Here is a 109,823-nt window from a genome sequence, read left to right as displayed (position 1 = left end):
ACTGGGGCAAGGCCATCGGTGGGTACCTCTTTCAGTGCGTGGATTTCGCCGTTCACACCGAAGATCCCGCCGATGGCCGTCTACGTGCTGACGCCCCGCCGTTGGTCCCTCAAACCCCACCACTCCCGGGGACTCTTACGTACAACGGGCTGGAGTGCTCGCGGCGGATGCTTGCCATCCTGGATAGCGGAGGCATCTCCCGCGGTGACTTCTGCCGCGTCATGTTCTCCAACACGCTGCGCACCAAGGCCCAGATCAATGACTATCGGGCGGCGGTCGCATGAACGAGACCAAGTACCTCATAGACAACAACGCGTGGGGTTTCATCGGGGCTAAGCGCCGGTCCTCTGACTTCGTTCAGACCCAGTGCCGCGTGACCGAGGACGTGGCCTACGAGGCGCGCTACACCCCGCGCTCCCGCTCGCTGGCGAGCATCACGGAAACGGTGACTCCCGCCATCCTTCGCAAGCTCGGCGAGGTGATGAGAACGGTTCCGGTGGGTGACACCTCGTTGGTTGACCTCTATGCCAACAAGGGTGCGGCCGACCCGGTACTTGTTGCGACAGCGCTTGTCCTTCAGGAGCAGCAGGAACCACTTCTGTTCCCGGACGAGTGGGTCATCGTCACCCGTGACAAGGCGGTCCGAGCCAAGGCTCACGAGTTCTGCGTTGCGGTGAAGTCGCCGGAGGAGTTCGCGCAGATCATCGACCAGTCGAAGTCTTAGGGGCGCCCTGTCACGGCTTCAACCGCTAGATCCGGGGCTTGTTGTCTGACATGTCCAGCCCCGTGTCTCTGGTCCAGCACCTGTATGGGGCAACGCACGACTGCGTCCTTCCGCCGCGATCCGGCTCTCGGCCGGCTCAGTCTGATATCGCCTGGGTTCGACGCACACGGTGCCTGAGCCGCGGCCGGTACTGACCGCCCGCGCGGCAGTGAGCTGGTCGTCCACGAGCGAAGTCGGGTTCGTGGGCTTCAAGCAGTGGTTCCGTGCTCGCTGACGGTCAGCAGGGGTGGATCGCCGCGTTGAAGCAGATCAGGTCACCCTGGCTCGGCACGACGGGCAGCGCGTCGTGGAGCTTCTCATGGTGCGCAGCAACCCTTTGCGCCGCCCGTTCCCGGGCGACCTTCCTCGCCGCGAGTCTCTCCCGCCCCCGTCGCCGCCGGGGGACGAGACCGATCCAGTCCGGCACGACCATGTCTTCATCATGGGACGGACGATCCGCCCTGTCGACACTCAGCGACCACTGCATCACCCGGAGCGGCTTCGCGCCGGGGCCCGCACTCACGGACTGAACGCTGACATGAGCCCTCCCGCCCCGCTTGGCGCCGACCTTCTGACGGACAAGACGGCCACCGGCGCACCGCCTCGACGCCCGCCGAGCGCACTCCGGGAGGAGCCGGGCAGGGCGCCGTCGCGAGACGAAATGTTGCGGCCCCTGAATTCACGCCCACGTAACGCTCCGCGCACTCGGCGCGACACACGCGGTCCCTAGGTTCATGGCACCGGATGATCCGCGGTCCACTCAGGAAGTCTCCGAATCGGCCCGCACGCTCTCCTAGGAAACGGATCCCCTTCGTTTTTACAGGAGAAGACTGTGTCCCGAGCTCCATCCATCGTCGGCGTCTGTGGCAACCCCGCGCCGGAGTCCAAGACGCTCACCCTGACGACCGAGGTCGTCGCCGAGATCGCCGCCCGCCTGCCGGGGTCCACGACCGAGGTCGTCGACCTGTCGTCGTACGGCGGCAAGGTGCTCGCCTGGGGAGACCCGGACACCGAGGCGGCCCGGGCCACCGTCCGCGCGGCCGACCTCGTGGTCGTCGCCACGCCCGTCTACAAGGGCGCCTACACGGGCCTGCTCAAGGGCTTCCTCGACGGTTACGGGGCCGGTGAGCTGCGTCCGTGCCTGGCGGTGCCGCTGACGATCGCGGCCTCGCCTGCCCATGCACTCGCGGGGCCGACCCACCTCGAGCCGGTGCTCCGGGAGGTCGGCTGCCTGACCCCCGCCGGCACCCTGCACGTCCCGGACCAGGTCGCCGCGGACCCGGAGGCGCGCTCCGCGCGGGTCCGCAGCTGGCTGGACGACCACTGGTCGCTCCTCGGCACGATCGCGCAGGTGGGTGCGTGATGACCGCGACCCAGCAGCACGAGCAGATCGACCCCGGCATCCTCAGGCAGGCCCTCGCCGGCATGGCCACACCGGTGGTCGTCGTCACGACCACGGTCGACGGCAAGCGCCACGGCTTCACCGCCAACAGCTTCACCAGCGTGTCGATGGACCCGCCGCTCCTCGGCGTCTACATCGCCGAGACCGCGTCCGCCTTCGACGCGTTCATGCGGACCGAGCACGTCGCCTTCAACGTGCTCGCCGCCGACCAGGCCCATGTCGCCCGACAGTTCGCGACGAGCGGCATCGACAAGTTCGCCGGTCTCGAGGTCGACCCGACCCTGACGGATGCCCCCGTCCTCAAGGACACGACGGTCGCGATCACGGGTCCGGTCGCCGACCGGATGGTGGTCGGGGACCACGTGCTGCTGCTGGTCACCCCGGCCCGGTCGACACCGGTGCGCCCCTCGCCGCTGATCTACCACCAGCGCGCGTTCCACCAGCTCCCGACGCCTGAGGAGAACGGATGACCCTCGCAGCACCCTCCAAGCTCGGATCCGGGCTCGTCGACGCCTCCATCGACGTCACCGGCGCCCGGCGCACCTACGAGCTGCCCGACCTCTCACATCTGGTGGCGCTGCACGACGTCGACCTGAGCATCGAGTCCGGCACCTTCGTCAGCGTCATCGGCCCCTCCGGTTGCGGGAAGTCGACGCTGCTGCGGATCATCGGCGGGCTCGAGCAGCCGGACGCCGGCTCGGTGACGGTCTGCGGCGTCAGCCCGAAGGAGGCGGCCGCGGCGAAGGCGCTGGGCTTCGTGCCGCAGACCCCGGCCCTGCTGCCGTGGCTCACCGTGCTCAAGAACGTGACGCTGCCGACGAAGGTCAACAAGCGACGCAACCGCACACCGCTGCCCGACATGGAGGACCTGCTCCGCAAGGCAGGGCTCGGCGACGCCATGCACAAGCTGCCGTTGCAGCTCTCGGGCGGCATGCAGCAGCGCGCCGCAATCGTGCGGGCCTTCGGCCTGCGGCCCGACGTCATGTTGATGGACGAGCCGTTCTCGGCGCTCGACGAGTTCACCCGTGAGGCGCTGCAGGAGCAGCTCCTCGACCTCTGGGAGGAGACCAGGTCGACGGTCGTCTTCGTCACGCACTCCGTCAGCGAGGCGGTCCGCCTCTCCGACCGGGTCGTCGTGATGGCGCCGCGACCCGGCCGGATCGTCGACGTCATCGACGTCGACCTGCCCCGCCCGCGCCCGGCGGCCCTGCTCGAGTCGCCGGAGTTCCACCACTACGAGGGCGCCGTCCGCGACCGCCTCCGCGAGGCGTTCGAGCACGGGTCGCGAGCAGGCGCAGCGAAGGGAGACCAGTGATGACGGTGATCGAGGAGCGCGCGGCCGGGCTCGGCCGGGGCGTCGTCGCGGCCACGACGCGCGACGTCCGGGCCCACCGTCGCCGCCGGCGGCTGGCCTTCCTGAGGCCGACCTACTGGGCGCCGTTCGCGGTGATGCTCGTCGTCGTCGCCGCCGGCTGGCACCTCGGCGCGGAGCGGATGCCCTACCTGCTGCCGCCGCTCTCCGACGTGTTCGGTGTCCTCCGAGACGAGCCCGGCTACTTCGTCGAGAACTCCTGGGTCACCCTGCGCGAGGCGCTGATCGGGCTCGGGATCGGCTTCGCGGTGGCGTTCCTGCTCGCGATCCTGATCAGCGAGGTGCCCGTCGCCCGGCGGGCGATCATGCCGATCGCCGTCGTCCTCAACGTGACGCCCCTGGTCGCGATCGCCCCTGCCCTCGTCGTCGCCTTCGGTTTCGGCGCGGCACCGAAGCTGATCCTCACCTCGTTGATCTGCTTCTTCCCGATCCTGATCAACACCGCGGTCGGGCTGCGCTCGGTGCCCAAGCAGGTGCTCCAGGTCTTCCAGACCATGGACGCCTCGCGCTGGGAGGTGCTGCGCCACATCCGGATCCCCGGCTCCCTTCCCTACGTGTTCGCCGCGCTGCAGATCGTCTTCCCGCTCTCGGTGATCGGTGCCGTGGTCGCCGAGCTCTCCGCAGCCGGATCGTCGGCCGGCCTCGGCACGACCATCCAGGTCGCGACCTCGATGAACCGCCTGTCCATGGTCTGGGCCGCCATCTTCGTGCTCGCGTTGATGGGGTCCCTGTTGCTGCTGTTCGCCACCGTCGTCGAACGCAAGGTTCTGCATTGGCACGAGTCCAAGCAGAGCGATTCCTGAACCTCCCGAAGGAGAACGCATGACCCTCAGCACTCGACTGCGGCCCGCCCTTGCCGCGGTCGGCGCCGCCGCCCTTGTCGCCTCCCTGGCCGGCTGTGGGACCGACGCCGCCGCGACCAACGCCCGGGAAGCCGACCCGTCCGCCATCTCGCAGGACCGCTGCGACGAGAACAAGGCCGCCGGCACCATCACCTACATGTCCGGCTACTACTGGCAGGCGTCCGCCTCGATCCTCGAGGTGATCGCCGCCGACAAGCTCGGGTACTTCGACGACCTCTGCCTGGACGTCAAGCTCCAGCCCGGGCCCGGCGACACCTCGCAGAACGCCAAGCTGCTGGCCGCGGGTCAGGTTCAGATCACTCCGCTGTCCGAGCAGGACGTCATCACGTCGAACATCAACGACCTCGACATCACCGGCATCTCGTCGTACTCGAACGCCGGTCTCGACATCTTGATGACCAGTCCCGACGTCACCGACCTCTCGGAGCTGAAGGGCAAGAAGCTCGGCCAGAAGGGTTGGCTGCCGATGGGCGTCGCCGCGATGCTCGGCAAGGCGGGACTGGCGAGTGACGACGTCGAGCAGGTGAAGGTCGGCTACGACCCCTCGATCCTCCCTCGCGGACAGGTCGACGCCCTGACCGGCTTCATCTCCAACGAGCCCAACCAGCTCGAGGCGGCCGGCGAGGACGTCAAGGTCTGGGAGCCGAAGGAGTTCGGTGTGCCCGGCTCGCTGGGCGCGATGGCCGTCAACCCGGCCTTCGCCGCCGAGCACCCGACGGCGGTCGAGGACTTCCTGCGCGCCAGCTTCCGCGCCTTCCAGTACTGCGCCGAGAGCGCGCACGTCGACGCGTGCATCGGCTACCAGCACGACGTCGCCGGCGCCGAGTCCGACGCCGAGCACGAGACCGCGGTGTGGACCACCGAGGCGGCGGTCGTCGCGGACAACCCGCTGCCCGGCAAGTTCGGGTCGGTCGACCTGGACAACGTCAAGGCGCTGGCTGCCGACGTCACCACCTACCTGGGCATGGACGTGGACGGCGACCAGGCCACGAGCTGGTTCGACGGCTCGTTCGCCGACGCCGTCGTCGACGACAGCGGAGCGGTCATCTGGCCCGCGCCGTGACCTCGGGCGAGGCCGGGAGACCGGCCTCGCCGTCCGGATCTGCGCGCCCCCGCGGCCCGCACCCAGCGACTCACGAAAGGAGCATTCCGATGCCCGCCAAGGAGTACGGCGTCTTCCTGCCCATCGGCAACGGCGGCTGGATGGTCTCCACGACCGCCCCGCACCCGGCCGCGACCTACGCCTACAACCGACAGGTCGCCCTCGACGCCGAGGCCGCAGGCCTCGACTTCATCATGACCATGGCGAAGTGGAAGGGATTCGGCGGCACCACCGACCACTGGGGGGAGACCCTCGAGTCGATGACCATGATGTCCGCGCTCGCCGAGTGCACCGAGCGGGTCAAGATCTGGGCCACCATGCACGCCAACATGCACCACCCGGCGGTGGCGGCGAAGATGTACACCACCCTCCAGCAGATCTCCGGGGGCCGGGCAGGGATGAACATCGTCAACGGCTCGTACGCCGACGAGTTCTCCCAGATGGGCCTGTGGCAGGACATGCCCAAGGAGGATCGCTACCGGATGACCGCCGAGTGGTGCGAGGCGGTGACCCGGCTGTGGACCGAGGACCGGGTCACCATGGAGTCGGACTTCTTCACGCTCGTCGACGCCGAGTCCCGCCCCCATCCCGACCCGCGGCCCACGATCATCAACGCCGGCGCCTCCACGCTGGGCATGGAGTTCCAGGCCCGGTACGCCGACGGCGCCTTCCTCGGCGCCGACAGCTTCGAGGAGATGGTCGAGAAGTCGGCGTACGTCCACCGCCGCGCGGGTGAGCTCGGCCGCGAGTGCCGGACCTACTCGATGATGACGGTCGTGCTCGCCGACACCGACGACGCCGCCCGGGCCAAGGTCGCGGAGTACGGCCGAGGCGTGGACCGCGAGGCGCTGCTCAACATGAGCCTCGCCTGGGGCGTGCCCCTGGACCGGGCGCGGGCCTGGGCCGAGGGCGCCACGGGCGAGGAGGCGTTCCAGGTCCAGTACGTCGCCGGGTCGCCGGCGACGGTCACCGAGTCGATCCTCCGGCTGGTCGAGGACGCCGACCTGGACGGACTGATGCTCATCTTCCCCGACTACCACGCCGACCTGCCCGAGTTCGGCCGACGGGTGCTGCCGGAGCTCCGCGCCGCCGACCTCGCCCGGACCGCGCCCACCGCCGACCCCCACCCGATCCCCACGACCTCCGAGGAGAGTCCCGCCCATGTCTGAGTCCGCCGCCTTCCGCAGCTCCGCTGCCCTGGACGACCTCAGCGCCGCCCGGTTCGCCGCCCTGGACGGCCTGACCCCGGCCGTCGTGGTGGTCGACGTGCAACACGACTTCGGGCACCCGGACGCGATCGGCCCGATGTGCGAGACCCCGGCGGACCTGGCCAGCGTGCAGGACGCCGTCGCCGCGATCGGCCGCCTGGTCGACGCCGCCCGCGAGCATGCCGTCCCGGTCGTGTGGGTGCAGCTGGAGACCGACCACGACACGTGGACCGTGAACAACTGGCTGCGCAACGGCTCCCGTGACCTCCCGCTCGGCGACGCCAACCCCTGCGTGGCCGGCACCCCCGGCGCGGCGTGGTACGGCGGGCTGGAGCCCCGGCCCGGCGAGATCGTCGTGTCCAAGAACTCCTACTCCGGCTTCATCGGGACCGACCTCGCGGCGAGGCTGCGGGAGGCCGGCATCGACTGGCTGGTCGTCACCGGGCTGACCACCGAGTGCTGCGTGTTCTCGACCGCCAACGACGCCATGCAGCACGACTATCCGGTGGTGGTCCCGCGCGACGCGTGCGCGTCGTACGGCGCCCGCTTCCACGAGGCGGCCCTCGAGATGCTCGCGCTCAACTCGTCGATGGTCACCACCACCGACGAGGTCGTCGGCCGCTTCGCCGCCCGGTCGGTGACGGCGTGAGCGGCATGCACCTGGCCCTCGACCTCTCCTTCGCCCACACCGATGGACGATGGGCGATGCCCGGCTCGTGGATCGGCCGGGACTTCCCGGACGTGCGCTCCTACATGGAGCTCGCGCAGATGGCCGACCGAGGTGGCATCGACCTGCTCTTCTTCGGTGACGGCTCTGGCATCCCCAGCACCTGGCAGGGCTCCCGCGACGCCGCCGTCGAGTGGGGCGTCCAGTGGCCGCGGCACGACATGAGCCCGGTGATCGCGGCGATGTCGACCGTGACCGAGCGGGTCGGCTTCGGGCTGACCTACTCCTCGACGTTCATGCACCCGTTCTACGTCGCCCGGCTGCTCAACAGCCTCGACCACGTCACCGGCGGACGCATCGCGTTCAACGTGGTGGCCTCCACCCGGCTCGCCGACGCCCGCAACTACGGCTTCGACGAGCTGCTCGAGCACGGGCTCCGCTATGAGCGGATGGAGGAGTTCATCGGCGTCTGCAAGGCGCTGTGGCGCTCGGTCGAGCCCGATGCGATCATCCGGGACCGGGAGTCCCGCCGGTTCGCCGACCCCGGCAAGGTGCACCCGATCGACCACCACGGCCGCTTCTTCGACGTCGCCGGCCCGCTCGCGTCGGTGCCGAGCCCGCAGGTCGAGCCCGTGCTCGTCCAGGCCGGCGCCAGCCCACGCGGCATCGAGGCGTCGGCCAGCTTCGCCGACCTCGTCTTCGGCTTCGGCGCCGACCTCGGCGCGCAGCAGCGGCACCGCCGGATGCTGGACGACGCCCTCGTGGAGCAGGGCCGCGACCCGAAGCGGATCGGCATCCTGTGGGACCTGCAGGCGATCGTGGGGGTCACCGACGAGGAGGCCGAGACGCGCAAGCAGACCGTGCTCGCCGCGTGGACCGAGGAGATGGTCGCGGTGGCGCTCTCGCACAACGCGGGCTACGACTTCTCGGGGCTGCCGTCGTCGTTCCGGCTCGGCGACCTGCGCGAGGAGATCGTCAAGGCGAACGCCACGCCCGCAGGCCTGGTCGGGCACCTGATCACCGAGTACGGCGAGGACCACCTCATCGACCGGGCCGAGTTCTTCGAGCACGGCTGGCGCTCGGCCACCGGGGTGGACCACATGCTGGTGGGCTCGGCGGGCCGGATCGCGGACCTGCTGGAGGAGAACTTCGCCGAGACCGGTTCTCGGGGCGGCTACATGATCTCCAGCCCGCTGGCCTTCCCGTCGGGCTACGCGGCGGTCGTGGAGCTGCTCGCCGCCGAGCTGCGGCGCCGGGGGGCCCTGGCGGAGCGGGAGCCCGGACAGCAGACGCTCCGCGACGTGCTGTGCGGGTGAGGCCGGCAACCTCCGCGCGCGAGCAGACGCTGCTGCTGTGCTGCCTGATCGGTGCGGTGCAGATGACGTGGGGCGCGATCGTGCCCGCGTTGCCCCTCTACCTGGACCGCTACGGTCTCGCGGTGGGGATGCTCGGTCCGATCCTCGCCGCCTTCGCGGCCGGTCGGGCGGTGGCCAACGCGCCGGCCGGGTTGGCGTTGCGCTGGTGGCCTCCGCGGCGCTACCTGTGGTCGGTCGCCGCCGGGCTCGTGCTCGTGACCGCGCCGACCGGACTGGTGGACGACGCCGGACCGATCATGCTGCTCCGGTTCGTGGCCGGTCTGTTCGGCGGCGCCACCGTCACGGTCGCCTACTCGGTGCTGGTCACCGCGGCCCCGGCCGATCGGCGCGGATCGGTGGTGGCGACCGCGATGGTCGCGATGATGAGCGCTGCCGCAGCGGGCGCCGTGCTGGGTGGGGTCGTGGTGGAGACGCTCGGCGTCGCCTGGACGTTCGTCGCGGCGGCCCTCCCGCTGCTGGGCGTGCTCGCCTGGGAGGCCGCGCGGCCCGCGGACCGGTACTGGTCGGCGTACGCCGTGGCCTCGACCGGCGTCGAGGCGCCCCCTGCCCCCGGCGCGTCCCGCGGCGCCGACCGGCCGCTCGTGCTGGCGCTCTGCGGGGTCTCCTTCGCCACCTTCTTCGTCCGGTTCGCGGGGGAGCAGGGCCTCGTGCCGGTGATGGCCTACGACGGCGCCGGGCTCCGACCGGCCACGCTCGCAGCGGCGATGGCCGCCGGCACGGTCGTCAGCCTCGCCGCGATGCCGCTGGTCGGGAGGCTGGTCGACCGGGGCGCGCGGCGCTCGGTGTTGCTGGCCGGTGGCGCCGCGGGCGCCGCGGCGATCGCGGCGCTGTGCGTGCTGCACCATCCGGTGGCCTTCGCGGCTGCGCTGGTCGTGTACTTCGCGGCGACCACCGCCGTCAACGTGGTGCCGGGCGTCGTCGCCGGGGAGACCTGGGGGCCGCGGGACTCCGGCGCCGTGGTCGGCCTGACCCGGACCGTCGGCGACGTCGGCGCGGCAGCCGGACCGCTGGTGATCTTCTGGCTGGTCGACGTCTCCTCGCGGCTGGCGGCCTGTGTCGTGATGGGGCTACTGCTGCTGGCGTCGGTGGTCCACCTCGCCGGCCAGGTACGCCGTGCGGGGGCGCCCGACCGGGCGCCGGTGCCGGCCTCGTAGCCTGAAGGACATGAGCACGACGATGCCCGACGAGCTCGGGTGGCGGAGATTCGGCCCGGACTCGGCGGAGCGGGCCGCGCTCGTGGCGCTCTCCGAGGTGCTCGGGGTTCCGCTGCGCCCGCGGGCGCTCGAGCTCCGGCCCGGCACGATGTTCGAGGTCGAGGGCGTCGACCCGGAGAGCCGCTACCTCTTCCAGGTCGTGGTCAACCGCGGCACCTACACCTCCCAGCAGCGCAACAAGGTGCTCGCGGACATGTTCAAGCTGTTGTGGCTCAGAGCGACCCGGTTCCCCGAGGCCGAGGTCGGGCTCGTGCTCAGTGAGACCACCGCGGAGGCGTTCAAGCCCCGGTCGTGGACGTCGCTGGCCGCTCGTGAGCTGGGCTTCGCCCTGTATGTCGTGACGACCGACCGTCGGGTCACGAAGCTCGCCTCGGACGAGTCGTAACACGCGGCTGATCTCGTCTTGGCCGCCGTGAAACACGGCCTGGCTAACGTTCGACCTGGCTCTCCGCGGCACACCACTCCTCAGCGAATGCTCGGCCCGCACGCTTGCCGGACCGTGACGACCTGTCGAGAGGACCGACCCGCGATGACAACCCCTGCGGCCAAGGAGTACGGCGTCTTCCTACCCATCGGTGACGGTGGCTGGATCATGTCCACGACCTCGCCCCGCCCGCTCGCCGACTACGAGTACAACAAGCGCGCCGCCCTGCACGCCGAGGCGATCGGCCTCGACTTCGTCATGTCGATGGCGAAGTGGAAGGGCTTCCCGGGGGAGTCGGACTACTGGGGCCAGACGCTGGAGTCGATGACGATGATGTCGGCGCTCGCCGAGTGCACCGAGCGGGTGAAGGTCTGGGCGACGATGCACGCCAACGTCCACCACCCGGCGGTGGCGGCGAAGATGTACACGACGCTGCAGCAGATCTCGCACGGGCGGGCCGGGATGAACATCGTCAACGGCGCCTACCCCGGCGAGTTCACCCAGATGGGTCTGTGGGACCACCAGCGCACCCAGGCCGACAAGTACCGCCTCACCGAGGAGTGGTGCGAGGGCGTGACCCGGCTGTGGTCGGAGGACTCGGTGACGATGAGGTCCGACTTCTTCACCCTCGACGCCTGCGAGTCCCGGCCCCATCCCGGGCCGCGGCCCACGATCATCTCTGCCGGCAGCTCCGCCGAGGCGCGCGCGTTCCAGGCGCAGTGGTGCGACGGGGCCTTCATGGCCGCCAACGACCTCGACACCCTGCGAGCCCAGTCCGACGACGTGAAGGCCCGCGCGGCCGCGCTCGGCCGCGAGTGCCGGACCTACGCGATGCTCACCGTCGTCCAGGCCGATACCGACGCCGAGGCCGAGGCGCTGGTCGCGGAGTACGGCCGCGGCATCGACCGGCCGGCGATCGCGCTGATGCGCGAGTCGTGGGGCATCCCCGCTGACCTGGCGCTCAACTGGGCCAACGACGCCGGCGCGGAGGCGGCCTTCCAGACGGCGTACGTCGCGGGTTCGGCCGGCACGATCGTGAGCCACATCCGCCGCCTGGTGGCCGAGACCGGACTCGACGGCCTGATGCTGATCTTCCCGGCCTTCGACCAGGACATGGTGCTCTTCGGCGAGACGGTGCTCCCCGAGCTGCGGCGGCTCGACGCGCTCGACTGACCGGGGCCCACGGCGGGGCAGCTCGACCGTCCGGCGTTGTGGTCTGCTGGATGATGGCAGGTGTGAACCGTCTCGGAGCCGCTACGAGCCCCTACCTCCTCCAGCACGCCGACAACCCGGTGGACTGGTGGGAGTGGGGACCTGAGGCGTTCGCGGAGGCGAGGCGGCGCAACGTCCCGATCCTGCTGAGCGTCGGGTACGCCGCCTGCCACTGGTGCCACGTCATGGCCCACGAGTCGTTCGAGGACGAGGCGACGGCGGCCTACCTCAACGAGCACTTCGTGAGCATCAAGGTCGACCGCGAGGAGCGGCCCGACGTCGACGCGGTCTACATGCAGGCCACGACGGCGATGACCGGGCAGGGCGGGTGGCCGATGACGGTGGTGATGGACCACGAGGGGGCGCCGTTCTTCGCCGGCACCTACCTGCCGGACCAGCCGCGGCACGGGTCGCCGTCGTTCACGCAGGTGCTGCGGGCGCTGAGCGGGGCGTGGGCCGACCGCGGCGACGACGTACGACGGACCGCGGCCAGCGTGGCCGAGCACCTGCGCAAGGACGCCAGCCTGCCGGCGTACGCGTTGACGGCGGAGCGGATCGACGGCGCGGTCGCCACGCTGGCGGGGGAGTTCGACCCGCTGGCGGGCGGGTTCGGGGGCGCGCCGAAGTTCCCGCCGACGATGGTGCTGGAGTTCCTGCGCCGCTACCGCGGCGACTCGGTGCAGCAGGCGCGGCACATGCTCGCGCGCACGGTCGCCGCGATGGCCGGGAGCGGGATGTACGACCAGGTGGGCGGCGGGTTCGCGCGGTACGCCGTCGACCGCGGCTGGGTGGTGCCGCACTTCGAGAAGATGCTCTACGACAACGCCCAGCTGCTCGGTCTCTACGCCCGCCTCGGCAACGAGCTGGGCCACCGAATCGCCACCGAGACGGCGGACTTCATGATCCGCGAGCTGCGCACGGCGGAGGGCGGGTTCGCCTCGGCGCTCGACGCCGACAGCCCGGCCGAGCCGGGCGGGCACGCCGAGGAGGGCTTGTTCTACGCCTGGACGCCGGACCAGCTGGCCGCGGTGCTCGGGCCGACCGACGGGGCGTGGGCGGCCGAGCTGTTCGGGGTCACCGACGAGGGCACCTTCGAGCACGGGATGTCGACGCTGCAGCTGCGCCACCACCCCCAGGACGAGGCCGACCGCGCCCGTCTGGCCGACGTACGACGCCGGCTGCTCGCCGCGCGCGAGCAACGCCCGCGTCCGGCCCGCGACGACAAGGTCGTCGCCGCCTGGAACGGGCTGGCGATCAGCGGTCTTGTCGACGCTGCCCGGCGGCTGGACCGTCCCGACTACCTCGCGGCCGCCGTCGACGCGGCGGAGCTGCTCGAGCGGCTGCACCTGCGCGACGGCAGGATCCTGCGGGTCTCGCGCGACGGCAGGGCCGGTGCGCATGCGGGCGTGCTGGAGGACTACGGCTGCGTCGCGTCCGGCTTCCTGGCCCTCGCCCAGGCGAGCGCCGACGGGCGCTGGCTGCGGCTGGCGACCGGTCTGCTCGACACGGCGCTGGCCGGTTTCGCCGCTCCGGACGGGGGGTTCTTCGACACCAGCGCCGACGCGGAGGTTCTCGTCACCCGGCCCCGCGACCCCGGCGACAACGCGAGCCCGAGCGGGTTCAGCAGCCTTGTCCACGCGCTCGTCGAGGCGCACGCGCTCACCGGCGAGGGTCGCTACCGCGACGCGGCGGAGGCAGCGCTGGCCACGGTCAGCGTGCTCGCCGACAAGGCGCCGCGGTTCGCCGGCTGGTCGCTGGCGGCCGCGGTCACCATGCTCGACGGGCCGCTCGAGGTCGCCGTCGTCGGCCCGGCCGGGCCGGAGCGCGACGCGCTGGTGGCGAAGGCGCTGACCCTCCCGGGGGCGGTCGTGGTCGCCACCGACCAACCCGAGCAGACGGGCATCGCACTGCTGACCGGGCGTACCCCGGTCGACGGGCGGCCGGCGGCCTACGTCTGCCGGGGCTTCGTGTGCGAGCGGCCGGTGACGGAGCCGGACGGCATCGGGTGAGAGGTCGCCGGCGCTGGGGCGTCGCGCTCCTGCTGAGCATGGCCCTGTTCGGCGGCGTCCTCGTGGCCGGCGCGACCGGGTTCGGCCGCCCGGTGCCGGACCCGACGTACGCGTTCCTCGAGGAGCAGCCGTACCGCGCGGGCGAGCCGGTCACCTGGCGACCGTGCGAGCCGATCCACTACGAGGTCAACCCCGCGCACGCGGCCGGCACGGACGACGAGGCCGTCGCCCGGGTGCGCGCCGCGGTGGCGGAGGTCGCGCGGGCCAGCGGCTTCCGGTTCGAGTACGACGGCACGACCGCGCGCCGTCCGGGCGCCCGCACGGCCCCGGAGATCGGTCGGGCTGCGCCCGTCCTCGTCGCCTGGGCGGACGCGGACGAGGTGCCCGACCTGGCGGGGGACGTCGCCGGCGTCGGGGGAGCGGCGACCCGGGAGGAGGGTCGCTGGTTCTGGTACGTGACCGGTGGTGTCGTCCTCGACGCCGACGCGCTCGACGGGGGCGCGGACGAGCGGGCGACCCTGCTCCACGAGCTCGGGCACGTCCTCGGGCTCGACCACGTCGACTCGCGGCGCGAGCTGATGTACGCCGAGAGCGTCGGTCGGCAAGACTTCGGTGAGGGCGACCTGAGGGGGCTCGCCCGGCTCGGGAAGGGGACCGGATCGTGCAGCTGACCTGGTGGCCGCCGTTGCGGCCGGAGCCCGAGCGGTTCCACGACGAGGGCTCGGCCGACCCGCCGAAGATCGTGCTCGAGCGGGTGGAGGTGGGCGACGTCCACCGCCGGACCGAGCGGTTCCGGATGCTGCACCGGATCGCCTACCGCGACCGGGAGTACGGCGACCTGCTGGTCCCCGCCGACCTCGGCACCTTCGAGACCGACCTGACCTCGGTGCCGACGATCTTCACCTGGCTGGTGCCGCGCACCGGGCGCCACCTACCGCCGGCGCTGCTCCACGACGGGCTGGTGCACTCCGCAGCCGAGCCGGCCAGCTACGTGTCCGTCGAGGGACACGTGCTCGACCGGGTCGCGGCGGACCGGGTGTTCCGGGCGGCGATGCGCGACACCGACACCGGGCCGGTGCGCAGCTGGCTGGTGTGGTCGGCGGTGACGCTGTCGACGATCTGGCACGGCTCCGCGGCCTGGACCCCGGCCCGGCACGGGCGCTACCGGCTCGCGGCCGCGGCGACGGTGGCGATCATCGTGGTGCTCGGCGTGCTGGCGACGCTGGACCTGTTCGACGTGATCGACGGCGTGCCGTGGATGGGGGACCGGTCGTTCGGGCTGGAGCTGGTCGGCGGTCTGGCCGGCGCGGTCGTCGTCCCCCTGCTGCTCGGGCTGACCTGGGGCCGGTTCGCGATCGCGGGTGTGGTGTCCGGGATCGCGCTCGCCGTGCTGCTCCATGTCACCGTGGCCCTCGGCCTGATCACGCTCGCCTACCAGGCGGCCGAGTGGGTCGCCCGGCGCCGTCCGCTCGCGGCGGTCGTCATCGCCGGTGTCGTGGTGGCCGCCCACCTGGCGCTGATCGTGTTGTTCGTGGCGCCATTCCGCTCCGGCTGAGAGCCCAGTAGGTTCGGACCCGTGACCAGCACCGACGCCGCTCCCACCGCTCCCGCCGCGCAGACCTTCACCTCGCTCGACCCCGCTACCGGCGCGGTCGTCGGCACCCACCCGATCCACACCGCAGCCGACGTGCAGGCCGCCGTCGCGACCGCCCGCAAGCAGTCCGAGTGGTGGCAGGCCCTCGGCTTCGAGGGCCGCAAGAAGGCCCTGGTCCGCTGGCGCAAGGTGATCGCGCGGCGGATGGAGGAGCTCGCCGCGCTCATGGCGCGCGAGACCGGCAAGCCGGACGGCGACGCGCTCATGGAGACCGCGCTCGCGGTCGACCACCTGTCGTGGGCGGCCAGCCACGCCGAGAAGGTGCTCAAGCGGCGCAGCGTCTCGCCCGGGCTGCTGATGGTCAACCAGGCCGCGAGCGTGGAATACCGCCCGCTCGGCGTGGTCGGCGTCATCGGCCCGTGGAACTACCCCGTCTTCACCCCGATGGGCTCGATCGCCTACGCCCTCGCCGCCGGCAACGCGGTCGTCTTCAAGCCCTCGGAGTACACCCCGGGCGTCGGTGAGTGGCTCGCCGAGACCTTCCGGGAGGCCGTCGGCCGACCCGTGCTCCAGGTCGTCACCGGGTACGGCGAGACCGGGGCCGCGCTCACCGCGGCCGGCGTCGACAAGGTCGCGTTCACCGGCTCCACTGCGACGGGCAAGCGGGTGATGGCGTCCTGCGCCGAGACCCTCACCCCCGTCGTGATCGAGGCCGGCGGCAAGGACGCGCTCATCGTGGCCGAGGACGCCGACGTCGCCGAGGCCGCCGAGGCGGCGCTGTGGGGCGCGGTCGCCAACGCCGGCCAGACCTGCGCCGGTGTGGAGCGGGTCTACGTCCACGACCGCGTCTACGACCAGTTCCTCGACGAGCTGGTCGCCCAGGCCAAGCAGCTCGAGGCCCGTCCCGGCGGCCAGGTCGGCCCGATCACGATGCCCTCGCAGGTCGACATCATCCGCCGCCACGTCGACGACGCGCTGGCCCGCGGCGGCCGCGCCCTGGTCGGCGGCCCGGTCCCCGAGGGCGCCCGCTTCGTGCAGCCGACGGTGCTGGTCGACGTCCCCGAGGACTCCGCAGCCGTGCAGGAGGAGACCTTCGGCCCGACCGTGACCGTGTCGCGCGTGCGGACCATGGACGAGGCGATCGAGCGGGCCAACGGCACCCGCTACGCGCTCGGCTCGACGGTGTTCTCCAAGGAGCACGGCATGGAGATCGCCCAGCGGCTGCGCGCCGGCATGACCGCGATCAACGGGGTCATCTCCTTCGCCGGCATCCCGACCCTGCCGTTCGGCGGCGTCGGCGACTCCGGCTTCGGCCGGATCCACGGCCCCGACGGGCTGCGCGAGTTCACCTACCCGCACGCGATCGCCCGCCAGCGGTTCAAGCCGGCGATCGCGCTCACCACCTTCCGTCGTACGGCCAAGGAGGAGAAGCAGCTCACGAAGGTCGTGCGCGGGCTGTACGGGCGCGGGAAGAACTAGCGCCCGCCGCGCACGCGACGACGGCGAGGCCGCCGACGACGGTCAGCCAGGTGATCTGCTCACCGAGCAGCAGCCCTGCCCAGGTGATGGTCAGCACCGGCTGGGCGAGCTGGACCTGGCTGACCTGCGCGATCGGGCCGATCGCGAGGCCGCGGTACCAGGCGACGAAGCCGAGGAACATGCTGATGCAGGCCAGGTAGGCGAAGCACAGCCACTGGGTCGGCGTCGCCGAGGGCGGGTGGGCCGCGAGGCTGACCGCGCTCAGGGCGGCCATCGCCGGCGCGGCCAGCACCAGCGCCCAGGAGATGGTCTGCCACGAGCCCAGCTCGCGGGAGATCACGCCGCCCTCGGCGTACCCGACCGCGCAGGCCAGCACCGCCAGCACCAGCAGCAGGTCGGCGCGTTGGAGGTGGACCGTCCCGCCGCCCTGCAGGACCGCGAACCCGACGGCGGCGAGCGCGCCGAGCGCGGCGAAGAGCCAGAAGGCGCGGGCCGGGCGCTCGCCGGTGCGGAGCACGGCGATCACGGCCGTGGCGGCGGGCAGGGTCGCGGTCACCACGGCGCAGTGGCTGGCCGGCACCTCTTGCAGCGCGTACGACGTCAGCAGCGGGAACCCGGCGACCACGCCCGCGGCGACCACCGCGAGCCGGGCCCATTGCGTGCCGTGGGGGAGGCGCTGGCGGGTCAGGGCCAGGGTGCCCGCGGCCAGGGTCGCCGCGACGACGGCCCGGCCGGCGCCGATGAACAGCGGGTCGAGGCCGCCGAGGGCGGCCCGGGTGAGGGGCACCGTGAAGGAGAAGGCGACCACGCCGGCCAGCCCCCAGGCCAGGCCAGCGGGGAGGGTCGATAGCGGCTGCGCGCGTGGGACGATAGCGCTACTCTGCGTTGACATGAACAACGATAGCAGCGCCCGGATCGTCGCCGGGCTTCGCGCCTGGATCCGGGATGCGGCTGCCGGCGCGCAGCTGCCGTCGTCCCGCCGGCTCGTCGCCGAGTACGGCGCCAGCCCGGTCACCGTCCAAAAGGCGCTGCGCCGCCTGGTCGCCGAGGGACTGGTCGAGAGCCGCCCCGGGGTCGGCACCTTCGTCTGCGCCGCTCGGCCCGCGCGAGGCCGGGACTTCGGCTGGCAGAGCGCGGCGCTGCGGTCCCCGCGGGCCGACCTGGCCCGGGTGACCGGCCTGCGGACGCCGCCGCCCGGCGTGCAGGCGCTGCACGACGGCTACCCCGGGCCGGACCTGCTGCCCGAGCGGCTGGTCCGCACCGCGCTCGGGCGGGCCGCCCGCGGAGCGGCGGCCACGTCCCGGCCGTCGGCGGCGGGCCTGCCGGAGCTGCGCGCCTGGTTCGCCACCGAGCTGGCCGACGCGACACCGGCCCACCTGGGCGTCGTGACACCCAACGACGTCGTCGTGACGCCCGGCTCGCAGAGCGCGCTGGCCTCGATCTTCCGGGCGTTGGTCGCCCCCGGACAGCCGCTGCTCATCGAGTCGCCGACCTACTGGGGCGCGATCCAGGCCGCGCGCCAGGCCGATGTCGAGCCGGTCCCGGTGCCCAGCGACGGGCAGGGTCCGGACCCGGCCGAGGTGGACCGTGCGTTGCGGGAGACCGGCGCCCGGGCGTTCTACGCCCAGCCGAGCTTCGCCAACCCGACCGGCGCGCACTGGAGCCTCGAGCGCGGGAGCGAGGTGCTCGAGGTGGTGCGCGCCCACGGCGCCTTCCTGGTGGAGGACGATTGGGCCCACGACTTCGGCATCGACGCCGACCTGCGGCCGGTCGCGGCCCGCGACGATGCCGGGCACGTCGTCTACGTGCGCTCGCTGACCAAGAGCGTCTCGCCCGCGATCCGGGTGGCCGCCGTGATCGCCCGCGGCCCGGCGCGGGACCGGATCCTCGCCGACCGCGCCGCCGAGTCGATGTACGTCAGCGGGCTGCTCCAGCAGGCCGCGCTCGAGGTGGTCAGCGACCCGGCCTGGCGCACCCACCTGCGCCGGCTGCGAGGCCAGCTCCGGGAGCGCCGCGACCTCCTCGTCGCCGCCGTCGCCGAACATGCCCCCTCGCTCACCGTGGACGTCGTCCCGCCGGGCGGCCTGCACCTGTGGGCGCGGTTGCCCGACGGCACCGACGGCGAGCAGGTCGTGCGTGACTGCGCGGCCGACGGGGTGTGGGTCGCCGCAGGTGACGAGTGGTTCCCGGCCGAGCCGACGGCGGCCTACCTGCGACTCACCTTCATCGGGCCGGAGCCGGGCGGCTACCCCGCCGCGGCGCGCGTCATCGAGCGGGCCGTCGCGCGACAGGGCCGCCGGACCTGAGCGGTCCGGCGGCGCTGTCGCCCCGGGAGGTCGGGCGGTCAGCGCCGCACGGTCAGGCGCACCGTACGGCTCCAGGCCGCCGCGTAGCCCTCACCGGCGGCGACATAGACCCGCAGGCGGTGCTTGCCGGCCTTCAGCCGCGGCAGCCGGACCAGCACGGTGCCGTCCGCGCCGACGGAGGCGGTGCGCACGATCCGACGGCCGTCGTAGACCAGGACCGTGCCCGCGGCCGGCGCCACCCCGGTCACGGTGACCTTCACCCTCGCCTTCTGGCGGGCCTTGACGGACCGCTTCGCCAGGTCGATCGCGACGGCGGGCGCGGCCCGGGTGACCTTGAGGATCGCGGTGGCGGCGCTCGACGCGACGGTGGCCGATCCGGCGTACCGGGCGGTGACCAGGTGTGTCCCGACCGGCAGGTCCGCGGGCAGGCTCACCTGGACGGTGCCGCCGGCGAGGGCGCCGGTGACCTCGCGCCCGGCGATCGCGACGCTCACCTGGCCCGTGGCGGCCGGGTCGGCGCTCACCGTGACGGTCGCGGTGGTCGCCGTGCCATACGTCGTCGCCGTACTGCCGAGGGTCAGTGCCGTCACCGATGCCGCCGGACCGCTCCAGGCCAGGGCGGGGGCGAAGGAGGTCGCCATGGCGGCCTTGGTCCGCTGCTCCAGCGCGTAGCCCATGCCGAGCACCTCGGCGTCGTCCCAGGCACGCCCCACGATCTGGACGTTGTTGGACTGACCCTCCTCGTTGTGGCCGATGGGGAGGATCGCCGTGGGCAGCCCGATGGTCTGCGTCGGCACGCCCGAGGCGCGGTCGGAGGAGAACACCGCCGAGCTCGCGTCGTTGTTGCCGATGCTGGTCAGGAAGCCCGGGTAGATCACGGCGTCGACCGGCTCGGCCCCGAAGGCGGTGTCCATCCACTCCGCGGCGCTGAGCTTGTAGGCGTCACGCCGGGCCAGCAGGTTCTCGACGCTGGTGTCGTCCATCGGGAGCGCGGTGTAGTTGCTGGAGACGTTGTAGGGCAGGTTCGCCGGGTTCTCCATCAGCTGCTTGGTCGTGTAGGGGAAGGTGGCCGGACGCTGCTCGGCGATGTAGCGCTCCCAGCCCTCGGCGCCCGCGCTGCCCGTGGTCGGGAAGCTGCCCGCGGGCGCTGCCGGCGCGGTCTGCGCCGTCGCGAGCGGGACGAGCGTTCCTCCCGCGGCCTCGATCCCGGCGCGTGCCTGCTCGAGGGCGACGGCGCCGGCGGTGTCGTCGGAGACGGCCGTGGACTGGAAGGCGGCCGGCACGTAGCCGATCACCTTGCCCTGCAGGGCGTCGGCGCGCAGCGCGGACTTCCACTCGGCCGGGCGCAGGCTGTTGTCGACGCGGGCGGTCAGCAGGTCGTCGGGGTTGTTGCCCGTGGTCCGCGTGGCGGTGGCGTCGAGCAGCGAGGCGAGGTCGGTGACCGACTTGGCCATCGGCCCGGCGTAGTCGGTCGCCCAGGTCAGCGGCATCACTCCGTTGGTGCTGGTCAGCCCGTCGGTGCCGCGGAAGGTCGCGAGGCTGGCGCCGGTCGAGGGTGCGTACAGCGAGACACCGGTCTGGGTGCCCATCGCGGCGGCCGCGAGGTCGGCACGGACCGCGGTGGCGGAGCCGCCGCTGGACCCGAAGGACGACTTCGACGGGTAGAGGGCGTTCCAGGTCTGCTGGAAGCCGCTCTCGCTCCACGACCCGGAGTTGGCGAACTCGGAGAGGTTCGTCTTGCCGATGATGACGGCTCCCGCGTCGCGCAGCCGGGCCACCTGCCAGGCGTCCGCGCCGGGCTCCCAGTCCTTCAGGGCGAGGGTGCCGCCCGAGGTCGGCATGTCCTTGGTGTCGTAGAGGTCCTTGAGTGCGATCGGTACGCCGAGCAGGTCGCCCCTCGCGCCCGCCTTGCGTGCCTGGTCGGCCGCCATCGCCTGGGCGACCGCGTCCTTGGCGACGGTGATGAACGCGTGGAAGCCGAAGGACCCGTCGTCGTAGGCCTCGATCCGGTCCAGATAGGCCTTGGTGATGGCGACGGAGGTGGTCTCGCCCGCGGTCATGGCCGCCTGGAGGTCGGCGATCGTCTTGCCGGTGACGTCGTAGCGCACCTCGGTGGTCGGGACCGCCTCGGCCGCGGCGGGCGGCAGCTGCAGCGGCTCGGCGCCGGCGCACGCGCCGGCGTAGCTCGCGACGTCCCAGTTCTGCAGCGTGCAGATCTCGTCGATCGTCAGGTTCGACAGGTCGGGCGCAGCGGCGAGCGCGGCGGTGTCCGCCGCGATCTGGGTGGTGTCGGCCAGGGCGCCCACCACGACGTACTGCATCAGGGACTCGGTCTGCCCGGGCTCGATGGTCAGCTCACGCACGAAGCCGAGGTCGTTGGACCGGCTCCCGCTCGCGACGTACGCCGTGGTGAACGGGTCGGACTGCTGGTCGCCGAGCGCCTCGACGCCGGTGCCGACGACCACGCCGGTCGGCCGGGTGTTGCCCGGTGTGGTCGCCGCGATCCAGGTGTCGCCGGTGTCGACCGCTGCGTCGCCGCTGCTGGTCGCGGAGATGGTCGCCTTGTTGGGCGAGCCGTTGGCGGTCAGTCCGGAGCCGAGCGAGCCGCCGAAGGACACCCGGACGGTGACCGGGTCCGTGGAGGCGTTGGTGTAGGTGTCGAAGAAGCTGGTCGTGCTGGTCGCGGCGGCGACCTGGACCTTGCGGCTCATCAGCACGTCGCCGAGGCGGACCGACCGGGTCGAGTGGTACGACCCCGCGGCGGCAGGGGTCAGGCCGAAGCCGCGCATCATCTGGTCGTTCATCCGCGGCTCCTGGCCGGGAGCCGTGTCGACGTGCACGAAGACGTTGCCGAAGCCCTCCATGCGTGAGCCGCTGGCGTTGCGGATCGACCCGGTGTCGAGACCGGGACGACGAGCGTCGTTGATGTTGATCGTGGCGCCGTTGGCGGTCGTGACGCTCGAGAGGGCCGATGCCGGGGTCGCGACCGACAGGGCCCCGATGCCCAGTGCGACCGTCAGCGGGAGGGTGGTCGCTGCGCGGAGCGCGCGCCGACCGGGGGCGGGGGAATGCATACGGGGACGTGGCCTTTCGATGGGGAACGGAGTCCCCAGTTCTAGGCCGCCGTGATGACGATCGACCCCCCGCGCTGTTTCGTTCTTGTGACGCCTCGCAAAGACTGGCGGCGCGGCTCAGCCGGCCGGCGGCGCCTCGGCAGCGCGGTGGTGGTTGAGCACCGCGATCTTCTGCCAGATCTTCCGCTCCAGCGACACCGTGAGCGTCTCGACGGTGCTGACCGTGTCGAGCACGACCGGGTCGCGCGAGGCCTCCGCGCACAGCGCCGCCGCCTTGCCGATCAGGCTGAGCAGCTCCGAGCAGTAGTCGAGGTAGTGCTCGAGCTGGTCGGTGGTGAGGTTCATCTGCACGCTCGCCTCGGTCGGCACGAACTCCGAGCGCAGTCGCTCCGGGTCCTTCGTCAGCTGGTGCATGTCGACGATGTGGGCCAGCGAGCGCAGCCGGTGGAGCAGCTCGAGCAGGCTCGCGCGCTGCAGCCGCTCGGGCACGGAGTAGAGGAACCAGATCGCCAGCGCCGCGAACACCAGGTCGTTGACCGTGCTCTCCAGCAACGGAATCCAGGCCAGGCCGTCGTCCGGCGCGTCGGCGAGGGCCGAGCGGACGGCCAGCACCAGCACCGACGCGGTCACCGCGAGGACCGCCACGATCCCGAACCGCGACAGCGGCCGCAGCCATGACCGCCGGCCGCGGGCGGTGGCCGTCGACGACTCGACCGTCTCCACCAAGGTGGCCAGCTCGCCGACTACCTTGTGCAGCCCGCGTCCGGGGAAGCGCGCGTCGATGCGCTGCTCGAGGCGGCGCACGGTCGCGAGGACCGGCGCGGCCTGGACGCGTTCGAGCGGGGACGGCACGCCCGGCAGCCTAGTGCCCGCCTACGATGGGGACATGGGTCTCGCCGTGCTCGACTGCGCCCACTTCGCGGCGGGGGAGTGCCGCTCGTGCACCTGGCTCGGGCGTCCGTACGACGACCAGCTGGCCGCCAAGCTCGCCGCGACCCGTGCCCTGGTCGATGCGCCGGGGCTGCGGTGGCTGCCGCCGGTGACCAGCCCGGGGTCCGGATTCCGCAACAAGGCGAAGATGGTCGTGGCCGGGACGGCAGCCGCGCCGACGCTCGGGATCCTCGACGCCGACGGGGCAGGCGTCGACCTGCGCGACTGCGCGTTGCACGAGCCGGTGATCGTGGCGGCCCTGCCGGTGCTGGCGGAGCTGGTGCGGCGCGCCGACCTGACGCCGTACGACGTCGCGTCGGTGGCGCCGGTCAGCCAGCGGGGCGAGCTCAAGCACCTGCTCGTCACGGCCTCGCCCGACGGCGAGCTGATGGTGCGGCTGGTGGTCCGCTCGACCGCCGTCGAGTCCCGGGTGCGCAAGCACCTGCCGTGGCTGCTCGCGCAGCTGCCGGCGGTCCACGTGGTGACGCTCAACGTCCAGCCCGAGCACCGTGCGGTCCTGGAGGGCGAGCGCGAGGTGGTGCTGACCGAGGCGGACACGCTGCCGATGCGGCTGGGCGGGGTGACCCTGCACCTGCGCCCGCGCAGCTTCTTCCAGACCAACACCGCCGTGGCGGCGGCGCTGTACGCCGAGGCGGTCGCCTGGGCCGCCGACCTGGCGCCGACCCGGGTGGTCGACCTCTACTGCGGGGTCGGCGGGTTCGCGCTGCATCTCGCCGCGCCCGGCCGGCGGGTGAGCGGCATCGAGATCAGCGCCGACGCGATCGCCTCGGCCGAGCGGTCACGCGACGAGGCCGGGCTGCCGGGAGAGATCGACTTCGCGGTCGGCGACGCGACCGCACCCGAGCATGCCGACCTGCTCGCGGGCGCCGACCTGGTCGTGGTCAACCCGCCGCGGCGCGGGCTCGGGCACGACCTGTCCGTACGGCTCGAGGAGTCGGGCGCGCGGCACCTGCTCTACTCCAGCTGCAACCCGGAGACGCTGGCACGCGACCTGGCCGACCTGGCGTCGTACCGACCGGTGCGGGGACGGCTCCTCGACATGTTCCCGCAGACCCCGCACGCGGAGGTGCTGGTGCTGTTGGAGCGGGTCTAACCGGGTCTCGACCGCTCAGCGCAGCGAGTACGTCGCCAGCGAGACGCCGACGTAGTGCGCCACGAACGCGGCGATCGTGAAGCCGTGGAAGATCTCGTGGAACCCGAACACCCGCGGCGACGGGTTGGGCCACTTGAAGCCGTAGACCAGGCCGCCCATCGTGTAGAGCGCACCCCCCACGACGATGAGCACGAAGATCGCGACCCCGATGCCGAGCCCGAGCGCGGTGGCGCCCTCGAAGAAGGCGGGGATGAAGAAGATCGCCGCCCAGCCGAGCGCGATGTAGATCGGCGCCGAGAGCCAGCGCGGGGCGCTCGGCCAGAACAGCTTGAACGCGATGCCGAGCAGGGCGCCGGTCCACACGACCGACAGCATCACGGCCCGGGACGCGCCGTCGAGCAGGGTCAGCGCGAACGGCGTGTAGGAGCCGGCGATGAACAAGAAGATGTTGGAGTGGTCGAACCGGTTGAGCACGGTCCAGACCTTCGGCGACCAGGTGCCGCGGTGGTAGAGCGCGGAGGTGCCGAACAGCAGCAGTGCCGAGCCGGCGTAGAGCGCCGAGCCGATCCGCGTGGTCGCGGTCGGGGACAGCGCGATCAGCACGATGCCGGCGGCCAGCACGAGCGGCGTCGAGACGAGGTGGATCCAGCCGCGGAGCTTGGGCTTGATCTCGGCGACCTTCTCGCTGATCTGGTCCCCGAGGTCGTCCAGCCGGGCGCGGACCTTGTCGTTCGCGTGGTGGATCGCCTGGTTCATAAAGCGAGGATAACGGCCGGGCCCGAACGCCACGACGGCCGGACGAACGTGATCTCACGCTCATCCGGCCGTCGTGGTCCGACCGATCGGAGGATGCGGTCAGTGCGTGTGCGGCGGCACCGAGTTGCCCTCGGAGGGCTGCACGATGACGAAGCCCTGGCCCTGGAAGGCGACCTGGAACGCCTCGCCCGAGCCGCGGCCGATCAGGGCGCCCGCGGTGACGGTGGAGCGGATCGAGGTCTGCAGGTGCGTGGACCAGGCGACGAGCGCGTTGGCGTCCGCGAAGGTCGGCGCCTCGCCCGGGTTGAGCACGACCGGGTCGCCGTCGGTGGTGATGGCGACCCAGCCCGTGCCGCGCAGGGTGGTGTTGAACAGGCCACCCGCGGCGATGCTGCCGCCCTTGACCCGCTCGACGTTCCACTCCAGCGAGGCCGAGAAGGCCAGCACGTTCTGGCCGTTGACGGACAGGCCGCTGTTGTTGAGGTGCAGGATGTGGACCTCCTGCGCGCCGTCGGCGAGGAAGACGTCGCCCTGTCCCTCGACCCGCATCAGCGAAAGGCCCTCGCCGGTGAACGCCTTCTTGAGGAACTTCGCGGCGCCGCCGCCCTGGAAGTTGAAGTTCACGTTGCCCTGGTAGGCGACCATCGCGCCCTGCTTGGCCATGAACGGCTCGGTGACCCGCACCCGCAGCAGCCTCTTGTTCTGCAAGACGGCGCCGAGCCCGTCGATCTCGCTGAACCGGCCGTCGATCAGGTCACCGCTGATGCCGGCGAACGCGTCGGCGGGCACCTGCTGGGCGCCGTAGCCGCCCATCGGCTGCTGGGGCTGCTGGGCCGGGGCGTACGCCGGCGCCTGGGCCTGCGGGTACGGCTCGACGGGCTGCGCCTGGCCCCACGACGGCTGGGCGGGCTGCTCGGCCGGCTGCTCGGCGACCGGCTGGGCGACCGGCTCGGCGGCGCGCGGGGCGACGGCGGTCACGGCGTCGAAGGAGAAGGCCGGCTCGGCCTGGGCGGCGCCGGCGTCGCTCGACTCCTCGATGGCCGCGGGGACCGAGGCGGCGGACTCGCCGGCGGCGGCCTCCTGGCTGCCGACCCACACGTCGGCGGAGGAGCCGCTGTCCGTCGTACCGCTGGCCCCGACGGCGGCGCTCGCGTCGGCGGCGTCGGCACCCGCGTCGGCCGACGCGTAGAGCGGGTTGGTCGACTGGACGCCCTGGTCGGACACGTGGTCGGTCCACTGGGAACCGTCCCAGTAGCGGAGCTCGTGGCGTCCCGTCGGGTCCGGGTGCCAGGCGGCTGCAGTCATGGTCGTCCTATCTACTCTGTTCTCGGGGGAGGTCGGAATCGGTCTCATCGTGTCAGTCGGGTGGGTGGGCCGGTAGCCCGGCTAACATCGTGATGTGGCGGATTGGAAGCGCGGAGTGCGCAAGGTGCTCTACCCCGCGTACGAGGCACGGATGCTTCGCAAGATGCCCGGCAACCTGCCCAAGCACATCGGCGTGATGCTCGACGGCAACCGGCGCTGGGCGAAGGCGGTCGGGCGCGACACCGCCCACGGGCACCGCGCGGGAGCGGCCAACATCGAGCCGCTGCTGGGCTGGTGCGACGAGGTCGGCATCGAGGTCGTCACCTTGTGGCTGCTCTCGACCGACAACCTCAACCGGCCGGCCGAGGAGCTCGAGCCGCTGCTCGACATCATCGTCGACGCCGTCGACTCGCTCGCCGACCAGCGCCGCTGGCGACTGCACCTGGTGGGTGCCCTCGACCTGCTCCCCGCCGCCGCGGCCAAGCGGCTCAAGGCCGCGGCCGAAGCCACGGCCGACGTCGACGGGATGATCGTCAACGTCGCGGTGGCCTACGGCGGCCGCCGCGAGATCGCCGACGCCGTCCGCTCGCTGCTGACCGAGCACGCCGCGCTCGGCACCCCGCTCGAGGAGCTGGCCCAGGTCATCGACATCGAGCACATCGAGGAGCACCTCTACACCAAGGGCCAGCCCGACCCGGACCTCGTGATCCGCACGTCGGGGGAGCAGCGGCTCGGCGGGTTCTTGCTGTGGCAGAGCGCGAAGTCGGAGTTCTACTTCTGCGAGGCCTACTGGCCCGACTTCCGCCGCGTCGACTTTCTGCGCGCGATCCGGGCCTACGCCCAGCGCGAGCGCCGGTTCGGAGCCTAGGTACCGTGACTGCGTGAGCAAGCCCATCACGCTGCTGACCGTCGAGGCGACGGAGCAGCTCAGCCCGGGGATGGTCCGGATCCGGTTCTCCGGCGACCTGGCCGCCTTCGCGGACAACACCTTCACCGACCGCTACGTCAAGCTCGTCTTCGGCGACCCGGCCGAGCTGGAGAACGGAGGCCGGCCGACGCTGCGGACCTACACCGCCATCGCGCCGGACGTCGCCGCGGGCACGCTCGCCATCGACTTCGTCGTTCACGGTGACGAGGGCGTCGCCGGACCCTGGGCTGCGAAGGCCCGGCCCGGCGACACCATCCACGTCCGCGGACCCGGCGGCGCCTACGCCCCCGACCCCGCCGCCGACTGGCACCTCCTCGCCGGCGACGAGGCCGCGATCCCCGCGATCCGCCAGGCGCTGGCCGCGTTGCCCGACGACGCGCGGGGGTACGTCGTGCTGCAGGTCGACGGGCCGTCGTACGAGCAGCCGGTCGCCGCCCCCGCGGGCGTCGAGGTGACCTGGCTGCACCGCTCCGACCCGACCCACCCGGGCCTGGCCGACGCCGTCAAGGCGCTGCCGTGGCGCGAGGGCCGGGTGCACGCGTTCGTGCACGGCGAGGGGCAGGCCGTGATGAAGGAGATCCGTCCCTACCTGTACGGCGAGCGCGGGGTCCCGCGCGCCGACGTCTCGATCTCCGCGTACTGGAAGCAGGGCCGCACCGAGGAGTCCTTCCGTGAGTGGAAGGCCCAGCTGGCCAGCACCGAGGAAGGCACCGCATGAACACCCCCACCCGCCTGTTCCGCACCGTCGCGATCGCCGAGGCGGTCACGTGGACGGGACTGCTGCTCGGCATGTTCCTCAAGTACGGCCCGGCCGAGAACGAGACCGGCGTACGGATCTTCGGCATGCTGCACGGCATCGTGTTCGTCGCCTACGTCGTGACGACCGTCGTGGTCTGGGTGGACCGGCGCTGGTCGGCGGGCCGTGGCCTGCTCGCGCTCGTCGCCGCCGTACCTCCGCTCGCGACGGTGCCGCTCGAGTGGTTCGCGATCCGCCGGGGCTGGCTCGGCGACGCGTGGCGGCTGCCCGCGGGCGCCGGGTCCGCGCTGCCGGACCGGGTCGTGGCGTGGCTGCTCACCAACCCGCTGCGCGGGCTGGGTGTCGGTCTGGTGACGGTCGCCGCGCTGACCGGCGTGGCGCTGGTCGTGGGCCCGCCCGGGTCCTGACCCGTCCCGACCCGCGGGAGCGCGCTGCCGGAACCCGTCGCCGTCCCCGCACGTCACAAGGGGTATGACGACGCCGCTCGCCCGCCGTACCGCTCTCCAGCTGGGGTTCGCCGCCCTCGGTGCCGCCGCCCTGACCGCCTGCGCCGACGACGGTGCGGCGCCGGGCGCGGCGCGGACGTCGGAGCCGGACGGCATCGAGCTGGTCTCCTCCGACGTGCGCCGGGCTGCGGGCGACCCGAGCCTGGTCGCGCCGGTGGTCGCCGGGTTGGACCGCTTCGCCGGTGAGCTCTACGGACAACTGGCGGCCGCTGACGGGACCCACGGCAACCTGGTGCTCTCGCCGTACTCCGTGCTGGTCGCCCTCGGTATGACGCTCACGGGAGCCGCGGGCACCACCGCCGAGGAGATGCGCACCGTGCTCGGCGTCGGCGACCTGGGGGACCGGTGGCACAAGGGCGTGAACGCGCTGACCACCCTGGTCGAGGACCTGGCCGGCAAGCAGGAGCGGGCCGACGGCTCCACGGCCGAGCTCGCGCTGAGCACCGCCGACCAGCTGTTCGGGCAGCGCGACGTCGCGTGGGAGGCCGACTTCCTCGACCTCCTCGCCAAGGAGTACGGCGCCGGCCTGCGCACCGTCGACTTCGAGCGGGCCACCGAGCAGGCGCGGACCGCGATCAACGGCTGGGTCGAGGACCGCACCCACGACCGGATCGTCGACCTCGTGCCCGGAGGCGTGCTCGACCCGTCGACCCGGCTGGTCCTCGTCAACGCGATCTACCTCAAGGCCCCGTGGGAGCAGCCGTTCGAGAAGGGGCTGACCGCGCCCGGGGCCTTCCACCGCCTCGACGGCTCGCAGGTCGACGCCGACCTGATGCGCGTGCCCGACCTCGCCACGGGCCTGGCGAGCGGCGACGGCTGGCGCTCCGTCGTCCTGCCGTACGCCGGCCGGCGGCTCGCGATGACCGTCGTTCTCCCCGACGACGGGGCCCTCGACCGGGTCGAGCGGCAGGTCCGGTCGGGCGGCTTCGCCGTGTTCACCGCCGATGCGCAACCGACGGTCGTCGACCTCAGCCTGCCGCGCTGGTCCTTCCGCACCGCGGCGCCGCTCAAGGACCCGTTGTCCGCGCTCGGGATGCCGACGGCCTTCAGCGACACCGCCGACTTCACCCCGATGACCGAGGAGGACCTGCCGCTGGTCGTCGCCGAGGTCCTCCACCAGGGCTTCGTGGCGGTCGACGAGGAGGGCACCGAGGCCGCCGCGGCGACGGCCGTCGTCATGGCCGAGACGGCGGCCCCGGTCGCCGTACCGTTCGTCGTCGACCGGCCGTTCCTGTTCCTGATCCACGACGTGGCGCACGCCGCCCCGCTGTTCGTGGGACGGGTGAGCGACCCGACGTCGCCCGTCGAGTAGCCCGGGACACCGGCCGCGGGCGCATCGAGACGCCCTCCACCGTTCCCGTCCTGTTCACCGTCATCCCCCTTTCCCGTTGCGGAAGGGCGTCACCGTTCCCGTGGTTGCGCGGATTCGCGCTGCCAGGACACGGCCTTCTCGGGTGGCCACGAACAAGGACGACGTGTGACCAGCCTGCCCTTCGTCGATCCGAGCGCGCCTGAAGCCCAGCCGCGCCGGATCTCCCGCAAAGCCACGGGTGCCGACGCGGTCTTCGTGAACGCATCGCGAGCGATCGGCGCGTCCGTCCTGGTGATCACCGGCGGTGTCGGCGTCTTCCTGGCCTGGCAGGCCGTCCCGACCCTGCGCCACTACGGGCTCTCGTTCCTCACCGAGGAGCGGTGGCAGCCCGAGATCGACGTGATCGGCATCGCCGGCGTCCTGGTCGGCACCGTCTCGATCGCGCTGGTCGCGATGACCTTCGCGTTCCCGCTGGCGCTGCTCACCGCGCTCTACATCAGCGAGTACGCACCCGCCCGGATCAAGGGCCTGCTCGTCTCGGCCGTCGACCTGATGGCCGCGATCCCGTCCATCGTCTACGGCCTGTGGGGCTTCTTCCTCGTCATGCCGTACGCCGCCGAGCTGGCCTGGTGGCTGCAGCGGAACTTCGGCTGGGTGCCGTTCTTCGAGATCCGCGGCACCGATCCCGACAGCGCCGTGTGGGACACCAGCCGCTACGTGTCGAGCGCCTTCTGCGCCGGCATCGCCGTCGCGATGATGGTGCTGCCGATGGCATGCGCCGTGATGCGGCAGGTCTTCTCGCAGACCCCGCCGGGGGAGCGGGAGGCCGCCCTGGCGCTCGGCGCCACCAAGTGGGGCGTGATCCGCTCCGTCGTGCTGCCCTTCGGCCGCGGCGGCATCATCGGCGGGACCATGCTCGGCCTCGGCCGCGCCCTGGGCGAGACGATCGCCGTCGTCCTCATCATCTCGCCGGCGTTCGAGGTCAAGTGGAACGTCCTGGAGATCGGGGCGAACTCGGTCAGCGCGCTGATCGCCGTCCAGTTCGGCGACGCCACGCCCGCCCAGCTCTCCGCCCTGCTCGCCGCCGGCTTCGTGCTGTTCCTGATCACGCTGTGCGTCAACACGCTCGCCGCGATCATCGTGAACCGCAGCCGCTCCGGAGCGGACGCCGACGCATGAATCACCCCACGAAGTTCTCCGCTTCCCCCGCTCCGCTCCTCCAGCGAACAACTCCGCGGGGACCCCGATGAGCGCCCTGACCTCCACCGGACCGGTGGTCGCCGAGCCGACCACCGTCCCCGCCGCCGAGCGCCGTACGACGCTCCCGACCCGCGACGCCGACGCCCCGCCGCCGGTGCCGCGCCGGGCCGTGGGCCGTGCCAACGGCGACGAGCTGTTCGCCCGGGTGGGCGCGTGGATCGCGGCCCTGGGCGCGACCTGGCTGGTCACCCAGCGTTTCCTGCCGCTGAGCGGCGTGGCCTGGTTCGTGATCGTGCTGCTGGTCGCCGGCATCGTGATGACCGCGCTGCTGTCCGCGATGAGCACCACCTTCGTCGAGGTCCGCGACCGGGTCGCGGGCGTGGTCGTGACTGCGGGCGCGGTGGCTGTCGGCCTCGCCCTGGTCTCGGCCGTGGTCTTCGTGTTCGTGCGAGGCTGGCGTCCGCTGGTCCATCTCAACTTCTTCACCGACGACATGGCCGGGGTGGAGCCGAAGGCGCCGTTCACCGAGGGCGGTGTCCTGCACGCGATCATCGGCTCGGGCATCCAGCTCGGCATCGGCCTGGCCGTCGCGCTGCCGCTCGGCATCGGCACCGCCGTGTTCATGACCGAGGTCGGCGGGCGTTTCGCCAGGGTCGTGCGCACCGTGGTCGAGGCGATGACCGCGTTGCCCTCGATCGTCGCCGGCCTGTTCATCTACACGACGGTCATCCTGGCCGCGGGCGTGCCGCGCTCCGGCCTCGCCGCCGGTCTCGCGATCGGCGTCATGATGCTGCCGATCATCGCGCGCGCCGCGGACGTCGTGCTGCGTGTCGTCCCCGGCAACCTGCGCGAGGCCAGCCTCGCGCTCGGTGCCAGCCGCTGGCGCACCGTGTGGCACGTCGTCCTCCCGACCGCGCGCCCGGGTCTGGCCACCGCCGTCATCCTCGGTGTCGCCCGTGGCGTCGGCGAGACCAGCCCCGTCCTGCTCACCTCCGGCGCCGCGCCGTTCATCACCGCCAACCCCGTCGGCGGTGCGATGAACTCGCTGCCGCTGTTCATCTACACCCAGGTGCGCAGCGGTGAGCCGAACGCCATCGGCCGCGCCTTCGGCGCTGCCGTCGTGCTGATGACCCTCGTCCTCGCCCTGTTCGTGATCGCCCGTCTGGTGGCCCGTCCGCGCCGCTACCGGAGCCGCCCGCCCCTGCGCAGGCGCCTCGTGGCCCTGCTGGGCGCGACGCGCAGCATCCGCCCCCGCCGTACCCGCAGCAACGGAGAGACCGCATGACCGCCCGCGTCCGACGTACCGCCCTCGCCCTGCTCGCCGGGCTCGCCGTCCTGGTCACCGCGACCGGTACGGCGGCCGCCGACGACAACACCGGCGACCGGACCGGCGGCTCCCGTCCGGCCGGCCGGGCGGCGTACACGACCATCGAGGGCACCGGTTCCACCTGGTCGGAGCTGATCGTGCAGAAGTGGATCGCCGACGTCGACGCGAACGGCATGAAGGTCGTCTACACGGGCGGCGGCTCGAGCAAGGGCCGCAAGGACTTCGCGCAGGCGACCAACGACTTCGCGATCTCCGAGATCCCCTACCAGGGCGTCGACGAGCAGGGCAACCAGGACAAGTCCGACCGGCCCTACGCCTATCTGCCGATCGTCGCCGGCGGCACGGCGTTCACCTACCAGCTCAAGGTCGGCGGCAAGCTCGTGCGCAACCTGCGGCTGTCCGGCGAGACGATCGCGAAGATCTTCACCGGCCAGGTCACCAACTGGAACGACGCCGCGATCACCAAGGACAACAACGGCCGCGCGTTCCCGTCACTGCCGATCACGCCGGTCGTGCGTTCCGACGGCTCGGGCACGACGGCACAGTTCACGACCTGGATGGACGACCAGTACCCGAGCATCTGGCGCCCCTACTTCGGCAAGTCCGGTCTCACGTCCTACTACCCGCGCAAGTCCGGCTCGCGCATGGTCGCCCAGTCCGGCTCCGACCAGGTGATGAACACGGTCAAGGGCTTCGCGGGCAACGGAACCATCGGCTACGTCGAGTACTCCTACCCGGTCAACGCCAACTACCCGGTCGTCAAGGTGCTCAACAAGTCGGGCTTCTACGTCGAGCCGACGCAGTACAACACCGCGGTGGCGCTGACGAAGGCGCAGATCAACCCGACGACCCTGACCCAGGACCTGCGCGGCGTGTACGCCAACGCGGACCCGCGGGCGTACCCGATCTCGTCGTACTCCTACATGATCATCCCGACCGGCGGCAGCGACGCGCGGATGACCACGGCCAAGCGGCAGACGCTCGCCGACTTCATCTACTACTCGCTGTGCGGCGGTCAGACCAGCGCCGGCTCCTACGGCTACTCGCCGCTGCCGCTCAACCTGGTCCAGGCCGGGTTCGACCAGGTCGCCAAGCTCAAGGCCGCCGACGCCGCGGTCAACCTGACCGACCGCGACGTGCGCAGCTGCAACAACCCGACCTTCGACGGCAAGAACCTCAAGAGCAACGTGCTCGCCAAGAAGGCGCCCCAGCCGGCCGCCTGCGACAAGGTCGGCGCCGGCCCGTGCGGCACGGACACCGGCACCGGCAAGCCGTCCACCGACGGGGCGGCGCCGACCGACGGCGCCCCGGCGCCGGACGCCGCTGCCGGCGCCGCGCCACCACCCGCGCAGGCCGACCCCGAGACCGGTGCCCTGCCCGCTGCCGGCGGCACGGGTACGCCGGCGGCCACCGAGGTGTACGCCAACCCGACCCTGGTCGCCGACCGCAAGGGTGACCAGCGCCCGTTCGGCGTGCTGGCCGTCCTCGAGCTGTGCGCCCTGGTCATCGTGCCCGGTGTGGTCAGCATGCTGCTGCGCCGCCGCCGCGCCGCCCGGGCGACGGGACCGGTCGCATGAACCGCCGCCACAGCACGATCGTGACGGCTGTCGTGGCCGCGCTGATGGGTCTCGCGCTCCTCGCGCCGGGCTCCAGCGCCGGCTCGACGGCGACCCGGACCGCCGTACCCGCCGGTGGCTTCGAACAGACCAAGAGCATCGACCGCACGTTCGTCGACGACCAGGGCAACGTCGAGAAGGTCGGCAGCTACGACCTGACCGTCCGGGCCGACCACACCACCGACCTGCGCGGCCGGGAGCGGGTCGAGGTGTCCTGGACCGGCGCGCCGCCGAGCGGTGGCCGGGCCAGCAACCCCTTCGGCGAGAAGGGCTTGCTCCAGGAGTACCCCGTCGTCGTGATGCAGTGCCGCGGCACCGACGACGCCTCGCTGCCGCTCGACCAGCAGGTGCGGCCCGAGACCTGCTGGACCTCGACCTTCTCGCAGCGCTCCCAGATCGCGGTGTCTCCCTACGAGGCGCTGTGGACGGTGGACCGCTACGCGACCGACGCGGACCGCGCGCCGCTGTCCGGGGCGGACCGGCTCCCGGCCGACACCTGCAAGGAGGCGCAGTCCGACGACACGTACACGCACGTGACGCCGTTCGTCGCCGCCTCGGGCAAGGTCTTCCTCGCCTGCAACCGCGACACGATGCCGCCGGAGGCGGCCGTCGACGCCGCGTTCCCGCCCTCGGAGATCGCGGCCTTCACCGACGGTGACGGCAACGGGTCCGTGGACTTCGAGGTCCGTTCCAGCGCGGAGAACGAGTCCCTCGGCTGCACCCGCGAGGTGGCCTGCTCGATCGTGGTCGTCCCCATCGCGGGGCTCAGCTGCGCCACCCCGACCGACCCGGCCGTCCCGGCCGGCGTGAGCGCCGTCCTCGGCAAGGACTGCCGCCAGTTCGGCGAGCACCCCTCGGGCAGCAGCAACTTCGCCGGTGACGGCATCGACCGGGCCGTGGGTCCGGGGCTGTGGTGGGCGGCGTCCAACTGGCGCAACCGGGTCTCCATCCCGATCCGCTTCGGCCTGCCGCCCGACGCCTGCGACATCCTCGACAAGCGGGCTCCGGTCGCGTTCTCGGGCTCCGAGCTGATGGCGCAGGCGGCGCTGCAGTGGGCCCCGGCGTACTGCCTGAACAAGAAGCGGTTCAAGTTCCAGCTCAACCAGATGCCCGACCAGACCGGGTGGAACCTGATGCAGACCGGTGGCTCGCCCGCCGCCTTCGTCGCCGCGCCGCACGAGCAGACCGGGCCGGACCCGGTCGGCTACGCGCCGACCGCCGTCACCGGGTTCGCGATCGGCTACGTCATCGACCGGCCCGACAACGCCGGCGTCTACACCGAGCTGCGGCTCAACGCCCGGCTCATCGCCAAGCTGCTCACCCAGAGCTACCCGGGCTCCGCGCTCGGCAAGGGACACCCGGGACTGGCGGACAACCCGCTCAGCCTGCAGCTCGACCCCGAGTTCCGGGCGCTCAACCCGGGCCTGACCGACATCTCGTCCGAGGCCGGCGCGACCCTGCTGTCGCTGTCGAACTCCTCCGACATCATCCAGCAGCTCACCGATTACATCGCCCAGGACAAGGACGCGACGAGCTTCGTCGCGGGCAAGAAGGACCCCTGGGGCATGGTGGTCAACCCGTCGTACAAGAAGGTCGACCTGCCCACGGGCGAGTGGCCGCTGCTCGACACCTACGAGCCGCAGACCAACGACGAGTGCCGGCAGGCCAACCCCGCGGTCTACTTCAACCAGCTCGCTGCTCCCGTCACCACCCTGCGCAAGATCGCCGACGCCCTCATCGACGCGTGGCCGAACGTGCAGACCCGGTGTGTCGCCGACCTGTCCGCGGCCACCAAGGCCTGGAAGCTGGGCCGGATCGACCGCCAGTCGTACGGCGCCCGGTTCATGCTCGGCATCGTCAGCCTCGGCGACGCCGAGCGGTACGGCCTGCAGGCCGCATCGCTGAAGACCTCGGGCGGCAACTTCGTCGCGCCGACGACCGCCTCGCTGAGCAAGGCAGTCGGCATCGCGCGCCAGAAGAAGGGCGACCCGCGCGGCCCGTTCGTGCTGTCCCAGAAGGACCTCGTCGCGGCGAAGTCGGCCTACCCGGGCACGCAGATCGTCTACACCGCGGCGCGCACCCACGGCCTGGAGAAGAAGCAGGCCGCGACAGTCGCGTCCTTCATCCGGATCGCGACGTCGGAGGGCCAGCGCGCGGGACGCGCCAACGGGGAGCTGCCCGCCGGCTACCTGCCGCTGCGCAAGTCCGGCCCGACGGCGCGCCTGTGGCATGCCGCCCAGGACACGGCCCGGTCGATCGAGGCGCAGAAGGCGCCCGCGTCGGACGAGCCGAAGGGAGAGGCGGCTGCGCCGGCGACGCCGCAGGCCGGTGCGCCCGGCGCCGCTCCCGCCGCCGACCCCGGCGCCGCGGCACCGGCCGCCGTGGGCGAGCAGCAGGAGGTCGTGACCGCGCAGACCGAGGCGGCCAGCTCGACCACGGCGCTGTCGATGCTGCCGGCCCTGCTGGTCATCGGCATGGTCGCGGCGTCCGCCTCGCTCGTCACCCGCCTGATGGCCCTGCGCCGGCGGTGGTCGGCATGACGACGACCGTCCCGGACGCCGCGCCCACGGTCGCGGCCACCGCGCCGGCGCCGGCGAGCGCCGAGGAGACCGGCCGCCGCCGTCGTACGCCTCCGCCTCCGCCACCGCCGAGCGAGTCGGGCATGGTGGTCAACGCGACCCTGACCGTCGTCGCGCTGCTCTGCCTGTGGCTCGTCGTGCACCTGCTGTTCCTCGGCGCCGTCTCGCACGACCGGGCCCAGTCGCTGCTGCACAGCGAGCTCCGCTCGCAGCTGGCAGGCGCGACCGCGCCCGTCGGCCCGGTGACCGAGCCGGGTGCCCCGGTCGCGCTGCTGTCGATCCCCGCGATCGGCGTCGAGGAGACCGTCGTCGAGGGAACCGCGGCCGGCGACCTGTTCGCCGGACCCGGTCACCGCCGCGACACCGTGCTCCCCGGACAGGTGGGCGCATCGACGCTCTACGGGCGCTCGACGACGTACGGCGCCCCGTTCCGCGACCTCGACCGGCTCGCGGCCGGCGACCTGATCAAGGTCACCATGGCCCAGGGCAAGGTCACCTTCCGCGTGCTCGGCCTGCGCCACGACGGCGACCCGCTGCCGCAGCCGGCCGCCCAGGGTGCCGCACGCCTGACCCTCGTCACCGCGGCCGGCGAGGGCCGGTTCGCCCGGATGATGCCCGGCAGCACCGTCTACGTCGACGCCGAGGCCGCCCAAGGCTTCCCGGCACCGGCCGGCCTGTCGCCGAGCGTCCCCGAGTCCGAGGAGGCGATGAAGTCCGGCACGGAGGCGCTGCCGCTGCTGACGTTGTGGCTCGCGCTGCTCATCGGGCTCGTCGTCGCCACCCAGCTGGCGCGCCAGCGCTGGACCCGCACCCAGGTCTGGGTCGTCGGCTGCGCGCCCCTGCTCGCCCTCTCGTGGCTCACCACGGACACAGCCATGCGGCTGCTGCCCAACCTGATCTGAACGACCCGCACCACCACACCCGAGAAGAAATCCAGAGAAGAGGAAGTTGATGTCTGCACGCAAGACGTTCGGGGGAGTCCTCGTCGGGGCCCTCGCGACCGCTTCGGTGATCGCCGGCACGGCGCCCGCGCACGCTGCCTATGTCCCGGACAACGACGACACCACCCTGACCCCGGTCTCCGCCGACCTGATCGGTGTCGGCTCGGACACCAGCCAGCACGCACTCAAGCTCCTCGCCGACACCTGGAACGGCCGGGTCCCGGCCCCCGCGGTCAAGCTGGCCACGTACGCGGCCACCAGCGGCGGCGACCTCAACCTCCCCGGTGGCGCGACCATCCCGCGGCCCAACGGCTCCGGTTCGGGCAAGAGCCGCCTCTACGCCCCCAACGACACGCCCGAGATCGACTTCGCGCGGTCCTCGTCCAGCCTCAGCGGCGCGGAGGAGAACGCCGGGCTCAAGCAGTTCCCCTTCGCCGTCGACGTGCTGCGGGTCGCGGTGTCCGCCAGCGTCGCGTCGAACGCGCCGGCCACGATCAACAAGGCCGACCTGGTCAAGATCTACGACGGCACCTACACCAACTGGAACCAGATCCCGGGCAGCGCGACGAGCGGGGTCATCGCACCGAAGATCCCGCAGGCGGGCTCCGGCACCCGGTCCTTCTTCGAGGCCCAGCTCAAGGCCGCCAACGGCGGCAACGCGGTGACCCTCGCGCCGAGTGTCGTCGCCGTGCAGGAGCACGACGACACCAGCATCAAGAACGACCCGAACGCGATCGCGCCGTTCTCGGCCGGCCGCGCCGGCCTGCTCGGCAACACCCTCCGCCTGGTCGGCGGCGACTTCGAGGCCAAGCGTGCGCTCTACAACGTGGTGCGCGGCACCGACGTCGCCAAGCCCGAGATCACCGCGGTCTTCGGGCCGGACGGCTTCCTCTGCTCCGACGCCGCCGAGGCCCTGATCAAGCAGGCCGGCTTCGACCAGCTCGCCCGCCCGATCGACGGCGGCGTGTGCGGTGTCCAGACGACCTCCGCCACCAGCAACTTCACCACCGGCAACGAGCCGGTGGCGACCACGGCCTCGGTGAGCGGCACCAGCACCGGTGCGGGCAAGGCCGACGTCAAGGCGACCATCGCGGGTTCGAAGACCCCCGAGGGCACCGTGACCTTCTCCGAGAACGGCGTGGTCGTCGCGGCCAACGTCGCCGTCGTCGGTGGCGCCGCGACCGCCAAGCTGTCGGGTCTCGCTGCGGGCACCCACACCTACAAGGCGGTCTTCACGCCCAAGGCAGGCTCGGTCTTCCAGCCCTCCGAGGCCACGGGCACGGTCACGGTCAAGACCATCGCGTCGCTGAGCGAGTCCTTCCCGGCCAAGGCCAAGCGCGCCAAGAAGGTCAAGGGCTCGGTCTCCGTCGCGCTCGCCGGCACCACCACCCCGGCCACCGGCGCCATCACCGTCAAGCTCGGCAGCAAGGTCGTCGGCACGGGCACCGTCAGCGGGGGCGTCGCCAAGGTCGCCCTCAAGGGCCTGAAGAAGGGCAAGAACAAGCTGGTCGCGACCTGGGGCGGCGACGCCCTCGCGCCGTCGACCACGCTCGCGTTCACGATCAAGCTGAAGTAGCTCGAAGCACTCCGCGGGGCCCGGGTGGGTACGACGCCCACCCGGGCCCCGCACATTCGCGAAGGACCACGCATGACCACCGACCCGACCGCCGACACGATGACCATCCCGGCGGTGCCGCCGCCCCCGCCGCCCGGCGCCGACGTGCCCCGGCTCGACCCGGCGACCTCGATCGACCGCTCCGGCGCTCCGGGCAGCCTCGCTGAGCTCGAGGCCCGCGAGATCACCGCCTGGTTCGGCGACCACAAGGTCCTCGACCGGGTCTCGCTGACCATGCCGGCCGGGGGGATCACCGCGCTGATCGGTCCGTCGGGCTGTGGCAAGTCGACCTTCCTGCGCATCCTCAACCGGATGCACGAGCTGGTCCCGTCGGCCCAGCTGGCCGGCGAGGTGCTGCTCGACGGCGAGGACATCTACGACCCGGGCAAGCGGCTGATCGACGCGCGGCGGGCGATCGGCATGGTGTTCCAGAAGCCGAACCCGTTCCCGGCGATGTCGATCCGGGAGAACGTGCTGGCCGGGCTCAAGCTGACCGGAACCCGGATGCCGCGGGGCGACAAGGACGACCTCGTCGAGTCCTGCCTGGTCAAGGGCGGACTGTGGAACGAGGTCAAGGACCGCCTCGACGCGCCCGGCGGGGGCCTCTCCGGCGGTCAGCAGCAGCGCTTGTGCATCGCCCGCTCGCTGGCGATCCGCCCGCGGGTGCTGCTCATGGACGAGCCGTGCTCGGCCCTCGACCCGACCTCCACCCGGGTGATCGAGGAGACCATGCTCGAGCTCGCCCGGGAGGTGACGATCGTGATCGTCACGCACAACATGCAGCAGGCCGCCCGCGTCTCCGACCAGTGCGCCTTCTTCCTCGCCTCCCAGGGCCAGCCCGGCGTGATCGTCGAGCACGGCAACACCGAGGCCATGTTCCAGAGCCCGCAGGACTCGCGGACCTACGACTACGTCAACGGCCGGTTCGGCTGAGCATGGGCGGTGTCGGCGCCCCGGCGTAGGCTGGCGCCTGCACCCCCGGTCGTTCGCAGACCGGGGGCGCTCGTCGTGTCCCTCGACCAAAGGTGTGCCCCGTGAGCCTCGCCGGCCTCGCCGATGCCGTCCTCGCCGACCCGACCCTGTCCGCCGCCCTGGCGGGGGCGGTCGACGGCAGCCAGCCGACCGGGGAGCTGACCGGACCGGAGGCCCTGCGACCCTTCCTGGCGGCCGGCCTGGCCCGGGCCGGGCGGCCGGTGCTCGTGGTCACCGCGACCACCCGTGAGGCCGAGCAGCTGGTCGCCGAGCTGGGCGACCTGGTCGACCCGGCCGGCGTCGCCTACTACCCGAGCTGGGAGACCCTGCCCCACGAGCGGCTGAGCCCGCGCAGCGACACGGTGGGCCGGCGGCTCGCCGTCCTGCGCCGCCTGTGCCACCCCGGGACCGATGCGGCGACCGGCCCGGTGCAGGTGGTCGTCGCGCCCGTCCGCAGCCTGCTGCAGCCGCAGGTCAAGGGCCTCGGCGACCTGGCGCCGGTCGAGCTGGCCGTCGGCGCGACCGCCGCGATCGACGACGTGGTCGCGGGGCTGGTCGGTGCGGCGTACTCCCGGGTCGACCTGGTCGAGAAGCGCGGAGAGTTCGCGGTCCGCGGCGGCATCGTCGACGTGTTCCCGCCGACCGAGGAGCACCCGCTGCGCGTGGAGTTCTTCGGCGACGAGGTCGACGAGATCCGCTCGTTCGCGGTGGCCGACCAGCGCACGATCGCCAAGGTCGACCGGCTCTGGGCGCCGCCGTGCCGCGAGCTGCTGCTCACCGACGAGGTCCGCGCCCGCGCCGCCGAGCTGGGGAAGACCCACCCCCAGCTCCTCGAGATCACCGACAAGATCGCCCAGGGCATCGCGGTCGAGGGCATGGAGGCGCTGATCCCGGCGCTCGTCGACGAGCTCGAGCTGCTGGTCGACCTGATGCCCGCCGACACCCGGATCCTGGTGCTCGACCCCGAACGGGCCCGCGCCCGGGCCCACGACCTGGTCGCGACCAGCGAGGAGTTCCTCGCCGCGTCCTGGGCCACGGCCGCCAGCGGTGGCCAGGCACCGATCGACCTGCAGGCCGCGTCCTACCAGTCGCTCGGCGACGTCCGCTCCCACGCCCGCGAGCGCGGCCAGGCCTGGTGGACGTTCAGCCCGTTCGGTCTCGACGAGGAGGTGCCGAGCAGCGCGCAGCCCGCGCCGTCGTACCGCGGCGACGTGGCGAAGGCGTTCGCCGACATCGCCCGCTGGCGCAGTGAGGGCCACGCCGTGGCCGTCGTCCACGTCGGTCACGGACCCGCGCAGCGCATGGTCGAGGCGCTGGGGGAGCAGGACGTCCCGGCCCGGCTCGTCGACGACCTCCCGGCCGGCCACGAGCTCGACCCGGCCGTCGTCACGATCACCTGCGGCAACCTGGGCCACGGCCTGGTCGACACCGCCCGCGGCCTCGTCCTCCTCACCGGCGAGGACATCGTCGGCTCCAAGGCGTCGGTGCGCGACAAGGGCGCCATGCCGGTGCGCCGCAAGCGGCAGATCGACCCGCTCGAGCTCAAGGCCGGCGACTACGTCGTCCACGAGCAGCACGGCGTGGGCCGGTTCGTCGAGATGAAGCAGCGCGAGGTGCAGGGCGCGGTGCGCGAGTACCTCGTCCTCGAGTACGGCCCCTCCAAGCGCGGCGGCCCGGCCGACCGCCTGTTCGTCCCGGCCGACACCCTCGACCAGGTCACCCGCTACGTCGGCGGCGAGCAGCCCAGCCTCGACCGGCTCGGCGGCGGTGACTGGACCAAGCGCAAGAACAAGGCGCGCAAGGCGGTCCGCGAGATCGCGGCCGAGCTGATCAAGCTGTACGCCGCCCGCCAGGCCACCCAGGGCCACGCCTTCGGTCCCGACACCCCCTGGCAGCGCGAGCTCGAGGACGCCTTCCCGTTCCACGAGACCCCCGACCAGCTGACCACGGTCGACGAGGTCAAGGCCGACATGGAGCGCACGGTCCCGATGGACCGCCTCATCTGCGGCGACGTCGGCTACGGCAAGACCGAGATCGCGGTCCGCGCGGCGTTCAAGGCGGTCCAGGACGGCAAGCAGGTCGCCGTCCTGGTGCCGACGACGCTGCTGGTCAACCAGCACCTGACGACCTTCAGCGAGCGGATGAGCGGCTTCCCGATCAACCTCAAGCCGCTGAGCCGGTTCCAGACCGACAAGGAGGCCGCCGAGACCATCGCCGGGCTCGCCGACGGCACCGTCGACGTCGTGGTCGGCACGCACCGGCTGTTCAACGCCGACACGAAGTTCAAGGACCTCGGCCTGATCATCGTCGACGAGGAGCAGCGCTTCGGCGTCGAGCACAAGGAGGCGATGAAGCGGCTGCGCACCTCCGTCGACGTCCTGTCCATGTCCGCCACCCCGATCCCGCGCACCCTGGAGATGGCGATCACCGGCATCCGCGAGATGTCCACGATCACCACCCCGCCGGAGGAGCGGCACCCGGTGCTCACCTACGTCGGCGGCTACGAGGACCGGCAGGTCGTGGCCGCCGTACGACGCGAGCTGCTCCGCGACGGTCAGGTGTTCTACATCCACAACCGGGTGAGCTCGATCGAGAAGGCCGCCGCCAAGATCCGCGAGCTGGTGCCCGAGGCGCGGGTCGCGACCGCGCACGGCCAGATGGGGGAGCACCAGCTCGAGCAGGTGATGGTCGACTTCTGGGAGAAGAACTTCGACGTCCTCGTCTGCACGACGATCGTCGAGTCCGGCATCGACGTCTCCAACGCCAACACCATGATCATCGAGCGCTCCGACACCCTGGGCCTCTCGCAGCTCCACCAGCTGCGCGGCCGGGTCGGCCGGTCGCGGGAGCGCGCCTACGCCTACTTCCTCTACCCGACCGAGAAGCCGCTGACCGAGACCGCCCACGAGCGGCTCGCGACCCTGGCCCAGCACTCCGACCTCGGCGGCGGCATGGCGATCGCGATGAAGGACCTCGAGATCCGCGGCGCCGGCAACCTGCTCGGCGGCGAGCAGTCCGGCCACATCGCCGACGTCGGCTTCGACCTCTACGTCCGCCTGGTCGGTGAGGCGGTGCGCGACTTCCGTAGCGACGGGGGAGCGCCTGAGCAGCTCGAGGAGGTCCGCATCGAGCTGCCGGTCGAGGCGCACCTGCCCCACGACTACATCCCCAGCGAGCGGCTCCGGCTCGAGATGTACAAGCGCCTCGCCGAGGTCCGCTCCGACGCCGACGTCGACGAGATCGCGGGCGAGCTGGACGACCGGTACGGCGAGCCGCCCGAGCAGGTCGCCGCGCTGCTCCTGGTCGCGCGCTTCCGCGCGCGGGCGCGGCAGGCGGGGGTCAAGGAGATCACCACCGTCGGCAAGAACGTCCGCTTCCACCCGGTCGTGCTGCCGGAGTCGCGCACCATCCGGCTCAACCGGCTCTACCCGAAGTCGATCGTCAAGCACCAGCTCGAGTCGATCCTGGTGCCGCGCCCCGGTATCCCGGGCCGCACGGGAACCCCGCTCGAGGGGGTCGCCCTGCTTGAATGGGCCAGACTCGTCATCGACTCGGTCATCGACCCCAAGGAGTGAATGTGCGTCGTTCGAACGTGGCGTCGTTCCGGCCCGCCGCAGCGAGTCTCGCTGCGGTCGCCCTGCTCGTCGCCGGCTGCGGCGTCAGCGACAACGACGTGCGGCCCGGCGTGGCCGCCGAGGTGGAGGGCCAGCGGCTCGAGCTGAGCAAGGTCGACCAGGCGGTCGAGGACTACTGCGCGCTGCGCTCGGCCAACCCGCAGGCCAGCCCGGCGCCGACCGCGCTGATCCGAGCCCAGTTCGTCGTCGGCTGGACCCAGGCGGTCGCCGTCGACGCGCTCGCCCCGGAGCACGGCGTACGCCTGCCGTCGGACGCGATCGACCGCACCGCCGTCCACGACGCGTGGGACCCCCTCGGCACGATCGACGACGACAACTACGACACCTTCGAGTTCCTGACCTGGATCCAGCAGCGGCTCAGCGACCCGGTGGCGGAGCTGGGCGCCGACGACTCCGGCGCCGAGGGCGACGCGGCAGTGTCGGCGGGCATCGAGCTGATCACCGCCTGGCTCGACGACCACGACGTCAGCTTCAACCCCGTCTTCGGGACCTACGACGCGAAGACGGGCGTCTTCGGCAGCGACCCGCTCTCGGTGCCGGTGAGCAGCGCTGCCAAGGACGCCAGCGACACCGCCGCCCTGACCCCCGAGCAGGTCGCGAAGCTGCCGGCCGCCCAGCGCTGCGGTCCGGCCGTGGCTCCGCCGGCGGTCGTGCCGCAGGGCTGAGCCGTGCCCGATCCGGTCCCCGAGTTCGTCGCGGTGATGCGGCGGCTGCGGGCGGAGTGCCCGTGGAAGCAGGAGCAGACCCATCGCTCGCTGGTGCGCTACCTGCTCGAGGAGACCTACGAGACCGTCGAGGCGATCGACGAGGGGGAGGCGAGCGGCGACTACACGCACCTCGCCGAGGAGCTCGGCGACCTGCTGCTCCAGGTCGTCTTCCACGCCGTGATCGCCGAGGAGCGGGGCGACTTCGACCTCGACGACGTCGCGCGCGGGATCACCGCCAAGATGCGCCGCCGCAACCCGCACGTGTTCGGCGACGACTCCGCGGACCTCACCGCCGCGCAGGTCGACGAGCGCTGGCAGTGGATCAAGGCGGCCGAGCGGACCGAGCCCGCCGACCTGCCCTCCGCCCTGCCCGCCCTGCTGTACGCCGACAAGGCGCTGGCCCGGCGCGAGCGGGCCGGGCTGCCGCTCGACGTGGCGGCGGACTCCCCGGACCTCGGCGAGCGCCTGCTCGCCCTGGTCGCCGAGGCGCGCGCCGAGGGAGTCGACCCGGAGCAGGCGCTGCGCGACGCCGTGCGCAGGAGGCAGTAGACGCGACGACGCCGCCGGTCGTCGTCCACAAGACGACCGGCGGCGCCGCGTTGGTCGAGGTCAGCGCGTGGGGGCCGCGACTCCCTCGACCCGCACCGTGCGGCGGTTCGACACCACGACGATGCGGACCTTGCCGCTCCACGGGCCTGCGAAGGTCGTCACGTCGACGACCTGCGTGGGGGTGGAGCGCTTGAGCGACAGGGTCCTCACGAGACGCTTGCCGGCGTAGACCTTGACCTTCCCGGGCTTCTTGCCCGTGGCGACGACCAGGGCCAGGCGCCGGGCGTCGCGGACCCGCAGGCTCAGCGAGCTGCCCTTGCGCTTGAGGGAGGCCGCGGGGACCGGGACCGTCCAGGTACGGGTCGCGGCGCTCGGGTCGGTGTTGCCGGCGGCGTCCGTGGCCGTTGCGGTCAGCACGTGGGTGCCCGGGGAGAGGCCGGTGAGGGCCAGCGGACCGGCCGGGCAGGGCAGGTCGGCGCCGTCGAGGGTGCAGGTCGTGCGGGAGCCGGGCTCCGTCGTACCGACCTCGAAGGTGGCGTTCGGCGTCGTCACGACCGACCCGTCGGCGGGGCCACCGGTCAGGGTGGTGTCCGGCGCGGTGGTGTCGGCCGCGCGCACGATCCAGGTCCGCCGGGCCGGCGTCTGGTCGCGGTTGCCGGCGGCGTCACGGGCGGCCGCCTCGAACACATGGCTGCCGGGTGCGAGTCCCTCGACCCTCACCTCGCCGCGGCCGCACGGGGTCCAGGCGCCGTCGATCGTGCAGATGAAGGACGTCGCGCCCGCCGCGTCGACGGTGAACGTGGCGGTGCTGGCCGTGGTCGTGGAGCCCTCCACCGGGCCGCCGGTCAGCGTCGTCTCCGGCGCCGTCGCGTCGACCGTCCACTCGTAGTGGGCCGGGACCGGGTCGACCCAGGTCCCGTTGCGGCCCGCGACCGTCAGCGTGTGCGGCCCGTCGGCGAGGTCGGTGAAGTGGCCCTGACCGCTGTCGCAGGTGAACGGGTAGCCGTCCAGCGTGCAGTCGAAGGCATTGCCGCCTTGAGAGCTGAAGCCGAACTCCGCGGTCCGGCTGTTGCTCAGCTTGGGCGGGGTCGCCGTGAAGGCCGTGTCGACCGAGTGCAGCTGCAGGGAGTGGGACGAGCTCAGGTTGCCCGAGCCGTCCTCCGCACGGACCGCGACCAGGTGCGGACCCTCCGGCAGCACGAGGGTGCGCGGCGAGGTGCAGTTCTCCCATGCGCCGCTGTCGAGCATGCAGTGCGTGGCCACGGCGCCGCTGGAGGACCAGGTGAGCTTGAACCTGCCCTGCTCGTTGACGACCTGGGTGGCGTTGAAGCCGGTCACCTTCGGCGGGTCGACGTCGCGGAACACGGCGACCGGGTACCGCTCGACGCTGGTGAACGCACCCGAGTGCACCGCGCAGTCGCGGGTCCCGTTGCTGTTGGGGCGGGTCTCGTCGCAGCCCTGCCACTCCACGAACGCCCATCCGCTCGGCACGCCGAACAGGGACGGGCGCAGCCAGATCCAAGCCTCGAACGGCTCCTCGTTGCGGATCCGCGGGCAGGTCACGGTGACCCGGTGGTCCAGGTTGGTGGTGCGGTCGCAGGCGTACGCGCCGTCGTCCTCCAGCGAGCCCTCGACCACCTCCACCCGGCCGGCGCCGGTGATGCTCAGGGTCGAGCCGACCTGGCCGGCGTGGGCAGGGGCGGGAGCCAGGACGGGTGCGAGACCGACCACGGCGGCGAGGGCGCCCAGCGTGAGCCGGGCGAAGGTACGGGTACTCATCGGTTCTCCTCGAGCAGGTCGGGCAGGGCGAGCCACTGCGCCCAGGTCAGGTCGCGGCCGACGTACCTCGGCCGGGTGAGCGGCCAGGCGCTCTCGATCCAGGCGGGCACGAAGGCGTCCAGGGCCTGCTCGACCTCGCTGCCGAGCACGCCCTCCGCCACCCACCACGAGATGTCCGCGTCCGCGCCGACCTTGGCCGGCGGGTCGACGTACACGCAGCCGAGCAGGACGGTCTCGTCCGCGTCGAACAGCCCGTAGAGAAAGGACTCGTGCGCCTCGATCTCCGCCGCGTGGTGGGCGAGGTCGTCGACGTCCGCCTCCCTGCTGAGGTCCGCCGGCGGCCACCCCCACGCCTGTCCGTAGATCGCCCACAGCCGGTCCCGCGACGCGTGCACCGCAGGCAGGTCGAGGTCGACGTCGGCCGGGCCCATCGGGCGCAGGTGGTGCCGGTCGGTCACGGCGACCCGGGTCGGGTGGGCCCAGGACGCAGGCAGCCAGGAGGTGGGGGTCGTGGTCATGGACCGAGCGTCGCCCCGCCCGCTTGCGGCGTCCTTGCCGGACGCTTGGGGCGGCTTGGAGCGCGCCCCCGCCGATGGTTGAGGTGCGAGCGCCAGCGAGACCGCCGGTGGTTGAGGTGCGAGCGCCAGCGAGCCTCGAAACCTCCGGCCGTGCTGCCGGAACCTGTCCGGGAGGCTGCGGTCGCGTAGCCGGTCGCGTTCCGAAAGGCAGCAACGAGAGGGTTCACGAGGGGCCGGGTTCGGCGGTCGGGCTGCGGTCCCCGACGCCCCTGTGGTCACCGATCGTGACGTCGGTTCTCCACACCCCGGTGATTGAGTTTCCCCTGTCCCCAGGCGGGTTTGCGGCGTTCGGTTGTGTCGGACCCAACTGGGAGAATCCAGTCATGGATCTCGGAACCCAGCACCGCTCGACAGCACTGCTGTCCGGGCTGCGCGCCGAGGTCGAAGGCCGGCAGGCCTCCCTCGTCCGCGAGTGGGCCGGGATCGTGGAATGGGCCGGCGACCACATCGTCACCGGCCCCGAAGGCGCCGCCACGATCACCGAGGGCTACCTCGACACCGGCATCCCCATCGCCGGCCCCGGCGCACCCCTGATCTCTGAGTTCGCGGTCATGGAGCTCATCGCGGTCCTCGGCCGCACCCCTGATAGTGGGAAGGCCTATGTCGGGCGGGTCGTCGAGTGCGCCTGGCGCCTGCCCAACGTCTACGCCGCGGTGACCGCCGGGAAGTTGGCGCCGTGGCGAGCCGAACGCATCGCCGACCTCACCCACGGCTTGTGTGCCGAAGCGGCGGCGTTCGTGGACCGGCAGCTGGTCAACGCCTCCGGCGTCGGGTGGGCCCAGCTCGAGAGGCTCGTGGCGGAGGCGGTGCTGCGGTTCGACCCCGAGCAGGCCGAGAACGACCGCAAGAACGCGGCCGACCACCGGCACTTCGACATCGGTGAGATCGACGACCACGGCCTAGTGCACCTCGACGGGCTGCTCGATGCCGCGGACGGGTACGACCTCAACCTCGCGGTGGCCCGGCGTGCCGAGGTCCTCGGGAAGCTGGGCGACGACTCGTCGCTGGATGTGCGGCGCTCGAAGGCTGCTGCCGAGCTGGCCCGTCAGGACCTCGCCCTGGACCTGTTGATCCCGGACCCGGGGAGCCCGGAGGGCCCGGAGGTTTCGAGGCTCGCTGGCGCTCGCACCTCAACCACCGGAGACACCGTGCCGGGCCGCAAGGTGGTGTTGAACGTCCACCTCACAGACACCAGCCTCCTCGACGACGCGAACCCGTTCGTGAACCCGGTGGGCCGGTGGGAGGAGGGTCGCTGCCCGGTCAGCACCGCCCAGATCCGCGAGTGGCTGCGGGCGAAGGGAACCACGATCATCGTGCGCCCGGTCATCGACCTGGCCGAGCACGTCCCGGTCGACTCCTACGAGATCCCCGACCGACACAAGACCCGCGTCGCCCTGCGCGACCACTCCTGTCGGTTCCCGCACTGCACCCGACCTGCGCAGCGTTGCGACGTCGACCACGCTCGCCCCTACGGCGAGGGTGGCGTGACCTGTCCTTGCAACGAAGTTCCGCTCTGCAGGCGTCATCACCGGGCGAAGACCCACTCGGCCTGGCGCTACGACATCGTGATGCCCGGCTCCTATGTGTGGACCAGCCCGAACGGGTTCCGGTTCCGCGTCGACCACCGCGGCACCCACCCCATCCACCCGCCCGACCAGTAGCCACCCCGCCCCGACCCCGCAGGACCAGCAGGCTGCGGGGGAACGGGCATGTCTGCGGTCAGCAGGCCGGTGGGATCCGCAGGGCCGGCCGTGACACCCACTCCCGGGTTCGCTGCCGCCGCCACCGGCGAAGACCACCGGACGCATCACTCATCCGGCGGACGGTCTCCAGCGCATCACGCTCGGCCGCCGACAGAGTGCGCCGCGACCCTCGTGCGGCGGCTAGCCCGTCGCGAGCGCCACCATGGCCTCGACATCGAGCGCCCGGCCGGCGGCGACGTCGGCGTCGTACGACGAGTCGCCGCGGGCCGCGCGGGCGGCCTTGCTGGCCTGCTCGATGAGGGACTCGTCGGGGCGGTAGTAGCCGTAGACGTTGCCGCCGGTGCCGGCGCGCAGCTGGGCGGCGGCGCCGAGGAGGACGCCGACCCGAGCCAGGTCGCCGGCGGACAGGGACTCGACGACGGCGAGCGCGTCCAGCAGGTAGGCGAGGTTGGCGTGGTCGCCGGTGTCGCGGCTGAGCAGGACGCCTTCGGCGATCTGGCGGCGGGCGCGCTCCGGCTCGCCCTGGGCCATCGAGACCTGGATCGCGGTGAACAGCGCGATGTAGACGGCGAGCGGGTCGTGGCGGCGGCGGGCGGCGGCGAGCGCCAGGTCGACCAGCTCGCCGGCGCCGGTCGGGTTGCCGCGGAGCAGCTCGACGGTGCCGAGCCACACGTGGCACAGCGTCCACAGCCACTCGCCGCCGAGGCCGGCCTCCTCGCACAGGCCGATGTTCTCCTCGATCACCCGGGCAGCGAGGTCGGTGTCGTCGCGGGCGAGGGCGACCAGCCCGATGCCGCCGTACGCATAGGGGAGGCCTTCGCGGTCGCCGGTACGACGGGCGAGGTCCGCGCTCGCCGACCAGCTCGCCTCCGCGTCGACGTCGTCGCCCTGGGCGAACGCCAGCGCGCCGACGACGGAGCCCGCCCGCACCCGCACCGGGTCGGAGACCTCGTGCGCGAGGACGGCCTGCATCAGCCGGCGTCCCTCGCGCAGCGCGCCCCGGATCCACCAGAACAGCCACAGCCGCCAGCCGAGCCAGCCGCCGAGATCGGCCTGCCCGGAGGCCAGCGACCACTCGACGGCGGCGACCAGGTTGGCGTGCTCGAGCTCGATCTCCGCGAGCGTCTCGACCGTGCCCTCGCCGCGCAACGACGGCTCGTGCCGGGCGGCGAGGGTGTCGAAGTACCGCAGGTGCGCATCGCGCGCGGCACGCTCGGCGTCGGGCGAGAGCCGGGTGGCGGCGTACTGCGCGACCGGCTCCAGCAGCCGGAACCGGGGTCCCGGCGCGACCACCACGAGCGACTGGTCGACGAGCGACTCGAGGAGGGCGAGCACCTCGTTCGGTGCCACCAGGTCCTCCAGTACGGCGGCCGCCGCGTCGATCCCGAAGCCGCCTCTGAACACGGCGAGCCGGGGGAACGCGGCCTGCTCGAGCGGGGACAGCAGCGCGAAGCTCCAGTCGATCGCCGAGCGCATGGTGCGTTGCCGCGGGGGCAGGTCCCGCGCGCCCTCGGCGGCCATCACCTCGTCGAGGCGCGCCAGGATCTCTGCCGGGGGCAGCAGCCGGACCCGGGCGGCGGCGAGCTCGATCGCCAGCGGGATGCCGGCGAGGCGGTGGCAGAGCTGCCCGACGACCGGGTCGTCCGCAGCGGGCAGTCCGGCCGCGCCGGTCGTGGCCGCGCGGGTCACGAACAGCTCGGTGGCGGCGGGCAGGTCGAGCGGGGTCAGCGGGAACAGCACCTCGCCGCGAACCCGCAGCGGGATCCGGCTGGTGACCAGGATCCGCAGCTCCGGGCAGGCGGCGGCGAGCGTCGCGACCTCGGGCCACGCGTCGAGGAGGTGCTCGGCGTTGTCGAGCAGCAGGAGCCGGTCCTGGTCGCGGAGCAGGTCGAGCAGCGCGGTGAACGGGTTGCCGCCCTCGGCGACGCCGACGGCACGGGCGATGGCGGGGATCACCGCTGACGGGTCGTGCAGCGGCGCGAGCGGTACCAGGCTGACCCCGTCGGCGAAGGACGTCTCGGCGGCCGCCGCGACGGCCAGGGCCAGCCGGGTCTTCCCGCAACCGCCGACACCGGTGACCGTCACCACCCGCGAGGTCGGGGACCGGAGCACGTCGACGAGGTGGGCCACGTCGCGCTCGCGGCCGATCAGCGGGCCGAGCAGGTCGGTCGAGGGGATCGCGCTGGGACGGTGCGGCCGCCGAGGGGACGCTGCCGGCTGGACCGGGGGCGTGACCGGACCGGGCCGCAGCGCGGGGTCCTGCTCGAGGATCTGCTGGTGCAGCCGCTGCACCGCGGGACCCGGGTCGACCCCGAGCTCCTCGACCAGCTGGGCTCGCAGGTCGGCGTACTCCTCCAGGGCGTCGGCCTGCCGGCCCGCGAGGTAGAGCGCCCGCATCAGCTGTCCGCGCACCGACTCCCGCAACGGGTGCTGCCGGGCCAGCCCGGTCAGCCGCGCGACGGCCGCGCCGGCCCGCCCGAGCGTCACGTCGAGCTCGGCGGCCAGCTCCTCGCCGGTCAGCCGCAGGCCCTCGAGGCGCAGGGCCTCGGTTCGCGCGAACGGCTGCGGTACGTCGGCCAGCGGCTCCCCGCGCCACCAGCCGAGGGCGTCGGCCAGGTGGTGCTGCGCCGCCTGGGGGTCCGCGGCGGCGAGCGCCGTACGTGCGGCGTCGATGCCGGCCGCGAGCCGGTGCGTGTCGAGGGCGCCGGCGGGCAGGTCGAGGCGGTAGCCGGGCGGTGCGGTGGCGATCTCGGCGGGCACGCCCGCGTCGCGCAGCCGGGCGCGGAGCCGGGAGATGACGGCCTGCAGGTTGGCGAGGGTGCCGCCGCGGGCGCTCTCGCCCCAGACCCGGTCGAGCAGGGTGTCGGTGGAGACCACCCGGCCCGCGTCGACGGCCAGCGCGGCCAGGGTCTCGCGGTGGCGCGGGGACCCGATGTCCACGCTCGCGCCCGTCCGGTCGAGCACCTCGAGGGGGCCGAGCAGGCGCAGCGGCACGGAATCCCCACGGTCTGGCACGCGGCCAAGGGTAAAGGGCCCGCCGAGCGGGCGCCGTCAGTTTTCCGGCAACCCGCCGACCGGTACGACGACCCGCTCCATCTCCTGCCCGCCGTCACAGGTCAGCAGCGCGACCGTGGCCAGCCCGTCGCGCTCGCCGACGACCTCCCAGTGACCGCCCGACAGGATCCAGCGGTCGAGAGCGGCCAGCCCGCCGCCGTCCTCAGCGCACACCGGACCCCGCCCACGCGGTGGCGGTGACCGCGAACGGCCCGTCGCCCAGCTCGTCCCGGAGCAGCTCGACCACCCGGTCCTGCTGGTCGCCAGGAAGGGCGGCGAAGGCGACTCCGGCGGTGCCGACACCCAGGGTGTAGGGCGCCCACCACTCCTCGAAGGTGGCGAACGGGACGGAGACGGTCAACGGCACCTCGGTGACCTCGCGCAGTCCCGCGTCGGCCAGCAGCCGGGTGAGGTCGCCGGCGTTGGATCCGGGGAGCGTGGCCTCGTCGGTGACGGTGGGATCGACGGCGAGGATCGCGCGCCAGAAGGCGGAGAGCGCGCCGGTGCCTCCGCCGTGGTCCCACACGCACGCGCTCACGCGCCCGCCGGGCCGGGTCACGCGCCGCATCTCGGAGAGGCCGCCGAGCGGGTCGGACATGAAGTGCACGACGAGCTGGGCGAGGGTGGCGTCGAAGGACTCGTCGGTGAAGGGGAGTGCCTCGGCCGTGGCCCGGCGTACGTCGGCACCGGGGTGGGCGGCGGCCGCGGCAGCCACGAAGGTGGCGACGGGATCGACGGCCGCGACCTGCGCGGCTCCGTGCCGCCGGACCAGCTCGGCGGTCAGCATGCCCGGACCACACCCGACGTCGAGCACGGTCGCGGCCGGAGGGACGCCGGCCAGGCCCACGTCGGCGAACAGCGGGGCGAGGGGGGTGGAGAACCTCCCCATGAAGCTGATGTAGGCGTCCGCCACCTCGAACATGGCCACGCCGCGATCATTCTCCGCCGCCGGGCGCTTGTCCATCGTCGCGGACGCCCAACGCAGCAGCGCCCCGCAGCGGACTCGAGGCGGGCGGTCGCGAGCGTTCCGAAACCCGGGAAGGGAGTTGCGGAGGCGCCTGCGGTCGCTCTACGTTCGGACCCGAACAAGATCGTTCGGGTCGGAACGAGTGCTGGTGGGAGGTCGAGAGGAAGCGATGAGTCGCCGTCCGCTGATCGCCATCCCGGCGCGGTTCTCCGCGTCGGCCTCGGCCCTGCGCTACCGCGCCGACGTGACCGCCCGGACCCTGGTCGACGCCGTGTACGCCGCGGGCGGGGAGCCGCTCGTGGTGCATCCCGTCGCGCCCGGGGCCGTGGTCGACGACGCGGAGGTGGCCGCCCGGCTCTGGTACGCCGACGGCGTGCTGCTGCCCGGCGGCGGCGACCTGGCTGCCCGGTGGGCGGGCCAGGTAGCGCACGAGGCGGAGTACGACGTCGACGAGGAGCAGGACGCCTTCGACCTCGCGCTCGCGCGCCACGCCCTCGGCTCGGGCCTCCCGTTGCTGGCGATCTGCCGCGGCAACCAGGTCGTCAACGTCGCCCTCGGTGGCGACCTGATCCAGGACCTGGGGGAGCGGACCCACCGCGACGTCGTCCACGAGATCGCCGTCGAGGCCGACTCCGTGCTCGCCGGCATCGTCGGGACCACGCCGAGCATCTCCTGCTACCACCACCAGGGCATCGCGCGGCCCGGCCGCGGCCTACGGGCCGTCGCCGAGTCCGCGGACGGCGTCATCGAGGCCGTGGAGCTCGCCGGCGCCCGGGGCTGGTACGTCGGCGTGCAGTGGCATCCCGAGGACACCGCGGCCACCGACCCGGCCCAGGCCGGGCTGTTCCGCGCCCTGGTCGAGGCGGCCCGGGACCGATCGGTCGCCAGGTCCTCCTAGCCCCCTGGGTCTCCGGTAGGTCGCGCCGAGATCCGGGCGCGGAATCGGTGGGCGACGCGCGTAAGGATCGCCCCGCGGCTTCGTCGTATCCGTGAGAGCGCCGCGAGCCGGCAGGTCGTCATCGAGGTGTCGGCCTGCCGAGAGTCCTGGATCGGCGCACCGGGAGCGGGGGGACGCGTGAGCAAGCGCAGCGATCGGAACACGATCTCGACCGAGACTGCCCGGCGGCGTGTGCGTCGTGCCGGCGTCGCGAGCCTGCTGGCTCTTCTCGTCGGTGTGACGACGGTCGGTACGGCGGGTTCGGCAGTCGCGGCCAGGTGGGTGCACGACGACGCCGCCGGGGATGTCGCTGCCCTCACGTTCGGCAGTGACGGCTCGACCATGTTCTCTACCGTTTCGCAGGACCAGCTGCGGGGCGACATCGAGCGGGTCGCGGTCCGGCACCGTGCGACGAAGGTGAAGGTCGGGATCCGCACGCGAGCAGCCATCAGCGGCCCGCTCTCCAGCACGGTCGTGATTCGGACGCGCGACCACGCCTTCCTCCTCAGCTGGCTGCGGACTACGGGCGTCAACGAGACCGACCTGCTGGACATCGGTCGCCACGCGGCGGGTGGGGTGGTGCACTGTCCGGGGCTGACGCGATCAGCCAGCTCGGACCGCAAGGCCGTCCGGTTCGTGATTCCCAGGTCCTGCCTGAGGAATCCGTCGTGGGTCCGCGTCGGTGTCGAACTGGCCATGGCCGACGTTGCGGCCGACCGATCCTTGGTCGATGACGGACTCGACGACGCACCGTTGCGCGACTTCGGGCGGCCGGCGTTGTCCCCGAAGGTCGGGCGATGAGCTGCGCCGCCGTGGCTCCGCGACCGAGGACCTTCCTCGACGTGCCGGCTTCCGTCGAGGTGCGTGCCGTGCTCACGGACTGGCTGATCCGTGACCTGACGGCCACCGCGTTCGCCGTGCTGGCAGGGGCTCGTGACGAGAGGCGGTTCGTCGACACCGCATCGGACCTCGTGCAGCTTCGACGGGTCACGCCGGCCATGGTTCAGAGCCCGGGTCGGCTCGCCAGCCACACGGCTTCTTGCCAGCGGGCCGCCGATGTCGTCCGCCCCCTGGAGCAGACTGCCGCGGCGAGGGGGTTCTCGCTGCAGCGATGGGAGCGCGCCGATCGGAGCATCGGGGGCGTGGCCGATCGGCTCCTCGCCGAGGAGGTCGTCGATGCCGCGAACACGGCCCGTTGGGCGATCTCGACCTGCACGGCCGGCTGGTCGGCGTTGCACGCTGTGCTTGTCGTGGAGCAGTACCTGCTGGACGAGGTAGCCGGGGCGGACCGCCGACGGGCCGCCGTCCTGGCGAGACCGTTCACGACGTCCTACGGACATCTCCTGGGCTCCCTGAAGACCCGAGGTGCGATCGGCTGAACGGGCGTGCCCCGTAATGGGCGGGCCGCGGTGAGCGTCTTCAAAGTCATGAGGTCGGCCCGGGGTCGCTGTCCTGCGGTTCGGCTGCGAACTCGACGAAAGCAAGGCCGTGTCTCGACTCCTGAGGGTTCTCTCCCTGCTCGTGGCGGCAGGGACCGTTGTGGCTGCGACGCTGACAACCGCGCCCGGCAGCGCGGCCACCTCGTCCGCCCCGACCCCGGCGGCATCGGGGGAGACGGCCGGGCGCCTGAGCGCGGCCGGCTCGACCTCCGGTGGGCCCAACGCGTTCCGCGAGTCGCAGGCCCTGGACCGTCGCTACCTGTTGAGCCGTCTGCGGTGGTCGCAGTGCCGGGCGGTGCCTGTGAAGGTGGTCGGTGGACCGACCTTCGTCCACGCGACTCGCAGGGCTGTCGCCCGGATTCGTCGCGCCACGGGGCTCCCGCTCCGGGTCGGCGGCGCGCTCGATGAAGGTCGCGGCATTCGCGTCCGTGCGCGGGCGATCCGGGACAGCTACACGCTCGGCCGCACCGACCTCGGGTCCGTCGGTGACGAGTTGTGGAGAGCCGACATCGACATCGACGTCGCCGAGACCGGACGCGACCGACTGGTGACGGTGATCGGGCACGAGCTGGCGCATGCGCTGGGTGTCAGGCACGCGCCCCGGCACGTGGGTGACTTCATGTCGCCCGTCATCCTTCGCGGTCGACTCCCGTACTCGTCGTGGGACCGGGCCGCACTGAGGTACGCCGGCCAGGGGCGCTGCCTCACCGGGTCGTTCTCGCTCAGGGCCGCTGGCTAGTCCTCGTCGCGACCCTCGACCGCGTTGACGACGTCGCGCAGGGTCTTGGTGAAGGTGGCGACTTTCCGTTCGGAGAGCTGGCCGATGATCTCCGACTCGACCGCGTTGAACTCGGGGTAGATCTGCTCCATCAGGCTGATCCCCTCGGGGGTCAGCCGGAGCCGGACCAGGCGCCGGTCGTTGTCGTCGCCCTCGCGCGCGATCAGGCCGCGCGCCTCGAGCGTCTTCACCACTCCGGTGAGGGTGGCCTTGGAGATGTCGGCCGACTCGGCGACGTGCCGGGTCTCCATGCCGTCCCAGATCCACACGACCCACAGCACCACGAAGCCGGTCCACGTCATGTCGTGCTGGCGCAGCACGCGGTTGGTCAGCTCGCTGCGCACCGCGTTGGCGGCCCGGAACAGGTTGGACAGGGCGTTCGCGGCGGCGAAGTCCAAGGGGAGGGCCCCGACATGGTCCTTCATGGCGCGCTCGGTCTCCTCGAGCGTGTGGCGGTCCGGCATGCGGGCCAGCGTAGCGATGGCCTCGGGCGGCCAGGATCGTTCGGAGGCAAACATTCGTCCGAAAACCTCCCTCGAGGGTCTGGTGCCGTGGGTCACACTGTGGCTATCGTACGGATCCGAACGATCCGGCGAAAGAGGCCGGTGACCGCCGGCCCCGGCCGCGCGAACAGCGAAGGAGTCCCGATGTCGGACACCGTCAACACCACACTCCGCAAGAATGCGCTCGGCGTCGGGGCGATCGTGTTCCTGGTCCTGGCAGCGGTCGCGCCGCTGACCGGGATGGTGGTCGTCGCCTCCCTGGCGATCGCCCTCGGCAACGGGGGAGGGACGCCGTTCGCGTTCTTCGCCGTCGCCGTCGTCCTGCTGCTCTTCGCGATCGGCTACGGCAAGATGTCGAGCGAGCTGGTCAACGCGGGCGGCTTCTACGCCTTCGTCGTCAAGGGCCTCGGCCGCCCGGCCGGCCTCGCAGCCGGCTTCATCGCGATGCTCGGCTACAACTTCTTCGTCGTCGGCACGATCGGCACCAGCGGCTTCTTCATGAAGATCGTGATCGCCGACAAGACCGGGTGGGACATGCCGTGGCTGTTCTGGGGCCTGGCCTCGATCGCGGTCTGCTACGTGATGGCCCTGCGCGGCGTCGACTTCAGCTCCAAGATCCTCGGCGTCTCGCTGGTCCTGGAGACCTCGATCCTGATCGTCTTCGACGTCGCCGTGCTGTTCCAGGACGGCTACTCGTTCTCCGCGTTCTCCGTCGACTCGATCACCTCGGGCTCCCTGTCGATCGGCCTGCTGCTCGCCGCGACCGGCTTCCTCGGCTTCGAGGCCACCGCGCTGTTCAGCGAGGAGGCCAAGCACCCGCTCACGACGGTCCCCCGGGCGACGTACGTCGCGATCACGATGATCGGCATCGTCCTCGGCGTGACCACCTGGGCGGTCGTCAGCGCCACCGGCGTCGCGCAGGCCCAGGACACCGCGATCGCGCACCTGCCGACGGGAGACCTCGTCTTCAGCCTGTCGAACGAGTACCTCGGCGACTTCCTGACCGACGTGATGACCTGGCTGCTGCTGGTCAGCCTGTTCGCGGCGATGCTCGCCTTCCACAACTCCTCGAGCCGCTACATCTTCTCCCTCGGCCGGGCCCGGATCCTGCCGCAGGTGCTCTCGAAGACCGCCCGGAGCGGGGCGCCGTACGTCGCCAGCACCGTCCAGGCCCTCTTCGCGGTCGCCGTCGCGGTGTCCTTCGCGGTCGCCGGCGCGGACCCGATCCTGACCGTGGTGCCGAGCATGCTGGGCTTCGGCACCCTGGCCATCCTGGTGCTGCAGGCGCTCGCGGCGCTGTCGATCGTGGTCCACTTCCGCCGCCAGGGCGACCCGCGGATCGGCACCACGCTCATCGCCCCGGGGCTCGGCTTCCTCGGTCTGTGCTTCGCGGTCGTGCTCGCCTTCAAGCACTTCGAGATCGTCGCGGGCTCCGACTCCAAGGCGGTCAACTCGCTGCCGTGGCTGCTCGTGGTCGCGCTGGTCGGCGGCATCGGCTACGCGCTCTACCTGCGCAGCTCGCGGCCGGTGGTCTACGACGCCCTGTCGACCGACCTCGAACGCTTCGACGAGCAGATCGCCACCGACGCCGTCACCGGCCGATGATGGACCAGACGAGAAAGACGAACGGAGACTGATCGTGGAGAACATCGACGAGTTCGCCCTGCGTGCGGCTGCCCAGCAGTTCGCCGAGGACGGGATCGACGTCGTCCGCATCGGCTACAGCGACCTGATCGGCACCGAGCGTGGCCGGGACGTGCTGGCTGCGCGGTTCGACCGGACCGTCGGCGACGGGGTCGCGTTCTGCCGCTCGGTCTACGCCACCTCGCCGATGGGCGACGTCGTCGACATCGCCGGCGGCCTGTCCGCCGGCCTGCCCGACATCGTCGTCGTGCCGGACCTCGCCACGGTGCGGCCGGTGCCGTGGGAGCCGGGTGTCGCCCACGTCATCGGCGACATCTACAACCCCGACGGCTCGCCGTCCGAGGAGAGCCCGCGCCAGGTGCTCAAGCGGGTCATCGACCGCTTCGCGGAGCTCGGTATGAACCCGGTCGTCGGTCCGGAGCTCGAGTTCTACGTGCTCGAGGAGGACGAGACCAAGCCCAACGGCTGGCGCCGGTACGGCGACGCCTCCGGCAACGTCTACGTGGCCGGCCTCAAGGGCGACCCGGAGAACACCCTGCTCGCGTCGCTGCGGGACCTGGCGGCGTACGGTCTCGACGTGGTCGCCGCCAACCACGAGTTCTCCGGCGGCCAGTTCGAGATCAACCTGTGGCACTCCGACGCGCTCGACGCCGCCGACCGGGCGTTCCGGTTCAAGTCGGCGGTCCAGGAGATCTCGCGGCGCCGCGGCAAGATGGCGACCTTCATGGCCAAGCCGTTCAACGACGAGGGCGGCTCCGGCTTCCACATCCACTTCAGCACGGCCGACGGCGAGGGCAGGCCGCTCTTCGACGACCCGAACGGTGCCGACGGGCTGTCCGACATCGGCCGTGCCGCGATCGCCGGCGTGCTCGCCCACGCCCCGGCCCTGGCCGCCCTGAACAACCCGACCATCAACTCCTACAAGCGGTTCGGGCCCGACACGCTCGCGCCGTGGCTGGTCGACTGGGGCCTCGACAACCGCAGCGCCATGGTGCGGATCCCGCCCGAGCGCGGCCGTGCCTCCCGCATGGAGCTACGCCTCGGCGACGCCTCCGCGAACCCGTACCTCGCCATCGCCAGCCTCCTCGCGGCCGCCTACCTCGGGATCCGCGACAAGCTGACGCCGCCGGCCAAGCTCGAGGGCTACGGCTACGACCCGACGAAGGCCGACCGGCTGCCGTCCGGCCTCGGCGCCGCGATCGACGCGCTCGAGGAGGACAAGGACCTGACCGACCTTCTCGGCCCGGCGTTCGTCGAGACCTTCGTCGCCTACAAGCGCAACGAGCTGGAGCGGTTCAGCCACTGGGTCACCGACTGGGAGTTCCGGGAGTACGCCTACCACCTGTGAGGTGGGGCGAGAGGGGAGTGATCTCGTGACGACGCAACCGATCGTGCGTGAGTTCGAGGCGGACCTGAAGGTGGTCGCGGCGGTCGAGGCCGCGACGGACGTGGTGGCGCTGACGCTGGCAGCCGAGGACGGCGCGGCGCTGCCGCCGTGGACGCCCGGCGCCCACATCGACCTGGTGCTCGGGGAGGACCTGGTCCGCCAGTACTCGTTGTGCGGCAGCCCCGCCGACACCGGGCAGTACCGGCTCGGCGTGCTCCGCGCGCCCGACAGCCGGGGCGGCTCCAAGACCGTGCACGCCGAGCTGCACGAGGGCGCCACCGTCCGGGTGCGCGGCCCGCGCAACCACTTCCCGATGGTCGCGTCCCCGCGCTACCTGTTCATCGCCGGTGGCATCGGCATCACGCCGATGCTGCCGATGATCGCCGAGGCCGAGGCCTCCGGAGCCGAGTGGCGGCTCGTGTACGGCGGCCGCACGCGCTCGTCGATGGCGTTCCTCGACGAGCTCGCGGCGTACGGCGACAAGGTGAGCCTGCTGCCCCAGGACGAGGCCGGCTTCCCCGACCTCGACGCGCTCCTCGGCGAGCCCGTGCCCGACACGCTGGTCTACACCTGCGGGCCGACCGGGTTGCTCGACGCCGTCGAGGAGCGCTGCAGCGCCTCCTGGCCGGTCGGCAGCCTCCACCTGGAGCGCTTCTCGGCCAAGGCGCCGGCCGCCGACGAGCAGGACTCGGCCTTCGAGCTGGTCCTCCAGCGCTCCGGCCTCACCCTCGAGGTGCCCGCGGACAAGTCGATCTTCGAGGTCTGCCGCGAAGCCGGCGTCAGCGTCGTCGGCTCCTGCCTCGAGGGCGTCTGCGGCACCTGCGAGACCGAGGTCGTCGAGGGCGACGTCGAGCACCGCGACTCCATCCTCAACGAGGAGGAGAGGGAGTCCAACGAGTTCATGATGATCTGTGTCTCCCGGTGCCGCGGCGACCGGCTCACGCTGGACCTGTGACGGGCACGGAAGGGAACCTGAGATGAGAGACCGCAGCACCGGCTACCCGCGCAACGCGTGGTACGCCCTCGCCGCCTCCGCCGAGATCGGCGCCACGCCGTTCGGCACCCGGGCCCTCGACACCCCCGTCGTCCTGTACCGGGCCGGCGACGGCACCGTGGTCGCCCTCGGCGACCGCGACGCCCACCGGCCCTACCCGCTCAGCCTCGGCCGCGTCGACGGCGACACCATCGTGTCGGGGTACTCCGGCTTCGCCTACGACCGCACCGGCGCCTGCGTGCGGGTGCCGTCGCAGGCCCCGGTCCCGTACGGCGCCCGCGTGCCGTCGTACCCGGTGCGGGAGGAGGGGGACCTCGTGTGGGTCTGGCTCGGCGAGCCGTCGCTGGCCGAGCGCCGCCCTCCGGTGCCGGTGCCGTGGTTGAGGGACCCCTCGTGGGAGACCTTCGGTGGCCAGTGGGAGACAGCGGCCGGGGTCGGGCTGCTCCACGACAACTTCGCCGACATCACCCACGTCGCCGTCGTCGACCCCGTCATCTCGCCGCCCGTGCTGGCCGGGGTGGCGCCCGCGCTCGAGGTGGAGCTCACCGAGACCACGGTCCACTTCCACCGCGACTGGCCCGCCGCGCCGCTGCCCGAGTGGCAGGCCAAGATCTCCGGCGCATCCGCCACGGCGTCGTACCCGCAGCGGGAGGAGGGCGCCTTCCTCGCACCCGGGCTGTGGGCCGACCGCTGGGACGTGTTCGTCCCCGCCGACGAGGGCGGCACCCAGACCTTCCGGTTCACCCACGCCGTCACGCCGGTCGACGACCGCCACACGCGCCACCTGTGGCGGGTCAGCCGCAACTTCGCCCCGGGCGCCGAGGCCTCCGACGCGCTCCGGCCGATCTTCGAGTCCTACTACCTCAAGGTCCGCGAGATCCTCGAGACCATGCAGCAGGTCATCGACCGTGACGGCTACGGCGAGGACGTCAACGTCGCCGCCGACCTGGCCGCGCTGCAGGTCCGCAAGATCCTGCGGCGGTTGCTGGCCGACGAGGGCTGAGGCCCCTTGTAACTAAGTGTTACGTCGCGCATTTCGGTGCAACAACGCCCGGGTAGTGGCCGGAGCGCCCGGGTAGTCGCGCCAACGTCCGGCTCGTTCGCTCGGCGCGGCTGTCCCCGACTTCGCAGGCATCTACCTCGGTGCTGTGGCGACTACCCCGGCGCTGTGGTGGGGAAATTCGTGACGTAACACTTAGTTACAAGGGCGCGGCGCCTCGTGCTGTCGTCTCCCGAAGGGGAGCGCTCAGTCGTTGGTGGTGACCTTGACCGGGAGGGTCTTGATGCCGTTGACGAAGTTGCTGCGCACCCGGCGGACCTCGCCGTTGAGCTCGATCGTCTTGAGCCGGGGGATCAGCTCCTCGAACATGAGGCGGATCTCCATGCGGGCCAGGTTGTTGCCCATGCACAGGTGGGGGCTGCCCTTGCCGAACGTCACGTGGTCGATGTTGCGACGGGTGACGTCGAAGTCGTAGGGGTTGTCGAAGACGTCCTCGTCGCGGTTGCCGGAGGCGAACCACATGACGACCTTGTCGCCCTCCTTGATCTGCTGGCCGTGGAGCTCGACGTCGCGGGTCGCCGTACGGCGGAAGTGGTAGACGGGGGAGGCCCAGCGCAGGAACTCCTCGACGGCGTCGGGGATCAGCGACGGGTCGGCCTGGAGCTTGGCGAGCTGCTCGGGGTGCTCGAGCAGGGCGAGCATGGAGTGGGTGATGGTGTGCCGGGTGGTCTCGTTGCCGGCCACGACGAGGAGCAGGAAGTACGAGTCGTACTCGGAGGCCGACATCGCCTGGCCGTCCTCGGGGATCTTGTTGACCAGCTGGCTGACCAGGTCGGTGCCGTCGCCGCCCTTCCGGTCGGCGGCGAGCTCGCGGCCGTAGTCGAAGACCTCCTGCGAGACGGGGGAGCGGAACGGCAGGTGCTTGTACTGCTCGCTCTCCGCGTCGGAGATCAGGATCTTGGCGTGCTCGGGGTCGGAGAAGCCGATGATCTCGTTGCCCCAGTCGATGAGCTGCCCGGTCTTCTCCTGGGGTACGTCGAGCAGGCGGGCCAGCACCTGGATCGGGAAGTCCGCGCTGACGTCGGTCACGAAGTCGAACTCGCCCTTAGCGAGGGCCGCGTCGAGGGTCGTGCGCGTGATGTCGCGCAGCAGGGCCTCGTAGTTCTTCATCAGGTTGGGGCGGCTGAACTCGCGGGAGATGAGCTTGCGCAGGGCGCGGTGGCGCAGGCCGTCCATCTCGAGGATGGAGCGGCGGGCCTCCTGGAGCTCGGGCTCGACCTCCTCGAGGTTGACGAAGTTCGTCGACGTGTAGGTGTCCGGGTCCTTGTCGACCTCGCAGATGTCGGCGTGCTTGGTCACGGCCCAGAAGCCGTGGCCGCCGTCGGTCTCGCGCTGCCAGAAGACGGGCGCCTCCTTGCGGAGGGTGTCGAGCATGCCCCACGCCTCGGGGCCGGTGAAGCGGTCGAGGTCGACGAGGTCGACCTCGTCCAGCGGGACGTACGGCGGCTGGTCCACGGCGGTTCTCCATCCGGTCAGGTTCGGCTTGCGTAGATCGTTCGGATCCGAACAATATCGGCCGAAAATCTGGGGCGCAAGGGTGGTCTTTCGCCCCTCGCATGGCTATCGTACGGATCCGAACGACCTGCACATCCTCGACCGGAGCTGAGGCCCGATGAACGACATGAAGGGGTTCTTCTTCCCCCGCACCGCGACCGGCCAGTCATCGCTGATCCCGTCGCCGCCGTGGTACTACTCCGGTGACCTGCTGACGGTCGAGTACCGCACGGACCCGGCCCGTGTCGCCGAGCTGTTGCCCGCCCCGCTCGAGCTCGCGCCCGAGGACCCCGGCGCCGTCGCCCTGATCTGGGCCGACTGGCAGTCCTGCTCCGGCACCCGCGAGGAGCTGCTCGACCCGGTCCGCTCGCAGTACAAGGAGGCGTTCGTCGTCGTCCGCTGCTCCTTCGAGGGCGTGACCTACTCCCGCTGCGTCTACATCTGGGTCGACAAGGACTTCGCGATCGCCCGCGGCATGCACCAGGGCTACCCGAAGAAGCTCGGCTCGATGTGGCAGACCCGGCCGCACCCCTTCTCCCACGCGGCGCCGCAGGTCGCCCCGGGCGGTGTCTTCGGCGCCACCCTCGCCGCCGGCGACCGTCGCCTCGCCCAGGCCGTGCTGACCCTGACCGAGGAGTCGCCGACCAACGGCTTCGTCAACGCCCACCCGATGGCCCACCACCGCGTCTACCCGGGCATCGAGAAGGGCAGCCCGGACGCGTACGCCGAGCTCATCGCCTCCGGGTCCAGCTCGTTCGAGGCCGGCCCCGCCTTCACCGGCGACGTCGAGCTCGAGCTGTTCGAGTCGCCGACCGAGGAGCTGCACCGCCTCGAGGTGCAGGAGATCATCGGCGGCTACTACCGCCAGGTCGGCGTCGTCTGGGACGGCGGCCGCACGCTGGCCACCCTCACCGGCCAGGCACAGGCGGGCGTGCGATGAGCGAGCTGGCCGACCCGATCGCCGTCGTCGAGGGCGTCGAGGTCGACACCCGTCACTGGATCGGCGGCCGGCGGGTCGCCTCGGCCACCACGTTCGCCGACATCTCGCCGATCGACGAGACGGTGCTCGCCGAGGTCCACGCCGGTACGGCGGTCGAGGTCGACGCCGCCGTGGCCGCGGCCCGCGAGGCCTTCCCCGCGTGGGCGGCGCTGCCGGTCAAGGAGCGCAGCGACATCCTGCGCGCCGTGGCCGACGGCATCGAGGCGCGCATCGAGGACCTCTCGCTGGTCGAGACCCGCGACAACGGCTCGCTCATCCGCAGCCACCGGCGCGGCGTGATGCCGCGCGTCGCGATGAACTTCCGGGCCTTCGCCGACTTCGCCGAGCACCAGCTCGGCCACCCCGACCTGGAGGTCCCGGGCCGCGGCCACCGCGAGCGGATCACCTACGACCCGGCCGGCGTCGTCGCGATCATCACCCCGTGGAACGCCCCGCTGATGCTCGCCACCTGGCGGATCGGACCCGCGCTCGCCGCGGGCAACACGGTCGTCGTCAAGCCGCCGGAGTGGGCGCCGCTGTCGGCGAGCCTGCTGGCCGACATCATGCACGAGGCCGGCGTGCCGGCCGGCGTGTTCAACGTCGTCCAGGGCACCGGCGCCCAGGCGGGCGCGCCGCTGACCGCGCACCCGGGCATCAACCGGCTCGCCTTCACCGGCTCGGTCCCGACCGCCGGCGTGATCGCCAAGGCGGCGGCCACGAACATCGTGCCGCTGTCCTACGAGCTCGGCGGCAAGTCGCCGCTGCTCGTCTTCGAGGACGCCGACCTGGACCTCGCCGTCGAGATCGCGGTCGAGCAGTTCGACAACGCCGGCCAGGTCTGCCTGAAGGCCGCCCGGATGTACGTGCACTCGTCGCTGGCCGAGGAGTTCACCCGCCGCGTCGTCGAGGGCGCGTCGCAGCTGCGGCAGGGCGACCCCCGTGACGAGGGCACCGACGTCTCCGCGCTGATCTCGCGACGGCACTTCGAGCAGATCTCCGGCTTCGTCGAGCGGGCCCTCGCCGACGGCGCCGAGCCGCTGCTCGGCGGCGGCCCCAACGAGGAGCTGGGCGGGCTGTACTTCCGCCCCACGATCCTCGTCGGCGCGAAGAAGGACTCCGAGATCATGACCGAGGAGGTCTTCGGCCCGGTCGTCACGATCAGCACCTTCGAGACCGAGGAGGAGGCCGTCGCCCTGGCCAACGACACGCCCTTCGGTCTCGCCGCCACGGTCGTCACCGGTGACAAGGAGCGCGCCGAGCGGGTCTCCGCCGCCCTGGACGCCGGCACGGTGTGGGTCAACTGCTTCTTCGTCCGCGACCTCAACGCGCCCTTCGGGGGCAACGGCAAGTCCGGTATCGGCCGGGAGGGCGGCATCTGGTCGTTCGACTTCTACACCGACATCAAGAACAGCGTCTTCTCGCCGACCGGCTGGACGGTCGGTGCGGGCGACGCCGGTCAGGGAGGTGAGTCCGATGGGTGAGGTCGTCGGTGCGGGACTGATCGCGCACGTCCCCACGATCGTGCTGCCGGAGACGATCCGGCGCGAGCTGAACAACGGCGAGGACACCACGCTGGTCTCCGGCCTGCAGCAGCTGCGTCGCGAGGTCTTCGACGTCCTCGACTACGACACGGTCGTGGTCCTCGACTCCCACTGGGCGACCACGGTCGAGTGGGTCGTCACGGCCCAGGACCGTCGTAGCGGACTGTTCACGTCCGAGGAGCTGCCCCGCGGCATGGAGCGACGACCCTACGACTTCCCGGGCGACCCCGAGCTCGCGCGCCTGGTCGCCAGCAAGGGACCGGAGAACTCCACCTGGATCACGGCGATCGACGACCACAGCCTGCCGATCTTCTACGCGACCACCAACGTGTGGGAGTACCTCGGCCGGGGCCTGCCCGACAAGAGGTGGATCTCGATCGGCGTATGCCAGACCGCCGACGGTGAGGACGCCCTGCGCCTGGGCCGGGCGCTCGGCGCGGCCATCGCGGAGTCCGACCGCAAGGTCCTGCTCGTCGCGTCGGGCGCGATGTCCCACACCTTCTGGGGCCTGCGCCAGCTGCGCGACCACGAGGCCGCCGGCGTCGAGCACATCTTCAGCCCGGAGGCCGCCGCCGCCGACGCCGAGCGGATCGGCTGGTTCAAGAACGGCGACCACGCCCGCGTCCTCGACACGATGGACGAGTTCTACCGGTTCAAGCCCGAGGCCCGCTTCCAGCACTACCTGATGATGATCGGCGCGCTCGGAGAAGGCGACTGCACCGCTCCCGGGCGGCAGTACGGCGAGTACGAGAACTCCATCGGCACCGGTCAGGTCCACCTCTGGTTCGACCGGCCCGAGGGTGGCTTCCCCGCCGCCCGCGCCACCCCGACCGACCCCGACTACGTGCGCCAGATGGGCGGGACCGGTGCCGACGTACCGGCCGCCGGCTGAGCCCCGCCGACCTGAGCCGAGAGGAACCACCTAATGACCGAGCTGCGCGAGTACCGCCGCATTCTGCTCGACGGCAACGCCGTCGACGTCCGCCGCGAGGGCGAGACCCTGGTCGCCGGCGACGGCCGCGCCGTGGCCGTCTCCGACGCCACCCACCTGCCACCGGTGACGCCGAGCAAGATCGTCTGCGTCCACCTCAACTACTCCTCGCGCGTCGAGGAGATGATGACCAAGCTGCCGCCGGCGCCGACGTACTTCCACAAGCCGGTCTCCGCGCTCAACGCGCACGAGTCGGCCGTCGTCCGCCCGCAGGGCTGCAAGTGGCTCAACTACGAGGGCGAGATCGCCATCGTGATCGGCAGGACGGCCCGCAACATCTCGCCCGAGGAGGCCGGCGACTACATCCGCGGCTACTCCATCGGCAACGACTACGGGCTCCACGACTTCCGCGACACCGACTCCGGTTCGATGCTGCGGGTCAAGGGTGCTGACACGCTGTGCCCGATCGGCCCCGGCGTCGTCGAGGGCTGGGACTTCCACGACAAGCGGATCCGCACGATCGTCAACGGTGAGGTGCGTCAGGACGGCAACACCAGCGAGATGAAGTGGGACATGCACTACCTGGTCGCCGACATCGCGCGCACGATCACGCTGCAGCCCGGCGACATCCTGATGTCCGGTACGCCGGCCATCTCGCGCACCGTCTACCCCGGCGACGTCGTCGAGGTCGAGGTCGAGGGTCTCGGCACCCTGCGCAACCACATCGTGGAGGGCCCGACGCCGATCCGCAGCGACGTCGGCGCGCAGCCGACCGAGAGCGAGGAGGTCCTCTCGACCGCCCAGGGAGGCGACTGGGAGTTCCGCGGCATCCGCAAGCCCGACCTCTCCAACACCCACTGAGCTCGCGCGGCTCTGGAAGGACGTGCCGTGCCCGCACCCCGCATGCTGATGATCCTCAGTGAGAACTGGACCCTCACCGACGGCCGCAACCTGGGCGACCTCGTCACCTGGTCCCGGATCGCCGAGGACACCGGCTTCGACTCGGTGATGATCTCCGAGCACGTCGTCCTCGGGCCCGATGCCAGCGTCAAGGGCGTGATGGGCAACCCGCGGGACTACGCGGCGCCCGGCAACCAGGACCCGCTGATGCCGTGGCCCAACTCGCTGATGCTGTTCTCGGCGATCGCCAGCGTCACCGAGCGGATCCGGCTGGTCGGCGCCGCGGTGCTGGCGCCACTGCGCCACCCGCTGCTGCTGGCCCGCGAGCTCGGCACCCTCGACCTGATCTCCGAGGGCCGCCTGGTCGTCCAGCCGAGCGTGAGCTGGAGCAAGGACGAGTACGCCGCGCTCGGCGTACCGTTCCGCGAGCGCGGCAAGATCCTCGACGAGCAGCTCGAGGTGATGGACCTGGTGTTCCGGCACTCGCCCGCGACGCACCACGGCCACTACTTCGACTTCGAGGACATCTACCTCGAGCCGAAGGCGTTCCGGCCCGAGGGGCCACGGATGTGGTTCGGCGGGCAGAAGGCGCACGGCGCGGTCGTCGAGCGGATCGTGAGGTACGGCCACGGCTTCCACCCGTTCGGCCGTCCCACGGCCGAGGACCTACAGCTCATCCGCGACGCGATGGCCGAGGCCGGACGCGACATCGCCGAGCTCGAGATGGTCGGGGGAGTGCGCTACTCCTTCCCCGACGACCACTCGCCGGCCGACCTGGCCGCGTCGATGGACTCGATCCCCGAGCAGCTCGAGCAGGGCTTCACCACCATCTGCATCAAGCCGTCGATGTACATCGACGACCAGGCGGAGATGGAGGCGTTCTGCAAGGACGTCATGAAGCGGGCGGAGGCGATGGGCTGATGACGGATCCGGTCCCCACGGGCAAGCGGCTGCTGCTCATCGGGCACGACTACCTCACGGCGGGAGGGATCGAGGAGCGCTTCGTCGAGCGCGGCTACGACGTCGAACGCCTCCAGGTCGTCCCGCCCGACCGCTTCGACGACCCGGGCGTCGACGTCGACCTCCCCGACCCCCGCGCGTACGACGCCGTGTTGGTGCTCGGGGCGCGGTGGAGCGTCTACAGCGACACCGTCGCCTCGTGGGTGAAGCCGGAGGTCGCGCTGCTGCAGGCCGCCGACGAGTCCGGCGTCCCCGTCTTCGGGATCTGCTTCGGCGGCCAGATGCTCGCGCATGCCCACGGGGGCCAGGTCGTCGCGTCGCCCGTCTCGGAGATCGGCCCGCACGCCGTCTCGGGGGTGCCGGCGGTCGCCGGGGTCTGGACGCAGTGGCACCACGACCGCTTCGTGCCGCCCGCCGCCGCGACCGTCATCGGCGCCAACGCGGCCGCGCCTCAGGCGTTCGTGGTCCGCCACAACCTTGCCGTGCAGTTCCACCCCGAGGTGGACGCGGAGAGCGTGCGTGGCTGGCTCGAGGACGGCGGCCGCGAGGACGCCAGCAGCCGCGGTCTCGATCCCGACGTGCTCATCGAGCACATCGCCTCCCTGGACGCCGAGGTCCGGGGCCGGGCGGCCGCGCTCGTCGACTACTTCCTCGACGAGGTGGCGACGAGCTGATGGCCGCTACCGAGCGACGCGTCGTCCTGGTCACCGGAGGCGGCACCGGCATCGGTGCTGCCGTCACCCGCCTGCTCGCCGCGGGCGGCGACCAGGTCGTGATCTGCGGCCGGCGCGAGGCGCCGCTGCGCGCGGTCGCCGAGGAGACCCGTGCCCAGGTCGAGGCGCACGTCGTCGTCGCCGACGTCAGCGAGGCCGAGGGTGTCGCGCGGGTCGTCGACGGCACGATCGCCACCTTCGGCCGCCTCGACGGGCTCGTGGTCAACCACGGGATCATCCACGTCGGCCGGGTCGACGAGGTCACCCCGGAGCAGTGGGACGACACGATCCGGGTCAACCTCACCTCGCCCTTCCTCCTCGTGCGGGCCGCGTTGCCGTACCTCCTGGCCGCCCGGGGTGCGGTCGTGGCCGTGTCCTCGGTCGCCGCGCTGCGGGCCAGCGACGGCATGGCGGCCTATTCCGCGAGCAAGGCCGGACTGCTGCTCCTCACCCAGTCCCTCGCCGTCGACCACGGCCGCGACGGGCTGCGGGCCAACGCCGTCTGCCCGGGCTGGACCGCCACCGAGATGGGCGACATGGAGATGGCCGAGCTCGGTGCCGAGCGCGGGATCTCCACGGCCGACGCCTACCGGCTCGCCACGGCCGTCGTCCCCCAGCGCCGTGCCGCGCACCCCGACGAGATCGCGGCGACGGTCGGTTGGCTGCTGTCCGACGCGGCGTCGTACGTCAACGGCGTGGTGCTGCCCGTCGACGGCGGCTCCTGCATCGTCGACCCCGGCACCCTCGCGCTCGATCCCCGCGTGTCCGTCGATCTCTCCTCCCCACGCCACTCCCCACGCCACCAGGAGCCCTGATGAGCAAGTACGCCGTCCGCAACCCCGCCACCGGCGAGGTGCTCGAGACGTTCCCGACCGCCACCGACGCCGAGGTCGCCGCTGCCGTCGCCGCGGCCGCCGACGCGCACGAGACGTGGGGCCGGAAGACCACGGTGGCCGAGCGGGCGGCCGTGGTCGCACGGGTGGCCGAGCTGCACCGCGAGCGTGCCGACCAGCTCGCCGAGGCGATCCACCTCGAGATGGGCAAGGCGCTGGGGGCCGCGAAGGGCGAGGTGCTCTTCTCGGCCGACATCTACCAGTACTACGCCGACCGCGCCGAGACGCTGCTCGCCGACCAGGAGATCGAGCTGCTCGGGGGCGAGGGCCACGCGCTCATCCGTCGCCAGTCGGTCGGCGCGCTGCTCGGGATCATGCCGTGGAACTACCCCGTCTACCAGGTCGCGCGGTTCGCGGCGCCCAACCTGCTGCTCGGCAACACCATCGTCCTCAAGCACGCCGCCCAGTGCCCGCGCTCGGCCGCGCTGCAGGCGCAGATCCTCGCCGACGCCGGCCTGCCCGAGGGCGGCTACGTCAACGTCTACGCCACCAGCGACCAGATCGCCGACGTCATCGCCGACCCGCGGATCCACGGCGTCTCGCTCACCGGCTCCGAGCGGGCCGGCTCGATCATCGGCGAGCTCGCCGGCCGCCACCTGAAGAAGTGCGTGCTCGAGCTCGGCGGCGCCGACCCGTTCGTGCTGCTGTCCACCGACGACCTCGCGGGCGCCGTCGACGACGCCCTCTCCGCCCGGACGGGCAACGTGGGCCAGGCCTGCAACGGCGCCAAGCGCTTCGTCGTCGTCGACGAGCTGTACGACGCCTTCGTCGGTCTGCTCCACGACAAGATCGCCACCGCCGGCACCGGTGCCCCGCTGTCCTCGGTCGGTGCGGCCGAGGAGCTGGCCGGCCAGGTCGCCGCCGCGGTCGGCGCGGGCGCCACGCTCGTCTCCGCCGGCGAGCGCGACGGCGCCTTCCACCCGGTCGGCGTCCTCACCGACGTGGCGCCCGACAACCCGGCGTACCACCAGGAGTTCTTCGGCCCGGTCGCCATGGTCTTCCGGGCGGCCGACGAGGCGGACGCGATCCGGATCGCGAACGACACCCCGTACGGTCTGGGCTCCTACGTCTACACGACCGACCCGGAGCAGGCCGACCGCGTCGCCAGCGCGCTCGAGGTCGGCATGGTGTTCGTCAACGGCGTCGGCCTGGAGGCCGTCGAGCTGCCCTTCGGCGGCGTGCGCCGCTCCGGCTACGGCCGCGAGCTGGGCACGCTCGGCATCGACGAGTTCGTCAACAAGAAGATGATCCGGGTCGCCCGCTGACCCCCGAGGCGTCCGCGCCCACCAGGCGCAGCGCCAGGTCGGCGTAGTAGTCGCCGATCTGGGTGGGCGTCCACTCACCGTCCTCGCGGTACCACCGCGCGATGTCGATCCCGAGCGAGGCGAGCGCGGTCGCGGCCAGGGCGGGGTCGGGGGTGTCGAACACGCCGGCGGCCACGCCCTCGCGCACCAGGTCGCGCAGCTCCCGGTCGATCCCGGTGCGCAGCTCGTCGATCGTGGCCCGGTGCTCCTCGCTGAGCGCGGCGAGCTCGTAGTTGAGGATCCGCGCGACGGTGTGGTGGTGGGCGTGGAACTCCGCGAACGCGCGGCCGACCGCGGCCACCTGTCCGACCGGGTCCGGCGTTCTGGCGCGCGCCGCGCGCACGGTGTCGAGCGCCTGCTGGTGGCCCTGGCGGGAGATGAGGAAGAGCAGCTCCTCCTTGGAGCGGTGGTGCACGTAGACCGCGGCCGGGCTCATGCCGGCCGCGCCCGCGATGTCGCGGGTGGTCGTGCCGTGGAAGCCCTTCTCGGAGAACGCGACGACGGCCGCCTCGAGCAGCCGGGCGCGGGTCGCCTCGGCGCGGGAGGGGGTGGTGGTCATCGCGGCTCCGCGCTTTCTCGGGGGCTTGACGGGCTCGGGCCGGCCCGGGCACACTCAGGCTACACGCTAAGCAAGCGCTTAGTAACCGAGGGGCCGGAGCGAGGCAGACACGTGAGCAGCAGGTTCGAGGGCAAGACCGCGATCGTCACCGGAGCGAGCCGGGGGATCGGTCTCGCCATCGCCGAGCGACTGGTCGCCGAGGGCGCCCGGGTCGTGATCACCGGACGCGGCAAGGAGGCCCTCGACGAGGCCGTGGCCGCTCTCGGCGGGCCCTCCGTCGCGCTCGGCGTGGCGGGTCGCGCCGACGACGCGGAGCACCAGGCGGACGTCGTACGCCAGGCGATCGAGACCTTCGGCAGCGCCGACCTGCTGGTCAACAACACCGGCATCAACCCGACCTACGGCCCGATGATCGAGATGGACCTCGCCGTCGCCCGCAAGATCCTCGAGGTCAACTGCCTGGCCACCCTGGCCTGGACCCAGCGGGTCCACGACGCGTGGATGAAGGAGCACGGCGGCGCCGTCGTCAACGTCTCGTCGGTCTCCGGCGTGAAGCCCGCCCCCGGCATCGGCATGTACGGCGCCAGCAAGGCCATGCTCGTCTCGATGACCGAGCTGCTGGCCGTCGAGCTCGGCCCCGCGATCCGGGTCAACGCGGTCGCGCCCGCGGTCGTGAAGACCAGGTTCGCGACCGCGCTCTACGAGGGCCGTGAGGCCGAGGTCGCCGCGCAGTACCCGCTGCAGCGGCTCGGCGAGCCCGACGACATCGGCAGCGTCGTCGCCTTCCTGCTCTCCGCCGACGCCGCCTGGCTGACCGGTCAGACCGTGGTCGTCGACGGCGGTCTCACCCTCGCCGGAGGCGTGGAGTGAACCCGCCCGGCCTCGACCTCGACGCGCTGGGGGCGTGGCTCGCCACCGCCGTCCCCGGTGCCGGCACGGCGCTGAGCGCCGAGCTGATCGCCGGGGGCAAGTCGAACCTGACCTTCGCCGTCTCCGACGGGACCTCCGCGTGGATCGTGCGGCGCCCCCCGCTCGGCCACGTCCTCGCCACCGCCCACGACATGGGCCGCGAGCACCGGGTCATCTCCGCGCTCCGGGACACCGCCGTCCCCGTCCCGCGCACCTACGCCTTCTGCTTCGACCCCGCGGTGATCGGCGCGGAGTTCTACGTGATGGAGCGGTGCGCCGGTACGCCGTACCGCCGGGCCGCCGCGCTCGCCCCGCTCGGAGCCGAGCGGACCCGTGCCATCTCCGAGCAGCTCGTCGACATCCTCGCCGCGCTGCACGAGGTCGTGCCGGAGGCCGTCGGGCTCGGTGACTTCGGCCGTCCCCAGGGCTTCCTGGGCCGCCAGGTCGCGCGCTGGAAGAAGCAGCTCGACGCCTCCCGCACCCGCGACCTGCCCGCCGCCGACGAGCTGCACCGCCAGCTGGCCGCCACGGTCCCCGCCGAGTCGGCGACCGGGATCGTGCACGGCGACTTCCGGCTCGACAACGTGCTGGTCGACACCGCGGACGGGACGGACCGCGCGACCGCCGTCCTCGACTGGGAGATGGCGACCCTCGGCGACCCGCTCACCGACCTGGCCCTGATGCTGACCTACCACCGGCTGGCCGAGACGATCGGCGAGGCGGTCGCCGACGCCTCGACCGCGCCGGGCTTCCTGTCCGAGGAGGAGATCGTCGCGCGGTACGCCGCCGCCAGCGGGCGCGACCTGTCCGGCTTCGGCTGGTACCTCGGCCTGGCCGCCTTCAAGCTCGCTGCCATCCTCGAAGGCATCCACTACCGCTTCCTCGCCGGACAGACCGTCGGCGAGGGGTTCGACGACATCGGCGCCGCGATCCACCCGCTGCTCGACGCCGGCCTCACCGCAATGAAGGAGAACTGATGGACTTCGGATTCGACGCCCGCACCGAGCAGCTGCGGGCCACGATGCTCGCCTTCATGGACGAGGTCGTCTACCCGGCCGAGGCGGTCTTCGAGGACCAGCTCGCCGCTCTCGACGACCCGTGGGCGTGGGACTCGACGCCGGTGATCCAGGAGCTGCGCGCCGAGGCACGCAAGCGTGGTCTGTGGAACCTCTTCCTGCCCGGTGAGCACCCCGGTGTCGAGGGGGCCGGCCTGACCAACGTGCAGTACGCCGCCCTCGCCGAGATCTCCGGCCGCAGCGGCCACCTCGCCCCGGCCGCCATGAACTGCGCCGCGCCGGACACCGGCAACATGGAGGTGCTCCACCTCTTCGGCACCGAGGAGCAGAAGAGGCAGTGGCTCGAGCCGCTCCTCAACGGCGAGATCCGCTCGGCGTTCGCGATGACCGAGCCCGACGTCGCCTCCTCCGACGCGACCAACATCGAGCTGTCGATCGTGCGCGACGGGGGCGAGTACGTCCTCAACGGCCGCAAGTGGTGGATCACCGGCGCGATGAACCCGAAGTGCCAGATCTTCATCGTGATGGGCAAGACCGACCCCACCGCCGACCGGCACCGCCAGCAGTCGATGATCCTGGTGCCCCGCGACACCCCCGGCCTCGAGGTCGTGCGCGGCATGCACGTCATGGGCTACGACGACCACGAGCACGGCGGCCACGCCGAGCTGCGCTTCACCGACGTCCGGGTCCCCGCCGCGAACCTGATCGGGGAGGAGGGCGGCGGCTTCGGCATCGCCCAGGCCCGCCTGGGCCCCGGCCGGATCCACCACTGCATGCGCTCGATCGGCATCGCCGAGCGCGCCATCGAGATGATGTGCGAGCGCGCCGAGTCCCGGGTCGCCTTCGGCCGCCCGATCGCCGACCAGGGCACGGTCCGGGCCTGGATCGCGGAGTCGCGGGTCAAGCTGGAGCAGCTGCGCCTGCTGGTCCTCAAGACCGCGTGGCTGATGGACACCGTCGGCAACAAGGGCGCGCATACCGAGATCCAGGCGATCAAGATCGCCACCCCGGAGACGGTGCAGTGGATCCTCGACAAGGCGATCCAGGTCCACGGCGCCGGCGGCCTCTCGCAGGACTTCCCGCTCGCCAACATGTACGCCGGCGTGCGCACCCTGCGCTTCGCCGACGGCCCCGACGAGGTCCACAAGAACGCGCTGGCCAAGACCGAGCTGCGCCGCCAGGCCGCGCGCCGCGAGGCCCGCTGACCACCGCCGACGCAGACTGGAGGTCATGACGACCTCCGCGACGACGCCGCCCCCGGCTCGCGCAGGGCTCGCTCTCGTGCCCTTCGCGGCCGCGGTGGCGCTCGTCGCCGTCCTCGGCGCGCTGGCGGCCAGCGGCTCCGCGCAGACCTACCGCGCGCTCGACCTGCCGCCGTACGCGCCCCCGTCGTGGGTGTTCGGTCCGGTCTGGACGGTCCTCTACGTCCTGATCGCCGTCGCCGGCTGGCTCGCGTGGCGCGTGGGCGCCGGTCGCTCCGGCCTGGTCGCCTGGGGTGTGCAGCTGCTGCTCAACCTGGCCTGGACGCCGTTGTTCTTCGCCGCCGACCGCTACGGCTGGGCGCTGGTCGACATCGTCGCCCTCCTCGGCGCCATCGTCGTGACGATGGTCGTCTTCGCGCGCTCGTCACGGGCGGCCGCGTGGCTGCTGGCGCCGTACCTGGCCTGGGTCGCCTTCGCCACGGCCCTCAACGCGGGGATCCTCGCGCTCGACTGAGGGGGCGGTCGGGTCGCGCGCCGTCCAGCCGTCGGTCCCGCGTCGGGCGGGATTCACCGGCTGTTCGCCGGGTCCCGGGAGTTTGGTCCTGTCGGTCCATCTCCCTTCACCCGAGGACGCACCTGCCGTGACAACCCCCTCTCGCGCCGTCGCAGCCGCGGCTGTCGGCGCTGTCGGCCTCTCCGGCCTGTCCCTGTTCGCCGTCGCCGCCCCCGCGAGCGCCGCGGATCCGTCCGGCGCGCTCGGGAGCGTCGTGATCAACGAGGTCAGCTCCACCGGGTTCGCCGGCGGCGACTTCATCGAGCTCCACAACACGAGCACGACCGCCGTCGACCTGACCGGCTACCACCTCAAGGACAACAAGGCCCTCGACCTGGACGACGTGGTCCTCGACGGCAAGATCGCCCCCCAGGGGTATGCCGTCTACTACGTCGACGGCGGTCCCGGCGCGACGCCGAAGCCCTTCGGTCTGGGCAGCGCCGACGAGGCCACCCTTCTCTCGCCCGACGGCGCCACGGTGATCGACACCTACGCGTGGGCCAGCCACGTCACGCCCAGCTTCGCGCGGCTGCCGGACGGCAGCGGGAGCTTCGCCGCCTCGAGCGCCCCGACGCCGGGCGGCCCGAACACGCTGACCTCGACCGCCGAGGCGCAGGTGACGCTCAACGAGGTGCTCACCGACGGCGCGAGCACCAGCGCCGAGGGCCTGCACGACTACGTCGAGATCTACAACGGCGCCGCGAGCCCGGTCGACCTCACCGGCTGGTACCTCACCGACGGTGCCGGTACGCCGACCGCAGCCGACCGGGTCACCCTCGGGGGCGCCTCGGCCACGCTCGCGGCCGGGGGCTACCTGGCCGTCGAGACCGAGCTGATGGACACCGAGATCCCCGCCGGCTTCAGCTACCTGCCGGCGAGCAACGGCACGAAGTCCGGCTTCGGCCTCAGCAAGACCGACTGGGTCTTCCTGCACAAGCCCGACGGCACCCTGGTCTCCACGACGTTCAAGGGCCTGCTGCCTGACGAGCACGCGCACACCTGGTCGCGCCTGCACCCCGGAACCGGCCTGTGGAAGAACGGCGCCACCCCGACCCCCGGCGCGGCCAACGCCTTCCCCGGGGGCGGGGGACAGGTGCCGCCCCTCGACCCGCACTGGGCCGACGTCGAGATCAACGAGATCTCCTCGCTCAACGCCGCCGACCCCGGCAACCCGGGTCTCGGGGACGCGGTCGAGCTGAAGAACACCGGCGCCGAACCGGTCAGCATCGAGGGCTGGTACCAGGTCGACAGCGGCACCGCGGCGGCCGCCGTACCGCTGAGCCTGGCGGACCTCAAGGTCTGGAACGGCTCCGCCCTGGTGCCCGCCTCCGGCTGGAGCATCCCGGCGGGCGGCTACGTCGTCCTCACCTCGAAGAAGGGTCTGTCCGGCGAGGGTGACGCGGTCAAGGTCTACGGCCCCGGCGCCGACCCGGCCACCCGCCAGCTCGTCGACGAGCAGGCGTACGGCGACGGCGACGGCGGTGTCTCCGACAACTACGTGTCCGACTCGGTGGCCTTCGCCGCCCTCCCGGACGGCTCGGACGAGTTCTGGCGGGTCACCGCCTCGACCTTCGGCCGGGACAACACCCCGTCCGCGCCGACCAGGTCGCGCCGCCTCGACACCCCGGTCGTGGTCAACGAGATCTCGAACGTCGACGGCCTCGTCGAGCTCCTCAACACGGGCGGCTCCGCGGTCGACATCTCCGGCTGGCAGCTGCTCGACGCCACCGGCGCCGTCGGCTACACCGTGCCCGCGTCCACGACCCTGCCTCCGGGCGCCTTCCACGTCGCCCACGGGGTCACCGGCCTCGGCAGCCAGGACTCGCTGACCGTGCGCCGCGCCAGCGACCAGGCCTCCGTGCTCGCCCACACCTGGTTCGAGGACGGCATCGCGTCGTACAGCCGGTGCGACCTGTTCGGCGACATCTCCTACGTCGAGACCCCCAACGCCACCTGGGGTGCGGCCAACGCCTGCCCGAGCATCTCCACCACGGCCTGGCCCGGTCCGGCCGAGGTCGCGACGGTCGACGAGGTCAACGGCTTCGGCGACGGCGACGGCAACGGTGAGGGCGACGCCTCCGGCGCGGCCTTCGACCCGACCGACCCGGACATCTTGTGGGTCGTGCAGAACAAGAACACCCTGCACAAGATGCGCAAGGTCAACGGCACCTACGTCGCCGTCGACGGCTGGGCCGGCGGCAAGAAGCTGCACTTCGCCTCCGGCACCGGCGCCGTCGACTCCGAGGGCGTGACCATCGGTCCCGACGGCTCGATCTACGTCACCTCCGAGCGCGACAACGACAACAAGTCGGTCTCGGCCAACAAGATCGAGCGCTACGACGTCTCCGGCGTGACCGCCGCGACCACCGACCTCACCGCCGCCGACGAGTGGGACGTGAACGCGTTCGTCACCACCGGCACCAACCTCGGCCTCGAGGGCATCACCTACGTGCCCGACAGCTACCTGGTTGCCTCCGGCTGGACCGTCGACGGCGCGCCGTACGCCGCCGGCACCCACCCCACCCCGGGCCTGTTCGTGACCGCGGTCGAGGCCACCGGCGACCTGCACTTCTTCTCGCTCGCCCCCGGCGCGGCCCCGGTCGAGGTGAAGGTGGAGTCCTCCGGCCTGCCGTTCGCGATGGACGTGGCGTTCGACGCGGACCGGCAGGGCTTGTGGGCTCTGTGCGACGACAGCTGCGGTGGCATCTCCAACCTGCTGCGCGTCCAGGGCGGCGCCCTCGCCGTCACGCACTCCCTCGCCCGTCCGGCCGGCATGGCCAACCTGAACAACGAGGGCATGGCGATCCGTCCCAGCAGCACCGCGGTGTCCGGCCGGGTCGAGGTCGTGTGGACCGACGACGGCGACACCGACGGGCACTCGCTGCGCGAGGGGCACCTGCCGGCCTCCTTCGCCGTGCCCGCCGTCGTCACGCCGCCCGTCGTGACGCCCCCGGAGACCACGCCCGCGACGGCCGCCCAGCTCGCCGTCACCAAGGCGGCGGCGACGGTGGCCGCCACGCAGCAGAAGGTCGCCTCGCTCAAGACCAAGGTGAAGGCGGCCAAGAAGGCCGGGCAGGCGGCCAAGGCCAAGCGGCTGACCGCGAAGCTGAAGCGGCTCAAGCACAGGCTCAAGAAGCAGAAGGTCGCGCTCGCCCACGCCATCGCTGCTGCGAAAGGCTAGCCCGCAAGACGCGACCGGGCCCGACGCCGTCACGGTGTCGGGCCCGGTCGTCGTTTGTCCCCAGGTCCGGGCGGGCGCCCTGGTCAGGGTCGGTGATTTGGCCTACGGTGCTGGCAGCCCAGCAGTTCCTATCTCGGGGAGTCGCCATGGCCCTGCTGCAGCCACCCGTCGTGGTCGCGCCGGCGTCGGACGAGGTCGTGGCGCGTCTCGACGAGGACCTGCGGGCCGTCGTACGCCGGGAGGGGATCGACCCGCAGCGCGAGGTGGCGTCCGTACGACGCCTGGCCGCCGCGTTGGTCCGCGAGCACGACGAGCGCAGCCTCACCGGCGTGGTGGCGCCGGTGGCCGACCCCGACGCGCTGGTGGCGGAGCTGGTGGCCCGGGTGGCGGGCTTCGGTCCGCTGCAGCCGTTCCTCGAGGACCCCACCGTCGAGGAGGTCTGGATCAACAGCCCCGACCGGGTCTTCATCGCGCGCCGGGGACGCCACGAGCTGACCAACCTGGTGCTCACCGAGGCCCAGGTGGCCGAGCTCGTGGAGCGGATGCTCAAGTCCACGGGCCGGCGGATCGACCTGAGCCGGCCGTTCGTCGACGCGATGCTGCCGGCCGGGCACCGGCTCCACGTCGTGCTGCAGGGCATCTCACGCGGCTTCTCGGCCGTCAACATCCGCAAGTTCGTCGTCCGCGCCACGCGCCTCGACGAGCTGGTCCAGCTGGGCACCCTGACGCCGCACGCCGCCCGCTTCCTCGAGGCCTCGGTCCGAGCCGGGCTCAACATCCTCGTCACCGGCGGCACCCAGGCAGGCAAGACCACCATGCTCAACTGCCTCGCGGCCGCGATCCCCGGTGGCGAGCGGGTGATCTCGGCCGAGGAGGTCTTCGAGATCCGCTTCCCCCACCCCGACTGGGTGGCGATGCAGACCCGGCAGGAAGGGCTCGAGGGCACCGGAGAGATCCGGCTGCGCGACCTCGTCAAGGAGTCGCTGCGCATGCGTCCGTCCCGGCTGATCGTGGGGGAGGTGCGCGCCGAGGAGTGCCTCGACCTGCTGCTCGCGCTCAACGCCGGGCTGCCCGGCATGTGCACCCTGCATGCCAACAGCGCTCGCGAGGCGCTCACCAAGGCCTGCACGCTGCCGCTGCTGGCGGGGGAGAACATCTCGGCGCGCTTCGTCGTCCCGACGGTCGCGGCGTCCGTCGACCTCGTCGTCCACGTCGCCCTCGATCCCTTCGGTGCCCGGCGGGTGACCGAGATCGTCGCCGTCCCGGGCCGGATGGAGGGCGAGGTGATCGAGACCGAGCCGGTCTTCGACTGGCGCGACGGGGCGCTGCGGCGGGGGATCGGGCTGCCGCCGCGGCTCGAGCAGTTCGAGCGGCTCGGCATCGACGTCGTCGGGTTGCTGCACGAGGCGGACCGAGAGGTGGGCTGAGCGGTGGGTGCGCTGGTCGGGCTGGGGTTCGGGCTCGGCTGCCTGCTGGTGTGGGCCGCGGTCGGGTGGCCGCGCGAGGAGCGTCCGACCCGGTCCGACGGCCGGGCGCGGCGGATGCTGGCCGAGGCCGGGTTGCGCGAGGTCGCGCCGCGCTCGCTCGCGCTGCTCTCGGTCGGCTCCGGGCTCGCGGGCTTCGTCGTCGTCCTCGGCATCACCCGGACCGTGCCGATCGCCGTGGTCCTCGCCGCGGGAGCGGCCTACCTGCCGTGGGCAGTGGTCGCCGGTCGCGTACGACGGCGGCGCCGCGAGTTCGCCCAGGTGTGGCCGGAGGCGGTCGACGACCTCGCCTCCGCGGTCCGGGCGGGGATGTCGCTGCCCGACGCGGTCGCGGCGCTCGCCGTCCGCGGTCCCGACGCGCTGCGCCCCGCCTTCGACGCGTTCGCGCTCGACTACCAGGTCTCGGGCCGGTTCGGCGACTGCCTCGACCGGCTCAAGGACCGGCTCGCCGACCCGGTCGGCGATCGCGTGGTCGAGGGCCTGCGGATCGCCCGTGAGGTCGGCGGCGGCGAGCTCGGCCGGCTGCTGCGCAACCTGTCCGGCTACCTGCGCGACGACCTGCGCACCCGCGCCGAGCTCGAGGCCCGCCAGTCCTGGGCGGTCAACGGAGCCCGCGTCGCGGTCGCGGCTCCGTGGGTGGTGCTCCTGGTGATGTCGACCCAGCCGTCGGTGATCGAGCGCTACCAGTCCGCGGCCGGCGCGGTGGTCCTCGCCGTCGGCGCCGGCACCTGCGTCGTCGCCTACCGGCTGATGATGCGCCTGGGCCGGCTGCCCGCCGAACGGCGGATCCTGCGATGAGCCCGGCGATCACCGGCGCGCTCCTCGGCCTCGCCGTCGCCCTCGGCCTCGTCCTCGTCGCCTCCCGTGCGGTCGCGATCCGCCGGCCGCGCCTCGAGGACCGGGTGCTGCCCTACGTCCGCGACCTCACCCCCGCCCGCCGTACGACGGCCCCGGCCGGCGCGCGCACCACGGCCGCGGTCGTGCTCGGTCCGGCGCTGCGTCGCGCTGCCGACGGGGTCGAGCGGGTGCTGGGCGGCGCCCCCTCCGTGCGCCGTCGGCTGGCCCGGGCCGGCTCGACCCGCACGCTGCACGAGTTCCGGGTCCAGCAGGTGCAGTGGGGGCTGGTCGGGTTCGCGGTCGCGGCCGCCGGCGCGCTGCTGCGGACGTGGTCGCGTCCCACCAACCCGCTGCCGCTGCTGCTGGCCTGCTTGGGTGCCTTCGTGTGCGGCGTGCTGCTGCGCGACAACCGGCTCAGCGCCCAGGTCCGCCGGCGCGAGGCCGCGATGCTGGCCGAGTTCCCGACGGTGGCCGAGCTGCTCGCCCTCAGCGTCGCCGCGGGCGAGTCGCCCGTCGGTGCGCTCGACCGGGTCGTGCGGCGCAGCGGCGGGGAGCTCTCGCACGAGCTCGGCGACCTGCTCGCCCGGATCCGCACCGGCGAGCCCGTCGCCGACGCCTTCGACCGGCTCGCCGCGACTACCGGCCTGTCCGTCGTGGCCCGGTTCGCCCACGGCGTCGCCGTCGCGATCGAGCGCGGCACCCCGCTCGCCGACGTCCTCCACGCCCAGGCTGCCGACGTCCGGGAGGCCGGGCGCCGCGAGCTGATCGAGCAGGCGTCACGCAAGGAGATCGCGATGATGGTGCCGGTCGTGTTCCTGGTGCTGCCCACCACGGTGCTCTTCGCGTTCTGGCCCGGCCTGGTCGGGCTGTCCCTCAGCTATTGAAACCACGACCGAAGCCAGTCCGTCTCGGGAAGGAACCACGGTGCACAAGCGACATCACGACGAGCGGGGCGATGTCCCCGGCTGGGTGCTGATCACGATCATGACGATCTCGATCGGCGTGGCCCTGTGGGGCGTCGCCCAGCCCCAGCTGGTCGGCATCTTGCAGTCGGCGCTCAACTCCGTGCGGTGAGCCGCCGCCGTCGACCGGCCGAGCCGGCCGAGCACACCGGACATGCGGAGCACGCGGAGCGCGGCTCCGCACTGGTCGACTTCACCCTCGTCACCCTCGTCCTGGTGCCGCTGGTGCTCGGGCTGCTGCAGGTCGCGCTGGTGCTCCACGTCCGGGCGACGCTCGCCGCGGCGGCGTCCGAGGGTGCGCGGCTGGCGGCGACCGCCGACCGTGGCCCCGGGGACGGCGTCGCACGCACCCGGGCGCAGATCGCCGATGCGCTGGCGGGGCGCTACGCCGAGGACGTCGAGGTCCACCAGGTCCTGGTCGGCGGCGCCCCGGGCGTCGAGATCGTGGTGCGCGCCGAGGTTCCTGCCCTCGGCATCGCCGGGCCGGCCGTGGCGATGACCGTCACCGGACGCGCCGTCGAGGAGGACCCTCGGTGAGGGCGCCGGACGAGCGGGGGAGCGGGCTGGTCGAGATGGTCTGGCTCGGCCTGCTGCTCCTGCTGCCGCTGCTGTGGGTCGTCTTGTCGGTCTTCGAGGTGCAGCGCGGCTCCTTCGGGGTCAGCGGTGCCGCCCGGGCCGCCGCGCGTGCCTATGCGCTGGCGCCCAACGACGTCGTGGGCGAGCAGCGGGCCCGCGCCGTCGCCCGGCAGGCCCTCGCGGACCAGGGCCTGACCGGCGTCCCGGTCGACGTCACGGTCACCTGCACGCCGTACCCGAGGAACTGCCACACCGGAACCTCCGTCATCGCCGTCCGCGTCGGCTCCAGCGTCGAGCTGCCGTTGCTGCCCGACCTGTTCGGCCTCGGCCGACCCCGCTTCGCGCTCGACGCCCGCGAGACGGTCCCCCTCGGCCGCTACCAGGAGGTGGGTGAGTGAGCCGAGCGACCACGCCCGAGCGCGGCAGCTCCACGCCGCTCGTCCTCGCCTTCGCCGCGATCGTGCTGTTGCTCGTGGCGGTCGTCGTCGACGCCAGCGCGGCCTACCTCGCCCGCCAGCGCCTCGACGCCCTCGCCGACGGCGCCGCGCTCCAGGGCGCCGACCTCGGGGCCCAGGGCGCCGACGCGTACGGCGGCGGGCTGGCCACCGGCGACCTGGCGATCTCGCGCGCGGAGGCCGAGACGGCCGTGCGGACCTACCTGCGTGAGGCCGGCGCGGCTGCCGCCCACCCGGGGATCAGGGCGACGGTGCGGGTCGACGGTGAGCGCCTGGTCGTCGAGCTGATCGCTCCGGTGGACCTGCCGCTGCACCTGCCCGGCGCCGCCGAGCAGCCCCTGGTCCGGGCGGTCGGGTCGGCGGTCGTGGATCCCGAGGCCGACTGACCGCTGACATGTAGTGGCAATTGACGTGTCACTACAAGGCATTTGTTGGGTAGGGTGGCGTCGACGAGGTGAGCATCGCCGATGGCTGGGGTCGCCAGGACCGGTCCCGTCTCGGGGGGCCGGTCCGCGCCGCTCGCGCCGTTGTGGTGGGGATCGGCGATGCTCACCTCCGTCATTCGCGGACGGGACCTCAGCGCGGTCGCGTCGTTGGGCACCCGACAGCACCACGCGCCCGGGACGCCGCGGCGATGACGACGGGGATCACTATCTGATGCGCAAGCAGCTCCTGGGCGCGGTCGTGGCCGCCACGACCGCCCTGCTCGGTCTGGGCACGCTTCCCGCACCCACCGCCCACGCCGCGACCCCGCTCGGCGCGATCAGCGGCACCGTCACCGCCGAGGTCGGCGGCCTGCCGCTGGACAACATCAAGGTGGTCGCCTTCCAGCAGCTGACCGAGGACGGCGTCACCGGCTGGGGGCCGGTCAGGTTCGCCGAGACCCAGCCCACCGGCACCTACGTCCTCTACGCCGAACCCGGCACCTACCGGCTGGGGTTCGTGGAGTGCGCGCAGGCGTGCGCCGACCCGACCTACGCGCCGGAGTTCTACGACGACGTCGCCACCGTGGCCGAGGCGAAGGACCTCACCGTCACCGACAACGAGATCCTGCCGGGCATCGATGCCGCGCTCGCGCCGGGCCGCCTGGTCTCCGGCCACGTGAGCGAGCCCGACGACAGCGACGCCGCCAACGCGTTGGTCGCTGCTTACGCCGACGGCACGACGAGCCCGACGTACACCGCCAAGGCCGACGCGGACGGCGACTACGCGCTGGTGGTCCCGGCGGGCAGCTACCGGTTCGGCTTCGTCGACGCGCCCCGTGAGCACGGCGAGTTCTATGCCGACAAGCGCACCCTGGCGACCGCGGACGCGGTGCCGGTCGACGCCGACGTCCCGAACCTCGACATCCACCTCGACCTGCCGCAGGTGCGCAACGTCGCGGGCGGCGAGCCGGCCGTCAACGGCATCCCGCGGGTCGGGGACACCCTGGCCGCCGCGCACGGCGTCTGGTACCCGTTCGAGTCGGGCTACACCTTCACCTACGAGTGGTTCCGCTCCGGCTCCGCCGTCGCGATCGGTGCCGGCGCGACGCTGGTCGTCCCTCCGGCCGCCCAGGGCGGAGACGATCACCGTCCGGGTGACCGCCGCGCTCGAGGGCCATACGAGCAGCACCGCGACCTCCGCGCCGACCACGCCCATCGCGCCGGCGCTGACCGCGCTGAGGGCCACCGCGCCGCCCGCGATCTCGGGCGTGCTCAAGGTCGGTGAGACGCTCAAGGTCGGTCGCGGCACCTGGGAGAAGGAGCCGACCGACGTGACCTACCAGTGGTACGCCGACCTGGCGCCGGTCCCGGGTGCCACCAAGGACACCCTGGCCCTCACGCCGGGCCTCGTCGGCAAGCGGCTCTCGGTCACCCTTGCCGCGATCACGAAGGGCAGCTCCCTGCCCGGCTACAGCTCCGCCCGGTCCTCCGGCCCCGTCCGGCCCGGCACCCTGACCGTGGCGGCGCCGACGCTCAAGGGCAAGGCGAAGGTCGGGCGCAAGCTCAAGGTCCGCGCCGGTGCCACCCTGCCGGCGTCGGCCACGGTGGAGGTCCAGTGGCTGGTCCGGGGCAAGCCGGTCGTGGGCGGGACGACGAAGGTCCTCAGGCTCACGAAGGCGCTCAAGGGCGCCAAGGTCCGGGCCCAGGTCACCTACGCGGCGCCGGGCTACGAGCCGGTCGTCGTCCGGACCCGGGCGGTCCGGGTCCGGTAGCGCTCCGGGCGGGCGTGGCTTTCGGCAAACGGCCACCAGATGGCTCCCGCTGTCGGTAACGTGCGAGGGTCCTGTGTCCTCGGGCACGTACACGACTTATGGGGAGTCGATTGATGCGTCCGCATTTCCTCGGGGCGGCGCGTGGCCGTCCGGCCCTGCCGGAGCTCCGCCGGCTGCTGTCGGTCCTGCTCGCCACGGCGGTGGCGCTGCTGGGGCTGGTGGCCCTGTCCACGTCCTCCGCGCCCGTCGCCCACGCGGCCGACCCGAAGCCGATCAACAACCTGCTGAAGCCGTCGATCTACAACGACCCCCCGAAGGTCGGTGAGCTCGCCCTCGCCCACCCGGGCACGTGGTCCCCGGCGCCGGACTCGGTCACGCTCGAGTGGTTCCGGTCCGGCTCGGCCACCCCGATCGGCACCGGCAACGCGGTCCTGGTGCCGTTCGCGGCGCGGGGCGAGACGCTGACGGTCAAGGCGACCGCCAAGAAGGCCGGGTACGTCGACGCCGTCGTCTCGTCGGCCCCGAGCACGCCGGTGGCCGACGGCACGCCGGTCAACTACACGTTGCCCGCCATCTTCGGCACCCCCGAGGTCGGCAACACGCTGGCCGTCTGGGAGGGCGCCTGGTCGGTCGAGGCCGACAGCTACGCGTACCGCTGGTTCCAGTCCGGTACGGCGCCCCCGATCGCGACGACCAAGACGCTCGTCGTCCCGGCCGGCGCGGCCGGCAAGGAGCTGAGCGTCGAGGTCACCCTCAAGGCCGCCGGCTGGCACGACGGCGTCGCGACCTCCGACCCGGTCACCGCCCACGCGCCCGGAACCGGCCCCGTCAAGAACGTCGTACAGCCGGCGATCAGCGACGCCCCGCAGGTCGGCGCGCTCGCCGTCGCCCACCCGGGCGTGTGGGACCCGCAGGCCGACTCCGTCGACGTCGAGTGGTTCCGCTCCGGCTCGACGACGCCGATCGGGACCGGCCTGACCATCGTCGTCCCGGCCGCCGCGCTGGGCGAGACCCTGACCGTCAAGGCGACCGCCCACAAGGCCGGGCGCACCGACGCCACCGCCACCTCCGCACCGTCCGACACCGTCGGCGAGGGCGCCCTCCACAACACCGAGGCGCCGGCGATCTTCGGCTCCCCGGTCGTCGGCAGCACCGTCGAGGCCTGGCCCGGTGCCTGGTTCCCGGCCCCCGGCGGCTACACATATCGCTGGTTCCAGGCCGGCACCGTCGCGCCGATCGGCACCGGCAAGACGCTCGTCGTCCCCGCCGGCGCCGCCGGCAAGGACCTCACCGTCGAGGTGAGCGCCGCCAAGGCGGCGTACGCCGACGCCGTGGCCACCTCCGCCCCCGTGGCCGTCGCGGCCACGGGCACCACCCCGGTGCAGAACGTCGACGAGCCGTCCATCTCCGGGACCCTCAAGGTCGGCGCGACGCTCACCGCGAGCACCGGCACCTGGAACCCGGCCGACGCCGCCACGTCCGTGACCTGGTTCCGCTCGGGCTCCACCGACCCGATCGGCACCGGCGACAGCCTGGTCGTGCCCGCTGCCGCCGAGAGTGCGATGCTCAGCATCGTCGTCAAGGCGACCAGGGCGGGGTACTCCGACGGCTACGCGGTCTCCGCCCCGCAGGGCCCGGTGCTCGCGGCCGGTGCCACCCCGAGCGTGCAGAATCTGGTCGCCCCGGCGATCACCGCCGCCCCGGCGGTCGGCCAGCTCGTCGGGGTGCATCCCGGCGTCTGGAACCCCGCTCCCGACGACGTCGCCCTGCAGTGGTTCCGCTCCGGTTCGGCGACCCCGATCGGCACCGGCAACTACATCGTGGTCCCGGCCGCCGCGGCGGGGGAGACGCTCACCGTCAGGGCCACCGCCACCAAGGCGGGCTACGCCTCGACCACGGTGACGTCGGCGCCGAGCGACGTCGTGGCACCGGGTGCTCTCGCCAACACCACGAAGCCTCTGATCTACGGAGCGCCGGTCGCCGGCGCGACCGTCGAGGCCTGGCCCGGCGCCTGGTCGCCGGCCGCGGACTCCTACTCCTACCGATGGCTCCTCGCGGGCACCGTCATCGGCACCGGCAAGCAGCTGGTGGTCCCGGCGAGTGCCATCGGCAAGGCCCTGACGGTCGAGGTCACGGCGACCAAGACCGGGTACGCCGCCATGACGGCCACCTCCGTCGCGGTGACCCCGGCGCAGGGTGTCGCGTGTGGCGCGGCGGCCGGCTCGGTCACCAGCGCCACCGCCGCGCAGACCCAGGCCGCCGAGGCCGTGACGGCCGCCCAGGCGAAGGTCGCGAAGCTCAAGGCCAAGAAGAAGGCGGCAGCCAAGGCCGGCAACAGGGCCAAGACCGCCAAGCTCACGGTGCGGCTCAGGAAGGCCAGGTCGGCGCAGGCCGACGCCGAGGCCGCTCTCGCCACCGCGACGAAGGCGGTCGCGTCCGCCCAAGCCGGGGCCAAGCAGTACTGCCCCTGACCTGAGCACGCCGTCCGACGGCCCGGTCAACCTCGTGGTGGCCGGGCCGTCGCCGTCGCTCAGGCGGCGTCGCCGCCGGCGAAGACGATCGCGTCGTGTTCGAGGGCTTGCTACTCGGCGCGGGTGAGCACGCTGGTGCCGGTGGTGGTGACGAGGCGGTAGAGGCCGTGGGGTGTTCCCCAGATCTACTGGTGGGGCCGAGTTGGAGGACGGTGTAGCCGAAGTGGGGCTTGGCTCGATGGTGGTGACGCGGCCGGGGGCGTGGGGGACGACGTCGCCCAAGCGGCGCAGCTCGGTGAGGTGCTTCACGTCGGAGGGATGTTCGTAGCCGTTGACGGAGCGGCCGGTGTGGAGGTCCACGCTGCGGTGCCGAGGGGCGCGGTGCCGGGATCGCGACGTTCCTCAGATGGCTGGAGGAAGGCGGGGACGGCGGCGGGGTGGGCGATCATGGCCAAGGCTTCGGCCCGCCAGTGGTCCCTCCTCAGCGGCTCCCCGCCGTCGACGACCCGGGCCTGGTGGCGGTCGAGGTTGCTGCACCAGCACCCCTACGCCCCTCGTCGTTGCTGCATTTCGGAAGGCAACCGGCTACGCAACCGATGCCCGCTCACCGTCCCGACGGCACGAGGGGCTGTATCGGAACAGGCGGCAGCTCAACGGTGAGGAACCGGCAGCTCAACGGTGAGGAAGCGGCAACTCAACGGCGAGGAAGCGGCAACTCAACGGCGAGAAAGTGGCAACTCAACGATCATGCAACGAGGGGCGCGTCCGGTCGGACGCGCCCCTCGCTGCTGGAACCTGCGGTCGGTCAGCGGCCGCCGCCGTGGTCGGTTGCGGGCAGGTAGCTGGCGTTCCCGGCGAAGGTGACCGTGAAGCCGTCGGCGTTGACGTACGCCGGGATCGCCGGCGGCACCTTGCACTTGGCGTAGCCGTTGGCGTCGGTCACCGCCCGGCAGATCTCGAGGTACCCGGCCGAGACGGTGGTGTTCGTCGAGAACACCAGCTCCTGGCCGGCCAGCGGCTCGTTGCGCGGGCCGCGCAGGGTCGCCGTCACCTCGCGCACCGTCCACAGCTGCGAGTTGATCACCTTGAGGTCGTCGAGGTGGGTCGCCGCGCGTTGCACGACCTGGCTCAGCGCCGGCGAGGTGCCGGCGGCCCGGGAGGCGTCGCCCGAGTAGGCCGCGGTGAGGGCGTAGGTGCCGGCGGCCAGGCCGTCGACCTCGAGCCTCGCCTGCTGCTGGCCGTCGACCGTGGCGAGCGTCGCGGTGCCGAGCACGGTGCTGCCGGAGCGGAAGGTCACCGTGCCGGTGGGCTTGCCCGCAGCCGGCGCGGCGTCGGTGACGACGGCGGTCAGCGTCACCCGGTCGCCGTACGTCGACGGGTTGGCGCTCGACGCGATGCCGACGACGGTGACGCCGGCGCCGACCACCTGCGAGGTGGAGGCCGTCGAGCCGTCGAAGGTCACGCTGCCGCCGTACGACGCCCGGATCTCGTGGGTGCCCGGGGTCAGCGTGGCCGTGGCGAAGGACGCGGTGCTGGTGTTCGCCTCGTCGGACGGAGCCAGGCTGGTCGCGCCGAGCAGGGTGGTGCCGTCCCAGAACTGGACGACCCCGGTGGGCTTGCCGGTGGCCGGGGCGACCGCGCGGACGGTGGCCGTGAAGGTCACCGTCTGGCCCGCGTCGGCCTCGGCGTCGTCGGAGGCCAGCTCGGTGGCGGTGCCGGCCTTGGCGACGGTCTGTCCGTTGCCCTGGTCGAGCAGTCCGGTGCTGGCGACGAACCGCGGCTCACCGCTGTAGACCGCCGAGATCCGGTAGGTGCCGGGAGCCAGGTTGGCGAAGTCGGCGCTGGTCGCCACGCTGTCGACGAGGGCCACCGGGGCGCCGAGGGCGGCTCCGTTGACCTTGAACTGCACCGTACCGCCCGGGACGCCGGCGCCCGGCGCCACCGGGCTCACGGTCGCGGTGAAGCGGACCGCGGCCCCCGGCTGCGACGGGTTGGCCGTCGACGAGACGACCGTCGAGGTCTGGGCCCGCTGGACCTTCTGCGCGACCGAGCCGTTGCTGCCCGTGAAGCTGTCGTCGCCGTCGTACGTCGCGACCACGGCGTGCTGGCCGACGGAGAGCGAGTCGATCGTGACCGACGCGGCCCCGCCGGTGGCCGAGCTGACCGGGGCCGAGCCGAGGACGGTGTCCCCGTCGGTGAAGGTGATGGTGCCCGAGGGCGATCCGGCACCCGGCGCGAGCACCCCGACCGTGGCGGTGAGGGTCACCGGCTGACCGAAGACGGACGTCGGCGCGCTGCTGGTGACCGTCGTCCTCGTGGCGGCCTTGTTGACCTGGTGGGCGACGGTCTCGGACGTGCTGGTCACGAAGTTCGGGTCGGCGCTGAGGTAGACCGCCTTCACCTGGTGGCTGCCGCGGCTCAGGGTGCTCGTCGTGATCTCCGCGACGCCCGCGTCGAGGGTGACGAAGGTGCCGGCCTGGCCGTCGATGACGAACTGGACCGCACCCACGGGCTGGCCCGTGGCGGGCGCCTTCGGCGTGACCGTCGCACGGACGGTGACGCTCTGGCCGACCACCGACGGACTGGGGGAGACCTCGACGACCGTGGTGGTGCGCGCGGCCGCGACCTCCTGCAGGAGGTCCTCGGCGGCACCGGCGAACCGGGTGTCACCGGTGTAGTTGGCCGTGATGACGTGGTCGCCCGCGTCCAGCTTGGCGGGAGCCGAGACCGCCGAGCCGTTGGTCAGCGGGACCGGGGAGCCGATCGCCTGGCCGTCGGCGAAGAACTGCACCGATCCGGTGGGCTCGCCGGCGCCGGGCCCGACGACGGCGACGTCGGCGGTGAAGGTCAGCGGCTCGCCGGCGACGGCGTCGGGGTTGGAGGTGCTCAGCGAGACCGTGGTGTCGGCACGGTTCACGCCGTGGCTGACCTCGGCGGAGGAGCTGGCGGCGAAGTCGACGTTGCCGTTGTAGGTCGCCTGCACCACGTGGTTGCCCGGCGTCAGGTTGGTGACGGTGAGCGCGGCGGTGTCGCCGCTGAGCGGAACCGCGGTGCCGAACGGCTCGCCGTCGACGTTGAACTGCACGCCGCCGGCGGGGTCGCCGGCGCCGGGGGAGACGACGCCGACGGTCGCGATGAAGGTGACCGCCTCGCCGCTGACGGTCGGCGAGCCGGTGCTGGTCAGCACGGTGCTGGTCGGCGCCTTCCCGATCGTCAGCTGCTGGGGCTCGGCGGTGCTGGTGACCAGGTTGTCGTCACCGCTGTAGCGAGCCCCGACGGTGTGGTTGCCGGTGCTCAGCTCCGTGGTGGGCACGGACGTCGCCACGCCGCCGGAGACGGCGACCGGATCGCCGAGGTCGTCGCCGTCGACCGTGAACTGCACGGTGCCTGTCGGCGTGCTGGTGCCGTTGGCGGGAGCGACCTGTGCGGTGAGGCTGACCGCCTGGCCGTGCACCGCCGGTGCGGGCTCGAGCAGGGTGGTCGTGGTGGGGTTCTTCTGGACCTCGAACGTCGTGGAGGTCGAGGAGCCGGTGTAGAACGACGTCCCCGAGAAGCTCGCCGTGACGCTGGCCGAGCGCGGCGGCCCGGCCAGCGGAAGCGAGGCCGTGGCCACGCCGCTGGCGTTGGTGGTGGCGTTGACCGAGGTGCCGCCCGCCAGGGCGAAGGTCACGGTCTGGTTCGGCAGCACCGAGGTCGACAGGTGGGGATCGGTCAGTGTCGCGCGCACCGTCACCGAGGTGTTCTGCGGCCCCTCGGTGGCGCCGGAGTAGGCGATCTGGCTGATGTTGTCGATCGTCACCGACCGGTCGAAGGTCGACGTCGAGTTCTTGCAGTACAACGTCCCGGACCGCTTCTGCTCGATCGAACGCACGGTGTAGGGGCCGTTGGGGTAGCCGTGGGTGTCGATCGTGACCGACTTCGCGCCGGTGCCCTCCTGCTTGAGGGAGTACACGACCGTCCCGGATCCGTTGACCAGCTGCAGGGTCACGTTCGGCTTGGTCGCGTTCAGGCACGCGCTGCCGTCCGAGACGCCGCTGGAGGACAAGGTGGCGTTGCCCCGCAGGACTGCGCCATTGGCCGGAGCCGTGATGTCGGCCGCGGCCGACGAGGCCAGGACGACGGGGACGCCCAGGCCCAAGGTGGTGGCCGCGAGGGCCGCGATCATGCGCCGCACAGAGGTTCCTTTCATGGGAGCACGCCTCACTTCAGGATGGCGCCGTGCGCCGTGGAGGAGAGGTGGTTGGCGTCACCGGCGTAGGTGACGTTGTAGCCACCGAGCAGGGTGAGCTGCAGGATCTGGGTCGCCGCGTTGCAGGTGGCGAACCCGGACTCGTTGGTCACCGTGGTGCAGACGAGCTTCGCGCCCACCCGGAACTCCAGCGGTACGCCGGCCAACGGGCTGCCGCCCGCCGTGACCGTCGCGCGCAGCTGGCCCAGTGGCAGCAGGAGCGGGGTCAGCGACACGATCGCCGGCGTCGCCTGGATCGCGGTCGGCTGCTTGGCCACCGTGATGCTGCGGGCACCGGAGGTGCTGGCGCCGAAGCGGTTGGTGCCGGCGTACTCCGCCTTGATCGCGTGGCTGCCCGCGCCGAGACCGGAGACCGTCACGCTGGCCACCGCGGTGTCGTTCGCCGCGGCGGCGAGGCTGGCCGTCGCGACGACCTGCCCGTTCTCGGTGAAGGTCACGGTGCCGGTCGGGGAGCCGAGGCGCCCCGCCGCCGGGGTGACGGTCGCGGTCAGCGTCACCGCGTCGCCGAAGACCGCGAAGTCGCGGTCGATCGCCAGCGTGGAGGAGGTGTTGATCCGCTCGACCGCCTGGGTCAGCTGGGCGGTGCCGGAGCCGTAGCGCAGGTCGCCGGAGTAGAGCACCGTCACGGTGTGGCTGCCCGGGGCCAGGTCGGAGACAGCGGCGCTGGTGGCGGCGCCGTCGACGAGCGCGACCGCTGCGCCGACGGCCAGGCCGTCGACCGCGAACTGCACGAAGCCGGACGGGGTGGCGCCCGCGGCGGAGGTGACCTCGGCCGAGAACCGCACCTCCTCGCCCACGCCGGAGGCGGGAGCCGAGGAGCTGAGCGCCACCTGCGCGGTGGCGGTCGTGACCGACTGGGTCACGATCGCCCCGCTGCCGGAGAAGCCCGGTGCGCCGACGAAGCTCGCGATGACGGTGTGGTCGCCGGGCTGCATCGTGGCGACGGCCGCGCTGACCGCGACGCCGTCCTCGACGGTGACCGGACCTCCGACGTCGTGACCGTCCACCGAGAACTGCACGGTGCCGGCCGGGGTGTCGCCGTCGGCGGTCACGGTGGCGCGGAAGCTCACCGGCTCGCCGTACGTCGACGGCTGGGCGCTCGAGCTGAGCGTGGTCGTGGTGGCCACGACCGCGGTGCCCGCGATCACCGTGTGGGTGAGCGCCTCCGACTCGCTGGCCAGGTAGTCGGCGTCGCCGGCGTAGCGGGCCGTGACCTGGTGGGCGCCCGGAGCGAGGTCGTCGACGTCGAGGGTGGCGACGCTGCCCGCGCCGGAGGCGGCCAGCGGGACGGCGCCGAGCGGGCTGCCGTCGGCGTAGAAGGTGACCGTCCCGGTCGGGGTGCCGGAGCCGGGGCTGACCGCGGCGACCGACGCGGTCAGCTGGACGTTCTCGTCCTGGACCGACGGCGACGGGTTGGCCTGCACCAGCGTGCTGGTCGAGGCCGGGTCCACCACCTGGGCGAGCTGGTCGGTCCCGGGCAGGTACTGCCCGGTGCCGGCGTAGCGGGCCTCGACGGTGTGGGTGCCGGCTCCGAGCGTGGTCAGTGGCGCGAAGGCGGCCACGCCGCCCTCGAGGGCCACTGGGCTGCCCGTGGGCGTGCCGTCCACGACGAGCTGGACCGCGCCGGTGGGGGTTCCGCCTCCGGGCGCCTGGACGGCGACGGTCGCGGTGTAGCTGACCGTCTCGCCGCTGAGCGTCGGGTTGGCCGAGGCGCCGAGGTCGACGTCGACGGCCGCCTTGGCGACCGTCACGGTGCGCGGGGACGCTGCGCTGCCGGCGTACACGTCGTCGCCGGTGTAGGTCGCGACCACGGGGTTGGCGCCGACCGGGAGGTCGGCGACGGTGAGCGAGGCCGTGCCGTCCGGCGCGACGCCGGCACGGCCGACCTCGGTGCCCTCCACGGTGAACACGACGTCACCGGTCGGGGTGCCGGTACCGGTCGAGACGCTCGCCGACAGGGTGACCGGCTGACCGTGGACGGCCGAGGCCGGGGAGACCGTCGAGGAGGTGCTGGTGGCCAGCAGCGGCTCGCGGACGCGGAAGGTGACCGGGCTCGAGGTGCTGGCGGTGTTGTCGCCCGAGCCGCTGTAGGTGGCGGTCACGGTGTGGTAGCCCAGGCCGAGCGTCGACAGGGCGCCGCTGGTGGCCTGGGCGCCGCTCAGCGGGACCGGTGCGCCGAAGTCGGAGCCGTCGACGTTGAACGAGACGGCCCCGGTGGGGGTGGCGCCGTGCTGCGCCGTCACGCTCGCGGTGAAGCGGACCGGGTCGCCGACGGTGACCACCGAGGGATCCGCGCTCACCGTGGTGGTGGTGGCGATGGTGCCGACGGAGAACGGCGTGCTGACCGAGGCGGCCTCGAGGCCGCCGCTGCCGGCGTACGACGCGGTCAGCGTCGTGCTCCGGGGCGGCCCGGCGACCGAGATCTGGGTCTCCGCGACGCCGGCGGCGTCGGTGGTGGCGGTGGCGCTCGCGCCGTCAGGGAGGCTGAAGGTCACGCTGCGCCCGGCGACGTCGCCCCCGGTGAGGTCGGCGAGCACGGCACGGACGGTCGTGGTGCTGCCCTGGGGCGCCGAGGTGGTGCCGGTGTAGGTCAGGGTGCTGCAGTTCTTGGGCGTCACGACCAGGGTGGCGGCGTTGGTCGCAGTGCCGGCGCTGACCAGCACGCCCCAGCTTCCGCGGGCGCCGTTCTTCTCCAGCCCGTCTGCCTGCGCCGGCGCGGTGAGGGTCGCGGTGAAGTTGCCGCCGGTGGTGGTGGAGGTGGTGACGGTGGTCATCTGGCCGGGCGTGGCGGGCGACTTGTCCAGGCTCACCGTGACCGGGATGCCGGCGGCGCCGGTGCTGAGCCGGCCGGTGACGGCCACCTCGCCGCCCGCGCACGTCAGGGACGGAGTGATCGTCGTGCTCACGGTGGTCGAGGACGCGGGCGTCGAGGACGCGGACAGCTTGCGGTCCAGGGTGAGGGTCGCGCCGTCGAGGGGGAGCTTGAGGTACTCCTGCGCGTCGTTGCGGTGCGCCGGCGACCACCAGTGCGTGCTGACGAGCTGGCCGTCGGCGCTCTGCGAGTGCACGCGCCGGGTGGCGATGCTGCCGGCCGGAACGCTGATGCTGGCGTTGGTCACGGCCGCGGGGGCGTCGAGGGCGAACACGCCGTCGAAGGTGTCGGCGCCGCTGCCGTAGCTGCCGGCGTCGTAGCTGAATCCGCCGTTGTAGTCGACGTCGACGTCGTTGTGCCATGCCTGGCCGGCCTCGACCGGGAAGTCGATGGCGCGCCAGCCGCCGCGGGGGGTCATCACGAGGTCGACGGTGGCCGTGATGTTGGTCGAGAGGATCGAGACCGACGCCTTCGCGTTGAGGTTCTGGCGCTGCTGCTCCTGCAGGAGCGCGAGGTCGGAGCGGCGGACGTACCGCGTGCCGCTCACGGACCCGGAGAAGTTGCCGAGGGTCGCGTTGCCGACGCCGTCCACCGCGGCGGTTCCACCGCCACCGGTGATCGTGCCGCTGATGTTCAGCTTGTAGGCGCTCTGGCCCTGGAAGCTCTCGATGCCGGCGACGGAATAGGTGACGTTCTCGTTGATCGTGACGTCGGCGGTGTCCGCGGTGTAGCGGAAGGTCGTCTGGTAGGTCCACGACCACCCGGGGTTCCACGTCGCGACGTCGTCGCCGGTGGCCTGGGCCGCCTGGACCGGCGGCGCGGCGGCGACCAGTCCGGCGACGATGGTCGCCAGGACGCTGAGCCAGGCCATGCGTCGTCGGAACGCGCGGTGCGGGCGTCGCCGCCCGCTGGGCAGGAGTGTGTTGTCGATCGGCGCAGGGAGCATGCGTCACCGTCCCGTGAGGAGGGGGTGCCACCCGAGAAGGACGGACACGGGGACCGTGTGGCGGAGGGAGTGAGCGGGATTCAAGCAGGTTGTGACGCGTCGTACACGGGTTTTGTGAGAAGGGTTCACGTTTTCTTTAACCTTCGCTCGGTGTCGGTGGTGCCCCGGCTGCGTGATTCCGCGTGCGCGCCGTAACCTTGCTCCTTGTGGCAGGCCCCGACTACGACGCCGAGATCAAGCAGCTGACTGCGACGATGCACACCATCGAGCAGGTCCTCGACCTGCCGAAGATGGAGCGTGAGATCGCCGACCTCGGCGAGCAGGTGGCTGCCCCCGACCTCTGGGACGACCAGGCCAACGCCACCCGGGTCACCGGACGGCTCTCCTCGCTGCAGGGCCAGGTCGAGCGCTTCCGTGGCCTGCAGCAGCGTATCGAGGACCTCGGCGTCCTCGCCGAGCTCGCTGCCGAGGAGGGCGACGCCGACACCCTGGCCGAGGCCGACGCCGAGCTCGTCCGGGTCAAGGCCGCCGTGGAGGGCCTCGAGGTCCGCACCCTGCTCTCCGGCGAGTACGACGAGCGCGAGGCGATCGTCACGATCCGCTCCGGCGCCGGCGGTGTCGATGCCGCGGACTTCGCCGAGATGCTGATGCGGATGTACACCCGCTGGGCCGAGCGCAACAAGTACCCGGTCGAGGTCTACGACGTCTCCTACGCCGAGGAGGCCGGCATCAAGTCGGCCGAGTTCGCGATCCATGCGCCGTACGCCTACGGCACCCTCTCCGTCGAGGTCGGCACCCATCGCCTGGTCCGGATCAGCCCCTTCGACAACCAGGGCCGCCGCCAGACGTCCTTCGCCGCTGTCGAGGTCGTGCCCCAGCTCGAGCAGACCGACGAGATCGAGGTCGACGAGAACGACATCCGCACCGATGTCTTCCGCTCCGGCGGTCCCGGCGGCCAGTCGGTCAACACCACCGACTCTGCGGTCCGCCTCACCCACATCCCCACCGGCATCGTCGTGTCCTGCCAGAACGAGAAGTCGCAGCTGCAGAACAAGGCCGCCGCGATGATCGTCCTCAAGGCCAAGCTCCTCGCCAAGAAGAAGGCCGAGGAGGCCGCGCTCAAGAAGGACCTCAAGGGCGACGTCGCCGCCAGCTGGGGCGACCAGATGCGCAACTACGTCCTCAACCCGTACCAGATCGTCAAGGACCTGCGCACCGGCTACGAGACCGGCAACCCGCAGCCCGTCTTCGACGGCGAGATCGACGGCTTCCTCGAGGCCGGCATCCGCTGGCGCCGCGGCGCCGAGCAGGCGCAGGAGAGCTGATCCGGCTCAGCGGGCCTTCGCGGCCGCTGACCGCGGGCTGAACGATCCCCAGCCGAGGTCGTTGCGGGCCTTGACCCGCACGGCCCAGCGACCCTTGCGGGGCAGGACCAGGTCGGCGGTCGTCGCGGCGCCGGACAGCACGCCCGTCTTCTTGCGGGAGAGCACCCGGCCGCGGGCGTCGAGGCGGTAGGCCTGAAGGACGTAGCCGGTGATCCGGCCGCCGCCGGCGGCGGGCGGTGTCCAGGTGGCACCGATCGTGATCCGGCCGCCGCGAGCGCCCTTCCGCACGGAAGGCGCGGGCGGGGTGCCGGGTCGCGAGGTGGGTGTGCCCACGGGATCGGCGACCGGGTCGGGGTCGCCGGAGGGGTCGAAGGGGATCTCGGTCGGCGGGGGCACGGGGATGCCGGAGCCGCCGGCGCACCCGGCCATGAGGAGCTGGTAGCTGCCGAGGGAGCCGTAGTCGTCGTACCCGCCGCTGCCCCACGCGCCGGCGCCGCCGGCCCCCGAGCCGCCGCCCGACACCGCCAGGTAGTAGGGGCCGCCGGTGAGCGCGACGTTGAGGGAGGCGCCGAGGCCGCTGATGCCGGACGTGGTCCTGGTCGTCTGCGGGGCGTTGGAGACCATCACGTTGCCGGCGGCGTTGCGCAGCTCGAGGGTGATGTCGAGGTTCGGGCCGAGCGCGGCCGGAGAGGCGGTGGCGTTGAGCGTGCCCGTGCAGTCGGTGAGGGCGTACCAGTCGCTGTCCGACGGGCTGGAGATGATGCCCCCGCTGTCGGGCAGGGTCGTCAGCGCCGCGGCCGTCGCCGGGGTGCTGCCCGCCTCGTCGGTGCGCGGCGCGAGTCCGTGCGCACCGATGACCGCCAGGTCGTCCTGCTGGTTGTTGGCACCGGTGTAGTCGCCCTTCGACCACTGGGTGACTGCCGAGGAGTAGGGGCTGCCCATGATCGGGCCCCACAGCGAGTTCCCCGCGTAGTAGCCGCTGGTGCCGGAGCCGTCGTGCGAGAGGCCGAGGGTGTGCCCCGCCTCGTGCGAGGCGGCCTCGGCCATGTTCTTCGCCTTCTGGGCGAGCGAGGACGGGAACACCCAGGCCGGGCTGTGCTGCTCGCCGCCGGAGGAGATCTCGTCGTAGGTGCCGATCCAGGCGATGCCGCCGCAGCCGCCGCCGCACAGCTGGGTCTGGACGCCGGTGTCGTTGGTGAACGCCACCCGGGCGCCGTACGTCGGATCGTTGCTCGAGACCCGGAACAGGCCGCCGTACAGCGGCTCCTGGGTGGTGACGTCGACGTCCCAGGGGGCGAAGTCCTCGGCGACCCGGGCCCAGACCTCGCGGATCACGGACTGCTCGCTGTCGGAGAACAGCAGGGACAGCCCGTCCATCGACCAGCCACCGAACAGCAGGCTGTTGAGCCCGTTGAGGAGCCACGAGTTGGTGGCGAGCAGGCTGCCGCCGTCGAAGTCGAGGTAGATGCTGCGCGACGCACCGGGGCGGCTGTGCAGGGAGAAGGTGCCGACGCTCGCCGTGGCGGCGAGGGTCTCGGCGACGGCGGGTGACGGGGTGTCCGAGGCGCTCGACGACGCAACGTCGGTCGGCGGCTGCCACTCGTCGACGGCGAACAGGGTGCCGTCGGTGGCGACGTCCACCGACGGGTCGGTGGCGAGCAGGTGCTGCTCGGCGGCGGTGAGTCCGGGGACGTCGGGCTCGGGCGCCGCGGCGGCCGGCAGCGCGAGCGCGCCGACGGCGAGTGCCAGGCCGGCGAGTCCGAGAGTGCCTCTGCGCAGGACGTGCTGCATGAAGACACGATCGGTCGGCCGGGGGGCCGCGCTGACGGGTCGCCGGCGCGATCAGGACGATGGTCCCGGCAAGTCTGGCCGATCGGTCAGACGGTCAGGTGAGCGGCACCGACGCCGCCTGCGCGACCGCCACGCACCAGCGCCCCGCCCGGTCGACGAGGTCGTCCTGGGCGACGTCGGCGGGCAGGCTCAGGCTGCACGCCAGCCACGCGTCGCCGAACAGGCCGCGGAAGGACACGGTCTGCGCGCCGTCGCCGGCGCACAGCATCCCCGCGGACGGTGTCCCGTACGCCGGCGCGGAGGCGAGCGCCGTACAGGTCTTGGGGAGCGCCGCATTCACCATGGCCTGCGCCGCGTCCGCGGTCACGGGCGGCGCGAACACCCATCCCCGCGCCTCGCCGGCGACGGTGGTGTCGGTGGGCGAGAAGCGGCACCCGTACTCGTGGGCGACGTCGCCGGCCGGGAAGGCGTCGGACTGCTCCCCGTTGTCGTACGCCGCCAGCGTGGCCTCGCCGCCGAGCGCCTGCTTCACCGCGGCCGCGGGCACGAGGTCGCAGAACGGTGCGCGCTGCACGACGGCCTTCGTCGTATCGAAGTCGGCCAGGGGAGTGGCCCGGTAGGCGGCGGGCTCGCGCGAGAGCGTGACGTCGCCGGAACGAGCGACCCCGACGGCGACGGTTGCGATCGTGATCACCGCTGAGAGGAGCAGCGCACGCAGGACCGTCGGCACGGACGTCACCCTACCGACGTGGTGTCTGGACCCGGCGACGTGACGTGCCCGACGTGCCCACGACCCACCGGGGACGCGTCCACCGGTCACCTTCGGGCGTCGCGTACCGTCAGGTCAGTGATTCGCTTCGAGAAGGTCACCAAGCGCTACCCCGGGCCCGGCCGGCCGGCGCTCGACCAGGTCACCCTCGACATCGACAAGGGCGAGTTCGTCTACCTCGTCGGGACCTCGGGCTCCGGCAAGTCGACGGCGCTGCGGCTGGTGCTGCGCGAGCTGCGCCCGACCACCGGACGCGTGTACGTCGCCGGCAAGGAGATCAACCGGATGGCGGGGTGGAAGGTGCCGCGGCTGCGGCGCCAGATCGGCACCGTGTTCCAGGACTTCCGACTGCTGCCCAACAAGACCGTCGCGGAGAACGTCGCCTTCGCCCAGCAGGTGATCGGGAAGTCGCGCCGCGAGATCGCCAAGGTCGTGCCCGAGACGCTCGAGCTGGTGGGGCTCAAGGACAAGGGCGACCGGATGCCCGACGAGCTCTCCGGCGGCGAGCAGCAGCGGGTGGCGATCGCCCGCGCGTTCGTCAACCGCCCGATGATCCTCATCGCCGACGAGCCGACCGGCAACCTCGACCCGGCCACGTCCGTCGGCATCATGAACCTCCTCGGTGACATCAACCAGACCGGTACGACGGTCGTGATGGCCACCCACGACCACGGCATCGTCGACCAGTTCACCAAGCGGGTGATCGAGCTCGACCACGGCAAGGTCGTGCGCGACGAGGCGTCCGGCAGCTACGGCTTCCAGCACTGACCCGGATCCGATCCAGCCCGATCCAGAGAGCCTTCCTCATGCAGCTGCGCTACGTCTTCACCGAGCTCCGCACCGGCCTGCGTCGCAACCTGTCGATGCACCTCGCGGTGATCCTCACCCTCTTCGTGTCCCTGTCCTTGGCGGGCATCGGCATCCTCGTCCAGCGCGAGGCCACCGTCGCCCGCGACAGCCTGGGCGACGAGCTGAAGATCCTCGTCAACCTGTGCACCGACGACGACCCCTCCCACAGTCCCAACTGCGCCAGCGGCGAGGTCACCGCCGACCAGCAGCAGCGGATCGAGAAGGAGATCGAGGACAGCGACGAGGTCGCCTCCTTCACCTTCCAGTCGAAGCAGGAGGGCTACGAGCGCGCCTACGAGCAGGCCAAGCGCAGCAACACGCAGGCCGCCTTCGAGGGACCCGACCCGGTCGTCACCGTGGAGCGGTGGCCGGCGGCGTACTGGGTGACCCTCAAGACGCCCGAGCGCGCCGACGGCATCATCAGCGCCCTCGAGGGCCTCGACGGGGTCTCGGTGATCAAGGACCAGCGCAAGGCGCTGGGGCAGATCTTCGGGATCATGACCGTCCTCAAGTACGGCTCGTGGATCGGCGCGGGCTTCCTGCTGTTCGCGGCACTGCTGCAGGTCACCAACACGATCCGGCTCGCGGCCCTGGCCCGGCGCCGGGAGATCGCGATCATGCGCCTGGTCGGTGCCTCGACGCTCTACATCGCGCTGCCGTTCCTCCTCGAGGCGCTGGTGGCCGCGATCGTGGGCGTGGCGCTGGCGGCCGGCGTGCTCGCGGCGTTCCAGCACTGGGGTGTCGAGCAGGCGCTGTCCGACCACGTCGAGTTCCTGCCGTGGGTCGACTGGAACGACTACCTGCAGGCGCTGTTCGGGCTGTTCCCGCCGGGCATCGTGCTCCTCGGCCCGGCGCTCACGCTGATCCCGACACTCCTGCTGACCCGCAAATACGTCAAAGTCTGACCCTCGGCGACTACGGTCGAGGGGTTCACTTCCCCGAACACCGATTGGTCTGACTGTGCGCTTCTTCCCCAGCGCCCCGTGGCTGCGCCGTACCCTCGACCGGCTGCCCGTGTGGGCCCATCCCCAATGGCTGGTGACCGCTGTCGCCGCCCTCGTCGCCGTGGCGGGGCTGGCGATGCCGCTCGCCCACGCCGACGACCGCGACGACCTGAAGAACAAGCAGGACCACGTCAAGGGCGAGATCGCCAGCGTCAAGGGCGAGATCCACGAGGCCAGCCAGAAGGTCGCGAAGATCGCCCGTCGCCTCGAGGAGGCCGAGGCGGCGCTGGGTCGGGCCCGTGACCGGCTCGCGTCGGTGCAGGCCGACCTCGGCGAGGCCCAGGCCGCTGCCGCGGCGCTCGCGACCCAGCTCGCCGACGCGCAGAACAAGCTCGCCGTCGCCCGGGCCGCGCTGGCTCAGGCTCGCGCCGACGTCGCCGCGCAGCGCGACGCCAGCCGCGACACCCTGATCGGACTGGCCCAGCAGGGCGACGCGCGGCTGGCCCTGCTGGCGGCGTACGCCGACGCGGGGACGATCGAGGACGTGCTGATGGGGGAGACGACCAACGAGCTCGTCGTCGGCCGCCAGAACGACGCGCTGGTGGCGCTCGTCGCCGCCGAGGACGCGCTCGAGGAGCAGCGGGCCGCGGTCCGCGCCGCCCGCGACGAGGTCGCCGCCGCCAAGGCCGCCGCCGACGCCAACGTCGCCCGCGTGGCCGCGCTGGTCGAGCAGGCCGCCGCCACCGAGAACAAGGTGGCGGGCCTGGTCGCCCGCAACAAGGGCCTGCGCAAGGAGGTCCTCGCCGCCCGCGAGGCCGACCGTGCCGCGCTGCGCCGCCTCGAGAAGCGCGAGGCGGCGATCCGGCAGAAGATCATCGAGCTGTCGAAGAAGCAGGGCGGCAGCTACAACGGCGACACCTCCGGCCTGCTCGCCCGCCCCGGCCCGGGCCCGGTGACCTCGCCGTACGGCTACCGGATCCACCCGATCTACGGCTACTGGGGCCTGCACAACGGCACCGACTTCGGCACCGGCTGCGGCGCCGCGCTGTGGGCCGGGGAGTCCGGCACGGTGATCGACGAGTACTACGACGAGATCTACGGCAACCGGCTCTACCTTGCCATCGGCAAGGTCAACGGCGCCGACATCGTGCTCGTCTACAACCACCTCAGCAAGTACGCCGTGCGCGAGGGCGCCAAGGTCGCCCGCGGCCAGGTCGTCGGGTACTCCGGGTCCACCGGCTGGTCCACCGGCTGCCACCTGCACTTCATCGTGATGCGCAACGGCGACACCGTGGACCCGATGCAGTACCTGTGACGCCCGAGCGCATATCCGGTTGCCGTCCCTGAGAGAATCGGTCCATGGCCAAGAAGTCGGGTGCGAAGCAGGAGGACGCGAGCGGGCGCAAGCTCGTCGCGTCCAACAAGAAGGCGCGCCACGACTACCACATCGAGGACACCTTCGAGGCCGGCCTGGTGCTCCAGGGCACCGAGGTGAAGTCGCTGCGGATGGGCCGCGCCAGCCTGGTCGACGGCTTCGTCGACATCGAGGGCGGCGAGGCCTGGCTGCACGGCGTCCACATCCCCGAGTACGCCCAGGGCACCTGGACCAACCACGCCGCCCGCCGCAAGCGCAAGCTGCTCCTCAACCGCGTCGAGATCGACAAGATCGAGCGCAAGGTCAGCGAGAAGGGCCACACCGTCATCCCGCTGTCGCTCTACTTCGTCAAGGGGCGGGCCAAGATCGAGATCGGTCTCGCCAAGGGCAAGAAGTCGTGGGACAAGCGGCAGGCCATCGCCGAGCGCACGGCCGACCGCGAGAAGCAGGAGGCGATCGGTCGCCGGCTCAAGGGCATGAGTGACTGAGCCCGCCCCCGAGACCGGCGCGGCCGACGCCGCGGCGGTGCGCGCGTTCTGGGAGCCGCTCGGGCTGCCCGGGCTGGTCGACCTGCACACCCACTTCCTGCCGCCCAACATCCAACGGGCGGTGTGGCGGGTCTTCGACGAGGCCGGCCCGAAGATCGGCCGGCCCTGGCCGATCCGCTACCGCGCGTCGCACGAGGAGCGGATCGACCTGCTGCGTGCCTTCGGGGTCCGCGCCTTCCCGACCCATCCCTACGCCCACAAGCCGGGCGTGGCGTCGTACCTCAACGCCTGGTCGGGCGACTTCGCCGCCACCGCGCCGGAGATCCTGCGCTCGGCCACCTTCTACCCCGAGCCCGAGGCGGAGAAGTACGTCGCCGAGCTGGTCGACGACGGCGTGCGGATGTTCAAGATCCACCTCCAGGTGGGGGAGTTCGTCGCCGACGACCCGGTCCTGGACCCGGTCTGGGGAGTCCTCGAGGACGCCGGGACGCCGGTGACGGTGCATGCCGGGTCGGGGCCGGTCGGCAACGAGTTCACGGGTCCCGACTCGGTGGCTCGCCTGCTGCGCAGGCACCCGCGGCTGCGGCTGTTCATCGCCCACATGGGCGCGCCGGAGTACGAGGACTTCCTCGTCCTGGCCGAGTCCTACCCGAACGTGCACCTGGACACCACGATGGTGTTCACCGACTTCTTCGACCAGGACGGCGCCTACCCCGGCGACCTGCTGCCGCGGCTGCGGGACCTGCAGCCCAAGGTGCTGCTCGGCTCGGACTTCCCGACGATCCCGTATCCCTACCACCACCAGCTCGACGGCCTCGCGCGCCTCGAGCTCGGCGACGACTGGTTGCGCGACGTGTGCTGGCACAACGCCGTCCGGCTGGGGCTGGCTCCCTCAGATTGGTGACGTGGGCATCTTCCGCGGTGCCGCGGGAAGTGCTGGACTGAGGCGCGTCCCACCCCACCCCGAAGGAGAACCATGCGTACTCGTCTCCTGGCCCTCGCCGCCACCATCCTGGTCGGCCTGGGGCTCGTCGTACCCGCGTCCCCGGCGTCCGCCAGCACCGGCGGCACCGTCGACGGCGACACCCATCCCAACGTCGCGATGATCGCGTTCTACGACGCCGACGGCCGGTTCCGCTGCTCCGCCACCCTGGTCAGCCCGCGGGTCCTCGTCACCGCCGCCCACTGCACGTCGGGCACGCTCGGCAAGACCCTGGTCACCTTCGACAGCGTGGTCGCCGAGGCGCCGCCGTCGCCGCTCCCGGTCGCCGCGGACGTCACCGCCGGCTACACCGCAGCGGAGATCACCGCCGCGGGGTACCTCGCCGGCACGGCGTACACGCACCCGAACTACAGCAACTTCACCGACCTGGACAACTGGAACGACGTCGGCGTGGTCGTCCTGGACGAGGCGGTCGACATCGCGCCGGCCCCGCTCGCCCCGCTCAACGCCGCGGACGCGATCAAGCATCCCCGCAAGACCCTGTTCACCGCGGTCGGCTACGGCACCGAGGTGCGCCAGGCCGACGTGGGCTCGCAGAAGCCCACGCCGATGAGCTACCCGATCATCCGTCGCTACGTCGAGATGCCGGGCCAGAAGATCACGCCGCAGATCATCCAGACCAACGGCAACGAGAACGACCCGTTCGGCACCGGCGGCACCTGCTTCGGTGACTCCGGTGGCTCGCTGTGGCTCGACGGGGCGGTCGTCGGCGTGACGTCGTACGGCTACACCGCCAACTGCCGCTACATCGACGGCTACCAGCGCATCGACATCCCTGTCGTGGCGAGCTGGCTGGCCGGCTTCCTGAGCTGACCGGCCCGGACACGACGACGAGGCCCGTGGTCCGCGCGATGCGCGGGCCACGGGCCTCGTCGTGTCGTGGAGCTGCGGGGAATCGAACCCCGGTCCTCGAGCGCCGAGCCAGGTCTTCTCCGGGTGCAGTCCGTGCTGGCGTGTTCTCGGCCCCGACGCTCGCACGAACACGTCGTCGACAGGCCCAGTCAGGTTTGAGTCCCGATCAGCCACCCTGACGGCAGCTGGTCAGCAAGTCTCCTAGATGACGTCTGGATCCGGGACGGAGACGGATGCCCGGTCAGACGCTTCGATCACTGCTCAGGCAGCGAGAGCGAAGGAACTGCGCTTAGCGTTGGCAGTTATTGGTTTCCAGCGATCGTTTACGAGATGACGCTGGCTTCTCGACCCGCTTCCCCTGGAACAAACGTCCCAAGTCGAAACCGATCAGCCCCTCTTGAGTTGTGTCGACGTCAGTCTACTGACCCTCAACGACAAACGCCCACCGGATAATCCCGGACCGGCTGGTGGGCCTTCGTCTCGCCGTGCCGGCACCCGCCCGGGAGTGTGACGCCGGTGCCCGTGGGTACCGCCGGGAGACCCACAGACCGTGGGAGAGGGAAAGGAACAGTCATGGGCACGCTCTTGTGGATCGTCGCAGCCATCCTGGTCATCGCCGGCATCGTCACCCTGTTGCAGGGAGGCATCGTGCTCGGCATCGTGCTGATCGTCCTCGGCCTCCTGGTGGGGCCCGGAGGGGTCTCGATCTTCAACGGTCGCGGGCACACCGTCTGACCGGTCGACCAGTCAGCGGCTCACCGTCCGGCCCTCTGTCAGGGCCGGACGGTGAGCGTCTGGGCGATGGTGCCGAGCGGGCCGTTCTCGTCGTGCATCTTCGAGCTCGTCACGCCGATCCCGCCGGCACCGTAGGACTGCGTCGTGTCGAGGCCCAGCCAGCCCTCCGCCGGGCGGTGCAGGAAGTGGGCGGTCAGGTCGAGGTTGGGGAAGGCGACCTTCCCGGGGTCGGTGCGCACGGCGATGCCGTTGGTCACGTCGATCAGCCCGGCGACCGCGGCCAGCCGGCTGACCGGCTCGTCGGCGACCAGCTCGTGCGGGGTGCGGACCCAGACCATCGACCGACCCGGGCCGAGCTCCTTGCGGCGGACCTCGATCGACGCGATGAACCCGCCGGGCCACAGCCCCGCCATGTCCCAGGGCTCCATCTCGTCGTGGCCGGGGATCGAGGGCAGCTCCGTGCCGGCGAGCGGCGTGGTGTCGTAGGGCTCGACCAGCCAGGCCCGGAGCACCGCGACCGCCCGGCCGCCGTACGACGCCGTGGCCTGCACCAGCTCGATGGTCCGCCCGGGCCGGAGCACCTCCACGGCGACGTCGATCGGCTCGATCGGCACCGTGCCGAGGATGTCGTAGGACAGCCGGCTGATCACCAGGCCGTCGGAGCGGCGCGCGTCACGGTCACGCTCGACCTCGTGGGCGAGGACCCCGAGGGCCGGGGCGATGTGCTGGGTCGCGCGGTCCCAGGCGCCGCCCACGTGCTCGGTGGGGGAGAAGGTGTGCGGTGCAGTCCGGTGCCAGTACGCCACCGGACCATTCTCGCCGGTGGCGGTGCGCCGCCGTACCCCCGATCGGAGGGGGCATGATGCAGACATGTCCGCGTCGCTCGCCACCGCCACCGCTGCGTCCTTCGTCTGGCTGGGCATGGTGCTCGCGATCTCCTTCATCGAGGCGCCGGTCAAGTTCCGCGCCCCCGGCGTCAGCCTGAAGATCGGGCTGGGCATCGGCCGGCTGGTGTTCCGGGCGCTCAACGCCTGCGAGCTCGTGCTGGCCGTGCTGGTCGCGATCGCGCTGCTCGTCGGGGACCCGGGCCGCGGCGCCGCCACCGCGCTCGCCGTCGCGGTCGGCGCGTTGCTCGTCCAGCTCGTCCTGGTCCGCCCCGCGCTGACCCGCCGCTCCGACGCCGTCCTGGCCGCCCCTGAGGGCGTGACGGGACCGGGCTCCCGCGCACACCTGTGGTACGTCGGCGCCGAGGTCGTCAAGGTCGTCGCCCTGCTCGTCGGTGGCATCCTCCTGCTCGCCGACTGACGGCTGCCGGCGCTTCACCTTCCCCTCCCCGAGGGGCCACCTGCGGCTGGTCGGCTGGCAGTCATGACCCGGACGACCCTCCTCGGGAGGACCCTCATGGCTGCCACCACCACTGCCGTCGTCGCGCTCGGCGCCGCGACCGTCCCCGCCCAGGCCGCGCTCGGCCACGGCCACGCCCACGCCGAGCGCCACCACGGCGCCGAGCCCCTCGTGATCGCCCACCGCGGCGCGTCCGGATACCGCCCCGAGCACACCCTCGCGGCCTACCGGCTCGCCATCCGGATGGGCGCCGACTACGTCGAGCCCGACCTCGTGTCCACCAAGGACGGCGTCCTCGTCGCCCGCCACGAGAACGAGATCAGCGGCACCACCGACGTCGCCACCCACCCCGAGTTCGCCGACCGGCGCGCCACCCGGACCATCGACGGCGTGAGCGTCACCGGCTGGTTCACCGAGGACTTCACCCTCGCCGAGCTCAAGACCCTGCGCGCCAAGGAGCGGCTGCCGCAGGTCCGCCCGGACAACACCCGCTACGACGGCCAGCTCGAGATCCCCACGCTCGAGGAGGTCATCGCGCTGGTGAAGCGCGAGTCGGGCCGTACCGGCCGCACCATCGGCATCGCGCCCGAGACCAAGCACCCGTCGTACTTCGACTCGATCGGGCTCTCCCTCGAGGAGCCGCTCGTGCGGGCCCTGCGCCGCAACGGCCTGGACCGGCCGAACGCGAAGGTCGTCATCCAGTCCTTCGAGACCGGCAACCTGCGCCAGCTCGACACGATGACCCGGGTCCCGCTCGCGCAGCTCGTCGACGCCGGCGGCGCGCCGTACGACCTCAAGGCGGCTGGCTCGACCCGGACCTACGACGACCTGGTGATGCCCGCGGGCCTGGCCGACATCGCGACGTACGCCGAGTGGGTGGCGCCGGCGAAGAACCGGATCCTGCCCCGCGACGGCGCCGGTGCGATCGGCGCCCCGAGCAGCCTGGTGGCCGACGCCCACGCCGCCGGCCTGAAGGTCGTCACCTGGACGATGCGGGTCGAGAACCAGTTCCTGCCGACGAACCTCCGCATCGGCACCGACCCCAACGCGAAGGGCGACCTCGCCGGCGAGGTCGCGGCCTTCCTCGACGCGGGCGTCGACGCGCTGTTCTCCGACAACCCGGACCTCGCGGTCGCGACCCGTGACGGCTGGCTGGAGGGCGAGGGCGCGGCCTGAGTGTCGGCCCCAGGGCCTAGATTCGGCGGCATGGCGGACTGCGTCTTCTGCTCCATCGTTGCCGGCGACACCGAGGCCGAGGTCGTCCTCGACGAGCCCGACCTGTTCGCGTTCCTCGACCGCCGCCCCGTCTTCAAGGGCCACGTCCTGCTGGTGCCCCGGACCCACGTCGTCACGCTGCCCGACCTCCCGGCCGGGCAGCGTGACGGCTTCCTGGGCGCCGCGCAGCGCCTGGCGACCGCGGTGGTCGAGGGGCTCGGGGCGCAGGGCAGCTTCGTGGCGATGAACAACGTGGTCAGCCAGTCCGTGCCCCACCTGCACCTGCACGTCGTGCCCCGCACGAAGGGCGACGGGCTGCGCGGCTTCTTCTGGCCGCGCACGAAGTACGCCGCGGGGGAGGCGTTGGAGTATGCCGCCCGCCTGCGCGCCGCGCTGGCGTCGTAGGCTGCGCCCGATCGTCTACCCGAGTTGAGAGGTCAGCACCCATGGGTCGTTTCGACGGGCGAGTCGCCGTCATCACCGGAGCCGCACGAGGGATCGGGTTCGGCACCGCCAGCCGGTACGCCGAGGAGGGCGCATCGGTCGCGATCGTCGACCTCGACGAGGCCGCCGCTGCGGAGGCCGCCGCCAAGCTGCCCGTGGTCGAGGGGGCCAAGGCCATCGGGGTCGGCGCCAACGTCTCCGACGGCGCCTCGGTCGACGCCGCGATCGAGCGGGTCGTCACCGAGCTCGGCGGCATCCACATCCTGGTCAACAACGCGGGCATCACCCGCGACAACCTCCTGTTCAAGATGACCGAGGAGGACTGGGACCTGGTCATGGGCGTGCACCTCAAGGGCGCCTTCTTGATGACCAAGGCCGCGCAGAAGCACTTCGTGGAGCAGAAGTACGGCAAGGTCGTGAACATCTCCTCGATCTCCGCGCTCGGCAACCGCGGCCAGGCCAACTACTCGGCCGCCAAGATGGGCATCCAGGGCTTCACCCGGACCCTCGGCATCGAGCTGGGCCCGTTCGGCATCAACGTCAACGCCGTCGCGCCCGGCTTCATCGCCACCGAGATGACCGACGCCACCGCGGCCCGGCTCAAGCTCGACGTCGACGAGTTCCGCCGGCTCAACGCCGAGGCCAACCCGGTCAAGCGGGTCGGCTTCCCCGCCGACATCGCCGCCGCGGTGACCTTCCTGTCCAGCGACGAGGCGTCGTACATCACCGGCCAGACGCTGTACGTCGACGGCGGCATCTCGCTGGGCACCTGATCTGTCGCATCACCACCGAGTCGGGGGGGGGGGGGGGGGGGGCGGGGGGGGCGGACCCACCCCCCCGCCAAACAGAACCACGCCACGCCCGGCGC

At 72.3% G+C, this 109,823-nt stretch carries 96 protein-coding genes and 1 other RNA gene; 77 read left to right on the top strand and 20 right to left on the bottom strand.

The window, feature by feature from the left end:
* Together KU893_RS19890 and KU893_RS19885 are read left to right on the top strand one after the other, a co-directional pair.
* Positions 1-284, top strand: a 284-nt coding sequence (locus KU893_RS19890; RefSeq protein WP_218236130.1) for a hypothetical protein, incomplete at its 5' end; no start/stop codon positions are given.
* Positions 281-724, top strand: a complete 444-nt coding sequence (locus KU893_RS19885; protein WP_218236129.1) for a hypothetical protein — start codon at positions 281-283, stop codon at positions 722-724. The genes KU893_RS19890 and KU893_RS19885, both read left to right, overlap by 4 nt.
* 277 nt (positions 725-1,001) lie before the next feature.
* Here KU893_RS19885 and KU893_RS19880 read toward each other — a convergent pair whose 3' ends face one another.
* On the bottom strand, positions 1,002-1,286 hold the full coding sequence (locus KU893_RS19880) for a hypothetical protein (protein ID WP_218236128.1): 285 nt from the start codon (positions 1,284-1,286) through the stop codon (positions 1,002-1,004).
* A 309-nt stretch (positions 1,287-1,595) separates the two neighbouring features.
* On the opposite strand from KU893_RS19880, the gene KU893_RS19875 reads away from it, so the two are divergent.
* The 15 genes from KU893_RS19875 to KU893_RS19805 all read left to right on the top strand — a co-directional run bounded on the left by KU893_RS19875 (position 1,596) and on the right by KU893_RS19805 (position 16,685).
* The gene (locus KU893_RS19875) at positions 1,596-2,126 is read left to right on the top strand and encodes an NADPH-dependent FMN reductase (protein WP_218236127.1); all 531 of its coding nucleotides are present in this window, start codon (positions 1,596-1,598) and stop codon (positions 2,124-2,126) included.
* The gene (locus KU893_RS19870) at positions 2,126-2,635 is read left to right on the top strand and encodes a flavin reductase family protein (protein WP_218236126.1); all 510 of its coding nucleotides are present in this window, start codon (positions 2,126-2,128) and stop codon (positions 2,633-2,635) included. Before KU893_RS19875 ends, KU893_RS19870 begins: the two co-directional genes overlap by 1 nt.
* Complete coding sequence (locus KU893_RS19865) at positions 2,632-3,480, top strand: ABC transporter ATP-binding protein (protein WP_218236125.1); 849 nt, start codon at positions 2,632-2,634, stop codon at positions 3,478-3,480. Before KU893_RS19870 ends, KU893_RS19865 begins: the two co-directional genes overlap by 4 nt.
* Positions 3,480-4,340 carry an ABC transporter permease gene (locus tag KU893_RS19860; RefSeq protein WP_218236124.1) on the top strand — a complete coding sequence of 287 codons (861 nt, stop codon included), beginning with the start codon at positions 3,480-3,482 and terminating at the stop codon, positions 4,338-4,340. Before KU893_RS19865 ends, KU893_RS19860 begins: the two co-directional genes overlap by 1 nt.
* Before the next feature lie 19 nt (positions 4,341-4,359).
* Positions 4,360-5,463: an ABC transporter substrate-binding protein gene (locus tag KU893_RS19855; protein ID WP_218236123.1), complete on the top strand. Its 1,104-nt coding sequence runs from the start codon at positions 4,360-4,362 to the stop codon at positions 5,461-5,463.
* Positions 5,464-5,552: 89 nt separating this feature from the next.
* Positions 5,553-6,671: an LLM class flavin-dependent oxidoreductase gene (locus KU893_RS19850; protein WP_218236122.1), complete on the top strand. Its 1,119-nt coding sequence runs from the start codon at positions 5,553-5,555 to the stop codon at positions 6,669-6,671.
* Positions 6,664-7,359, top strand: coding sequence for a cysteine hydrolase family protein (locus KU893_RS19845; protein ID WP_218236121.1), 696 nt, complete (start codon positions 6,664-6,666; stop codon positions 7,357-7,359). The genes KU893_RS19850 and KU893_RS19845 overlap by 8 nt, the downstream gene beginning before the upstream one ends.
* A gap of 5 nt (positions 7,360-7,364) precedes the next feature.
* A complete protein-coding gene (locus KU893_RS19840) occupies positions 7,365-8,693 on the top strand; it encodes an NtaA/DmoA family FMN-dependent monooxygenase (RefSeq protein ID WP_246592946.1) in 1,329 nt (442 codons plus the stop codon).
* The gene (locus KU893_RS19835; RefSeq protein WP_218236119.1) at positions 8,690-9,907 is read left to right on the top strand and encodes an MFS transporter; all 1,218 of its coding nucleotides are present in this window, start codon (positions 8,690-8,692) and stop codon (positions 9,905-9,907) included. The genes KU893_RS19840 and KU893_RS19835 overlap by 4 nt, the downstream gene beginning before the upstream one ends.
* 10 nt (positions 9,908-9,917) lie before the next feature.
* Positions 9,918-10,352: a hypothetical protein gene (locus KU893_RS19830; RefSeq protein WP_218236118.1), complete on the top strand. Its 435-nt coding sequence runs from the start codon at positions 9,918-9,920 to the stop codon at positions 10,350-10,352.
* 144 nt (positions 10,353-10,496) lie between these two features.
* A complete protein-coding gene (locus KU893_RS19825; protein ID WP_218236117.1) occupies positions 10,497-11,564 on the top strand; it encodes an LLM class flavin-dependent oxidoreductase in 1,068 nt (355 codons plus the stop codon).
* Positions 11,565-11,617: 53 nt separating this feature from the next.
* On the top strand, positions 11,618-13,612 hold the full coding sequence (locus KU893_RS19820; protein ID WP_218236116.1) for a thioredoxin domain-containing protein: 1,995 nt from the start codon (positions 11,618-11,620) through the stop codon (positions 13,610-13,612).
* Positions 13,609-14,283 (top strand): matrixin family metalloprotease, encoded by a 675-nt coding sequence (locus tag KU893_RS19815; RefSeq protein WP_218236115.1) that lies wholly within the window; start codon positions 13,609-13,611, stop codon positions 14,281-14,283. The genes KU893_RS19820 and KU893_RS19815 overlap by 4 nt, the downstream gene beginning before the upstream one ends.
* On the top strand, positions 14,274-15,167 hold the full coding sequence (locus tag KU893_RS19810; RefSeq protein ID WP_218236114.1) for a DUF1353 domain-containing protein: 894 nt from the start codon (positions 14,274-14,276) through the stop codon (positions 15,165-15,167). Before KU893_RS19815 ends, KU893_RS19810 begins: the two co-directional genes overlap by 10 nt.
* A gap of 21 nt (positions 15,168-15,188) precedes the next feature.
* Positions 15,189-16,685: an aldehyde dehydrogenase family protein gene (locus tag KU893_RS19805; protein ID WP_218236113.1), complete on the top strand. Its 1,497-nt coding sequence runs from the start codon at positions 15,189-15,191 to the stop codon at positions 16,683-16,685.
* Here the strand turns inward: KU893_RS19805 and KU893_RS19800 are convergent.
* Complete coding sequence (locus KU893_RS19800) at positions 16,642-17,577, bottom strand: DMT family transporter (protein ID WP_218236112.1); 936 nt, start codon at positions 17,575-17,577, stop codon at positions 16,642-16,644. The genes KU893_RS19805 and KU893_RS19800 overlap by 44 nt on opposite strands.
* On the opposite strand from KU893_RS19800, the gene KU893_RS19795 reads away from it, so the two are divergent.
* On the top strand, positions 17,576-18,991 hold the full coding sequence (locus KU893_RS19795) for an aminotransferase-like domain-containing protein (protein ID WP_218236111.1): 1,416 nt from the start codon (positions 17,576-17,578) through the stop codon (positions 18,989-18,991). The two genes, KU893_RS19800 and KU893_RS19795, sit on opposite strands and share 2 nt — an antisense overlap.
* Before the next feature lie 38 nt (positions 18,992-19,029).
* Here the strand turns inward: KU893_RS19795 and KU893_RS19790 are convergent, their stop codons facing one another.
* Both KU893_RS19790 and KU893_RS19785 read right to left on the bottom strand, forming a co-directional pair.
* The gene (locus tag KU893_RS19790; RefSeq protein WP_218236110.1) at positions 19,030-22,065 is read right to left on the bottom strand and encodes an amidase; all 3,036 of its coding nucleotides are present in this window, start codon (positions 22,063-22,065) and stop codon (positions 19,030-19,032) included.
* Between the two features lie 117 nt (positions 22,066-22,182).
* The gene (locus KU893_RS19785; RefSeq protein ID WP_218236109.1) at positions 22,183-22,917 is read right to left on the bottom strand and encodes a hypothetical protein; all 735 of its coding nucleotides are present in this window, start codon (positions 22,915-22,917) and stop codon (positions 22,183-22,185) included.
* 34 nt (positions 22,918-22,951) lie between these two features.
* On the opposite strand from KU893_RS19785, the gene rlmC reads away from it, so the two are divergent.
* Entirely contained in the window at positions 22,952-24,109 is a 1,158-nt protein-coding gene (gene rlmC / locus KU893_RS19780; protein WP_218236108.1) for a 23S rRNA (uracil(747)-C(5))-methyltransferase RlmC, read from the top strand.
* A 15-nt stretch (positions 24,110-24,124) separates the two neighbouring features.
* Here the strand turns inward: rlmC and trhA are convergent, their stop codons facing one another.
* Positions 24,125-24,865, bottom strand: coding sequence for a PAQR family membrane homeostasis protein TrhA (trhA, locus tag KU893_RS19775; protein WP_218236107.1), 741 nt, complete (start codon positions 24,863-24,865; stop codon positions 24,125-24,127).
* 99 nt (positions 24,866-24,964) lie between these two features.
* The gene (locus tag KU893_RS22995) at positions 24,965-26,170 is read right to left on the bottom strand and encodes an AIM24 family protein (protein ID WP_246592929.1); all 1,206 of its coding nucleotides are present in this window, start codon (positions 26,168-26,170) and stop codon (positions 24,965-24,967) included.
* Positions 26,171-26,264: 94 nt separating this feature from the next.
* Here KU893_RS22995 and KU893_RS19760 point away from each other — a divergent pair, with 94 nt between their 5' ends.
* The 14 genes from KU893_RS19760 to KU893_RS19695 all read left to right on the top strand — a co-directional run bounded on the left by KU893_RS19760 (position 26,265) and on the right by KU893_RS19695 (position 44,814).
* Positions 26,265-27,038 (top strand): isoprenyl transferase, encoded by a 774-nt coding sequence (locus KU893_RS19760; protein WP_218236106.1) that lies wholly within the window; start codon positions 26,265-26,267, stop codon positions 27,036-27,038.
* 13 nt (positions 27,039-27,051) lie between these two features.
* Positions 27,052-27,816 (top strand): siderophore-interacting protein, encoded by a 765-nt coding sequence (locus tag KU893_RS19755; RefSeq protein ID WP_257441444.1) that lies wholly within the window; start codon positions 27,052-27,054, stop codon positions 27,814-27,816.
* The gene (locus KU893_RS19750) at positions 27,813-28,262 is read left to right on the top strand and encodes a DUF3817 domain-containing protein (RefSeq protein ID WP_218236105.1); all 450 of its coding nucleotides are present in this window, start codon (positions 27,813-27,815) and stop codon (positions 28,260-28,262) included. Before KU893_RS19755 ends, KU893_RS19750 begins: the two co-directional genes overlap by 4 nt.
* A 64-nt stretch (positions 28,263-28,326) precedes the next feature.
* Positions 28,327-29,673, top strand: a complete 1,347-nt coding sequence (locus KU893_RS19745) for a serpin family protein (protein ID WP_218236104.1) — start codon at positions 28,327-28,329, stop codon at positions 29,671-29,673.
* 255 nt (positions 29,674-29,928) lie between these two features.
* Positions 29,929-30,852, top strand: a complete 924-nt coding sequence (gene pstC, locus KU893_RS19740; protein ID WP_257441443.1) for a phosphate ABC transporter permease subunit PstC — start codon at positions 29,929-29,931, stop codon at positions 30,850-30,852.
* Between the two features lie 67 nt (positions 30,853-30,919).
* A complete protein-coding gene (gene pstA / locus KU893_RS19735) occupies positions 30,920-32,158 on the top strand; it encodes a phosphate ABC transporter permease PstA (protein WP_218236103.1) in 1,239 nt (412 codons plus the stop codon).
* A complete protein-coding gene (locus KU893_RS19730; protein WP_218236102.1) occupies positions 32,155-33,777 on the top strand; it encodes a phosphate ABC transporter substrate-binding protein PstS in 1,623 nt (540 codons plus the stop codon). Before pstA ends, KU893_RS19730 begins: the two co-directional genes overlap by 4 nt.
* Positions 33,774-36,356: a hypothetical protein gene (locus tag KU893_RS19725; RefSeq protein ID WP_218236101.1), complete on the top strand. Its 2,583-nt coding sequence runs from the start codon at positions 33,774-33,776 to the stop codon at positions 36,354-36,356. The genes KU893_RS19730 and KU893_RS19725 overlap by 4 nt, the downstream gene beginning before the upstream one ends.
* Positions 36,353-37,297: a sortase gene (locus KU893_RS19720; RefSeq protein WP_218236100.1), complete on the top strand. Its 945-nt coding sequence runs from the start codon at positions 36,353-36,355 to the stop codon at positions 37,295-37,297. Before KU893_RS19725 ends, KU893_RS19720 begins: the two co-directional genes overlap by 4 nt.
* A gap of 49 nt (positions 37,298-37,346) precedes the next feature.
* Positions 37,347-38,912: a PstS family phosphate ABC transporter substrate-binding protein gene (locus tag KU893_RS19715; RefSeq protein ID WP_218236099.1), complete on the top strand. Its 1,566-nt coding sequence runs from the start codon at positions 37,347-37,349 to the stop codon at positions 38,910-38,912.
* A 72-nt stretch (positions 38,913-38,984) separates the two neighbouring features.
* Positions 38,985-39,884: a phosphate ABC transporter ATP-binding protein gene (locus tag KU893_RS19710; RefSeq protein WP_246592928.1), complete on the top strand. Its 900-nt coding sequence runs from the start codon at positions 38,985-38,987 to the stop codon at positions 39,882-39,884.
* A gap of 101 nt (positions 39,885-39,985) precedes the next feature.
* Positions 39,986-43,498, top strand: coding sequence for a transcription-repair coupling factor (mfd, locus tag KU893_RS19705; protein WP_218236098.1), 3,513 nt, complete (start codon positions 39,986-39,988; stop codon positions 43,496-43,498).
* Positions 43,499-43,500: 2 nt separating this feature from the next.
* A complete protein-coding gene (locus KU893_RS19700; protein WP_218236097.1) occupies positions 43,501-44,223 on the top strand; it encodes a hypothetical protein in 723 nt (240 codons plus the stop codon).
* Positions 44,224-44,226: 3 nt separating this feature from the next.
* Complete coding sequence (locus KU893_RS19695) at positions 44,227-44,814, top strand: MazG nucleotide pyrophosphohydrolase domain-containing protein (protein ID WP_257441442.1); 588 nt, start codon at positions 44,227-44,229, stop codon at positions 44,812-44,814.
* A gap of 60 nt (positions 44,815-44,874) precedes the next feature.
* Here the strand turns inward: KU893_RS19695 and KU893_RS19690 are convergent, their stop codons facing one another.
* Complete coding sequence (locus KU893_RS19690; RefSeq protein ID WP_218236096.1) at positions 44,875-46,593, bottom strand: hypothetical protein; 1,719 nt, start codon at positions 46,591-46,593, stop codon at positions 44,875-44,877.
* On the bottom strand, positions 46,590-47,111 hold the full coding sequence (locus KU893_RS19685; protein WP_218236095.1) for a GNAT family N-acetyltransferase: 522 nt from the start codon (positions 47,109-47,111) through the stop codon (positions 46,590-46,592). The genes KU893_RS19690 and KU893_RS19685 overlap by 4 nt, the downstream gene beginning before the upstream one ends.
* A 383-nt stretch (positions 47,112-47,494) precedes the next feature.
* On the opposite strand from KU893_RS19685, the gene KU893_RS19680 reads away from it, so the two are divergent.
* Positions 47,495-48,832, top strand: coding sequence for an HNH endonuclease signature motif containing protein (locus KU893_RS19680; protein WP_218236094.1), 1,338 nt, complete (start codon positions 47,495-47,497; stop codon positions 48,830-48,832).
* Between the two features lie 222 nt (positions 48,833-49,054).
* Here the strand turns inward: KU893_RS19680 and KU893_RS19675 are convergent, their stop codons facing one another.
* From KU893_RS19675 to KU893_RS19665, 3 genes are read right to left on the bottom strand one after another with little or no spacing between them, the layout of a single operon-like run.
* A complete protein-coding gene (locus tag KU893_RS19675; protein WP_218236093.1) occupies positions 49,055-51,889 on the bottom strand; it encodes an AfsR/SARP family transcriptional regulator in 2,835 nt (944 codons plus the stop codon).
* A gap of 36 nt (positions 51,890-51,925) precedes the next feature.
* The gene (locus KU893_RS19670; protein ID WP_218236092.1) at positions 51,926-52,102 is read right to left on the bottom strand and encodes a hypothetical protein; all 177 of its coding nucleotides are present in this window, start codon (positions 52,100-52,102) and stop codon (positions 51,926-51,928) included.
* Positions 52,092-52,850 carry a class I SAM-dependent methyltransferase gene (locus tag KU893_RS19665; protein ID WP_218236135.1) on the bottom strand — a complete coding sequence of 253 codons (759 nt, stop codon included), beginning with the start codon at positions 52,848-52,850 and terminating at the stop codon, positions 52,092-52,094. The genes KU893_RS19670 and KU893_RS19665 overlap by 11 nt, the downstream gene beginning before the upstream one ends.
* Before the next feature lie 214 nt (positions 52,851-53,064).
* Between KU893_RS19665 and KU893_RS19660 the strand changes: the two genes are divergently transcribed.
* From KU893_RS19660 to KU893_RS19645, 4 genes are all read left to right on the top strand, one after another.
* Complete coding sequence (locus KU893_RS19660) at positions 53,065-53,793, top strand: gamma-glutamyl-gamma-aminobutyrate hydrolase family protein (protein ID WP_218236091.1); 729 nt, start codon at positions 53,065-53,067, stop codon at positions 53,791-53,793.
* Between the two features lie 177 nt (positions 53,794-53,970).
* Positions 53,971-54,633, top strand: coding sequence for a hypothetical protein (locus tag KU893_RS19655; protein WP_218236090.1), 663 nt, complete (start codon positions 53,971-53,973; stop codon positions 54,631-54,633).
* A 68-nt stretch (positions 54,634-54,701) separates the two neighbouring features.
* A complete protein-coding gene (locus KU893_RS19650) occupies positions 54,702-55,211 on the top strand; it encodes a hypothetical protein (protein ID WP_218236089.1) in 510 nt (169 codons plus the stop codon).
* A 160-nt stretch (positions 55,212-55,371) separates the two neighbouring features.
* Entirely contained in the window at positions 55,372-56,010 is a 639-nt protein-coding gene (locus KU893_RS19645; RefSeq protein WP_218236088.1) for a zinc metalloprotease, read from the top strand.
* Here the strand turns inward: KU893_RS19645 and KU893_RS19640 are convergent.
* Complete coding sequence (locus tag KU893_RS19640; RefSeq protein ID WP_218236087.1) at positions 56,007-56,513, bottom strand: MarR family winged helix-turn-helix transcriptional regulator; 507 nt, start codon at positions 56,511-56,513, stop codon at positions 56,007-56,009. The genes KU893_RS19645 and KU893_RS19640 overlap by 4 nt on opposite strands.
* Positions 56,514-56,696: 183 nt before the next feature.
* Here KU893_RS19640 and KU893_RS19635 point away from each other — a divergent pair, with 183 nt between their 5' ends.
* From KU893_RS19635 to KU893_RS19620, 4 genes are read left to right on the top strand one after another with little or no spacing between them, the layout of a single operon-like run.
* The gene (locus KU893_RS19635) at positions 56,697-58,157 is read left to right on the top strand and encodes an APC family permease (RefSeq protein WP_218236086.1); all 1,461 of its coding nucleotides are present in this window, start codon (positions 56,697-56,699) and stop codon (positions 58,155-58,157) included.
* Positions 58,158-58,191: 34 nt separating this feature from the next.
* Positions 58,192-59,544, top strand: a complete 1,353-nt coding sequence (locus KU893_RS19630; RefSeq protein ID WP_218236085.1) for a glutamine synthetase family protein — start codon at positions 58,192-58,194, stop codon at positions 59,542-59,544.
* A gap of 25 nt (positions 59,545-59,569) precedes the next feature.
* Positions 59,570-60,538, top strand: a complete 969-nt coding sequence (locus KU893_RS19625) for a PDR/VanB family oxidoreductase (RefSeq protein WP_218236084.1) — start codon at positions 59,570-59,572, stop codon at positions 60,536-60,538.
* A 22-nt stretch (positions 60,539-60,560) separates the two neighbouring features.
* Positions 60,561-61,580, top strand: coding sequence for a Rieske 2Fe-2S domain-containing protein (locus KU893_RS19620; RefSeq protein WP_218236083.1), 1,020 nt, complete (start codon positions 60,561-60,563; stop codon positions 61,578-61,580).
* Positions 61,581-61,823: 243 nt separating this feature from the next.
* Here the strand turns inward: KU893_RS19620 and KU893_RS19615 are convergent, their stop codons facing one another.
* Positions 61,824-63,092 (bottom strand): cytochrome P450, encoded by a 1,269-nt coding sequence (locus KU893_RS19615; protein WP_257441439.1) that lies wholly within the window; start codon positions 63,090-63,092, stop codon positions 61,824-61,826.
* A gap of 157 nt (positions 63,093-63,249) precedes the next feature.
* On the opposite strand from KU893_RS19615, the gene KU893_RS19610 reads away from it, so the two are divergent.
* The 8 genes from KU893_RS19610 to KU893_RS19575 are packed head-to-tail and all read left to right on the top strand — an operon-like array spanning position 63,250 to position 71,313.
* Positions 63,250-64,071 carry an acetoacetate decarboxylase family protein gene (locus KU893_RS19610; protein WP_218236082.1) on the top strand — a complete coding sequence of 274 codons (822 nt, stop codon included), beginning with the start codon at positions 63,250-63,252 and terminating at the stop codon, positions 64,069-64,071.
* Positions 64,068-65,591: an aldehyde dehydrogenase gene (locus KU893_RS19605; protein ID WP_218236081.1), complete on the top strand. Its 1,524-nt coding sequence runs from the start codon at positions 64,068-64,070 to the stop codon at positions 65,589-65,591. Before KU893_RS19610 ends, KU893_RS19605 begins: the two co-directional genes overlap by 4 nt.
* A complete protein-coding gene (locus KU893_RS19600) occupies positions 65,584-66,543 on the top strand; it encodes a DODA-type extradiol aromatic ring-opening family dioxygenase (RefSeq protein ID WP_218236080.1) in 960 nt (319 codons plus the stop codon). Before KU893_RS19605 ends, KU893_RS19600 begins: the two co-directional genes overlap by 8 nt.
* A gap of 33 nt (positions 66,544-66,576) precedes the next feature.
* Complete coding sequence (locus KU893_RS19595) at positions 66,577-67,443, top strand: fumarylacetoacetate hydrolase family protein (protein WP_218236079.1); 867 nt, start codon at positions 66,577-66,579, stop codon at positions 67,441-67,443.
* Positions 67,444-67,470: 27 nt separating this feature from the next.
* Entirely contained in the window at positions 67,471-68,403 is a 933-nt protein-coding gene (locus KU893_RS19590) for a TIGR03619 family F420-dependent LLM class oxidoreductase (protein WP_257441438.1), read from the top strand.
* On the top strand, positions 68,403-69,116 hold the full coding sequence (locus KU893_RS19585; protein WP_218236078.1) for a type 1 glutamine amidotransferase: 714 nt from the start codon (positions 68,403-68,405) through the stop codon (positions 69,114-69,116). Before KU893_RS19590 ends, KU893_RS19585 begins: the two co-directional genes overlap by 1 nt.
* Entirely contained in the window at positions 69,116-69,970 is an 855-nt protein-coding gene (locus KU893_RS19580; protein ID WP_218236077.1) for an SDR family NAD(P)-dependent oxidoreductase, read from the top strand. Before KU893_RS19585 ends, KU893_RS19580 begins: the two co-directional genes overlap by 1 nt.
* The gene (locus tag KU893_RS19575) at positions 69,970-71,313 is read left to right on the top strand and encodes an aldehyde dehydrogenase family protein (protein ID WP_218236076.1); all 1,344 of its coding nucleotides are present in this window, start codon (positions 69,970-69,972) and stop codon (positions 71,311-71,313) included. The genes KU893_RS19580 and KU893_RS19575 overlap by 1 nt, the downstream gene beginning before the upstream one ends.
* Here KU893_RS19575 and KU893_RS19570 read toward each other — a convergent pair.
* Positions 71,282-71,911 (bottom strand): TetR/AcrR family transcriptional regulator, encoded by a 630-nt coding sequence (locus KU893_RS19570; protein WP_218236075.1) that lies wholly within the window; start codon positions 71,909-71,911, stop codon positions 71,282-71,284. The genes KU893_RS19575 and KU893_RS19570 overlap by 32 nt on opposite strands.
* Positions 71,912-72,022: 111 nt before the next feature.
* On the opposite strand from KU893_RS19570, the gene KU893_RS19565 reads away from it, so the two are divergent.
* From KU893_RS19565 to KU893_RS19495, 15 genes are all read left to right on the top strand, one after another.
* Positions 72,023-72,781 carry an SDR family oxidoreductase gene (locus tag KU893_RS19565; RefSeq protein ID WP_218236074.1) on the top strand — a complete coding sequence of 253 codons (759 nt, stop codon included), beginning with the start codon at positions 72,023-72,025 and terminating at the stop codon, positions 72,779-72,781.
* Positions 72,778-73,797 (top strand): phosphotransferase family protein, encoded by a 1,020-nt coding sequence (locus KU893_RS19560; protein ID WP_218236073.1) that lies wholly within the window; start codon positions 72,778-72,780, stop codon positions 73,795-73,797. Before KU893_RS19565 ends, KU893_RS19560 begins: the two co-directional genes overlap by 4 nt.
* Positions 73,797-75,041, top strand: coding sequence for an acyl-CoA dehydrogenase family protein (locus tag KU893_RS19555; RefSeq protein WP_218236072.1), 1,245 nt, complete (start codon positions 73,797-73,799; stop codon positions 75,039-75,041). Before KU893_RS19560 ends, KU893_RS19555 begins: the two co-directional genes overlap by 1 nt.
* A 25-nt stretch (positions 75,042-75,066) precedes the next feature.
* Positions 75,067-75,552: a TspO/MBR family protein gene (locus KU893_RS19550; protein ID WP_218236071.1), complete on the top strand. Its 486-nt coding sequence runs from the start codon at positions 75,067-75,069 to the stop codon at positions 75,550-75,552.
* Positions 75,553-75,679: 127 nt separating this feature from the next.
* Positions 75,680-78,772, top strand: a complete 3,093-nt coding sequence (locus tag KU893_RS19545; protein WP_218236070.1) for a lamin tail domain-containing protein — start codon at positions 75,680-75,682, stop codon at positions 78,770-78,772.
* 146 nt (positions 78,773-78,918) lie between these two features.
* Entirely contained in the window at positions 78,919-80,199 is a 1,281-nt protein-coding gene (locus KU893_RS19540) for a TadA family conjugal transfer-associated ATPase (RefSeq protein ID WP_218236069.1), read from the top strand.
* A 3-nt stretch (positions 80,200-80,202) separates the two neighbouring features.
* Positions 80,203-81,054, top strand: a complete 852-nt coding sequence (locus KU893_RS19535) for a type II secretion system F family protein (RefSeq protein ID WP_218236068.1) — start codon at positions 80,203-80,205, stop codon at positions 81,052-81,054.
* On the top strand, positions 81,051-81,977 hold the full coding sequence (locus KU893_RS19530; protein WP_218236067.1) for a type II secretion system F family protein: 927 nt from the start codon (positions 81,051-81,053) through the stop codon (positions 81,975-81,977). Before KU893_RS19535 ends, KU893_RS19530 begins: the two co-directional genes overlap by 4 nt.
* Before the next feature lie 40 nt (positions 81,978-82,017).
* On the top strand, positions 82,018-82,167 hold the full coding sequence (locus KU893_RS19525) for a hypothetical protein (protein WP_218236066.1): 150 nt from the start codon (positions 82,018-82,020) through the stop codon (positions 82,165-82,167).
* Entirely contained in the window at positions 82,164-82,592 is a 429-nt protein-coding gene (locus KU893_RS19520; protein WP_218236065.1) for a TadE/TadG family type IV pilus assembly protein, read from the top strand. Before KU893_RS19525 ends, KU893_RS19520 begins: the two co-directional genes overlap by 4 nt.
* Entirely contained in the window at positions 82,589-83,029 is a 441-nt protein-coding gene (locus KU893_RS19515; RefSeq protein WP_257441437.1) for a hypothetical protein, read from the top strand. Before KU893_RS19520 ends, KU893_RS19515 begins: the two co-directional genes overlap by 4 nt.
* A complete protein-coding gene (locus KU893_RS19510; protein ID WP_218236064.1) occupies positions 83,026-83,472 on the top strand; it encodes a pilus assembly protein TadG-related protein in 447 nt (148 codons plus the stop codon). The genes KU893_RS19515 and KU893_RS19510 overlap by 4 nt, the downstream gene beginning before the upstream one ends.
* A gap of 271 nt (positions 83,473-83,743) precedes the next feature.
* On the top strand, positions 83,744-84,796 hold the full coding sequence (locus KU893_RS19505) for a hypothetical protein (protein ID WP_218236063.1): 1,053 nt from the start codon (positions 83,744-83,746) through the stop codon (positions 84,794-84,796).
* Positions 84,780-85,283 (top strand): hypothetical protein, encoded by a 504-nt coding sequence (locus KU893_RS19500; RefSeq protein ID WP_218236062.1) that lies wholly within the window; start codon positions 84,780-84,782, stop codon positions 85,281-85,283. Before KU893_RS19505 ends, KU893_RS19500 begins: the two co-directional genes overlap by 17 nt.
* 113 nt (positions 85,284-85,396) lie before the next feature.
* On the top strand, positions 85,397-87,754 hold the full coding sequence (locus KU893_RS19495; RefSeq protein ID WP_218236061.1) for a hypothetical protein: 2,358 nt from the start codon (positions 85,397-85,399) through the stop codon (positions 87,752-87,754).
* 805 nt (positions 87,755-88,559) lie between these two features.
* Here KU893_RS19495 and KU893_RS19490 read toward each other — a convergent pair.
* Positions 88,560-91,919, bottom strand: a complete 3,360-nt coding sequence (locus tag KU893_RS19490; RefSeq protein ID WP_246592933.1) for a beta strand repeat-containing protein — start codon at positions 91,917-91,919, stop codon at positions 88,560-88,562.
* 35 nt (positions 91,920-91,954) lie between these two features.
* On the bottom strand, positions 91,955-95,821 hold the full coding sequence (locus KU893_RS19485; protein WP_218236059.1) for a beta strand repeat-containing protein: 3,867 nt from the start codon (positions 95,819-95,821) through the stop codon (positions 91,955-91,957).
* A 206-nt stretch (positions 95,822-96,027) separates the two neighbouring features.
* Here KU893_RS19485 and prfB point away from each other — a divergent pair, with 206 nt between their 5' ends.
* A complete protein-coding gene (gene prfB, locus KU893_RS19480) occupies positions 96,028-97,146 on the top strand; it encodes a peptide chain release factor 2 (protein ID WP_218236058.1) in 1,119 nt (372 codons plus the stop codon).
* A 6-nt stretch (positions 97,147-97,152) separates the two neighbouring features.
* Here prfB and KU893_RS19475 read toward each other — a convergent pair whose 3' ends face one another.
* Together KU893_RS19475 and KU893_RS19470 are read right to left on the bottom strand one after the other, a co-directional pair.
* Entirely contained in the window at positions 97,153-98,937 is a 1,785-nt protein-coding gene (locus tag KU893_RS19475) for a zinc-dependent metalloprotease family protein (RefSeq protein ID WP_218236057.1), read from the bottom strand.
* Positions 98,938-99,031: 94 nt separating this feature from the next.
* On the bottom strand, positions 99,032-99,667 hold the full coding sequence (locus tag KU893_RS19470) for a hypothetical protein (RefSeq protein ID WP_218236056.1): 636 nt from the start codon (positions 99,665-99,667) through the stop codon (positions 99,032-99,034).
* A 117-nt stretch (positions 99,668-99,784) separates the two neighbouring features.
* Between KU893_RS19470 and ftsE the strand changes: the two genes are divergently transcribed.
* The 6 genes from ftsE to KU893_RS19440 all read left to right on the top strand — a co-directional run bounded on the left by ftsE (position 99,785) and on the right by KU893_RS19440 (position 105,178).
* The gene (gene ftsE / locus KU893_RS19465) at positions 99,785-100,474 is read left to right on the top strand and encodes a cell division ATP-binding protein FtsE (protein ID WP_218236055.1); all 690 of its coding nucleotides are present in this window, start codon (positions 99,785-99,787) and stop codon (positions 100,472-100,474) included.
* A 38-nt stretch (positions 100,475-100,512) separates the two neighbouring features.
* Positions 100,513-101,460, top strand: coding sequence for a permease-like cell division protein FtsX (ftsX, locus tag KU893_RS19460; RefSeq protein WP_218236054.1), 948 nt, complete (start codon positions 100,513-100,515; stop codon positions 101,458-101,460).
* Between the two features lie 55 nt (positions 101,461-101,515).
* The gene (locus KU893_RS23725; RefSeq protein ID WP_218236053.1) at positions 101,516-102,814 is read left to right on the top strand and encodes a peptidoglycan DD-metalloendopeptidase family protein; all 1,299 of its coding nucleotides are present in this window, start codon (positions 101,516-101,518) and stop codon (positions 102,812-102,814) included.
* A 44-nt stretch (positions 102,815-102,858) separates the two neighbouring features.
* Complete coding sequence (gene smpB / locus KU893_RS19450) at positions 102,859-103,362, top strand: SsrA-binding protein SmpB (protein WP_218236052.1); 504 nt, start codon at positions 102,859-102,861, stop codon at positions 103,360-103,362.
* On the top strand, positions 103,355-104,266 hold the full coding sequence (locus KU893_RS19445) for an amidohydrolase family protein (RefSeq protein WP_218236051.1): 912 nt from the start codon (positions 103,355-103,357) through the stop codon (positions 104,264-104,266). The genes smpB and KU893_RS19445 overlap by 8 nt, the downstream gene beginning before the upstream one ends.
* Before the next feature lie 72 nt (positions 104,267-104,338).
* Positions 104,339-105,178, top strand: a complete 840-nt coding sequence (locus KU893_RS19440; protein WP_218236050.1) for a trypsin-like serine protease — start codon at positions 104,339-104,341, stop codon at positions 105,176-105,178.
* A 64-nt stretch (positions 105,179-105,242) separates the two neighbouring features.
* Here KU893_RS19440 and ssrA read toward each other — a convergent pair.
* Positions 105,243-105,612, bottom strand: a transfer-messenger RNA (tmRNA) gene (gene ssrA / locus KU893_RS19435).
* A gap of 178 nt (positions 105,613-105,790) precedes the next feature.
* Between ssrA and KU893_RS19430 the strand changes: the two genes are divergently transcribed.
* Complete coding sequence (locus tag KU893_RS19430) at positions 105,791-105,952, top strand: GPGG-motif small membrane protein (RefSeq protein ID WP_218236049.1); 162 nt, start codon at positions 105,791-105,793, stop codon at positions 105,950-105,952.
* A gap of 38 nt (positions 105,953-105,990) precedes the next feature.
* Here the strand turns inward: KU893_RS19430 and KU893_RS19425 are convergent, their stop codons facing one another.
* A complete protein-coding gene (locus tag KU893_RS19425; protein WP_218236048.1) occupies positions 105,991-106,758 on the bottom strand; it encodes a thioesterase family protein in 768 nt (255 codons plus the stop codon).
* 64 nt (positions 106,759-106,822) lie between these two features.
* On the opposite strand from KU893_RS19425, the gene KU893_RS19420 reads away from it, so the two are divergent.
* From KU893_RS19420 to KU893_RS19405, 4 genes are all read left to right on the top strand, one after another.
* Positions 106,823-107,257, top strand: a complete 435-nt coding sequence (locus KU893_RS19420) for a hypothetical protein (RefSeq protein ID WP_218236047.1) — start codon at positions 106,823-106,825, stop codon at positions 107,255-107,257.
* A gap of 63 nt (positions 107,258-107,320) precedes the next feature.
* Positions 107,321-108,472 (top strand): glycerophosphodiester phosphodiesterase, encoded by a 1,152-nt coding sequence (locus tag KU893_RS19415; protein ID WP_246592925.1) that lies wholly within the window; start codon positions 107,321-107,323, stop codon positions 108,470-108,472.
* 30 nt (positions 108,473-108,502) lie between these two features.
* Positions 108,503-108,916: an HIT family protein gene (locus tag KU893_RS19410; RefSeq protein WP_218236046.1), complete on the top strand. Its 414-nt coding sequence runs from the start codon at positions 108,503-108,505 to the stop codon at positions 108,914-108,916.
* 41 nt (positions 108,917-108,957) lie between these two features.
* Positions 108,958-109,728, top strand: a complete 771-nt coding sequence (locus tag KU893_RS19405) for an SDR family NAD(P)-dependent oxidoreductase (RefSeq protein ID WP_218236045.1) — start codon at positions 108,958-108,960, stop codon at positions 109,726-109,728.
* Positions 109,729-109,823: the final 95 nt, after the last annotated feature.

Source organism: Nocardioides daeguensis (assembly GCF_019192965.1).
In the GTDB taxonomy this organism is placed as follows: Bacteria; Actinomycetota; Actinomycetes; order Propionibacteriales; family Nocardioidaceae; genus Nocardioides; species Nocardioides daeguensis.
Note: the sequence above shows the minus strand (reverse complement) of the source record. Positions and strands in the feature narration are given on the sequence as shown.

Coding starts and splice junctions, on each gene's coding strand:
- KU893_RS19870 (WP_218236126.1), top strand. CDS start 2,126: ATGACCGCGACCCAGCAGCACGAGCAGATCGACCCCGGCATCCTCAGG.
- KU893_RS19610 (WP_218236082.1), top strand. CDS start 63,250: ATGAACGACATGAAGGGGTTCTTCTTCCCCCGCACCGCGACCGGCCAG.
- KU893_RS19595 (WP_218236079.1), top strand. CDS start 66,577: ATGACCGAGCTGCGCGAGTACCGCCGCATTCTGCTCGACGGCAACGCC.
- KU893_RS19685 (WP_218236095.1), bottom strand. CDS start 47,111: ATGACCACGACCCCCACCTCCTGGCTGCCTGCGTCCTGGGCCCACCCG.
- KU893_RS19490 (WP_246592933.1), bottom strand. CDS start 91,919: ATGATCGCGGCCCTCGCGGCCACCACCTTGGGCCTGGGCGTCCCCGTC.
- KU893_RS19795 (WP_218236111.1), top strand. CDS start 17,576: ATGAACAACGATAGCAGCGCCCGGATCGTCGCCGGGCTTCGCGCCTGG.
- KU893_RS19750 (WP_218236105.1), top strand. CDS start 27,813: ATGAACACCCCCACCCGCCTGTTCCGCACCGTCGCGATCGCCGAGGCG.
- KU893_RS19865 (WP_218236125.1), top strand. CDS start 2,632: ATGACCCTCGCAGCACCCTCCAAGCTCGGATCCGGGCTCGTCGACGCC.
- KU893_RS19690 (WP_218236096.1), bottom strand. CDS start 46,593: ATGAGTACCCGTACCTTCGCCCGGCTCACGCTGGGCGCCCTCGCCGCC.
- KU893_RS19440 (WP_218236050.1), top strand. CDS start 104,339: ATGCGTACTCGTCTCCTGGCCCTCGCCGCCACCATCCTGGTCGGCCTG.
- KU893_RS19420 (WP_218236047.1), top strand. CDS start 106,823: ATGTCCGCGTCGCTCGCCACCGCCACCGCTGCGTCCTTCGTCTGGCTG.
- KU893_RS19725 (WP_218236101.1), top strand. CDS start 33,774: ATGAACCGCCGCCACAGCACGATCGTGACGGCTGTCGTGGCCGCGCTG.
- KU893_RS19790 (WP_218236110.1), bottom strand. CDS start 22,065: ATGCATTCCCCCGCCCCCGGTCGGCGCGCGCTCCGCGCAGCGACCACC.
- KU893_RS19605 (WP_218236081.1), top strand. CDS start 64,068: ATGAGCGAGCTGGCCGACCCGATCGCCGTCGTCGAGGGCGTCGAGGTC.
- KU893_RS19800 (WP_218236112.1), bottom strand. CDS start 17,577: ATGTCAACGCAGAGTAGCGCTATCGTCCCACGCGCGCAGCCGCTATCG.
- KU893_RS19430 (WP_218236049.1), top strand. CDS start 105,791: ATGGGCACGCTCTTGTGGATCGTCGCAGCCATCCTGGTCATCGCCGGC.
- KU893_RS19715 (WP_218236099.1), top strand. CDS start 37,347: ATGTCTGCACGCAAGACGTTCGGGGGAGTCCTCGTCGGGGCCCTCGCG.
- KU893_RS19620 (WP_218236083.1), top strand. CDS start 60,561: ATGAGAGACCGCAGCACCGGCTACCCGCGCAACGCGTGGTACGCCCTC.
- KU893_RS19860 (WP_218236124.1), top strand. CDS start 3,480: ATGACGGTGATCGAGGAGCGCGCGGCCGGGCTCGGCCGGGGCGTCGTC.
- KU893_RS19720 (WP_218236100.1), top strand. CDS start 36,353: ATGACGACGACCGTCCCGGACGCCGCGCCCACGGTCGCGGCCACCGCG.
- KU893_RS19710 (WP_246592928.1), top strand. CDS start 38,985: ATGACCACCGACCCGACCGCCGACACGATGACCATCCCGGCGGTGCCG.
- KU893_RS22995 (WP_246592929.1), bottom strand. CDS start 26,170: ATGACTGCAGCCGCCTGGCACCCGGACCCGACGGGACGCCACGAGCTC.
- KU893_RS19580 (WP_218236077.1), top strand. CDS start 69,116: ATGGCCGCTACCGAGCGACGCGTCGTCCTGGTCACCGGAGGCGGCACC.
- KU893_RS19885 (WP_218236129.1), top strand. CDS start 281: ATGAACGAGACCAAGTACCTCATAGACAACAACGCGTGGGGTTTCATC.
- KU893_RS19830 (WP_218236118.1), top strand. CDS start 9,918: ATGAGCACGACGATGCCCGACGAGCTCGGGTGGCGGAGATTCGGCCCG.
- rlmC (WP_218236108.1), top strand. CDS start 22,952: ATGGGTCTCGCCGTGCTCGACTGCGCCCACTTCGCGGCGGGGGAGTGC.
- KU893_RS19840 (WP_246592946.1), top strand. CDS start 7,365: ATGCACCTGGCCCTCGACCTCTCCTTCGCCCACACCGATGGACGATGG.
- KU893_RS19730 (WP_218236102.1), top strand. CDS start 32,155: ATGACCGCCCGCGTCCGACGTACCGCCCTCGCCCTGCTCGCCGGGCTC.
- KU893_RS19665 (WP_218236135.1), bottom strand. CDS start 52,850: ATGTTCGAGGTGGCGGACGCCTACATCAGCTTCATGGGGAGGTTCTCC.
- ftsX (WP_218236054.1), top strand. CDS start 100,513: ATGCAGCTGCGCTACGTCTTCACCGAGCTCCGCACCGGCCTGCGTCGC.
- KU893_RS19495 (WP_218236061.1), top strand. CDS start 85,397: ATGCGTCCGCATTTCCTCGGGGCGGCGCGTGGCCGTCCGGCCCTGCCG.
- KU893_RS19410 (WP_218236046.1), top strand. CDS start 108,503: ATGGCGGACTGCGTCTTCTGCTCCATCGTTGCCGGCGACACCGAGGCC.
- KU893_RS19825 (WP_218236117.1), top strand. CDS start 10,497: ATGACAACCCCTGCGGCCAAGGAGTACGGCGTCTTCCTACCCATCGGT.
- KU893_RS19505 (WP_218236063.1), top strand. CDS start 83,744: ATGCGCAAGCAGCTCCTGGGCGCGGTCGTGGCCGCCACGACCGCCCTG.
- KU893_RS19820 (WP_218236116.1), top strand. CDS start 11,618: ATGGCAGGTGTGAACCGTCTCGGAGCCGCTACGAGCCCCTACCTCCTC.
- KU893_RS19640 (WP_218236087.1), bottom strand. CDS start 56,513: ATGCCGGACCGCCACACGCTCGAGGAGACCGAGCGCGCCATGAAGGAC.
- KU893_RS19585 (WP_218236078.1), top strand. CDS start 68,403: ATGACGGATCCGGTCCCCACGGGCAAGCGGCTGCTGCTCATCGGGCAC.
- KU893_RS19530 (WP_218236067.1), top strand. CDS start 81,051: ATGAGCCCGGCGATCACCGGCGCGCTCCTCGGCCTCGCCGTCGCCCTC.
- KU893_RS19745 (WP_218236104.1), top strand. CDS start 28,327: ATGACGACGCCGCTCGCCCGCCGTACCGCTCTCCAGCTGGGGTTCGCC.
- KU893_RS19540 (WP_218236069.1), top strand. CDS start 78,919: ATGGCCCTGCTGCAGCCACCCGTCGTGGTCGCGCCGGCGTCGGACGAG.
- KU893_RS19415 (WP_246592925.1), top strand. CDS start 107,321: ATGACCCGGACGACCCTCCTCGGGAGGACCCTCATGGCTGCCACCACC.
- KU893_RS19405 (WP_218236045.1), top strand. CDS start 108,958: ATGGGTCGTTTCGACGGGCGAGTCGCCGTCATCACCGGAGCCGCACGA.
- KU893_RS19600 (WP_218236080.1), top strand. CDS start 65,584: ATGGGTGAGGTCGTCGGTGCGGGACTGATCGCGCACGTCCCCACGATC.
- KU893_RS19485 (WP_218236059.1), bottom strand. CDS start 95,821: ATGCTCCCTGCGCCGATCGACAACACACTCCTGCCCAGCGGGCGGCGA.
- KU893_RS19475 (WP_218236057.1), bottom strand. CDS start 98,937: ATGCAGCACGTCCTGCGCAGAGGCACTCTCGGACTCGCCGGCCTGGCA.
- KU893_RS19575 (WP_218236076.1), top strand. CDS start 69,970: ATGAGCAAGTACGCCGTCCGCAACCCCGCCACCGGCGAGGTGCTCGAG.
- KU893_RS19570 (WP_218236075.1), bottom strand. CDS start 71,911: ATGACCACCACCCCCTCCCGCGCCGAGGCGACCCGCGCCCGGCTGCTC.
- KU893_RS19550 (WP_218236071.1), top strand. CDS start 75,067: ATGACGACCTCCGCGACGACGCCGCCCCCGGCTCGCGCAGGGCTCGCT.
- pstA (WP_218236103.1), top strand. CDS start 30,920: ATGAGCGCCCTGACCTCCACCGGACCGGTGGTCGCCGAGCCGACCACC.
- KU893_RS19635 (WP_218236086.1), top strand. CDS start 56,697: ATGTCGGACACCGTCAACACCACACTCCGCAAGAATGCGCTCGGCGTC.
- KU893_RS19845 (WP_218236121.1), top strand. CDS start 6,664: ATGTCTGAGTCCGCCGCCTTCCGCAGCTCCGCTGCCCTGGACGACCTC.
- trhA (WP_218236107.1), bottom strand. CDS start 24,865: ATGAACCAGGCGATCCACCACGCGAACGACAAGGTCCGCGCCCGGCTG.
- KU893_RS19555 (WP_218236072.1), top strand. CDS start 73,797: ATGGACTTCGGATTCGACGCCCGCACCGAGCAGCTGCGGGCCACGATG.
- smpB (WP_218236052.1), top strand. CDS start 102,859: ATGGCCAAGAAGTCGGGTGCGAAGCAGGAGGACGCGAGCGGGCGCAAG.
- KU893_RS19680 (WP_218236094.1), top strand. CDS start 47,495: ATGGATCTCGGAACCCAGCACCGCTCGACAGCACTGCTGTCCGGGCTG.
- KU893_RS19855 (WP_218236123.1), top strand. CDS start 4,360: ATGACCCTCAGCACTCGACTGCGGCCCGCCCTTGCCGCGGTCGGCGCC.
- KU893_RS19660 (WP_218236091.1), top strand. CDS start 53,065: ATGAGTCGCCGTCCGCTGATCGCCATCCCGGCGCGGTTCTCCGCGTCG.
- KU893_RS19850 (WP_218236122.1), top strand. CDS start 5,553: ATGCCCGCCAAGGAGTACGGCGTCTTCCTGCCCATCGGCAACGGCGGC.